General features: G+C 38.2%; 111 protein-coding genes, 4 tRNA genes and 2 pseudogenes (2 of these 117 only partly in view). 54 read left to right on the plus strand and 63 right to left on the minus strand.

The window, feature by feature from the left end:
• The 7 genes and pseudogenes from glyQ to ACG9ZL_RS02580 form a co-directional block, all read left to right on the plus strand.
• On the plus strand, positions 1-105 hold the 3' portion of the coding sequence (gene glyQ / locus ACG9ZL_RS02550) for a glycine--tRNA ligase subunit alpha (protein ID WP_004718182.1). Its footprint begins 873 nt before the window's first position; the window shows 105 of its 978 coding nt (coding positions 874-978); its start codon lies beyond the left edge, outside the window; its stop codon occupies positions 103-105.
• Positions 105-2,174 (plus strand): glycine--tRNA ligase subunit beta, encoded by a 2,070-nt coding sequence (glyS, locus tag ACG9ZL_RS02555; protein ID WP_419358952.1) that lies wholly within the window; start codon positions 105-107, stop codon positions 2,172-2,174. The genes glyQ and glyS overlap by 1 nt, the downstream gene beginning before the upstream one ends.
• Positions 2,175-2,176: 2 nt before the next feature.
• Positions 2,177-2,770, plus strand: a complete 594-nt coding sequence (locus ACG9ZL_RS02560; RefSeq protein ID WP_004718185.1) for a DUF6036 family nucleotidyltransferase — start codon at positions 2,177-2,179, stop codon at positions 2,768-2,770.
• A 5-nt stretch (positions 2,771-2,775) separates the two neighbouring features.
• On the plus strand, positions 2,776-3,165 hold the full coding sequence (locus tag ACG9ZL_RS02565; RefSeq protein WP_004718187.1) for a hypothetical protein: 390 nt from the start codon (positions 2,776-2,778) through the stop codon (positions 3,163-3,165).
• Positions 3,166-3,224: 59 nt separating this feature from the next.
• Positions 3,225-3,308 (plus strand): annotated as a pseudogene (locus tag ACG9ZL_RS02570) (hypothetical protein); the annotation flags it as partial.
• A 74-nt stretch (positions 3,309-3,382) separates the two neighbouring features.
• Entirely contained in the window at positions 3,383-4,333 is a 951-nt protein-coding gene (locus tag ACG9ZL_RS02575; RefSeq protein WP_419358953.1) for a COG2958 family protein, read from the plus strand.
• A gap of 77 nt (positions 4,334-4,410) precedes the next feature.
• A complete protein-coding gene (locus ACG9ZL_RS02580) occupies positions 4,411-4,794 on the plus strand; it encodes a hypothetical protein (protein WP_419358955.1) in 384 nt (127 codons plus the stop codon).
• Between the two features lie 53 nt (positions 4,795-4,847).
• Here the strand turns inward: ACG9ZL_RS02580 and ACG9ZL_RS02585 are convergent, their stop codons facing one another.
• Positions 4,848-5,240, minus strand: a complete 393-nt coding sequence (locus ACG9ZL_RS02585; protein WP_336952238.1) for a hypothetical protein — start codon at positions 5,238-5,240, stop codon at positions 4,848-4,850.
• 313 nt (positions 5,241-5,553) lie between these two features.
• Between ACG9ZL_RS02585 and ACG9ZL_RS02590 the strand changes: the two genes are divergently transcribed.
• Both ACG9ZL_RS02590 and ACG9ZL_RS02595 read left to right on the plus strand, forming a co-directional pair.
• Entirely contained in the window at positions 5,554-6,267 is a 714-nt protein-coding gene (locus tag ACG9ZL_RS02590; RefSeq protein WP_336952239.1) for a hypothetical protein, read from the plus strand.
• A 205-nt stretch (positions 6,268-6,472) separates the two neighbouring features.
• Entirely contained in the window at positions 6,473-7,126 is a 654-nt protein-coding gene (locus ACG9ZL_RS02595; RefSeq protein ID WP_419358956.1) for a hypothetical protein, read from the plus strand.
• A gap of 151 nt (positions 7,127-7,277) precedes the next feature.
• On the opposite strand, the gene ACG9ZL_RS02600 is transcribed toward ACG9ZL_RS02595, so the two are convergent.
• Both ACG9ZL_RS02600 and ACG9ZL_RS02605 read right to left on the minus strand, forming a co-directional pair.
• Entirely contained in the window at positions 7,278-8,234 is a 957-nt protein-coding gene (locus ACG9ZL_RS02600) for a 2-hydroxyacid dehydrogenase (RefSeq protein WP_419358958.1), read from the minus strand.
• Between the two features lie 35 nt (positions 8,235-8,269).
• Positions 8,270-8,968 (minus strand): TetR/AcrR family transcriptional regulator, encoded by a 699-nt coding sequence (locus ACG9ZL_RS02605; RefSeq protein ID WP_056516975.1) that lies wholly within the window; start codon positions 8,966-8,968, stop codon positions 8,270-8,272.
• 82 nt (positions 8,969-9,050) lie between these two features.
• Here ACG9ZL_RS02605 and ACG9ZL_RS02610 point away from each other — a divergent pair, with 82 nt between their 5' ends.
• Positions 9,051-10,154, plus strand: a complete 1,104-nt coding sequence (locus ACG9ZL_RS02610; RefSeq protein WP_419358960.1) for a fatty acid desaturase — start codon at positions 9,051-9,053, stop codon at positions 10,152-10,154.
• A 122-nt stretch (positions 10,155-10,276) separates the two neighbouring features.
• Positions 10,277-10,720: a hypothetical protein gene (locus tag ACG9ZL_RS02615; protein WP_419358962.1), complete on the plus strand. Its 444-nt coding sequence runs from the start codon at positions 10,277-10,279 to the stop codon at positions 10,718-10,720.
• A 77-nt stretch (positions 10,721-10,797) separates the two neighbouring features.
• Here the strand turns inward: ACG9ZL_RS02615 and ACG9ZL_RS02620 are convergent, their stop codons facing one another.
• Entirely contained in the window at positions 10,798-12,087 is a 1,290-nt protein-coding gene (locus ACG9ZL_RS02620) for a hypothetical protein (RefSeq protein WP_419358964.1), read from the minus strand.
• Positions 12,088-12,176: 89 nt separating this feature from the next.
• On the opposite strand from ACG9ZL_RS02620, the gene ACG9ZL_RS02625 reads away from it, so the two are divergent.
• Entirely contained in the window at positions 12,177-12,953 is a 777-nt protein-coding gene (locus tag ACG9ZL_RS02625) for a class I SAM-dependent methyltransferase (RefSeq protein WP_336952246.1), read from the plus strand.
• Between the two features lie 29 nt (positions 12,954-12,982).
• Complete coding sequence (locus ACG9ZL_RS02630; RefSeq protein ID WP_336952248.1) at positions 12,983-13,540, plus strand: hypothetical protein; 558 nt, start codon at positions 12,983-12,985, stop codon at positions 13,538-13,540.
• Between the two features lie 81 nt (positions 13,541-13,621).
• Here the strand turns inward: ACG9ZL_RS02630 and ACG9ZL_RS02635 are convergent, their stop codons facing one another.
• Both ACG9ZL_RS02635 and ACG9ZL_RS02640 read right to left on the minus strand, forming a co-directional pair.
• Positions 13,622-14,029, minus strand: a complete 408-nt coding sequence (locus tag ACG9ZL_RS02635; RefSeq protein WP_336952249.1) for a protease inhibitor I42 family protein — start codon at positions 14,027-14,029, stop codon at positions 13,622-13,624.
• Between the two features lie 78 nt (positions 14,030-14,107).
• Positions 14,108-14,698 (minus strand): hypothetical protein, encoded by a 591-nt coding sequence (locus ACG9ZL_RS02640; RefSeq protein WP_419358966.1) that lies wholly within the window; start codon positions 14,696-14,698, stop codon positions 14,108-14,110.
• A 182-nt stretch (positions 14,699-14,880) separates the two neighbouring features.
• Here ACG9ZL_RS02640 and ACG9ZL_RS02645 point away from each other — a divergent pair, with 182 nt between their 5' ends.
• Positions 14,881-15,504 carry a class I SAM-dependent methyltransferase gene (locus tag ACG9ZL_RS02645; RefSeq protein WP_336952251.1) on the plus strand — a complete coding sequence of 208 codons (624 nt, stop codon included), beginning with the start codon at positions 14,881-14,883 and terminating at the stop codon, positions 15,502-15,504.
• Positions 15,505-15,950: 446 nt separating this feature from the next.
• Here ACG9ZL_RS02645 and ACG9ZL_RS02650 read toward each other — a convergent pair whose 3' ends face one another.
• The gene (locus ACG9ZL_RS02650; RefSeq protein WP_336952252.1) at positions 15,951-16,418 is read right to left on the minus strand and encodes a Holliday junction resolvase-like protein; all 468 of its coding nucleotides are present in this window, start codon (positions 16,416-16,418) and stop codon (positions 15,951-15,953) included.
• A gap of 129 nt (positions 16,419-16,547) precedes the next feature.
• Between ACG9ZL_RS02650 and ACG9ZL_RS02655 the strand changes: the two genes are divergently transcribed.
• The 3 genes from ACG9ZL_RS02655 to sodC all read left to right on the plus strand — a co-directional run bounded on the left by ACG9ZL_RS02655 (position 16,548) and on the right by sodC (position 19,242).
• Positions 16,548-17,192: a ParA family protein gene (locus ACG9ZL_RS02655; protein WP_336952253.1), complete on the plus strand. Its 645-nt coding sequence runs from the start codon at positions 16,548-16,550 to the stop codon at positions 17,190-17,192.
• A 100-nt stretch (positions 17,193-17,292) separates the two neighbouring features.
• Positions 17,293-18,411 carry an AI-2E family transporter gene (locus tag ACG9ZL_RS02660; protein ID WP_336952254.1) on the plus strand — a complete coding sequence of 373 codons (1,119 nt, stop codon included), beginning with the start codon at positions 17,293-17,295 and terminating at the stop codon, positions 18,409-18,411.
• Between the two features lie 276 nt (positions 18,412-18,687).
• Positions 18,688-19,242, plus strand: coding sequence for a superoxide dismutase [Cu-Zn] SodC (gene sodC / locus ACG9ZL_RS02665; RefSeq protein WP_336952255.1), 555 nt, complete (start codon positions 18,688-18,690; stop codon positions 19,240-19,242).
• 45 nt (positions 19,243-19,287) lie between these two features.
• Here sodC and ACG9ZL_RS02670 read toward each other — a convergent pair whose 3' ends face one another.
• Positions 19,288-20,511 carry a DUF2252 family protein gene (locus tag ACG9ZL_RS02670; protein WP_336952256.1) on the minus strand — a complete coding sequence of 408 codons (1,224 nt, stop codon included), beginning with the start codon at positions 20,509-20,511 and terminating at the stop codon, positions 19,288-19,290.
• Between the two features lie 183 nt (positions 20,512-20,694).
• On the opposite strand from ACG9ZL_RS02670, the gene yccS reads away from it, so the two are divergent.
• From yccS to ACG9ZL_RS02685, 3 genes are all read left to right on the plus strand, one after another.
• Positions 20,695-22,845: a YccS family putative transporter gene (yccS, locus tag ACG9ZL_RS02675; protein ID WP_336952257.1), complete on the plus strand. Its 2,151-nt coding sequence runs from the start codon at positions 20,695-20,697 to the stop codon at positions 22,843-22,845.
• Positions 22,846-22,875: 30 nt separating this feature from the next.
• On the plus strand, positions 22,876-23,430 hold the full coding sequence (locus tag ACG9ZL_RS02680) for a hypothetical protein (protein WP_419358968.1): 555 nt from the start codon (positions 22,876-22,878) through the stop codon (positions 23,428-23,430).
• 165 nt (positions 23,431-23,595) lie between these two features.
• Positions 23,596-23,883, plus strand: coding sequence for a DUF3817 domain-containing protein (locus tag ACG9ZL_RS02685; protein WP_336952259.1), 288 nt, complete (start codon positions 23,596-23,598; stop codon positions 23,881-23,883).
• A gap of 62 nt (positions 23,884-23,945) precedes the next feature.
• On the opposite strand, the gene craA is transcribed toward ACG9ZL_RS02685, so the two are convergent.
• On the minus strand, positions 23,946-25,187 hold the full coding sequence (gene craA / locus ACG9ZL_RS02690; protein WP_419358969.1) for a chloramphenicol efflux MFS transporter CraA: 1,242 nt from the start codon (positions 25,185-25,187) through the stop codon (positions 23,946-23,948).
• 347 nt (positions 25,188-25,534) lie between these two features.
• Between craA and ACG9ZL_RS02695 the strand changes: the two genes are divergently transcribed.
• Entirely contained in the window at positions 25,535-25,927 is a 393-nt protein-coding gene (locus ACG9ZL_RS02695; RefSeq protein ID WP_419358971.1) for a hypothetical protein, read from the plus strand.
• 34 nt (positions 25,928-25,961) lie between these two features.
• On the opposite strand, the gene ACG9ZL_RS02700 is transcribed toward ACG9ZL_RS02695, so the two are convergent.
• From ACG9ZL_RS02700 to ACG9ZL_RS02725, 6 genes are all read right to left on the minus strand, one after another.
• Positions 25,962-26,843, minus strand: coding sequence for a pirin family protein (locus tag ACG9ZL_RS02700; RefSeq protein WP_419359057.1), 882 nt, complete (start codon positions 26,841-26,843; stop codon positions 25,962-25,964).
• Between the two features lie 31 nt (positions 26,844-26,874).
• Positions 26,875-27,639: a nucleotidyltransferase domain-containing protein gene (locus tag ACG9ZL_RS02705; RefSeq protein WP_336952263.1), complete on the minus strand. Its 765-nt coding sequence runs from the start codon at positions 27,637-27,639 to the stop codon at positions 26,875-26,877.
• A gap of 770 nt (positions 27,640-28,409) precedes the next feature.
• Positions 28,410-29,507 carry a D-alanine--D-alanine ligase gene (gene ddlA, locus ACG9ZL_RS02710; RefSeq protein ID WP_419358973.1) on the minus strand — a complete coding sequence of 366 codons (1,098 nt, stop codon included), beginning with the start codon at positions 29,505-29,507 and terminating at the stop codon, positions 28,410-28,412.
• A gap of 57 nt (positions 29,508-29,564) precedes the next feature.
• The gene (locus ACG9ZL_RS02715; RefSeq protein WP_004818679.1) at positions 29,565-29,936 is read right to left on the minus strand and encodes a hypothetical protein; all 372 of its coding nucleotides are present in this window, start codon (positions 29,934-29,936) and stop codon (positions 29,565-29,567) included.
• Positions 29,937-30,013: 77 nt separating this feature from the next.
• Positions 30,014-30,829 carry a DMP19 family protein gene (locus ACG9ZL_RS02720; RefSeq protein WP_419358974.1) on the minus strand — a complete coding sequence of 272 codons (816 nt, stop codon included), beginning with the start codon at positions 30,827-30,829 and terminating at the stop codon, positions 30,014-30,016.
• Positions 30,830-30,981: 152 nt separating this feature from the next.
• Positions 30,982-32,391: a D-2-hydroxyglutarate dehydrogenase gene (locus ACG9ZL_RS02725; RefSeq protein WP_336952266.1), complete on the minus strand. Its 1,410-nt coding sequence runs from the start codon at positions 32,389-32,391 to the stop codon at positions 30,982-30,984.
• 373 nt (positions 32,392-32,764) lie between these two features.
• Here ACG9ZL_RS02725 and serA point away from each other — a divergent pair, with 373 nt between their 5' ends.
• Positions 32,765-33,997 carry a phosphoglycerate dehydrogenase gene (serA, locus tag ACG9ZL_RS02730; protein ID WP_336952267.1) on the plus strand — a complete coding sequence of 411 codons (1,233 nt, stop codon included), beginning with the start codon at positions 32,765-32,767 and terminating at the stop codon, positions 33,995-33,997.
• Between the two features lie 281 nt (positions 33,998-34,278).
• Positions 34,279-35,151: an EamA family transporter gene (locus ACG9ZL_RS02735; RefSeq protein ID WP_419358976.1), complete on the plus strand. Its 873-nt coding sequence runs from the start codon at positions 34,279-34,281 to the stop codon at positions 35,149-35,151.
• A 41-nt stretch (positions 35,152-35,192) separates the two neighbouring features.
• Here the strand turns inward: ACG9ZL_RS02735 and ACG9ZL_RS02740 are convergent, their stop codons facing one another.
• The gene (locus ACG9ZL_RS02740) at positions 35,193-35,912 is read right to left on the minus strand and encodes a metallophosphoesterase (RefSeq protein WP_419358978.1); all 720 of its coding nucleotides are present in this window, start codon (positions 35,910-35,912) and stop codon (positions 35,193-35,195) included.
• Between the two features lie 14 nt (positions 35,913-35,926).
• Entirely contained in the window at positions 35,927-37,363 is a 1,437-nt protein-coding gene (locus ACG9ZL_RS02745; RefSeq protein ID WP_419358980.1) for a tetratricopeptide repeat protein, read from the minus strand.
• Between the two features lie 169 nt (positions 37,364-37,532).
• On the opposite strand from ACG9ZL_RS02745, the gene ACG9ZL_RS02750 reads away from it, so the two are divergent.
• Positions 37,533-38,402 (plus strand): EamA family transporter, encoded by an 870-nt coding sequence (locus ACG9ZL_RS02750; RefSeq protein WP_336952271.1) that lies wholly within the window; start codon positions 37,533-37,535, stop codon positions 38,400-38,402.
• Positions 38,403-38,792: 390 nt separating this feature from the next.
• Here ACG9ZL_RS02750 and ACG9ZL_RS02755 read toward each other — a convergent pair whose 3' ends face one another.
• The 3 genes from ACG9ZL_RS02755 to truB form a co-directional block, all read right to left on the minus strand.
• Positions 38,793-39,254 carry a hemerythrin domain-containing protein gene (locus ACG9ZL_RS02755; RefSeq protein WP_336952273.1) on the minus strand — a complete coding sequence of 154 codons (462 nt, stop codon included), beginning with the start codon at positions 39,252-39,254 and terminating at the stop codon, positions 38,793-38,795.
• 152 nt (positions 39,255-39,406) lie between these two features.
• On the minus strand, positions 39,407-40,174 hold the full coding sequence (locus tag ACG9ZL_RS02760; protein WP_419327026.1) for a sulfite exporter TauE/SafE family protein: 768 nt from the start codon (positions 40,172-40,174) through the stop codon (positions 39,407-39,409).
• A gap of 110 nt (positions 40,175-40,284) precedes the next feature.
• The gene (truB, locus tag ACG9ZL_RS02765) at positions 40,285-41,190 is read right to left on the minus strand and encodes a tRNA pseudouridine(55) synthase TruB (RefSeq protein WP_336952276.1); all 906 of its coding nucleotides are present in this window, start codon (positions 41,188-41,190) and stop codon (positions 40,285-40,287) included.
• 138 nt (positions 41,191-41,328) lie between these two features.
• Between truB and ACG9ZL_RS02770 the strand changes: the two genes are divergently transcribed.
• From ACG9ZL_RS02770 to ACG9ZL_RS02780, 3 genes are all read left to right on the plus strand, one after another.
• Positions 41,329-42,363, plus strand: a complete 1,035-nt coding sequence (locus ACG9ZL_RS02770; protein WP_419358982.1) for a lipase secretion chaperone — start codon at positions 41,329-41,331, stop codon at positions 42,361-42,363.
• A 388-nt stretch (positions 42,364-42,751) separates the two neighbouring features.
• Entirely contained in the window at positions 42,752-43,726 is a 975-nt protein-coding gene (locus ACG9ZL_RS02775; protein WP_336952278.1) for an esterase/lipase family protein, read from the plus strand.
• Between the two features lie 262 nt (positions 43,727-43,988).
• Positions 43,989-44,954, plus strand: coding sequence for a lipase family alpha/beta hydrolase (locus ACG9ZL_RS02780; protein ID WP_336952279.1), 966 nt, complete (start codon positions 43,989-43,991; stop codon positions 44,952-44,954).
• Positions 44,955-45,018: 64 nt separating this feature from the next.
• Here ACG9ZL_RS02780 and rplS read toward each other — a convergent pair whose 3' ends face one another.
• From rplS to ispH, 12 genes are all read right to left on the minus strand, one after another.
• Complete coding sequence (rplS, locus tag ACG9ZL_RS02785) at positions 45,019-45,390, minus strand: 50S ribosomal protein L19 (RefSeq protein ID WP_234623337.1); 372 nt, start codon at positions 45,388-45,390, stop codon at positions 45,019-45,021.
• Positions 45,391-45,665: 275 nt separating this feature from the next.
• Positions 45,666-46,406: a tRNA (guanosine(37)-N1)-methyltransferase TrmD gene (trmD, locus tag ACG9ZL_RS02790; protein ID WP_419358983.1), complete on the minus strand. Its 741-nt coding sequence runs from the start codon at positions 46,404-46,406 to the stop codon at positions 45,666-45,668.
• Between the two features lie 42 nt (positions 46,407-46,448).
• Positions 46,449-46,997, minus strand: coding sequence for a ribosome maturation factor RimM (gene rimM, locus ACG9ZL_RS02795; protein WP_336952281.1), 549 nt, complete (start codon positions 46,995-46,997; stop codon positions 46,449-46,451).
• 27 nt (positions 46,998-47,024) lie between these two features.
• Positions 47,025-47,282 carry a 30S ribosomal protein S16 gene (gene rpsP, locus ACG9ZL_RS02800; protein WP_004718284.1) on the minus strand — a complete coding sequence of 86 codons (258 nt, stop codon included), beginning with the start codon at positions 47,280-47,282 and terminating at the stop codon, positions 47,025-47,027.
• Between the two features lie 145 nt (positions 47,283-47,427).
• Complete coding sequence (locus ACG9ZL_RS02805; RefSeq protein WP_419359059.1) at positions 47,428-47,859, minus strand: type IV pilin protein; 432 nt, start codon at positions 47,857-47,859, stop codon at positions 47,428-47,430.
• Between the two features lie 2 nt (positions 47,860-47,861).
• Positions 47,862-48,395 carry a type IV pilin protein gene (locus ACG9ZL_RS02810; RefSeq protein WP_336952283.1) on the minus strand — a complete coding sequence of 178 codons (534 nt, stop codon included), beginning with the start codon at positions 48,393-48,395 and terminating at the stop codon, positions 47,862-47,864.
• On the minus strand, positions 48,373-52,143 hold the full coding sequence (locus ACG9ZL_RS02815) for a pilus assembly protein (RefSeq protein ID WP_419358985.1): 3,771 nt from the start codon (positions 52,141-52,143) through the stop codon (positions 48,373-48,375). The genes ACG9ZL_RS02810 and ACG9ZL_RS02815 overlap by 23 nt, the downstream gene beginning before the upstream one ends.
• A gap of 17 nt (positions 52,144-52,160) precedes the next feature.
• A complete protein-coding gene (locus ACG9ZL_RS02820; protein WP_419358987.1) occupies positions 52,161-52,940 on the minus strand; it encodes a pilus assembly PilX family protein in 780 nt (259 codons plus the stop codon).
• Positions 52,924-53,835, minus strand: a complete 912-nt coding sequence (locus tag ACG9ZL_RS02825; protein ID WP_419358989.1) for a PilW family protein — start codon at positions 53,833-53,835, stop codon at positions 52,924-52,926. Before ACG9ZL_RS02825 ends, ACG9ZL_RS02820 begins: the two co-directional genes overlap by 17 nt.
• Before the next feature lie 9 nt (positions 53,836-53,844).
• The gene (gene pilV, locus ACG9ZL_RS02830) at positions 53,845-54,366 is read right to left on the minus strand and encodes a type IV pilus modification protein PilV (protein ID WP_419358991.1); all 522 of its coding nucleotides are present in this window, start codon (positions 54,364-54,366) and stop codon (positions 53,845-53,847) included.
• Positions 54,363-54,872 carry a pilus assembly FimT family protein gene (locus ACG9ZL_RS02835; protein ID WP_419358993.1) on the minus strand — a complete coding sequence of 170 codons (510 nt, stop codon included), beginning with the start codon at positions 54,870-54,872 and terminating at the stop codon, positions 54,363-54,365. The genes pilV and ACG9ZL_RS02835 overlap by 4 nt, the downstream gene beginning before the upstream one ends.
• 142 nt (positions 54,873-55,014) lie before the next feature.
• Positions 55,015-55,965 carry a 4-hydroxy-3-methylbut-2-enyl diphosphate reductase gene (gene ispH, locus ACG9ZL_RS02840; RefSeq protein ID WP_419358995.1) on the minus strand — a complete coding sequence of 317 codons (951 nt, stop codon included), beginning with the start codon at positions 55,963-55,965 and terminating at the stop codon, positions 55,015-55,017.
• Positions 55,966-56,099: 134 nt separating this feature from the next.
• On the opposite strand from ispH, the gene gmk reads away from it, so the two are divergent.
• The 6 genes from gmk to bfr all read left to right on the plus strand — a co-directional run bounded on the left by gmk (position 56,100) and on the right by bfr (position 61,075).
• Entirely contained in the window at positions 56,100-56,720 is a 621-nt protein-coding gene (gmk, locus tag ACG9ZL_RS02845; protein ID WP_336952290.1) for a guanylate kinase, read from the plus strand.
• 110 nt (positions 56,721-56,830) lie between these two features.
• The gene (rpoZ, locus tag ACG9ZL_RS02850; RefSeq protein WP_004718302.1) at positions 56,831-57,112 is read left to right on the plus strand and encodes a DNA-directed RNA polymerase subunit omega; all 282 of its coding nucleotides are present in this window, start codon (positions 56,831-56,833) and stop codon (positions 57,110-57,112) included.
• Positions 57,113-57,324: 212 nt separating this feature from the next.
• Positions 57,325-59,436 carry a RelA/SpoT family protein gene (locus ACG9ZL_RS02855; RefSeq protein WP_419358997.1) on the plus strand — a complete coding sequence of 704 codons (2,112 nt, stop codon included), beginning with the start codon at positions 57,325-57,327 and terminating at the stop codon, positions 59,434-59,436.
• Between the two features lie 93 nt (positions 59,437-59,529).
• Positions 59,530-59,913, plus strand: coding sequence for a deaminase RidA (gene ridA, locus ACG9ZL_RS02860; protein ID WP_004718306.1), 384 nt, complete (start codon positions 59,530-59,532; stop codon positions 59,911-59,913).
• A gap of 188 nt (positions 59,914-60,101) precedes the next feature.
• Positions 60,102-60,296, plus strand: coding sequence for a bacterioferritin-associated ferredoxin (locus ACG9ZL_RS02865; protein ID WP_004718308.1), 195 nt, complete (start codon positions 60,102-60,104; stop codon positions 60,294-60,296).
• A gap of 314 nt (positions 60,297-60,610) precedes the next feature.
• Positions 60,611-61,075 (plus strand): heteropolymeric bacterioferritin subunit Bfr, encoded by a 465-nt coding sequence (gene bfr, locus ACG9ZL_RS02870; RefSeq protein ID WP_336952292.1) that lies wholly within the window; start codon positions 60,611-60,613, stop codon positions 61,073-61,075.
• Positions 61,076-61,191: 116 nt separating this feature from the next.
• Here the strand turns inward: bfr and ACG9ZL_RS02875 are convergent, their stop codons facing one another.
• The 16 genes from ACG9ZL_RS02875 to tpiA form a co-directional block, all read right to left on the minus strand.
• Positions 61,192-62,841: a PglL family O-oligosaccharyltransferase gene (locus ACG9ZL_RS02875; protein WP_419359000.1), complete on the minus strand. Its 1,650-nt coding sequence runs from the start codon at positions 62,839-62,841 to the stop codon at positions 61,192-61,194.
• Between the two features lie 144 nt (positions 62,842-62,985).
• On the minus strand, positions 62,986-63,330 hold the full coding sequence (locus tag ACG9ZL_RS02880) for a prepilin-type N-terminal cleavage/methylation domain-containing protein (protein ID WP_419359002.1): 345 nt from the start codon (positions 63,328-63,330) through the stop codon (positions 62,986-62,988).
• Positions 63,331-63,913: 583 nt separating this feature from the next.
• On the minus strand, positions 63,914-64,261 hold the full coding sequence (locus ACG9ZL_RS02885; RefSeq protein WP_419359004.1) for a type IV pilin protein: 348 nt from the start codon (positions 64,259-64,261) through the stop codon (positions 63,914-63,916).
• 200 nt (positions 64,262-64,461) lie between these two features.
• Positions 64,462-65,028 (minus strand): TPM domain-containing protein, encoded by a 567-nt coding sequence (locus ACG9ZL_RS02890; protein ID WP_419359006.1) that lies wholly within the window; start codon positions 65,026-65,028, stop codon positions 64,462-64,464.
• Entirely contained in the window at positions 65,022-66,104 is a 1,083-nt protein-coding gene (locus ACG9ZL_RS02895) for a TPM domain-containing protein (RefSeq protein ID WP_419359008.1), read from the minus strand. Before ACG9ZL_RS02895 ends, ACG9ZL_RS02890 begins: the two co-directional genes overlap by 7 nt.
• 119 nt (positions 66,105-66,223) lie before the next feature.
• Positions 66,224-66,814 (minus strand): LemA family protein, encoded by a 591-nt coding sequence (locus tag ACG9ZL_RS02900; RefSeq protein ID WP_151802279.1) that lies wholly within the window; start codon positions 66,812-66,814, stop codon positions 66,224-66,226.
• 398 nt (positions 66,815-67,212) lie between these two features.
• On the minus strand, positions 67,213-67,614 hold the full coding sequence (locus ACG9ZL_RS02905; RefSeq protein WP_336952301.1) for a ribosome-binding factor A: 402 nt from the start codon (positions 67,612-67,614) through the stop codon (positions 67,213-67,215).
• Positions 67,614-70,322 carry a translation initiation factor IF-2 gene (gene infB, locus ACG9ZL_RS02910; RefSeq protein ID WP_336952302.1) on the minus strand — a complete coding sequence of 903 codons (2,709 nt, stop codon included), beginning with the start codon at positions 70,320-70,322 and terminating at the stop codon, positions 67,614-67,616. The genes ACG9ZL_RS02905 and infB overlap by 1 nt, the downstream gene beginning before the upstream one ends.
• 10 nt (positions 70,323-70,332) lie before the next feature.
• Complete coding sequence (gene nusA / locus ACG9ZL_RS02915; RefSeq protein WP_336952303.1) at positions 70,333-71,817, minus strand: transcription termination factor NusA; 1,485 nt, start codon at positions 71,815-71,817, stop codon at positions 70,333-70,335.
• Positions 71,818-71,851: 34 nt separating this feature from the next.
• Entirely contained in the window at positions 71,852-72,376 is a 525-nt protein-coding gene (gene rimP, locus ACG9ZL_RS02920; protein ID WP_419359009.1) for a ribosome maturation factor RimP, read from the minus strand.
• A 202-nt stretch (positions 72,377-72,578) separates the two neighbouring features.
• Positions 72,579-72,655, minus strand: a tRNA-Met gene (locus ACG9ZL_RS02925).
• A gap of 100 nt (positions 72,656-72,755) precedes the next feature.
• Positions 72,756-72,832, minus strand: a tRNA-Met gene (locus tag ACG9ZL_RS02930).
• Positions 72,833-72,908: 76 nt separating this feature from the next.
• Positions 72,909-72,985: transfer RNA gene (locus ACG9ZL_RS02935), tRNA-Met, on the minus strand.
• 44 nt (positions 72,986-73,029) lie between these two features.
• A tRNA-Leu gene (locus ACG9ZL_RS02940) sits at positions 73,030-73,114 on the minus strand.
• Between the two features lie 53 nt (positions 73,115-73,167).
• Positions 73,168-73,509, minus strand: coding sequence for a preprotein translocase subunit SecG (gene secG / locus ACG9ZL_RS02945; protein ID WP_419359011.1), 342 nt, complete (start codon positions 73,507-73,509; stop codon positions 73,168-73,170).
• A gap of 9 nt (positions 73,510-73,518) precedes the next feature.
• Positions 73,519-74,313 carry a triose-phosphate isomerase gene (gene tpiA, locus ACG9ZL_RS02950; RefSeq protein WP_419359012.1) on the minus strand — a complete coding sequence of 265 codons (795 nt, stop codon included), beginning with the start codon at positions 74,311-74,313 and terminating at the stop codon, positions 73,519-73,521.
• Between the two features lie 276 nt (positions 74,314-74,589).
• Between tpiA and pilB the strand changes: the two genes are divergently transcribed.
• From pilB to coaE, 4 genes are read left to right on the plus strand one after another with little or no spacing between them, the layout of a single operon-like run.
• The gene (pilB, locus tag ACG9ZL_RS02955) at positions 74,590-76,299 is read left to right on the plus strand and encodes a type IV-A pilus assembly ATPase PilB (RefSeq protein WP_419359014.1); all 1,710 of its coding nucleotides are present in this window, start codon (positions 74,590-74,592) and stop codon (positions 76,297-76,299) included.
• A gap of 27 nt (positions 76,300-76,326) precedes the next feature.
• Positions 76,327-77,559, plus strand: a complete 1,233-nt coding sequence (locus ACG9ZL_RS02960; protein ID WP_419359016.1) for a type II secretion system F family protein — start codon at positions 76,327-76,329, stop codon at positions 77,557-77,559.
• A gap of 2 nt (positions 77,560-77,561) precedes the next feature.
• On the plus strand, positions 77,562-78,443 hold the full coding sequence (locus ACG9ZL_RS02965) for a prepilin peptidase (protein ID WP_419359060.1): 882 nt from the start codon (positions 77,562-77,564) through the stop codon (positions 78,441-78,443).
• 26 nt (positions 78,444-78,469) lie between these two features.
• A complete protein-coding gene (gene coaE, locus ACG9ZL_RS02970; protein ID WP_419359018.1) occupies positions 78,470-79,069 on the plus strand; it encodes a dephospho-CoA kinase in 600 nt (199 codons plus the stop codon).
• A gap of 394 nt (positions 79,070-79,463) precedes the next feature.
• Here coaE and ACG9ZL_RS02975 read toward each other — a convergent pair.
• The 3 genes and pseudogenes from ACG9ZL_RS02975 to ppnP form a co-directional block, all read right to left on the minus strand.
• A pseudogene (locus tag ACG9ZL_RS02975) lies at positions 79,464-80,380 on the minus strand (DMT family transporter).
• A 41-nt stretch (positions 80,381-80,421) separates the two neighbouring features.
• Positions 80,422-81,177: a 23S rRNA (guanosine(2251)-2'-O)-methyltransferase RlmB gene (gene rlmB / locus ACG9ZL_RS02980; RefSeq protein WP_336952314.1), complete on the minus strand. Its 756-nt coding sequence runs from the start codon at positions 81,175-81,177 to the stop codon at positions 80,422-80,424.
• A 159-nt stretch (positions 81,178-81,336) separates the two neighbouring features.
• The gene (ppnP, locus tag ACG9ZL_RS02985) at positions 81,337-81,660 is read right to left on the minus strand and encodes a pyrimidine/purine nucleoside phosphorylase (protein WP_004718357.1); all 324 of its coding nucleotides are present in this window, start codon (positions 81,658-81,660) and stop codon (positions 81,337-81,339) included.
• Between the two features lie 403 nt (positions 81,661-82,063).
• Between ppnP and ACG9ZL_RS02990 the strand changes: the two genes are divergently transcribed.
• From ACG9ZL_RS02990 to ACG9ZL_RS03010, 5 genes are all read left to right on the plus strand, one after another.
• The gene (locus ACG9ZL_RS02990) at positions 82,064-82,276 is read left to right on the plus strand and encodes a hypothetical protein (protein ID WP_419359020.1); all 213 of its coding nucleotides are present in this window, start codon (positions 82,064-82,066) and stop codon (positions 82,274-82,276) included.
• 342 nt (positions 82,277-82,618) lie between these two features.
• Positions 82,619-84,280 (plus strand): DNA repair protein RecN, encoded by a 1,662-nt coding sequence (gene recN, locus ACG9ZL_RS02995; protein WP_419359022.1) that lies wholly within the window; start codon positions 82,619-82,621, stop codon positions 84,278-84,280.
• Between the two features lie 263 nt (positions 84,281-84,543).
• Positions 84,544-85,098 carry a YqgE/AlgH family protein gene (locus ACG9ZL_RS03000; RefSeq protein ID WP_105714632.1) on the plus strand — a complete coding sequence of 185 codons (555 nt, stop codon included), beginning with the start codon at positions 84,544-84,546 and terminating at the stop codon, positions 85,096-85,098.
• A complete protein-coding gene (gene ruvX, locus ACG9ZL_RS03005) occupies positions 85,091-85,534 on the plus strand; it encodes a Holliday junction resolvase RuvX (protein WP_419359024.1) in 444 nt (147 codons plus the stop codon). Before ACG9ZL_RS03000 ends, ruvX begins: the two co-directional genes overlap by 8 nt.
• 13 nt (positions 85,535-85,547) lie before the next feature.
• Complete coding sequence (locus tag ACG9ZL_RS03010; RefSeq protein WP_419359026.1) at positions 85,548-86,261, plus strand: SDR family NAD(P)-dependent oxidoreductase; 714 nt, start codon at positions 85,548-85,550, stop codon at positions 86,259-86,261.
• Positions 86,262-86,313: 52 nt separating this feature from the next.
• On the opposite strand, the gene ACG9ZL_RS03015 is transcribed toward ACG9ZL_RS03010, so the two are convergent.
• Genes ACG9ZL_RS03015 through ACG9ZL_RS03025 form a run of 3 tightly spaced genes read right to left on the minus strand, consistent with a single transcriptional unit; the run spans position 86,314 to position 89,668 of the window.
• A complete protein-coding gene (locus ACG9ZL_RS03015) occupies positions 86,314-87,324 on the minus strand; it encodes an HlyD family secretion protein (RefSeq protein ID WP_419359028.1) in 1,011 nt (336 codons plus the stop codon).
• Between the two features lie 50 nt (positions 87,325-87,374).
• Positions 87,375-87,581 (minus strand): DUF1656 domain-containing protein, encoded by a 207-nt coding sequence (locus ACG9ZL_RS03020; RefSeq protein WP_419359029.1) that lies wholly within the window; start codon positions 87,579-87,581, stop codon positions 87,375-87,377.
• Between the two features lie 2 nt (positions 87,582-87,583).
• Positions 87,584-89,668: an FUSC family protein gene (locus ACG9ZL_RS03025; RefSeq protein ID WP_419359030.1), complete on the minus strand. Its 2,085-nt coding sequence runs from the start codon at positions 89,666-89,668 to the stop codon at positions 87,584-87,586.
• Positions 89,669-90,213: 545 nt separating this feature from the next.
• Here ACG9ZL_RS03025 and ACG9ZL_RS03030 point away from each other — a divergent pair.
• Together ACG9ZL_RS03030 and ACG9ZL_RS03035 are read left to right on the plus strand one after the other, a co-directional pair.
• Positions 90,214-91,002: an IclR family transcriptional regulator gene (locus ACG9ZL_RS03030; protein WP_004818582.1), complete on the plus strand. Its 789-nt coding sequence runs from the start codon at positions 90,214-90,216 to the stop codon at positions 91,000-91,002.
• Between the two features lie 312 nt (positions 91,003-91,314).
• A complete protein-coding gene (locus ACG9ZL_RS03035) occupies positions 91,315-92,016 on the plus strand; it encodes an NAD(P)H-dependent oxidoreductase (protein WP_336952323.1) in 702 nt (233 codons plus the stop codon).
• Here the strand turns inward: ACG9ZL_RS03035 and ACG9ZL_RS03040 are convergent.
• Positions 92,001-92,624 (minus strand): alpha-ketoglutarate-dependent dioxygenase AlkB family protein, encoded by a 624-nt coding sequence (locus ACG9ZL_RS03040; RefSeq protein ID WP_336952324.1) that lies wholly within the window; start codon positions 92,622-92,624, stop codon positions 92,001-92,003. The two genes, ACG9ZL_RS03035 and ACG9ZL_RS03040, sit on opposite strands and share 16 nt — an antisense overlap.
• Positions 92,625-93,193: 569 nt before the next feature.
• Between ACG9ZL_RS03040 and ACG9ZL_RS03045 the strand changes: the two genes are divergently transcribed.
• Entirely contained in the window at positions 93,194-94,996 is a 1,803-nt protein-coding gene (locus ACG9ZL_RS03045) for an ABC transporter ATP-binding protein (protein ID WP_419359033.1), read from the plus strand.
• Between the two features lie 535 nt (positions 94,997-95,531).
• On the opposite strand, the gene ACG9ZL_RS03050 is transcribed toward ACG9ZL_RS03045, so the two are convergent.
• The 3 genes from ACG9ZL_RS03050 to ACG9ZL_RS03060 are packed head-to-tail and all read right to left on the minus strand — an operon-like array spanning position 95,532 to position 97,941.
• Entirely contained in the window at positions 95,532-95,783 is a 252-nt protein-coding gene (locus ACG9ZL_RS03050; protein ID WP_105714628.1) for a DUF6587 family protein, read from the minus strand.
• A 29-nt stretch (positions 95,784-95,812) separates the two neighbouring features.
• Complete coding sequence (gene feoB / locus ACG9ZL_RS03055) at positions 95,813-97,675, minus strand: ferrous iron transport protein B (RefSeq protein WP_336952328.1); 1,863 nt, start codon at positions 97,673-97,675, stop codon at positions 95,813-95,815.
• Positions 97,672-97,941, minus strand: a complete 270-nt coding sequence (locus ACG9ZL_RS03060) for a FeoA family protein (protein ID WP_336952329.1) — start codon at positions 97,939-97,941, stop codon at positions 97,672-97,674. The genes feoB and ACG9ZL_RS03060 overlap by 4 nt, the downstream gene beginning before the upstream one ends.
• Before the next feature lie 168 nt (positions 97,942-98,109).
• On the opposite strand from ACG9ZL_RS03060, the gene xerD reads away from it, so the two are divergent.
• The 4 genes from xerD to thrC all read left to right on the plus strand — a co-directional run bounded on the left by xerD (position 98,110) and on the right by thrC (position 102,673).
• Entirely contained in the window at positions 98,110-99,027 is a 918-nt protein-coding gene (xerD, locus tag ACG9ZL_RS03065; RefSeq protein ID WP_336952330.1) for a site-specific tyrosine recombinase XerD, read from the plus strand.
• Between the two features lie 122 nt (positions 99,028-99,149).
• Entirely contained in the window at positions 99,150-99,962 is an 813-nt protein-coding gene (locus ACG9ZL_RS03070) for a thioredoxin fold domain-containing protein (RefSeq protein WP_336952331.1), read from the plus strand.
• A 125-nt stretch (positions 99,963-100,087) separates the two neighbouring features.
• Positions 100,088-101,392 carry a homoserine dehydrogenase gene (locus tag ACG9ZL_RS03075; RefSeq protein WP_004718385.1) on the plus strand — a complete coding sequence of 435 codons (1,305 nt, stop codon included), beginning with the start codon at positions 100,088-100,090 and terminating at the stop codon, positions 101,390-101,392.
• 141 nt (positions 101,393-101,533) lie between these two features.
• A complete protein-coding gene (gene thrC, locus ACG9ZL_RS03080; protein WP_336952333.1) occupies positions 101,534-102,673 on the plus strand; it encodes a threonine synthase in 1,140 nt (379 codons plus the stop codon).
• 672 nt (positions 102,674-103,345) lie between these two features.
• Here the strand turns inward: thrC and pbpG are convergent.
• Positions 103,346-104,401 carry a D-alanyl-D-alanine endopeptidase PBP7/8 gene (pbpG, locus tag ACG9ZL_RS03085; RefSeq protein ID WP_004718389.1) on the minus strand — a complete coding sequence of 352 codons (1,056 nt, stop codon included), beginning with the start codon at positions 104,399-104,401 and terminating at the stop codon, positions 103,346-103,348.
• A gap of 232 nt (positions 104,402-104,633) precedes the next feature.
• Here pbpG and gacA point away from each other — a divergent pair, with 232 nt between their 5' ends.
• The 3 genes from gacA to ACG9ZL_RS03100 are packed head-to-tail and all read left to right on the plus strand — an operon-like array spanning position 104,634 to position 108,306.
• The gene (gacA, locus tag ACG9ZL_RS03090; protein WP_336952334.1) at positions 104,634-105,269 is read left to right on the plus strand and encodes a response regulator transcription factor GacA; all 636 of its coding nucleotides are present in this window, start codon (positions 104,634-104,636) and stop codon (positions 105,267-105,269) included.
• Between the two features lie 35 nt (positions 105,270-105,304).
• Positions 105,305-106,873, plus strand: coding sequence for a sensor histidine kinase (locus tag ACG9ZL_RS03095; RefSeq protein WP_336952335.1), 1,569 nt, complete (start codon positions 105,305-105,307; stop codon positions 106,871-106,873).
• Positions 106,874-106,890: 17 nt separating this feature from the next.
• Positions 106,891-108,306, plus strand: coding sequence for a sigma-54-dependent transcriptional regulator (locus ACG9ZL_RS03100; protein ID WP_336952336.1), 1,416 nt, complete (start codon positions 106,891-106,893; stop codon positions 108,304-108,306).
• 285 nt (positions 108,307-108,591) lie between these two features.
• Here the strand turns inward: ACG9ZL_RS03100 and ACG9ZL_RS03105 are convergent, their stop codons facing one another.
• The 4 genes from ACG9ZL_RS03105 to lptF form a co-directional block, all read right to left on the minus strand.
• Positions 108,592-109,770 carry a S41 family peptidase gene (locus ACG9ZL_RS03105; protein ID WP_336952337.1) on the minus strand — a complete coding sequence of 393 codons (1,179 nt, stop codon included), beginning with the start codon at positions 109,768-109,770 and terminating at the stop codon, positions 108,592-108,594.
• 30 nt (positions 109,771-109,800) lie between these two features.
• Positions 109,801-111,348, minus strand: a complete 1,548-nt coding sequence (gpmI, locus tag ACG9ZL_RS03110) for a 2,3-bisphosphoglycerate-independent phosphoglycerate mutase (protein ID WP_336952339.1) — start codon at positions 111,346-111,348, stop codon at positions 109,801-109,803.
• A 154-nt stretch (positions 111,349-111,502) separates the two neighbouring features.
• Positions 111,503-112,573: an LPS export ABC transporter permease LptG gene (gene lptG, locus ACG9ZL_RS03115; RefSeq protein ID WP_336952341.1), complete on the minus strand. Its 1,071-nt coding sequence runs from the start codon at positions 112,571-112,573 to the stop codon at positions 111,503-111,505.
• Positions 112,573-113,673 carry an LPS export ABC transporter permease LptF gene (lptF, locus tag ACG9ZL_RS03120; RefSeq protein WP_336952342.1) on the minus strand — a complete coding sequence of 367 codons (1,101 nt, stop codon included), beginning with the start codon at positions 113,671-113,673 and terminating at the stop codon, positions 112,573-112,575. The genes lptG and lptF overlap by 1 nt, the downstream gene beginning before the upstream one ends.
• Before the next feature lie 144 nt (positions 113,674-113,817).
• On the opposite strand from lptF, the gene ACG9ZL_RS03125 reads away from it, so the two are divergent.
• Together ACG9ZL_RS03125 and ACG9ZL_RS03130 are read left to right on the plus strand one after the other, a co-directional pair.
• Positions 113,818-115,266 carry a leucyl aminopeptidase gene (locus tag ACG9ZL_RS03125; RefSeq protein WP_419359036.1) on the plus strand — a complete coding sequence of 483 codons (1,449 nt, stop codon included), beginning with the start codon at positions 113,818-113,820 and terminating at the stop codon, positions 115,264-115,266.
• A protein-coding gene (locus ACG9ZL_RS03130; RefSeq protein WP_004718406.1) for a DNA polymerase III subunit chi crosses the window boundary here: on the plus strand, positions 115,259-115,343 show its start. 323 nt of this gene lie beyond the right edge of the window; only the first 85 of its 408 coding nucleotides appear in the window; it begins with the start codon at positions 115,259-115,261; the stop codon falls past the right edge of the window. The genes ACG9ZL_RS03125 and ACG9ZL_RS03130 overlap by 8 nt, the downstream gene beginning before the upstream one ends.

The raw sequence follows: 115,343 nt of genomic DNA on the forward strand, positions 1-115,343 counted from the left end.
GCCAAACTCGGTTTCCCAATGGCTGAACCGCATTTACGTGACGAAGTGCTTGCACAGTTAAAGGCACAAGTTGAAGCAGAAGCAAAAGCTGAGGAGAATAAATAATGTCTAAACATACAGTTTTATTCGAACTTGGCTGTGAAGAATTACCGCCTAAAAGCTTAAAGACCTTACGTGATGCATTACAAGCTGAAACGGTTAAAGGTTTAAAAGACGCAGGTTTGGCATTTGATTCAATTGAAGCTTATGCAGCACCACGTCGTTTGGCATTAAAAATTGTCAATGTTGATGGTGCACAAGCAGACACTCAAAAGCGTTTTGATGGCCCTGCCCTACAAGCTGCTTATGATGCAGAAGGCAAACCAACCAAAGCCTTAGAAGGCTTTATGCGTGGTCAAGGCATTACTGCGGATCAAGTATCGACTTTCCAAGCAGGTAAAGTTGAAAAAGTTTGTTATTTAAAAGATGTGAAAGGTCAAAGTCTTGACGCTTTACTTCCACAAATTTTACAAACAGCACTAGATAACTTACCCATCGCAAAACGTATGCGTTCTGCGGCAAGCCGTACTGAATTTGTTCGTCCAGTGAAATGGGTCGTCTTGTTAAAAGACAATGATGTGATTGATGCAACGATTCAGGATCATAAAGCGGGTAATCTGACCTATGGTCATCGTTTCCATGCGCCTGAAGCGATTTCATTAACAAATTCAGATGATTATTTACCGAAATTAAAAGCAGCACATGTCGTAGCTTCTTTTGAAGAGCGTCAAGCGATCATTGACCAACAAGTTAAAGCTTTGGCTGATGAAGTCAATGCGATTGCCATCGTTCCTGCGGACCTGCGTGATGAAGTCACCGCATTGGTTGAATGGCCTGTTGCGTTACGTGCAAGCTTTGAAGAACGTTTCCTTGCAGTACCTCAAGAAGCCTTGATCACCACGATGCAAGACAACCAGAAGTATTTCTGTTTGGTCAATGCAGCGCATAAATTACAGCCTTATTTCATTACTGTTTCCAATATTGAGTCTAAAGATCCAACTCAAATTATTGAAGGCAATGAAAAAGTGGTACGCCCTCGTTTGTCTGATGCAGAGTTTTTCTTCTTACAAGACCAAAAGCAACCGCTTGCTTCTCGTAAAGAAAAATTAGCCAATATGGTATTCCAAGCACAATTGGGTACACTTTGGAACAAGTCTGAACGTATTGCAAAATTGGCTGTGGCATTATCTGCAATCACAGGTGCAAATTCTGTAGATGCTGAAAAAGCTGCTCTGCTTGCAAAATGTGACTTAACTTCAGAGTTAGTCGGAGAATTTCCTGAACTTCAAGGGATCGCGGGAACTTATTACGCACGTATTGAAGGCGAAAATGATGAAGTTGCTGAAGCTTTAGGTGAACAATATTTACCTAAGTTCGCTGGCGATGTTCTACCAAAAACAAAAACAGGTACAACCATTGCCCTTGCTGATCGTTTAGATACCCTCACAGGTATTTTCGGGATTGGTCAAGCACCGACAGGTTCGAAAGATCCATTTGCTTTACGTCGTTCTGCGATTGGTATCTTACGTTTGGTGACTGAAAATAATCTTGATGTTTCGATTGAAGAACTGATCAAGCTTGCTTTGGCTGCTTATGGCGATGTATTGAAAGATCATGCGAAGACTTTAGCCGATGCTGTCGCATTCCTTGAAGGTCGTTACCGTGCTAAGTACGAAGACCAAGGTGTTGCCGTTGATGTGATTCAGGCTGTTCAAGCACTTTCTCCAAAATCTCCACTTGATTTTGATAAGCGTGTGACGGCGGTAAATCATTTCCGTGACTTGCCAGAAGCTGCTGCTTTGGCTGCTGCCAATAAGCGTGTTGCCAATATCTTGGCAAAAGAAGCTGCACCTACAGGTGAGGTTGTTGAAGCTAAATTGCTTGAAGATGCTGAAAAAGCGCTTTATACCGAGATTCAAAATATCAAACCTGCACTTCAACCACTTTTGGACGCGAAAGACTATACCACTGCGCTTTCTAAGTTGGCTGCGCTTCGTGCACCGATTGATGCATTCTTTGAGAATGTGATGGTCATGGCAGATGATGCAGAACTCAAAGCAAACCGTTTACGTTTACTTACACAGTTACGTGACTTGTTTACAAGCGTTGCAGATATTTCGGTGTTACAGCACTAAGTATGACGATCTATAGTAATTCTCCAATTACTATCGCTATTCTCAAGCTCTTTCAAGAGCTTGAGAATTACATATCCAAAAATCATAAGAATCTACCTAATGGCGCTGTAAAAGCATTTATTTTTGGTGGTTGTGCATTTCATATTCATACCAATGCTCGTGGTAGCAATGATATAGATGCTGAAATTCAGGCAATCCAGCAATTAAAGAAACACGATATAGTTTTGTTTTTAGAAAATAATGACGTTGAATATTTAGATGATAATAATCTTGAAACTAATTTAGAGTTTGATCGTAGTTTTAACACCAGCCTTGCATCTGTCGACCCTGACTATCCTGAAAGAGCGATTCCTTTAGTTGCCAATAGCATTGTTGAAGTTTATTTAGTATCCGGTTTAGATTTAGCCATTTCAAAACTTGCTCGTTTATCTGATAGAGATATCGAAGACATCAAAAAATTATACCTTAATGGTAAGTTTTCTCTTGAAGCGTTTAAAAAATCAGCGAATAATGCTGAAATGTACTATGCGACTCCTGAACAATTACACTCGAATATTCAATATATCGTGTCAATCCTTTCGGAGTTAAGAGGTTAACTCATATGATGAATCAGGTAGAGTTTGAACATGCTTTGAATACGTTGTTAAAACAACCATTATCATCGGCAACATTTAGTGAAGTGAAACCAGTTGCTGAAGCTTTACTCTATTCAGAGCTTTTACCTTCTATAACAAATAATCTAAGTACACTTGAAACACGCCGTTTAGTTTTCTTACTTGAAAAATTTAGACGCTATTCGTGTTCTAGCGTGTCTCGTAGACAACAGTTAAAGTCTTTTTCAAATGATTTGTCTTTACAGACCACTCATCTTGACTCAAGCCACTTGGTTGATCCTCTAGCGCAAAGATTTGGTTTAGATGAAGATTTAAATCATTTAAAATCACAATTACTCACACTTCAAACACGCCATTATCATCAAGAGCATGGGTAAAAATCATTTGTTCTGTTGTCTTTTACATTAGGCGACGAATACGTTCTTTGAGAATCAGGGATTCAGAGTTGGGAGCAAACCGTTTACGTTTACTTGCACAGTTACGTGACTTGTTTACAAGTGTTGCAGAAATTTCAGTGTGAAAGCATTAAGTTGAATAATTGAAATAAATCTAAAACCCTGCTATTAATTAGTAGGTTTTTTTTAATATATAATCATGAAATTATCACAGGCACAAAAAGCATTAGAATTTTTAAAATCTAATCCAAACCAAAAATTTACAGCTAGATTTATTGCTGGTAAGTTAATTACTAACTACCCTCAAGATTATATCGAGAAAAGGAAGAATATTAAGTTTGAAAATAATGAAGGGGCTTTTAAACAACAAATTATTCGAGAGTTATATCGTATTTTTCCAGACTTAATTCAAAATAATCCTTGTATAAAGTATCAAGAAAAACCTAGTCCTCGCCAATATTGGTATGAGCCCAGTTCAAATCTTTCTACACCAACAAAATTTGACTCGCAAAATTCGTTGAATATTGATATAGAAGATAATACTTCTTTTTCAAATCAAGAAAAAATATTTTCAGAACATGATTTATATCCGGTATTAATAGAATATCTCTCTAAAGAGCTACAATTATTTAGTCTACGTATTGATGAAAAAAAATCATCAAATAATCGTGGTCAAAATGGCAATCAATGGTTGCATCCTGATCTTGTAGCCATGCAACCTCTTGATAAAAAATGGCATGAATTAATTAAGACTTGTGTAAAACATGGTTCAGGTCAAAATGTTCGTTTATGGTCATTTGAAGTTAAAAAAGAACTAAATAGTTCTAATATCCGTAGTAGTTTTTTCCAAGCCGTTAGCAATTCAAGCTGGGCAAATGAAGGATATTTAGTTGCAACATCTATTTCAACAGCTGAAGTAGAAGAAGAATTACGTATGCTCTCAGCTTTACATGGTATTGGAGTAATTTTATTAATTCCCGATAATCCAACAGAAAGTGAAATTTTATTACCTGCGCGCCGTAAACCAGAAGTTGATTGGCAATCAATCAACCGGATATTAAATGAAAATGCCGATTTTAAAAATTTTATAGAACTAGTTTCTATCTATTATCAAACAGGAAGAATCAGACTACAAGATTGGAATCATTAACACTTTTACACACTATTCATAATATTAATTTTATTGTGAATTTTCTATACTTCCAAAAACGCTGATGATCCTAAATTATGAAATTAGTTCTAATTTTAACTACTGCTTCTTTTTTACTTCCCCTCACCGCCTGCTCAACCACACTCATCAATCCAAACGCTCCAACTGTTTTAGAACAACATAAAAATATCTCTGCTGAACCAAGCACAAAACATAACCTTGCCAAACTCATCAAACAAACAGACAACTGTCTCATCGAATTTACTGGCAACTTTGAAACGGGTAAAGCCACAGAATATTGGATTTTTAAAGGTGATCAGCTCATCTCTGCATTTTCAAATGTAGATGCTGAAGTCGAAAATAAACAAACTGTTTTTGACCCAAAAGATGCTGAAAAGCAAAAAAACTTCAACTCACTTAAAAATAACTTTAAAATATCAAATCTTGAAAAATGTAATTAATCTCAGTACTTCGCTTTAATACTTCGTTGAAGCTAAAAGGGCTAAATACAAAGTTATTTCGCTCTTTTAGCCACATAATTCACAGGATATATCCAAATGAGAACGCCAATCAATCCAATCACAGCAAAAATGAAACTATTTGGAAGGTAATTAGCAAACCAATAATAAATTGGATTTAATCCCAATTTAAACGAATTCATCATTGTGTATAGCATTGCAATTATTAGCACATGGGGCAAAATCAAATGCCCAATAAATAGCTGATATTTCTTAAAATATTTTGCAAAATAAAAGCTTGGAATCAAGTAAATTAAAAATACTGCGCCCATAATGCCCCAACCCATTATTTGATGGCTGGAAGACAGTTCATCGCCACAACCACAGGCAAAACTCGGTTTTAAACTCAATATAAAGGTGAGAAATATCAGGATTATTATATTTTTCATTATGATGATTAAATCAACAATTTAACCCAAAGCTTATGTCGTTTTTGTTTTAATAACAAGCTGGAAATTATTACAGAAAATTCTTTTATCATCATTCTCACATTCTTATAAGCATCAGAATTTAAAAAATAAAAATTGCAAAGACTCCCAAACACGTTTAGTCGTAACATTCATTCACAATTCTTACACTATTGTTAAAACTCTGTAGATAAGCTGTTGCTGTTTTATCTCAAAGACTATTTTTATACATATTTCACATTATTATAGGCAACACTCAAACTTGAACTCATTCAGGTACAGGATAAAACTAATTATGAAAATGCTTAAAACAACAGTGATCGCCACAGCACTTCTTGCCAGCTCTCCTCTTTTTGCCAATACAGATGTAAGTGCAAATGCTTCTGCTGAAGTCGGAACCAATGGAGGCATTCTAAGCAACATTGGTCAAGGTATCCATAACACTGCAGATAAAGTTGGTAATGGAATTGAAAAAGGTGTTGATAAAACCCGTGATGTGTCTAAAGACGCTTGGGATGGCACTAAGAATACTGCTGCTAAAGTAGGTACAGGAATTGAAAAAGGTGTCGATAAGACCCGTGATGTTTCTAAAGAGGCATGGGATGGCACTAAAAATGTTGCTGATAAAGTCGGGACAGGTGTAGAAAAAGGTGTCGATAAGACCCGTGATGTTTCTAAAGATGCATGGGACGGCACTAAACATGCTGCTGATAAAGTTGGAACGGGTGTGGAAACAGGCATAGACAAAGGTAAAGTTGCAACGAAAGGTGCGTGGGAGAATACCAAAAAACTAAGTTCTGAAGCTGGGCATAACACCAAAGAAGCAGCGGTTAAAGTAAAAGACAAAACCAAATCAGCAACAAGTAAAACTTGGCAGAAAACCAAAGATCTAGTTAAACCTAAACCAGCAAATACAGGTGCAAAAGTAAATTCACAAACCCATGTAAAAACACCAGTAGGTAGCGCTAAAGTCGCCGTATCTACAGACGCTAAGGTTGCTACAAAATAATTTAAACTTAATGCCCATTTAGAAAAGCTCACTCAGGTGAGCTTTTCTTATACATCAGCCAGTAATATGCTATGCAATGTATACATATGTTTTCTTGCTGTAGGATTCTTCTTTCAATTTTACTTTTTATCTAAATAAAACAGTATGATAACCCCAATCCACACTGAGCGAATCGCTACAATCATCATAAAGGGATCAAAACATCATGAAGATGATCAAAAGTCTATGTGTGATCACTGCAATACTTGCAACACCATCAGTCTATGCGCAAACCAATACTCAAAATCAAACCCAGCCATATGGTGATAATCCAAATATTTTTAAAGTATTGGCACATAAGACCGGTGAAGCTGTACAGAATACCGCTGAAAAAGTAGGTGATGCGACCGAAAAAGGAATTCAAAAAATTAAACCGTCTTTGGATGAAACCATTGAAAATACCAAAAAATATACCACTGAAAAAGCCACCGAGGCTCGTGATAGTACCCGCCAAGGCATCGATACTGCGGTAAAAAAGGTTGAGCAAACTAAAGATCGAGTAATGGGTAAAACCAGTTTAAATGTACCGATTGAACAAGGCAGTTTAAGTCAGTCTTCGACCACACCCAATACGACGAATACTGTAACTGCTGCAACTACAGCAAACGTTCAAAATACGCCGATCACCACACAACCTGTTCAACCCGCAGTTCAAAATCAATTACCCAACAATGGGCAAGAAGAACCTGAAATTAAAAAACAGTCATTACCAATCGAAAACCAAGAACGTGATGTCAACACCAATACCACTGGTTCAAAAGATACCAACTCAACCAATACGCAAAGTTCAACAGATGATGAGGTTGGTGTACCAAGATAATCAATTAAACACACTTAATTCTTAGCACGCCACACCTTACGCTACCTATGCTCAAGGTGATAGCAGTAAAACGAATATCGCTATTTAATAGTGTTTTTAACTCTACCTTTTAATCGCACCTTTTTTTAATTGTGCTTTTAAATTAGGGCCTTTATTCATTCACTTGACGAATCACTTTACCCTGCTTAAATGCTTCAACATTTTCAAGCATTTGATTCACAATACGTTGACGTGCATCTACACTGCCCCACGCACTATGCGGTGTGATAATCAGGTTTGGAATATCTTCTGCTAGTAATACATTTCCGTGTGTCGGCGGTTCGACAGAAAGTACATCAGTTGCCGCACCTGCAATTTTGCCTTGTCTTAATGCATCGGCCAAAGCCTGTTCATTAACGATACCACCGCGGGCACAATTGATTAAAAATGCAGATTTTTTCATTTTATCAAATGCTTGGCTATCAATTAAATCACATGTTTCATCTGTTAGAGGACAATGCAGAGAAAGAAAATCGACTTGCGCAAGCAATTCGGCAAAAGGTATTCGATCCTTATGCGTTGGTCGATTGGGTAATGATGTGACCAAAATTTTCATCCCAAAAGCTTCTGCCAACTTGGCAACCGCTTGACCCAGCTCACCATAACCAATGATGCCAAGAGTTTTCCCAGATAATTCAACAATTGGAAAATCCAGTAAGCAGAAAATTGGCGATTTGTTCCATTCGCCTTGTTTAACTGCATGCTCATATTTGAGTAAAGATGTCGCTAATGCCAACATTAACGTCAGTGTATGCTGTGCAACTGCAGATGTGCCATAGCCCTGACAATTACACACGACAATACCTTTTGATCGTGCAAAATCTAAATCAATATTGTTGGTCCCCGTGGCCGAAATCAAAATTAATTTTAAATTTTTACATTGCTCCATCGCCTCAGCATTCACAATCACTTTGTTGCTGATCACCACGTCTACATGTTGAATGCGTGCTAGAACTTGCTCTGCTGTGGTCGATGGATAAAGTATTAAGTCATCAAAAGCTGCTTTTAGCTGACTAAAATCCAAATCCTGTTTATCTAAAGATTCATAATCTAAAAATACAGCTTTCATTGCTTTTCCTTAATGATAGAGAGCCAGTTTTACGCTTATGAAGCAGATGCTTCTGGAAAACCAAAAGAATTATTCTTTAAAGCCAGTAAGTATGCATTGGTCATACGGTAGGCCTCTTGAATAATGGCTTCAGAAATATAGCTTTCGTTGTAATAACCATGCTTCATACAAGTAAAAACCAATTCCATTAAAATCGTCAATGTATCTGGCTCTTGAGGTACATATTCATCCACTTTAATCATTTCCAGTGCTTTTCGTACGCCATGACTGACTTTTTTTAATTCTATTTGGTATTCCAGATAAGCTTGGCGGGTAAAAGGTCCACTTAAAATCAACAAGCTTGCTGTTTCAGATTCATTAAAATATTTGGCTGTGGTACGAATCATACTTTCTGAGAGTAACTGCCCGTATACTTCTATCGGTGCATTTGGATTTTCCGTCAACACTCGAACAGCCGCCTGTCCGAGTTGTTTAACTAAATCGTTTAAATGCGTCAGTGCAATGTGACGAAAAATATCGTATTTCGTCGGAAAGAATTGATAAATACTGGTCCGTGGAACGCCAGATGCATTGGCAATCTCGGGAATCGAAATCTTTTCAATTCCAATGGATAACAGTAACTCTTGCGTGGTTGCCAGCATCTTATCCATTCTTTTTTGGGAACGTTCTTGTTTTGGTTGACTCACCTTTTTCGTCATTTTTTTTAAAACTGACGTTGACGTTATTTTAATCATCAGATAATCTCTCATAAAAACCAACAAATGTTGGTTTTAAAAACTTCCTTGTAGTACTACAAAAATATAGAGGAAACCGGAGATGAATTTACCCCTTTCCGATGTACAAATGTCCATACAAAGCAAAACTAAACTTTTTGCTGATCCAGAAGATGAACAACGTAGCCACCGAATTCGCAAAGCAATTTTGGAAGCTGGAAATCAATTACGCGAACGTCATCCTTGGCTGGTTCAGCACCAAGACCAAATTGGCCTAGCCATCCTTGCAACAGCTGTAACAGGGATTATTTTCAATATAACACAATACACTCGTGGGAAAATGCCTTGGTACGTGGCAATTCCGCTTTCTGCATTTTGGATGTCGCTCTTACATGAACTAGAGCATGATCTTATTCACCAAATGTATTACCGTAAAAACAAAAAAATCAATGATGCCATGTTGGCAGCCGTTTACGCCTTTCGCCCTAGTACCGTGAACCCGTGGATACGTCGCGAGGTACATTTACATCACCACAAATCATCGGGTACTAAAACAGATTTAGAAGAACGCGGTATTAACAATGGTGATCAATGGGGCTTAAAACGTTTGCTGATGACTGGTGACAATATGTTGGCGATCTATTTACGCCCCATCACCATGATGAAAACCACCAAGCGTTTTATTCATGCGCAAAAGCATTTATCCCAAGCCGCTAAACTCAAATTAAAAGCAAAACTTTCTGCGAGTTATGCACCCTTTGGACATATTCATTATGCCTTATGGCATGGTTTCTTATTGATCAATGCTGCCAAATTGGCAATGAAAGCCGCGGGCATAGCGCAACCTAAAAATAGAGTATGGAGACTTGCAGACAAAACCACAAAGTTTTATGCCGTTAGCATTGCAGCACCAAATTTCTTACGCACCTTAAGTCTGCATTTTACCAGTTCCAATATGCATTATTATGGCGATGTTGAAGATGGCAATATCGTTCAGCAGTGTCAGGTCTGGACAGATTGGCGGATGAAACCTTTACAGGCCTTTTGTTTTAACTTCGCTGGTACACATGCGATTCACCATTTTGTTGTACGTGATCCATTTTATATTCGTCAAGCCATTGCCCAAGACTGCTATCCAGTGATGCAAGCAAATGGGGTCCGTTTTAATGACTTTGGGACGTTTAAACGAGCGAATCGTAGGTTCTAAACTTGATAACTGATATCTTCGTCTTATTCGTTGATAAAAACCTCTGGCATGGATCTTTTATATTTTAAAACACCTGATTACGCCTTATAGTGAATTAAACAATCAACAAATAAGATCTTACAATGAATTGGACAGCTTATCTGTCACTTATGCTCGCTCTGCTTTGTTTTGGCTTATATTCACCAGTCTATGCAAAAGCATATGTTTTACAGTCGATGAATAACATGGACGAAGCTGAGTTTAGAAGTTCTGAGGGAAATGAATTTAAACTGATTAAATTAAATCGGGGTTGTCGTATTCAAGCTCGATATTATTTGGAAATGGAAAATCGTGTGTTTAATTATACTTTCCTTCATCAACCATCCATGAAGCAAAAACTGCTCCATGCCACGCAAAAAACCTTCCGTTATCACTATAAAAACGGTGAAGAAGGTTCTCTGGCAGCAGTGACTGATATTTATCAACATTCCAGCGAAGTCTATAAAGTCAGTGACTTAGAGGTTCAAAATGAATTTAAAAAATATAGCGCGTTATTTCCAATCACCTATTTAAATCAATGTAACTAAAGCTGCATCTGTCTATTTAAATGGCTCAAATGTCAAATCGTTAGACACCAAATGGTGTTTCAGCTCAACCGCTGACTTTAAGCAACCTTAAAGTGGCAAAACTCATTTAAGCTTTCATCATCAAAACTCACCAAACCTTGAATATCACAACTCATATAAAAGTTTTTATAGGTCAACACATAAAAGTCTGTGGTTTTTTTAATCACAATTGGATTCATATCCAAAGACAAAGCTTCATCTTGCTTAAATAATTTGGTCACACGGCGATCATTCATACAAATCAAATAGGTTTGCTTTTTGATTTCTACCTGTGCCAAACCATTATTTTCAACATGTAATGGAATAATGTATTTTCCATTCACATCAATTACTTGTTGATCATAGCTTTCTAGCTTTTGTGTGATCACATTAAATACTAAAATATTGCCAAAACTGTCTTGTAGCTGCGTTTTATCTTCAAAAGCAAAATTGACTTGAATACCCAATTTCTGCAAATCTTGCTCATCGACTCGCTTATTGGTCAATAAAATACGAGTAATGGTCTGTTTTAAACTGGCATCGAAAAAAGTACTGTCGAGTTGGATATCTGTACCTTTTAGAATTTTACCCAAAGCCTCATTATGCGTCCCCAATAAGTGAGCAATCACACTACGATAATAAAATTTGCTGTTTTTCTTTACTTCACGAATCTGCTTATAAAAATAAGTTTGATCGTATTCACGTTCAATAAAATCATGTAGTAACGCAGAGTTGGCTAAAACTGCAATCGCATCATGACCAGTATACGGTAAATGTAACGTATGCAATTGAGGGATCAATGGCTTAATTTTTAAATAATGTTCTTTATCATTTTCAAAATAAGGGTCATAAACAATGATGTATTCACAGTCGGCAACGATATCTTGTGCCTGAATACGCATATCCGCATTTAATTCAGCATCATAGAAATCTGTATAACGCTTGTCCTCAACCTCTAAAGGGTCGATAGAATATTGCGGAACCATGGCAACAACACGATTCATTTTTAAAGCTTTGGCATATTTGATTGCCGCATAGCCACCCATCGAACCGCCATAACCCACGATATTTTTAAATTGTTTTAAAATGGGATCTAGGTGCTCTAACAATGCCACCATGCTTGAAGCAGGAAACCAAGACTTCTGTTTTGGCATAATCCCGACCATAGCATAGTTATATTTCATCAAAGACTTTTCAGCATTGATGGAAAGTCCTTTGGCTCTAGAAATCAAGTCACCAAATGACAGAACTAAAGTGTCAGAATCGCCTTGTAAATAGATTGCTCTAATATGATCATCTTCAAAAATTATTTGCTTATCCATTCGCACACCGAGCACTAGCTCTATCATTGGCTGAAATTAAATAAATAGGCACTTGCCTATTGATTGCATCAAGTGTCATATTTTATAGAGTCTAGTCAGATAAAAAAGCGCAAAATATGACACATTCCTTACATCCTGCTGCTCAAAAAGGCTTCAGTACTGCTGCAGAACTTTATCAACAAGTCAGACCCAATTACCCACAAGATGTGGTCAAATGGTTAAAAGAAGATTTAGCCCTTGGCTCAGATTCAAGTGTTGTTGACTTAGGCGCAGGTACTGGAAAATTTCTCCCTTACCTCAAACAAGCAACGACCAATATTATTGCTGTCGAGCCCGTCACAGAAATGTTGGAACAATTGAAAATAGTACATCCTGATGTGCAAACGCTTCAAGCAAAGAGTGATCAAATTCCGTTAAAATCTGAAAGTATTGATGCTGTTTTGTGCGCGCAGTCATTTCACTGGTTTGCCAATATTGAAACTTTGAATGAAATTCACCATATTTTAAAACAGAATGGTCATCTTGGTTTGGTCTGGAACCAGCGTGATGAGACGATAGACTGGGTTAAAGCATTGGCAGATTTGCTCGCAACAATCGAAGATGACACGCCACGTTACCATAGTGGCCAGTGGAAATTGGTGTTTGAAAATCAATTTTTATTCCAACTTGAAACAGCCAAAGTCTTTTCACAAGTACAAACTGGAACCGTAGAAAATGTAGTGAGCAAGCGATTATTATCCACCAGTTTTATTGCTGCGATGTCTAAACAAGAACAACTCAAGCTAAAACACAAATTCGAACATATTGTCTTGGAATATACGGGTAAACATGCGCAAGATGAAATAGACTTCCCTTACGTTACCTATGTTTATAACTTTAGGAAACTGCGCTAATCGAAACGCTTTAATGAGGAATGTTTATCATGAATTTAATACTTCGCCCTTTACTCCTTTCAGGTTTACTCACATCAGTCGTTTTCATGGCAGCATGTTCTCCTAAAGATAGCCCACAGCAGAATAATTCATCTGAACCCAAAGATGCCTCTCAAGAGATCATGGATCAATTGAAAACCAAACCGATTAAAACCTTTCCAAGTACACCAGACGATGCTCACGATATTGCATTGCTTGAAGAATATGATCAAAAATTTACTGAAAATAATAATGCTTTAGAAGCTGATCTTAAAAAACGTGCTTCTGATGGAAGCCTTACTGAAGAAATAGATCGTCAGCTTAAACGTGATGGTATTGAATCTGCACTGAATATGCTCAAAGAGCTGGATCTAAAAACCGAACAAGGACGCTATATTCAAGGGTTACGCTATCAATATTGGGAAAATCAAGCCAAAGTCTATGATGAGAAAAAGCAATCTGCAGATGGGGAACTGAAAAATCCAAGTGATGCAGTCAAAGGTATGGGAGAAATGTTAAGTGCTGATGAGCAACTTGATCATTGGAAACAATTGACCGATAAAAGATAAAAAAACAAATGCTTTAATCTGCTCTTGTGCGCTAACAGATCGCACAAAAGCAGAAACGCTGATCAAGATTAAAACTCAATGCTAAGAAACTCGAATGCGACAACGCCATTGTTGATCAGGTTGTTTTGAAGACTCCCATGAACGAATATGCACCAATTCAATATAGTCTTGTCCTGGTTTTTCAGCTTTAAACCGGAAAGTTTTGGTTCCACCTACACCCACTGCCCCCTCTTCACTGTCATTTTGCAAATAGGTTTCTTCTGTTTTAAAAATTTTAAGTGGTTGTAATAACTGCCATTGATAACCTGTGCTAGGATTTTCAGGTGCATTGAAAACAAGTACCTCACCTACTTTCATATCCATCAAAGTTGGGCACTTTTGTTTCAATGTATACTCATGTGTTTTACCTTCCACTGTAGGACTTGAACTTTGACAAGCGACTAAGCCCAAACTGCAAAACAACAAAGTAAAACCCACTAAACCTTTCATTTATCACACTCTTTATGATCAAATTGGCTAAAATTATAGCAAACCTTATCATCTTCTCTGATGTGGCTCAATTTGAATTTAGATATTTTGCTTTTCCAACCACTGAATAGAATTTACACGAATCAGTTTACACGCCCCATCCCCCACACCATTCCAATCTAAAGCAGATTTCCACACCAAATCTTTATCATTCACTTGGACCAAATCGCCTGTTAAGCGAACGAGATCCCCGCGCTTTACCTGTTTGATTTGCTGAGCAATTTTAGGATTAGCCGGGATAATATGCATGTTACTGACTAATTGAGTTGCTAATTGAGCTGGAATGGGTGGTCGAGCCATTTTCCAATTTAAGAAACGGTCATATTGATTGATTGAAATCTGGCGGGCAATTTCAGGTTCAGTAAATAAACCACGAGTTACCGCATAATCAATTGGAGAAAATTTTGCTTGCTCATCATCTTTATATTCTTTTGAACCGAGAATCCGAAACTCCCCATGAAAGGGTTCTAAAACAGAAATTTTCTGATGTTGATCTATTGGCGCCAAACCATTGGCAATATTAAATGCTGGGTTACTTGTTGAAACTTTATAGGAATCAGTAGATTGAAAAGCATATACCTGAAAAGCACTCAGTGCCATCAACGCTGCACAGATTAACTTTTTACTCATAATATGCTCCTCAAACCACAGTTAAAATTGTACAAAATCTATAATCCTAGTATTAATATAAAAACTTAAAATAAAAATCGAGTTTCGGTAACAAAATACAGAGATTTCGTCCTATTTTTGTCTTATATTCAAAGTATGCTTTGGTTAGAATTTAGCTTATACCCATCTAATTGCATAAAATTATGATTTATAGATTTTACCAACAACGTATCTTCCCGCATTTACTCAATCAAGTGATGCAAACACCCAGCATGATGGATGGACGTGCAGAATTACTTGGAAAAGTTCGAGGTGAAGTCTTAGAAATCGGTTTTGGCACAGGTTTAAACCTGCCATTTTACCAAGAGGTTGATCAAGTTTATGCACTTGAGCCAAACCGCGATGTATACCAACTTGCTCAGAAACGGGTATTTGATGCACCCTTTCATGTACAACATATTCAAGCCAGTGCCGAAAAGTTACCTTTTGCAGATAATTCAGTCGAGAATATCGTCAGTACATGGACTATGTGCAGTATTGCCAATTTAGATAAAGCCATTCAAGAAATTCATCGGGTTTTAAAACCTCAAGGTACACTACATCTAATTGAACACGTTCAATATCATGACAATAGCACCCTAAAAAAATTGCAAGATATTTTAACCCCTATACAAAAGATTATTGCCGATGGTTGCCACTTAAACCGTAATATTGAACTTGAACTTTTAAATGCCAATTTTAAGTTTTCTGAAAAATATTATTTTGATGCTGAAGATCTGCCAAAAATTGGACGGCGTATGTTTATGGCCAGAGCACACAAGCTCTAAGCTTTCGTGGTTTAATAGAATAGATAAATTTAATAGAAAATTTGAGATAGTCAAACCACCTCATTATTCAGACAAGTGATTTTCATCAAGTTATTGATCATCAATGAAGCTTATGTTTTTGTATGAACTTTTAAAGGTTTTTAGCAATGAATAAGTTTTTGTATTTTTGAATCCTAGATAGTTATCCTACCCTACTGGGACGACAGAGATGTCGCCGTTGAGCGGGGTTACAGGACATACACCTCGCCCAATGAACAAAAACAAAGCACGGTTTTTTAGCGCAAGGTTTGGTATCCCTTACGAAAAGTGAGGCATCACCTACGCCAAGATACTTTAACTTTGATTGTAAAGTATGGCATTGCAAGCCTTTTTATAATCAAATAATTTATTTTTTCCATACAATTGCTTTAATCCAAAAGCTGCACACTCAATTACACTTTTATCCTCTAATCTTGAAAATCAATCCGAATCGTTTCAAAGCGTACTCGCCCATCATGAATTGCTTGAGCAATCGCTTGCTGTCCTTTAGTCAAACGTGCCCCACCACTCTTAATATCAATCAACACCACTTCAATATCCTCTGCCAAACCTTCACCATCTCGAAAATCGGTATAACCATCAAACACGACATAATCAATAGGATCACCTAAGAACTTGGCATCACTGGGTAAATAACGAAACTCAGGCATGATTGGTGCAAGTTGTTCCGCCATTTTGCCTTTCAGCACAGCACGACTGGTATTTACACTACGCTTTTGCGCGCTTGCTAAAGCCTGCTGATGCTCTAACTCCAACTCAGCAATATACTGTTCGTACTCTGCTTTTATTTTGCCATTACGCGTACTTGATAACACGATTGTGGTTAAAACGATGCCAATACACGCACCAATTAACATCGCCATCCAGATGGACATGCTTTTTCCTTTAACTCGATATCTTGCACAATGTAAACAACTACTAAAGTTTTGTCATGTATAACCTATATGCTAAAAATTAATGCTAAAGTAAGGTGAAGGTTAGCTTACAGACTTAATTGATCAATCATGAAAACAATACTTGTTGCAAATTTAAAAGGCGGTTGTGGGAAAACAATTACAGCAATAACATTAGCGACAGCGCTTGCACAAAAAGGCTATAAAGTGGCCTTGGCTGATGCAGATGGACAAAAATCTGCACTGCAATGGTTAAAGCAACGCCCTAACACTGCAGCAACAATTCAAAGTCTGGATTGGCGTCATGAAAAATCAATTGGTGATGCACCTAAAAACCTAGATTATTTAGTGATTGATGCACCAGGTGCCTTAACTGGTGAACATGCAGAACAACTGATTAGTGAGTGCCATGCTGTAGTCACTCCGCTACAACCTTCTTTTTTTGATATCGACAGTACTCGACGTTTCCTTAAACACATCCAAGACATTAAAAAAATTCGTAAAGGCAAAGTTTCTGTATATCTGGTTGCCAACCGAATGAAAGCCAACAGCTCTAGCTCGAAAGATATTCAGCAATTCTTTGATAAAATCGAACAAAAACCTGTTGCATGGATATCCGAACGTACTGCCTATAGCCAATTGGCGATGCAAGGTTTAAACGTTTTTGATAAAACCCAAAAGAACTTTTTAACCATTCAAGAACAATGGCAACCCTTACTTGATGCTTTAATAGACGATCCAAGCGATTGGTTCTAAAACCAATTCAATAAAGATCAGATAAAGTAGGGTTAAAATTTGCCACACTTTATTTTTCAGTTAATATTGAGTCAATCACTCACAATTTTTAGAGTAATTCGTGCAAGATTTCACTTCGAACTTACAACGTATCTTATTGTTTGGATTATTGTTTATCCTTATTTTTCTAGGTTACGATATTCTCAAATACTTCATTGTACCTGTGTTATGGGCCTGTATTATTGCCTATATGACTTGGCCAATGTACAAACGCATCTTAAGAATGTTTGGTTCGAATCGACCTACCCTCAGTGCATCACTCATGATTACGCTGGTGGTTTTGGTGGTTGGAATTCCACTGACTTTTGCCATTTTTATTTTACAACATGAAGGACGAAATCTTTATTTCGACCTCCAACGCCAATTATCTTCAGGTCATTTGACTGTTCCAGACTTTATCCGTGAACTCCCCATCATCGGCAAAGAAGTTAGCCGTACTGTACGTGAAATTAATGCTGATCCTACCAGCCTTTCACAAACCATTGGTCTTTGGATTCAAGGCCATATGAACTATGGTAAATTCGTCTTGAACGAAATTACCAAAAATCTGGTTAAGCTAGGTTTTGCAATCATGTCTTTATTCTTCTTCTACCGAGATGGTCAAACCATTTTGGAGCAAGTCAGTAAAGCCTTACAAATGTTAATTGGTCCACGTATTCACCATTATCTTGATACCATTTCTGAGACGACTCGGGCTGTGGTTTATGGTGTTGGTTTAACTGCCGTTGCTCAAGCATTTCTTGCTGGTGTGAGTTATTTTGTTGCAGGTGTACCCAATCCAATGGTCCTTACCATTGTGACGTTCTTGATGGCACTGATTCCATTCGGCCCTCCTGTTGCTTATGGTGCAGTTTCATTATGGCTTTTCTCACAAGGTCAAACCATGGAAGCAATTGGTGTAATGGCTTGGGGTGTTTGTATTGTCAGTACTGCTGATAATGTGATTCGACCTTTGGTTATTTCAGGTGCAACCAAGATTCCGTTCTTGTTGATCATGTTTGGTGTACTTGGTGGATTAGCAAGTTTTGGACTGGTTGGACTGTTTATTGGCCCTGTCATTCTTGCAATTCTCTTGGCAATTTGGCGTGAGTGGTTACATGAAACTACTGAATCAGAGAGCCTCATGCCTGATGCAACAATGGCTTATGACATTGATGAGGATAAACCCACCAAATCCTAAGCTGAATGCCAGCAAGTAAACGTTAAAATGCAATAGTTATAACCACTATATTCGCCAATAAGCATGAGTTGGCGAATATATCTTGTATAGCTATCTTTAATATCGCAGATATACTACGTAATGATTTTCTTCATTTATTTTAATCAACATAATCAATACCAATCAAACTCTCTGTTAAATAAATTCATACAATCAGACATTTAATTCACATTGTTTATCCTGTTGGGCTTTGTTTGAATAGTTACTAATCATAATCAAATACTTTGGATGCGTTCAATGACATCTACTTTTTTTAAAACTTCTATACTTTGTACATGTATCACCCTATTTACAGCAGCATGTAGTACAACAACGGTCAACCCTAAGCTTAAAACACCATTACAAACAGTAGATATTCATGCTGTATCTGCACAAGGCATTGGTTCAAAAATTGGTACAGTGAGCTTGCAAGACTCTCCAAATGGTTTAACAATCAACACTCAACTTAGCCACTTACCTTCGGGTTATCATGGTTTTCATATTCATGAAAAAGGTTCATGTGCACCTGCTGAAAAGGATGGAAAAATGGGCGCTGCTTTAGCTGCGGGTGGGCATTTCAATCCTCAAAAAACTGGTCATGGCACCCCGAATGATGGACATATGGGGGATTTACCTGTACTGAATGTAGATTCCAATGGAAATGCAAAAACAACCTTAATTGCGCCACGTTTAAAATTGGCAGATATTCAAGGCTTAGCCATCATGATTCATGCAGGCGGGGATAACTATTCAGATCATCCAAAACCCCTTGGTGGTGGTGGAGATCGTATAGCATGTGGTGTGATTCAATAATTTGATCATAAATTGTGGATAAGTCTGCTCTTATCCACATCTTTTTTATTTCAGATGTGAAAGCGCATAACGACGGCAATGTTCCAAATAACCAGCCTCATGTACACTCATCAATTCAACAATACTCCGCCATAGCCAAAATGGTGCCTCGATGGTTTTTGATTGATTGCGTTTTAACTCTTTTATCCAAGCATTGCGTACTGGATCATCCATCTGTCGAGCATGTGCACGACCAACCACAAAAGCCAAATAGAAAGCCAAGTCTTTGGCTTCAACTTCATTGACCCCTTCTATTTCGAGTTTTAAATCTTGTGGCAATAACTCTCGAATAAAAATCGAAGTATCTAAAAACTTACTTGCTCGCATCCGCTCCCCTAAAAATGGTGATAAGTGTCTTGCACCTTCAACAATTCTTGCTGCATTGTCTTTTGGCATCGGTGTATTTGAATAACGTGGTGCAAGTGCTGTTGTGGCTTCTTTCAGATCCATTAAACATAGGCCTTTCCCATCTCTGACAATATGATTGGATGAATCCATCAGTACGATATAGCGCAATAGGCCTAAAGAACTGCACCCTTTAACCCAATATGCTGAATCGATGACTTTCAATTGAGCGGATTGATCACGCTGGCCAATCATTGTGACCAAGTCCTGAATATCAGGCTGATTAAAAACACTGTGGATTTCGAGATGTTCTTTTTTCAATAGGGGCCAAAATCGTTTCCCCAAGATGATTTCTGGCTTTAAAGCTTCTAAACGCTCTCTTGCTAAATTTTTCCAGGTTCGCTTCAGTGCTTTCTGCATTGCACTATGCACAAGGACAGGTCGCTGTAATTTACCAATCCCCTGACCATTGTGTGCTAAGGCATAAACATAACCCGCGTAAAGCGCTTCAATCATCTGTGCGGTAACGACCCCAGGTAAATCAGAGCTACGTACAGCCGTCGCTAAGGATAGTCCTAAGCGGATAACATCATTGGCTGGATTACCAATCACGGTTTGATCTAAATCACGAATCTCAATATCAATTTTACCCTCTGCATTGGCTACAGGACCCAAATTACCGGTATGGCAGTCCCCACAAATCCAAATCGCTGGTCCTTGTGGTATCGAACTTATTTCCGCTTGCTTTAACCAATCATAATATTTGGCAGTATTGCCTCGTACATAGGCATGGATGGAACCTGCCATTTTTAAATTACGACGTTCTGTTAATTCAGCATTGCGGTAACGCGGTTGTTTTATTTCAGTGTTTTGCTTTCTTGGCATTTTTACTATTTTAAGTACTTGATCACTTATTCTGAGTTTTTTTAAGCGTTTAAGTAAGGGCTCAACTGTATATAAAATGTTGAATATTACCGTTTCTTTTTTACATTTCTACATGCAATAAATCATATCGCCTTATCAGAAACGAGTAAAATATTGAAACGTCCAAGCCACTGAATAGACACTGTGAATAGCTATCAGCAAATCTTTCAAAATATAAAATCAAATTCGACTTTGATTTATTGCATACAGATTTTGATTGTTTTAACTGGAACAACGCTTGGCCTGTATTTTCTAGGTTATGATCAACTTATTGTACCGATTACACTTGGCGCAATTGCAACAGCACTCACTGATTTTGATGACCGACTCAGTATTCGGTTAAGAAATCTAGGCTTGGTCTGTGTGCTGTTTTTTACTGTCAGCAGTATTTTAGATTTTTTACATTCCTATAAGCTTTTATTTTTAATTTACTTGTCGCTTTCCAGTGGGGCTTTTATCTTAATGGGTGCCTTAGGGCAACGCTATGCCACCATTTCATTTGGTACTGTGCTCTTGTCAATTTATACCATGTTTGGCTTAGGTGAATATTCTGAGTGGTATCAACAACCCAGTTATTTTGTCATGGGTACATTATGGTATGGCTTGACCTCTATTATTTTCTACTTGCTAAAACCGACACAGGCTGTACAAGACAACCTCTCTAATAGTTTCAATCTTCTTTCCGAGCTTTTGACATCAAAAGCAAAACTATTTGATCCTGATAATGTCGACAATATTGAACAGCTTTTATTTGACCTATCTTTGCAAAACAGCCAGTTGGTGCAAAACTTAAATTTAACCAAAGCCTCATTACTCACCCGATTAAAAGCCTCTCGTGCAAATAAAAACACCATCTACTGGCTCAACTTATATTTTTTGGCCCAAGATATTCATGAGCAAGTTACTTCCAATTATTTGCACTATGAAAAGATCCAACAGAACTTTAGCCGCACAGATTTAATTTATCGCATTCAAAAAAATGTCCGCTTACAAGCGCGCAATTGCCAACAACTTGCTGAGGCAATTTTAAAGCGTCAAATCTTTCAAACGCATCCTGACAATAGTATTGCTTTAGCACATTTAGAAAACTCAATGCTGGAATGGATTCAACAAAATCCACATAATTTAGAAGTAAAAAACTTACTGTTGGTGTTAAAAAATCTCAAAAATGTGCAAGATCAATTTATTAATCTGAGTATTGAACAAAGTAATTATCAGCAAAGTTATAGCCACCATCGAGATAATCTAAATTTATTGGATGATGATATCCATGATCTACCAGACCTTTGGCTCAAGATTAAACAACATTTAACCCCAAATTCTGCATTGTTTCGCCATGCGGTGCGAATCTCATTTGTGTTTGCTGTCGGGTACACAATTTCCTTACTACCCTTCGCAAAAAATGGCTATTGGATTCTACTCACGAGTTTATTTGTCTGCCAGATCAGTTATTTTGCCACCAAAAGTCGTTTAAAACTGCGCACTTTAGGAACTGTATTAGGCGTACTTTTAGGTATTCCCATTTTATATTTTATACCTAGTATAGAAGGACAGTTACTTCTCACTATTATTTTTGGGGTATCCTTTTTCTACTTACGTTCAAAAAAATATGCCATGGCGACTTTAATGGCAACCCTAATGGTTTTGTTGATCTTTAATTTAAAAGGTGCAGGCTATACCATTATTTTACCACGTATTATCGATACTATTTTGGGATGTGTAATCGCATGGTTTGCGGTCAGTTTTATTTGGCCAGACTGGAACTTCCGTGATATTTCCAACAATATTCGTAAAAGCAGCAAAGCAACATTAGACTATTTCGATGCGGTTGTTGAGCAATATCAACAAGGCCGAACCAATAGTATTGATTATCGTAAAGCACGCCGAGCTGCACATAATGCACAGATTGAATTATCCACGATGATTTCCAGTTTAAGTGCTGAACCCAATCCAAATCAGGATTTAATTCACAATGCATTTAGATATTTGGTCTATAGCCATAGCCAGCTCAGTTATGTTTCTGCTTTAGGCAGTCATCGTGAACATGTGCATGATCAGCAGATTTTAGATTTGATGTTGTGGTGTAAAGACACGTTAAATGATGTTTTGCTTAACCAATCCGCTGTAAATGAAGCATTAATTGAAACAAAGCTCACTGAGATTCAGAACATCAATGATCAAGAAAATTTATCAGATAATTTACTTTTGGTGCTTAAACAAATCAGTTTATTATTGGAAACCTTACCTGAGTTGTTAAAACTAAAAACAACTTTACTTCGATTAGAAATTAAATAGCAAGAATCACAAAATATTTTGAGACATCACATGAAATTTAAAATTTTCCTAACGTTTTTATTTTCTGGATTGGCTATCGGTGCTATGCCCAATGCTTTTGCAGATTCTCAATTTAATCAAGACTTACAGCAATTTTTAGAGTGTAAAAAGACACTGAAAAATTATTATGACTTAGGTTTTGACTTTGAGGATGATTTGAAAAAGAATGGCTGGATCAAACAAGGTGAAGAATATAGCTATGTCAGTAAAGTCCCCATTACGGTATTCGGTCAATCTACAGATCAAATTAGCTTAGTTTCTGGTGGGATGCTGGCTGTTTTAAAAAATGCGAACACCCAAGTTCTCGCGAAAAAGTTTCAAATTTCTCAAAACCCTTTCTTTAAAGATATGCCTTATTTCTCAGGAGAGAAAATTGTAAAAACAGATCTTGAGACCAAAGAAATGGAAAAATCTTTGCGTAAACTGACTTTAGCTGAATCTAATCCAGTTGTAGATGAAGGTGAACATAAGACCTATATCGGTTGTGTTTATATCACTGAATTTGAACAGCAACGGCAGGATGCAGCAATCAAAGCATTACAATAATTTATCCTGAATATCGGAGCAAACTTTTGGGTCGGGAGGCTAAAATATTATTCTCCAGAATGATCATCAATTCATTTAAATGAATCAATTTTATTTACTCATTTTTTAAAATAGTTTAGATAATTCGGTTAGACTCAAGCTTCATTCTCATTTGATTAAGTGACCATGAATATCAAATCTTTACGTATTGTTGGTTTTCTCGAAGGCATCTCCTTTCTCCTTCTTCTCTTTATTGCTATGCCTTTAAAATATATTTGGGATACACCAATCTATGTAAAATATATTGGCATGGGGCATGGTGTGCTATTTCTTGCTTTTTTGGCAGTTTTATTGATGGTCTGTGGAAAACAGAAGTGGTCTATTAAGATATTTATTTTAGGTTTAATTGCTTCAATTTTACCTTTTGGACCTTTTGTTTTTGATCATAAATTAAAAGCATTACAACAGCCTTAACCTGTTTTATTTATGAAGCAAAGCTCCCTCTCCTTTTATAGGAGAGGGGAACTCAAGTGAGCTTAAAATTCACCATTTGCTTTACGTTGCAGCATAATTTTTTTCACTATTCTACGTGGAATAGTGAACCACAAAGTAATTAAAGCAAAGCATGACAACGCATAAGCCCAGAGATGGAACTGTTCATACAGAATTCGAATCAGTTCAATTACAAAAAAGAAAGTGAACATCATCAACACTGAAACAGCAGCAGCGACAGTCCCTTTAGAAACTTCGGATGACATTAACGCAAAACGATAAAGCACTGAAAAACTAATTCCTTCACCAAAACTGACTAAGGTCATCCCTAAAATAACGCAATAAAGAAAATATTCGCGCCAAATTATTCCTGCCACAACAATTGAGGTACCTAACAGCATCAAAGGTAAGCCAATCAAAACTGTTTTACCTAGCGGCAAACGATCAATCACTTTAATCAGTGCAATATTGCCAAGAATCAATCCACCCAATACAGGAAATTGTGCCAGTCCATATTGCATACTACTGAGTCCCAGTTCTTCAACCAACATCACAGGAGATAACGCAATCCATAGCATTAAAGGCATCGCCACCATCGGCAAACCGAGGGTCAGGCCCATGAAAGTCTTGTTTTTTAGGACTTGCATATAATCATCCCAAATATAACTCAAAGGCTTTTTGGGAATACTGGTAGTACGTGATGGCATTTTGGCTTTTAGACCAAACCAACTGAGAAAAGCTAAAAAAGCAATCGCAATAAATCCCCAATGCCATGACACATGATCAATCAGGAAAGCACCAATGACTGGGCCAATCAAAGGGGCAAGCAAAGAAATATTTGCCATCAGTGCCATGACTTTAATGGCATCACGCTCTTCAAAAGTTTCTTGAATCGCAGCATAACCTACCGCTGCGATCACAGATAAACCAAAACCTTGCAAGAATCTTAAAACAAGAAAACTTTCAATATTGTGGGTAAACAGAATTAATAAACAGGTGATAACAAAAAATGCAACACCTGACAATAAAACTTTCTTACGTCCTAAACGGTCAGACAAAGGTCCGAGTATCCCTGCGACGCATGCCCCGCCGAGGAGATAAAATGACATAGATGATGGTGCCCATGCACTACTCACACCAAATTCCTTGGTAATTGCGAGCATCGCAGGTTGGACCAAATCATTACCGATATAAACTGAAAATTCAAATAACACCAACGCCAATGGAAACATAAGCGTAGCGCGACTCAAACTTGCAGTTTGTTGTTTTTGCACTAAATTTTGCATTGTTTTCTACATATCATTATCGGCTTGCATCGCTCACACTACTTTTTTTAAAGATAAGTGTACGCCCAATGACAAGCACTGAAATATAAATATTAAATTGTGGAATTTACGTTGAATAAAGGCAGTTCAACACCGTATTCACAAGGTGTCTAATTCAATAGGTAAAGTAATTGCTGAAACTATATTTGTGAGATTTTTTAACTTGACCCGATCTATAAGAAAGCTCATAGAAGTACACACAGGGTAAAGTTTGGGTAGTCTAACACAGACAAATTTTCAGGGGAAGTTGAACATTTATTATTCTTCAGCTACTCTAAATACTGGTTAAGCTGATATAAATAATTTAAATGAAAAATAAAAATCCTGTATCACTGATCATTATTGGTCTGATTTTATTGTTGATTAGTGGAGGACTTTATTTTATAAGTTCTGCACCAAATATTAGCGCTGAAGATCAGGCTCGATGTGAGCAATTGGTTCAAAAGAAATATGTGGAAGATTCGAGCTCAGTGATTGAAAGCTGTAAAACAGATACAGGCTTTGTGGCCTTGATGGATGTTCAGGCCAATGGTACTGGGTCGGCTGAAGATACGGCAAAGGCAATTAGTTCAGCCAACCATAAAGAATTGGGTTTTGGTATATTTGGCAAGTTCTTGATGGGATTATGCGTAGGTGTCGGGATTGCGATGCTAATCAAAGGCTTGATTGCGCTCAAAAACAAACAACAATCGATAAATTAGCTATCAAAGCAAATTATAATTCACATAGTTTGCTTTATTCATCATGTAGCACTTTTGATTTGATAAATGTGCCACGTTTAATATCATCATATGCTTCAAGAATTTCAGCGTAGCTATTCATCACAAAAGGGCCATGACCGTTGATGGGTTCTTGAAGTGGTTTGCCTGTCAGCAGCAGCAATTTACACTGTTGCAATGCCGTAATTTCTAAGTCTTGTTCTAAGCTCGACATGACGGCAAGCCCTTGCTCTTCAAAAATCTCATCTTCAGCTTGAAACAATGCCTTGCCGGTTCGTAAATAAACCAGTGTGGTTTCCCCTGCGCCAGCAGGCAATCTCACCTTATGCCCTGCTTGGATTTCAATATCTAAAACATGAAGTGGCGAATGCGTTTTTGCTGGCCCTTGTTGTCCTTGATAATGCCCAGCAATCACCCGTACCGTTCCAGCGCTATTCGGAAGTTCAATCACTGGAATATTTGCTTTTCGTAAACTCTGATAACGTGGTGGGTTCATTTTATCTTTAGCTGGTAAATTCACCCACAGTTGCACCATTTCAAAATAGCCACCCGTTTTTGAAAATATCTCACTAAAGACCTCTTTGTGTTCTACACCGGAAGCTGCGGTCATCCATTGCACATCACCCGTTGAAACAATACCACCACCACCCGATGAATCACGGTGTTCTAATTCACCAGCAAAAATCAGGGTAACCGTTTCAAAACCACGATGAGGATGCTCACTCACCCCTTTGCGTAAATTGGTCGGTTTTAAAACACCAGGTCCTAAATGATCCAGTAACAGAAAGGGAGAAACCGTATTGCCTAATTCATAGTGCGAAAATACAGAAAGTACAGGATAAAAATCTCCTATCGCAAATCGGGTGTCATTACGATGAATAAAGGCAAGGGTTTTCATAGTGTCACTATTCTCTGATTGAGTAAAAGCATTAGCCATAAAAATGTTGTTTTAAATTAAAGCTATATTCGGTGAGATATTGCTTTAATTTTTCAATATCATTAGTAGGTTCAATCGTTCTTAGATTAAGGACTTCAATTTTATCTTCTAACAGTTTTAAGATCTGTGCTTGTTCAGCGACAGGTAATTGTGCCTTTTCTTTTTGCTGTTTTTTGATTTCTAAATAATCTTCTGCCCAATGACGTAATGGATCATGGGAGTCGATTTGATCAAACAATTGCGTAATCTGGAGTTCAGGCATAATTTGCTGTGTTGCCAACTCTGCTGACATCAGACCACGAATAGAATAAAACACTTTTTTATAGGTAAAGTTATCTGCAGTTTGCATGACATGCATACCACCTTTAGCCAGCGACAAGTAATGATAATACAGAGCTTTATAGTCTATTCGTTCAAGTAAGCCATCTCTAAAAATTTCCCATTCAGGAAATTGATTGAAATAGACAATATGTGCACGTACCCACTCTAAAACAGTCGGATTACTTTTTGCCAAAAGTCCAAACATTTTATTTAAGTCGAATGAAACGAAATCAAAGTCGCCATCCATGATCTCGATTAAATCACGGTGTTGGCGATAATCGTAATATTGTGCCTTGGAGGGTAGATGAAAACCACGCACATCGTAATCACTGTCTGGACTTGCCATGCCCCATAAACGACTACCGCTTTCGATATAAAACAGTGGATGTTCATCTCGGTTTTGGAATAAGTTTTGAATTTCTTGTTGGATGTTCATTGTGTTCACATTTTGGGTAAATCTATAGGTTTTATAACATCAATTTCAGTGCTTTTTAAATTTTCTTTGAATTCAAGATCGACTCCCCTTTATTTTTAATTTAAAAGTTTTATCAATAATCGCTTTAATTCATCATGATACTTACCAGCATAATTTGCTTTATGTTGGATATATAGCCAAGCCTCCTAATTATTCATACAAGTGATTTACATCAAGCCATTGATCATAAATAAAGCTTATTTTTTGTATGAACTTTTAGAAACTGTTGGTTATCAATTCATTTTTTGTACTTTTAAACCCTAGATGATTGTCCTACCGTGGGGCGACATGGATGTCGCCGTTGGGCGGGGGTAACTGGACGTACCCCTCGCCCAACATGAGCAAAAACAAAGCAGGGCTTTGTTTGCAGCGCAAGGTTTGGTATCACCTACGAAAAGTGAGGCATCGCCTATGCAATGGTATTTAAACTTTGAATATAGGGTGTGGCATTGCAAGCTTTTTTATAATCAAACAATTGATTTTTACATGTGATTGATTTAATTAAAAATATCAATCAAGAGAAGTTATATTCTTGTGTATGAGTTTTTTGACAGATTGACTATCATTCAACTTCTTGTATCAGTCAAAAATGCGAAGGATCAAAACCATTACCTACAATTAAAATATTCATTTATTGTGATTTGCCAAATAAAAAACGTACCAAATCTGATACGTTTTTATCCAGCATTTCTATCTATTTTCAATAAGAAATATAAAATAGCCAAAGATAATTATCCTTTAGCTACAAATTTTGAATTTCTTAATACATTTTCATGACGCTCTAATGCTAATTCTATGAGTTGAGTAATTAATTCAGAATAAGTGATTCCACTTACCTCCCAAAGCTTTGGATACATACTGTTATTAGTAAAGCCAGGTAAAGTATTTACCTCATTTAGTAAAACATCGCCATGCTCAGTCAAGAAAAAATCGACACGTGCAAGTCCCAAACAACCTAAAACTTTAAAAGCTTTAATCGAAATCTCACGAATCTTATTACTTTCCTCTTCTGAAATTGAAGCAGGAATCACCACTTCAGAAGATTGATTATCTATATATTTTGCTTCATAAGAATAAAAGCTAGACTTTACAACCACTTCACCACAAACACTGGCTTTGGGATTGTAATTACCCAAAACACCGCATTCAATTTCACGACCTTTAATAAACTTTTCAATCAATACTTTGCTGTCATATTGAAATGCGATTTCTAAAGCAACAATAAACTCTTGTTCGTTTTCAACTTTACTGACACCCACTGAAGAACCTTGATTCGCAGGTTTCACAAAGACTGGAAGTCCTAAAGTATTTTGAACCTCATGGAAACTCACTGCGTCTGGCTGGTAAGCATGAACAGTTAAAAATGGTGCAACCGCAATCCCAGATCCTTGTAACAAACGCTTGGTGACATCTTTATCCATACAAATTGCAGAACTTAAAACATCTGAACCAACAAAAGGTAGATCTAAAATTTTAAGCATGCCTTGTAATGCACCATCCTCGCCTAAAGTCCCATGAATGATAGGAAAAATAACATCTATGGGTGGTAATCCTTGTGCATTTTCAATTTCAAAGATTTGAGATTGTTTTGACTGCAAATAATCATCATGTTCACGAGGGGCGAGAGAAATTAATTTAGGATCGTGGCCATATTCTAAATAATGAGTAACATCCAAAATACGCCAAGCACCATCTTGGTCTATTCCAATCAAACTAAGATCAAACTTTTGCAGATCTATTGCATCCACGATATTTTGTGCTGATTGTAGTGACACACGATGTTCTGATGATTTTCCACCAAAAATTATTCCAACTCTAGTTTTTGCCATTTTTGTTTGTACCCTGATTTTAATCTTCCAAATCTTTAAATCCCGATAAATAATTGATCAAGGACATTTTGCCTTCTGGAAGGTCTTGGTGTTCTTACCACGATAACACTGATATTCCTTCTGCATATCTATACGTTTCCACTGACCATCAATATTTTTAAAGCTATATACGCTACGAATAGAACGTACTGAATCATCCATCAAACCCGTTTCAGTCAACTTCACTTCTGCAACAGTAGGTGATTCCACACTATTAAAATATTGGCGCAACTCAACAGTCGCGAGATCCTTACGTAAATCAGGACGTTCATTTAAAACCTGACTTAATGGGGTCTCTGAACCACCCACTTTATTCATTAAATTTTGTGTTGTTGCACAGCCAGATAAAGTCACTAAACAAAATACTGAAATTAAACTCAAACGATTCATTCTGATCACCCTAAAACTAAAAGCATAGCCTAATGATGCTATGCTTTTTAAACGTACACTATTTAAAAACTGTGTCTTTATGACTCAGCTGCAATATGGCTAACATCGAGCACTATGATTTGTTGATCATTTTCATCAAACATCAAGGCTTGATTACCTAGATCCAGCATATAAAAATGCCCTACATTGGTTAGAAAATGCCAAGCAACAATCTCTTGCCCATTATACTCATGTGATGGATCACCAATGGTAATACGATCTAGTTCCTGACCTGCTTGCTGGCATAAGGCTTGAATAATTTTAAAATAACGGGGGCTGTTTTCAGCTGCCTGCTGTTTACGTTGTTCTAAATTTGGAATTTTAGCTGTAACTTGCTCGATAATCGCCAAGATTTGATCTTCATCGACAACCTGTAGCTTTGGATGCTGTTTTAACCATCGACTATTGATTTCAATCAAATCTTCACTATCATTCAATGCATAAAATTGGTCATCAAAAGCATTGAGAATATCTCGCTGCTCATTTTCTCCAAAGTATTCACCCTCTAAGAACTGTTCTAATTGCTCATCCGTAAATTGATCAATTAAATCCGCACTTTGCTCAAAGAGAGCCGAATGCCCAGTCGCATTCATGGCTTTTAATCCTTCACGAACATGTTTCACCATGAACGCATCCCAACCTGTGTTATAAACAAATTGTGAAAAACCACCATTATTCACTTGAGCAAGATAGTAATCGACAAAATAACTATATAAAGCCTCTGCGGATACTTCATCATATTCAACATAATGTTCAAATAAGCCATTTAAGGTATCAATATTGGACATAATCACATCATAGTGATCATCACTATCTAAACTTTGTTTAGAAATTAAAATCTTATCAATGAGCATAGTTTTCAGTTTCTTATCAATATTTAAGCGCAATCAACATAACAAATTTTCGGCAACAAATGGCGACAAGCATGTAACTTTATTTTATCTTTTGTTTGGCAATAAAAAAGCGCTTCTCTCGAAGCGCTTGTACAAGCGAGCTATTTAAATCATTACAGATCAAATAACTTACCTGGGTTCATGATGCCATTTGGATCAAACACTTTCTTCAAGGCTTTCATATATTCAATTTCTTCAGCAGTCCGCGTGTAATCCAGATAAGGCTTTTTGGTCATGCCTACGCCATGCTCTGCAGAAATTGAACCGTCATATTTCTTCACAGTTTCAAATACATACTTATTTACTACCTGACATTTGGCAAAGAATTCATCTTTAGATAAATTCACAGGTTTTAGAATATTTAAGTGCAGATTTCCATCCCCAATATGGCCGAACCAGCAGATTTCGAAATCAGGATAATTTTCAGCGACAATCGTATCAATTTCCTTAATAAAAGCAGGAACATGTGTAATCAATACTGAAATATCATTTTTATATGGGGTAAATGGTGCAATCGTTTCAGAAATATCTTCACGTAAACGCCATAAGCTTTGAACTTGTTCAAGATTTTGGCTCATCACCCCATCAAGCACCCAACCTTGTTCCATACAATGCTCGAAAATTTCCATCGCAGCATCCATAATCGGCTCATATGGTGCTTCGAATTCAAGTAAAACGTAGAATGGACATTCTGTTTCAAATGGACGTTGCACATGACCACGATCCAAAACTTTTTTCATCGCAAGTTCACCAAAGAACTCAAAAGCAGTTAAATCAATTTTGCTTTGAAATGCGTGCAATACTGGCATGATTGCATCAAAATCAGGAACTCCCAATACCATCACTTGTAGATCATGTGGTTGACGTTCAAGTTTAATTTCAGCTTCGGTCACTAAACCTAAAGTCCCTTCACTACCAATAAATAAATGTTGCATTGCATAACCTGTAGCATTTTTAATCATGCCTTTGTTTAAACGCAATACATCACCTTTACCCGTCACCACAGTCAGACCAAGTATCCAATTACGAGTCATGCCATATTTGATGACTTTAATCCCGCCGGCATTGGTTCCAATGTTACCACCCAATTGTGATGAGCCCGCAGAAGCGAAATCAACGGGATAATACATCCCTTGTTCTTCTGCATAGTTCTGCAACTGTTCCGTCACCACACCCGCCTGAATACGCACCATACGATCAGCTGGATAAAATTCTAAAATTTGGTTCATTTTGTCGAAACTCACGACAATTTCACCATTGGCAGCAACAGCACCTGCCGATAAACCTGTACGTCCACCCGATGGAGTAATCGCAACATTAAATTGATTAGCCAATTGAACAATAGCTTGCACTTGTTCTGTGCTCGATGGAAAAACGATGACCGATGGCTGAGGATCAAAATGCTTAGTATGGTCTTTGCCCCAATTTTCTAAGCTGTCAGCATCGGTTTTAATCCGGTTTTCACCGACGATTTGCGTCAATTGGGTCAATAATTCAGGTGCTATCGTTACTGGAGCATTCATCGTTTTGCGGACCTAGCAAGAAGTAAATAAGTGGTTGTCGTACTATAACATTCGAGATTTTAAATCAGTCTGTGAAAATTTTTCAGCATTTTTTTACAGCTGAAATCGTCAATTTTACTGATTTTAGCAGTATTTTACCTAGATGACTGCTGAGGATAAAGCACAGATTTGATTCACATTATCCACACTTTGTGTATAAAGTGGCTGCAAGCACTATAAAAATCAATGCATTAGCATTTCATTTAATTTTTGAATAATGCTTATCAGAAATCGTAGATAAAATATCCACTGTCCTGTCACAATCAAAATATCTATAGAACAAGGTCTATGGTATCATATTGCGACTAAATTTGGCCTTTGTAGCGGAGCCGTAATGAGCCAACATCTTTCACTACCTAAAGATAAAATTCGTTTCTTGTTGTTAGAAGGCGTTCATCAAAACGCAATCGACACGTTAAATGCTGCCGGATATACCAATATCGATTCCCGTAAAACTGCGCTTGAGGGTGAAGCGTTGCAAGAAGCGGTTAAAGATGCACACTTCATTGGTATTCGTTCCCGTACACAATTAACTGAAGAAGTCTTTGCAGCTGCGAATAAATTGATCGCAGTGGGTTGTTTCTGTATTGGAACAAACCAAGTGAATTTAAATGCAGCCATGATTCGTGGTATTCCTGTATTTAACGCACCATACTCAAACACTCGTTCAGTTGCTGAATTGGTTCTTGCAGAATCTATTCTTTTACTTCGTGGTGTGCCTGCTAAATCTGCTTCAACTCACCGTGGTGGTTGGAACAAGTCTGCTGTAGGTTCATTTGAAACGCGTGGTAAAACTTTAGGTATCGTGGGTTATGGCTCTATTGGCTCTCAACTTTCAGTTTTAGCTGAAAGCATGGGTATGCACGTCATTTATTATGATGCAGTGACTAAGCTTCCTATGGGTAATGCACGTCAAGTCGGTTCTTTAGATGAACTCCTTGCAAATGCAGATGTTGTTACACTGCATGTACCCGATGTTCCTTCAACACGTAACTTCTTTGCAAAAGCTCAATTTGCGAAAATGAAAGAAGGTTCAATCTTCATCAATGCTGCACGTGGTACATGTGTAGTTATTGAAGATTTAGCAGATGCAATTAAATCTGGCCATATTGCTGGTGCGGCTGTTGATGTGTTCCCGAAAGAGCCTAAAGCCAATGGTGAAGAGTTTGTTTCTCCACTTCGTGGTCTAGACAATGTGATTTTAACACCTCACGTTGGTGGTTCAACCATGGAAGCGCAAGCTAACATCGGTCTAGAAGTTGCTGAAAAATTTGTTGCTTATTCAGATAAAGGTATGACTTTATCTGCAGTAAACTTCCCTGAAATCGCACTTCCATTAACTGAAGGTAAACACCGTTTACTGCACATTCATAAAAACGTGCCAGGCGTGTTATCTAAAATTAACAACCTGTTTGCTGAACACGGCATCAACATTTCTGGTCAGTCATTAATGACTAAAGGTGATGTGGGTTACTTGGTGATGGATGTAGACGCAACTGCATCTCAAGAAGCGCTTGATACACTTCAGGAAGTTGAAGGCACAATCCGCGTTCGCGTATTGTTCTAAGACGACGAAAGCTAGAAAACCACAGGTATTTGCCTGTGGTTTTTTTATTGGGCTTATAAATCTGGTTGAGGTCTTTCTCTTTCAAATGACTTCTTTCGTTAGTTAAATGATTTGATCAATAAACTATTTAGCATCTTCTCTCCCTCTACTCTACAAAGACAGTGTACTATCTAGAACTCAATAGGCTTTCAAATTACATTACTTTTTCATATAAATTGTTTTAAATAAGAAGTCTATTGCAGATATTTTCCGCCAAGTCCTGAGTCTAAATTCTAGAAAGAATGCCAAATTTTAAAAATGCACCACACCTTCAAGCTATAGTTTTATTGTTCATTGCCATGATCAGTATGCAAAGTAGTGGTGCATTAGCAAAAACATTATTTGATCAATTTCCAGTAATAACCATTTCCGCTATGCGTTTATTACTCGGCTCATTGATTTTAGCCGTGATTTTTAAAATTTGGCAGGTCAATTTTAAACAGGTGAAATGGTCATCCATCATCAGTTATGGTATTGCCCTTGCAGGAATGAATGCTTTATTTTACTTATCGATTCATCGTATTCCGCTCGGAATCGCCGTAGCGTTTGAATTTATTGGCCCGCTCAGTGTGGCTCTATTTCATGCACGGCAAAAATTCGATTTTATTTGGGTCGGACTTGCGATACTTGGACTAGTTTTACTGTTTCCATTTGATCAGGCAAAGCAAACTCTCGATCCTATTGGCATTGCCTTTGCCTTAGCTGCTGGCACTTGCTGGGCGCTGTATATTATTGCAGGTCAACGACCTTCAGGAGTTTCTGGAAACCATACCGTATGCTTGGGGATGTTTGTAGGTATGTTGTGTTTAATGCCAATTGCCTTATTTTCAGGGATGCCTTTAAAAGTTTTTGAACCTTCAAATTTAATTTATTTTATTGCGTTGGCGATCTTAGCAAGTGCATTGCCGTTTTCATTGGAAATGATTGCATTAAGAAATTTATCTGCTTTAAGCTTTGGCACGTTAATGAGCCTAGAACCTGCAATTGCAGCATTTTCAGGATTTATTTTCTTAAATGAACAATTATTATGGACACAATGGTTAGCCTTAGCCACTATCATTAGTGCATCGATTGGTTGCACCGTAACCGCACAAAAAGCACGGGATATAGAATAAACCATGCCAAAAATTGAAATAAATGATGGATGAGTGTTAACTCATGATTTGAGCACAAAGACTTGGTTTTCTATTGGCACATTTTGATCTATTTCAACAAGCGTTAATTCACTTCCAAAACAAGCACCTGTATCTAAAAAATAGCAATTATGCTTCTTGGTGACAAAATCAACTACTGTATGCCCTAGAAAAACCTGTTCCACACCAACAACAGTTGAATAACGCATAAAGCGTTTATTTTTAATTCGCCCTCTGCCCCATAAAGCCAACTCTCTACTTTTAGACCGTGTTGCAACTTTAAATGCATCCCAATCATTTACATCAATATCCGCATGCACAAAACCATATTTCTTATTTTTATAAATGACTTCTAACAGTATGGGTAAAGTGTTTAATTGATCTATGACTTGTTGTTGCTGTTCTGAACTTAATGCATAAAACCATTTTCCACCATGATGCGTATGCATATCTTTCATCATTGGATCGATCTGCGACAGTAAGCACATTTCTTCATGATTACCTAAAATGGCTTTAAACCAAGGCTCAGTAATCAGTTGCAGACATTGCAAACTGTCAGGACCTCGATCAACAAGATCCCCCACAGCAATCAATAGATCTTTTTGAAAATCAAATTGAATTCGTTCAAGCTGTTGCATCAACATATCATAACAACCATGTAGGTCTCCCACCACAAACAAGCGCCCTGTGTGATGGGTATAGGTTTCAACATGAGATAGGTTGTGTTGCGATAACTCAGACATAGATTGATCTTTGATTAAAACTCAATTGAAGCTGCTTCAATATGCTGGTTTTTTTTGGCTAAATCCAAATATTTGCTGGCAGTTTTTTTATCTTTACGCACCCCGATCCCATCTTTATAAATTTTAAATAATTCAAAATAAGAGTCGATATCGCCATGATCAGCCGCTTGTTTAAACAAATCTGCACTTTGGCTTAGATCCACCTCGACACACTTACCTTCCTGATACATTTGCGCCAGCAGAAAGAATGCACGTGGAACTTTTAGTTCTTTGGCTTTATTTAACCAAAGTAGTGCACCATCCGCATTGTTTTGACGTTGTTCAAAAATCGACATACACAGCATAGCCTGCACATGCCCTTTCTCTGCGGCTGAATTTAATAATGGGAGATGATGTTCATGTTCTAACGGTAATAACATCGACAATTCAAACTGTGCGTCTGGATGGTTTTGCATTGCAGCACGTTCTAACCAAGAAATGCCTTGATCAAGATTTTTCTCAGTTCCCATCCCATAACGTAAACACTGCGCTAAAGAGTATTGAGCTGGAACATTGCCTGAAACCGCAGCATGTAATAATAAATCAAAAGCCAGCGTTGCATATTCTTTTTGCTTTTGCTCAGTTTTGGCATTTTCCGAGTTTTTTAACAGCGTCACGGCGGCTAAATAGGCGGATTCAATATGTCCATTTTTTGCCGCTTTAAGTAAATGTTCTTGTACAACTGTGGCATCCACTTTAGCACTTTGCTGTTCGATAAGTGCACAAACATAGCAACCAAATGGATCATTGTTTTCTTGTGCGAAATTGGCATATTTAAAAGCGACATCAGGGTTGTTTTGTTTTAAATAACTAAATGCCAATAAAGCACAGGCAAAATAATCTTTTTCTGCAATTTTCAATAATTCATTTTGAACTTTGATTGGATCAAAGCCTGAAAATTCGACCAAAAACTTCAAACTATTTTGATGCTGATTTTTTAAATAATTATCTAAAAGTAGTTGATAAGCTAACTGTAAATCTTGTGACAATTGCTGTTGGGCATAAACAAAAATCGCTTCTGGGTGATTCAGTTGAACCGCCCGTTGTAAATGAATTAATGCTTGTGCTTTTGTCAGATGATCGGTGGCATTATTCAACCCTAGATAAGCAAGTTCTAAATGGGCAAGTGCATGATTAAGCTTTGCTGCATGTTGAAAAAAAAGAATGGCAGACTGAACACTTTGATTCAGATAACGGCCTAAAACATGCCACTGCCCTAACAAGGTACTTGCAGGTGCAAAATTCTGATTGGATGCATTGACCAACAAATCAACACGTGCTTGGGCATCTTGCTCATTTTGAGCAACCCCTTGTTGTTCTAGTTTAAGTACGTCGATATACCAAGCTTCTGCTTGTGAATGTTCTGTTCCATTTAAGTCTAAATTTTCAGTTTTATTCGTATTTCCTGACATCTTTTATTCCTAACACATGTGCCATTGCAAGTATAATCATCCCCATCTTACAGATGAGTTAGCTGAATCTCAAAGGGAAATGTTGAATCAACATTCATCTATTCTCGAAATACTTAAATAAAACCTAGAAAGTGTTAAAATCTGCGCAATATTTTTCTTCACCTTAGATATGCCAAACTCTCAACTCACTGCTGTGCTTTTCATGGTCTTATCTATGGTGGCTTATCAGATCAGTGCCTCATTTGCAAAACAGTTATTTGAGGTTTTAGATCCGATTACTGTGGTTACCTTAAGATTATGTTTTGCTTCTATTTTAATTATTTTAATGTTCCGTTCTTGGAAAATTATAAAACGTTTACCTTATCTCAGATGGAATGAACTGCTCTACTATAGTGGTTCAGTCTGTTTGATGAATGTGCTGTTCTATGCCTCTTTAGGGAAATTACCTCAAGGCATTGCAGTTGGTTTAGAGTTTTTAGGTCCATTAACTTTGGCACTACTTTCGATTAAGCGAAAAGGTGACTATATTTGGGTGTTTCTTGCCATCATCGGTATTACACTGATGGTGCCTTGGCAAGATGCGACACAACATAATTTTTCCTATCTTGGTGCTGCTTTTGCTTTGGGTGCGGGCATATGCTGGGCGAGTTATATCTATTTCGGGCAAAAAGTTGTACGACAAAATATTGGTATGCATGCGCTTAGTATTGCAATCGTCTTGTCTGCCTTGGTTATGCTGCCAATCAGTGCCGTTCACAACCCAGATGCCTTACTACAAACACAGTACTGGGGCAAAGCCTTGCTGATTGCACTTTTAGCAACCGCCATTCCTTATGCCTTAGATCTGCTTGCTTTAAAACAATTAAGCAAAATGAGCTATGGTACTTTATCGAGTCTATCTCCAGCTCTTGCCGCAATTTCAGGTATGGTATTACTGAATGAACATATTACTGCTTGGCAAACCGTTGCTTTAGTCTGCATTATGATTGCATCGGTAGGAGTAACATTTAGAGCGGCGAAAAGCTCAAATGCTCATTAAAACATTATCAATGCTAACACACTGCCAGTAATACATAATCCCGACCATATTTACGCGGTTTTTAGGAAGAAAAGAAGATCAGCGTAAATAAATGATATAGCCAACCTGTCAATAAACTCAGACACAAGAGCATAATTCTTATTACTTAATATTCCAAATTAAATCAATGATATGTAGAAATAAATTATTTAATTATAAAAATTTGGAATGCCACACTTTTCGTAGGGGATACCAAATCTTGCGCTGCAAACAAAGCCCTGCTTTGTTTTTGCTCATGTTGGGCGAGAGATACATCATGTACCCCCGTCCCACGGCAACATCCATGTCGCTCCACGGTAGGATAATCATCTATGATTTAAACGTACAAAAATGAATTGATAACCAACAGGTTTAGCCCACCAAGCGGATAAGGTCTTTTGCTTTATACTTTTTATATTCGGATAAATACTTCTTCGCTAAGATTAATTTTTGATTTTCATCTAAAATTTTTACGGCTTTTTGAAAAAAAGAATGTTCTTCTTGTTGAATATGATGCGCGATGATTTCAGATAATCGTTTCGCTAAAACCAACCAACGTGAGTGGCTAAAATCAGTTTGTTCTAGCGACTGTAATATTTCATCCATCTCATGATGTTCAGCAAGTGCCAAACGGGTAATATTTAAACCTGAATCCGTCATCATTAACGGCATATAAAAATAGCGATCTTTCGCAACCGCATGGGCAAATAGTTCATTTTTTAATAAATTAAAAATTTTCCTTCGTTCAGGGCTATCGCCTGAGGTATGCGCTAACTGTTCTGACAAATCCTTCTGAATGATATGGCTTTCTCTCAAAGCCTCAAATATATTCATCTAAATCCCTCTTTTTATGATATTTGCCTTCCATTGCTTCGGTTTGTAATTTTCGATCAAGAAACCAACAATATTAGAAGACTAATCAAAAAAAATCCTGACAAAATTTAAGCTTTTTTGTATCAAAAAAATTAACGAGAGCATCTGCGAAATTACGCAATAAACATTTGATAGGCCAAGCGACAAATCAAAATGCTGACCAAAATCAAAAATAAAATTCGAATAAAACCACTGCCATATTTCAGCGCCATTTTCACACCAACCAATGAACCACATACATTGGCAACAGCCATCAGTAGACCCAATTGAAATAACACATGTCCAGTGGGAATAAAGAAACTCAGTGCGGCAAAGTTAGTCATGAAATTACCAATTTTTGAAAGCGCCGACGCATGTAAAAAGTCAACTTTCAGATAACGAATAAAATAGAAGATGAAAAAACTACCTGTGCCCGGTCCAAATATCCCATCATAAAAGCCAATTAATAAGCCACCCACACCCGCGATCAATAACATTTTATGGGTGATTTCTTGTTGAAAATGGACTTGTCCAAATTGCTTTTTAAAAAATGTATAGATTGCGATCACAATCAGCATAAACAATACAAATGGTCGCAAAATTTCTTGGGGGATAAGTGAGACACAAGCAGCGCCAGCAAATGAGCTAATAAATGCCGTGATTCCAATCACCGCCAACAGTTTCCACTGAATTTTGACTTGTTTTAAATATGAAAAAGCAGCCGATGCTGTTCCACAAATCGAAGCCAGTTTATTGGTTCCAAAAACTGTAGCAGTAGGATAATGCGGTAAAGCCCCCATTAATGCAGGAATTTGAATCAGCCCTCCACCTCCAACGGCAGCATCAATTGCCCCTGCACAAAAGGCAAAGAACACCAAACTGAGGATGATATCAAATTCCATAACATTCACTTATCTTTTAAAGGCGTCTATTAACGCTGGGAGACTTAACCGTACTTTGGCTTAATCAGGCTTAAATTTAAACTGAGTAATTTTCTAACGATGAAACGGAATTAAAGATTTAAAACACGTTTAGGCACTAAACGTTTTGTATCTGTAATTTCTGCCAATCCTAAACATTTATCAGCATCAAAAACCAAGACTTCGGTTGAGGCAACATGTTCAATATTGCTTTCCATACCGCGGCAAAAATATTCCGCACGTCCTTCAGGTACTTGAACTTTAGGGAAATGATCGATTGGTGCATATACAGGTAGCAACAAAGCTTCACGCGCTTGTTCAGTCAGGCTTTCCAGATATTCAATGGTATATTCCGGAATCAAATCAAAATGACCAGTTTGAGTTCGATTTAAATATGTTAAATGACCAAATGTCCCCAGTGCTTTGGCAATGTCTTCGCCCAAAACACGAATATAAGTTCCTTTAGAACAGGTAATATCCAGAGTCAGGCTGTGTGGGGTAAACTCAAGCAACTCAATGGCAAAAATATGAATCGGCCGTGCATCACGTTCAATTTCAATTCCCTGACGAGCCAACTCATATAAAGGACGACCCTGTTTTTTTAAGGCTGAATACATCGGAGGAACTTGTTGAATATCCCCAGTAAATTGAGCCAGAACCTGTTGAATACTTTCTTGGCTTAATTCAGGGACATCTTTTTCAAGTAAAACTTCGCCTTCTACATCACCAGTTGTCGTGCTATGGCCTAACTGAATGGTTGTTTGGTAGCGCTTGGTAGAATCTAACAAATAATGTGAAAATTTAGTCGCTTCACCTAAGCAGATTGGTAACAGTCCTGATGCCAAAGGATCAAGCGCTCCTGTATGCCCTGCCTTTTGAGCTCGATATAACCAACGTACTTTTTGTAACGCGGCATTTGAACTAATGCCCAAAGGCTTATTCAATAAAAAAACACCACTGATATGGCGACGCGGTATTTTCTGAGCTTTTGAAGACATATTGGTCTGAATACGGAGAATAATGCGCTATTTTAGCAAAAACCATTCGTCTATTTTTACAAATTTTCTGTTTGAAATTTAGAATTCTATGGCAAATTTTATTTTCAATAAAAAGACTAAAAATTGTAGGAATATTAGATGGATCTATCTAAAAAAATGATTGGGATAATCATTGGTAGTCTCTTGATCATTCTTTTAGCCGTGATTTTTTGGCTAAAACCCAATACAGAGTCTACTGAAACAACATCAACATCTGAAAAAGCACTTCAGCAGCAGACTGGACCATTGACTTCAACTCAGCTCGCTGCATCTGAAGCACAGAACTTTGCCAGTAAAAGCCAACAAGATACGCAAATCAATTGTCAAATCCGCGCTGATGCTTCCAATCGTTTAATTGTTAATGAGCAGACCAAAGATTGTTTTGAATATTTCATTACACAATATGGTGAAAAAACCATTGAGCAAATCAAAGCAGATTTTCTCAGTTATACCAAAATCAGCTATAAAGAGCCTGTGTTATCGCAATTAAATAATCTATGGACACGTTATATCGATTACAGAAGTAAATTAGGCGATTTACCAGCACCCACTGCAGATAAAGAAAGTGCAAAGTACTATCAGCAGATCTTGGTCAACACTCAAAACTTAAGAAAAAAATTCTTCTCAAATTATGAAATTCAAGGCTTATTCGGTACACAGGACACCTATGACCAATATACTGTAGACCGTCTAGAAATTATGGATAATCAAAAATTATCTACGGCTGAAAAAGCGCAAAAACTCAAAGAACTTTTCGAGCAACTTCCAGAAGACTGGAAAGAAAACTTAAAACAACTAAATCAACTTGAAGACTTAAGAAAATTGACAGCGGAGATTAAGGCACGTGGTGGTTCTGCGGAAGAGCTTCGTCAAATGCGCACCAATCTAGTGGGACCAGAAGCGACACAACGCTTAGAAACACTTGATGTACAAAGAAGTGATTGGAAAGGCAAAGTTAATCAATACCTTGCTGCGCGTGACAACATCCTCAAAAGTAATCTGAGTGACTCAGCCAAACAGCGTGCTGTAGAACAATTAAGAGCACAACAATTTGCAAATCAGCAAGAACAACTCAGATTACAAACTTTCGAAACAGTGCATGATCAAGGAGGCAAACTACCTTTTGCGAATTAGTCTATAAATATTTAAAGCAGCCATAAAATGATAAAAAGTCAGAAACAAAAAATATTTAATTCTGAGTTTATGCCACATTCTACGTCTTTGATTTTAAATCTAAGCGTAAGAATTTTATGGAATTTCACATATCAAAGATGCTGCTAAACTTGATGATATAAATTTGAAAATAATATTTATGACAATCTCATAGGAGGGTTAACAAAGACTAGAAATTTGTTAGGGATTAACAAAGCTTTAATGCAACTCGCACTTTTGGTTTCGGGTAATAATGAAAATGATGACATACCCATCGCTTGAAATCATAAGGGTTGTAAGCAAATTTTAGCTTGCAACATAGACTACTTGTTGATCAATAATTCACTTAAAACAAAAAGAGTATTTTAAAATGAAATTTAACATCAATATTCTCGCCCTAAGTTTAATCATTGGACTCAGTTCGATGACTGCATCTGCGTCTGGATTACAAACGGTAAACCCACGTTATGTTAGTTCAGACTATGCAAAAACTAAATACCCCATTGTCTTTAATCATGGAATGTTCGGTTTTACCCGTCTAGGAACCTCATCCTTTGGCTTAGATTATTTCTATCAGATCCTCCCTGATTTAGCCCGTAATGGCGCAAAAGTTTATGCGACTCAAGTTTCCCCATTGGAATCGACACAAGTTCGGGGTGAACAGCTCTTACAGCAAGTCGATGAAGTGATCGCACTGACTGGCTCGCCCAAGGTCAATCTTATTGGGCATAGTCATGGTGGACCAACAATTCGCTATATAGAAATCGTTGCACCAACAAAAGTCGCCTCTTTAACTGCTGTTGCAGGAACAATTAAAGGCTCTAAGGTCGCTGACGATATTGTAAATAATCGAGGTGTAAATGCGCTTCTCACAATTCTCGGTCAATATATCTTAGCACCTGTGATTACACTGCTTGAAGGTAATCCTTCCCTTTCTATAAGCCTTAATAACTCTTTACAAAGTATCAGTGAGAAAGGCTCTGCTGAGTTCAATGCAAAATATCCAAGTGCTGCAATTCCAAAAGACTGTGGCGATGGTCAAAAAGTGACAGCCAATGGTATTTATCATTATTCTTGGACGGGTACGGCTCAATTCACCAACATTTTGGATGTTGTTGATGGCGTAATCTCTACGCTGGCACCGTTGTCTTATAAAAATTTAGATAATGATGGTTTAGTTAGTCGTTGTAATAGCCATTATGGGCAAGTAATCCGAGACAATTACCGACAAACTCACTTGGATGAAGTCAATCAAATTTTAGGACTACATGGCCTATTTTTTGCGCCAAACCCGCTTGATCAATACCGTCAACATGCCAATCGTCTGAAATTACAAGGCTTGTAAATATTGCCGATGAGAGGCGATAAAATGTACTGTTCATTCAGTCTATTTTATAGTTGAATAGTTAATGATTCTGGAACCATTTTTGATACTCAACATCGTATTGAATTTCGAATTCCAGAATCTGATTTGAACTTAGATTTAAAAACCGAAGAAACCAAAGTTACAATCCAAAAAAACATGATCAAAATTAATATATTACACTCAATAAATTTAAGATTGAGGTATTAAAACCCCCAAATAATAAAATAGATGGAGCTTTAAAATGAAATATGGACGTATTATCGCCAGTCTACTTCTGACGAGTACATTAACAACTGCACATGCATCTAATGCGCAACAAGTGACTGTTAGCAAAGTAAATTCTGAGTATGCAAAAACCAAATATCCTGTGGTATTTGTGCATGGTATGGCTGGGTTTATTCGTGTTGGCGATGTTTTAGGATTAGACTACTGGTATCAAATTTTACCAGATTTGGCTCGTAACGGCGCCAATACGTGGGCCACACGAGTATCTCCTTTTAATTCTACCGAAGTGCGCGGTGAGCAATTGGCACAACAAGTGGAAGAGATTCTAGCAATTACTGGCAGTCAAAAAGTCAATCTGATCGGACATTCTCATGGCGGTCCAACCAGCCGCTATGTCGCAGGTATTATGCCTAATCAAATTGCTTCTGTCACAGCTGTTGGCTCTCCACAGAAAGGCAGTCCTGTTGCAAACCTAGTCTTAAGCGTAGAAGGCACACCGATCCAAGGCCCATTGGTAAGTATCGTAAACTTATTTTCAAAAGCAATTGTCTGGGCACAAGGTCTTAATCCCAATGAACTCCCTCATGATGCCTTGGCGGGTGGGAAAAGCTTAACTATTGAAGGTTCTGCACTCTTTAACAGTAAATTTCCCATGGGTGTCGGTAACACAACTTGTGGTGAAGGGGCGTATCAAGAAAAAGGAATTCAATTTTACTCATTTACCGGCAATACGGCTGTTACAAATCTTCTAGACTTGGATTCTGCTCTACTTGGTACAAGTCTCTTGATTAACGCTGGTCGTGATAATGATGGTTTAGTCTCACGATGTAGTGCTAAATTTGGTAAAACTATTCGGGATGATTACCGCTGGAACCACTTAGATGAGGTCAATCAAGTTTTAGGATTACGTGCAATTTTTTCACCAGACCCAGTGCAGGTCTACCGTGAACATACCAATCGTCTAAAATTACAAGGGCTTTAACAGAAGCAAGAAATAAAAAAATGCGCCATTTGGCGCATTTTTTAGCTGTAAAGCAAAGTTAAAATTAACCTTGTTTACGTGCTGGTAATTTTTCACGAATACGAGCAGCTTTACCAGACAATTCACGTAGGTAATAAAGCTTAGCACGACGAACGTCACCACGACGTTTCACTTCGATTTTAGCAACAATTGGAGAGTGAGTTTGGAATACACGCTCAACACCAACACCGCTAGAAATTTTACGTACAGTGAACGCAGAGTTCAAGCCACGGTTTTTCTTCGCAATTACTACGCCTTCAAAAGCCTGAAGACGCTCACGCTCACCTTCTTTTACTTTTACTTGAACGATAACTGTGTCACCAGGAGCAAAAGCTGGGATATCAGTTTTTAACTGTTGGTTTTCAATTGCTTGAACTAAAGGATGTTTACCACTCATTGTGGGAATCTCCGTTTTGCGGGACAGAAGAGGTCTGCACAACCGCTGGGGATAGAGGCTAAATCGCGTATCAACCCGTTTATCTTTCCCTTTACTTCTGATGTTACTCAGATCAATAAAGAGCCTAATATAAGTACTTAAAAATAAGTATTTTCTCGAAGCCGACTTCTTATGGAACTTAAATTCCTCAGGGCAATAATCATGAATTATTGCTATTTCCTGACTTAGAAGTACAGCTTCTGACTCGCGTTCAAACAAACATAATCAATGCTTGCCTACCATCGCTCATCTTTTAGCCATCTTTTTTGCTGCTTGGTCAACTCAACTTGTTCCACCAACTCAGGTCGGCGTTCTAAAGTGCGTTGATAGCGTTGCAAAAACCGCCATTTTTCAATATTGGCATGGTGCCCTGACTTAAGTACTTCAGGAACATCCAAACCTTCAAAATGATCTGGCTTGGTATATTGTGGGCAATCTAAAAGACCATCCACAAAAGAGTCCTGCACTGCAGATTGTTCATCTGACATGGTATTCGGCAAACGTCGAATAATACTGTCTAATAAAACCATCGCAGGGAGTTCGCCACCTGATAATACGTAATCACCTATTGACCATTCCTGATCAACATATTTTTGGATCAAACGCTCATCAACACCCTCATAACGTCCACACAGTACAATTAATCCATCATATTCAACAAATTGCTGTACTGCTGGTTCATTTAAGGTCTGTCCTTGCGGTGACATATACACCACAGGAACCTGAACTGCACCTGCTTGCTTTGCAAGTTCTTTCGCATGGTGGATGGCTTTTGCCAATGGCTCAGCCATCATCACCATACCAGGACCACCACCAAATGGACGTTCATCCACTCGTTTGTAGTTACCTTCAGCAAATTCTCGCGGATTGATACAATGAACTTGTACAATGTCACGCTTTGCTGCTCGCCCGCTAATTCCGTACGCTGTAATCGCTTCAAACATTTCAGGAAAAAGCGTAATGACTGCAAAAAACATCGCAGACTCCTCTATTTTCCTGCTGCGCCAATCCTTATCGGATTAGAAATCTACGCCCCAATTGACATAGATACGACCAGCTTCGAGATCAACGCGTTGTACCACATCTTTATGCCATGGAATCATTCGCTCTTCGCCATCGATGCTATCTGCTGTTGCACGAACAACCATGACATCATTGGCGCCTGTTTCAAACAATTCATGGATTTGACCAAGATTTACTTCCTGCTCTTCATCATTCAGACCTAATACAATTAGACCCTTTAAATCAGACCAGTAATACTCGTCCACGCCTGCTTGAGGCAGTTGCGATTTTGAAATCCAAACATTAGCACCAACTAAGTTATCTGCTGCAGTGCGATCACTCACACTTTTCAACGAAACAACCAAGCCTTTGCCATGTGGTTTCCAACGTTTTACGTCTACAATTTGCCAACCTTCTTTGGTCTCAATGTACCAAGGGAGGTAGTCAAATATGTTGCTCATAGGTTCTGTATTGGAATAGACCCAGAGCCACCCATTTAATCCATATGCTGAACGTAGCTGTCCAATCTGAATACGATCTTCGGGCACATTCTGTGCTGGTGTCATGGGCTTACTGCCTAATTAAAGGTTTAATTATGCAGTAGCTGCAGCTTTCTTAGCTTGAGCAGCTAAAGAAGCAACACGTTCAGACGGTTGAGCGCCTTGAGCAACCCAATGAGCAAAACGATCAGCATCTAAACGAAGTTTTTCTGCTTTACCTTGAGCTGTAGGGTTAAAGAAACCAATACGTTCGATGAAACGACCGTCACGCGCATTGCGGCTATCAGTTACGATTACTTGATAGAACGGACGTTTTTTAGCACCACCGCGTGCTAGACGAATTACAACCATGATAGAACCTTATAGTTTTTACGGATTATCCTTGTACCGACCATCGACACATTTCAAACCCCTTTCATAGAGGGCGATATTTTACGTTATCTTTGGCTTGAAAGAAAGATCAAATTTTATTTATCCACAATTTTGAATTTGATTTTTATCTGCCATCCCAATTTGTAGTTGCTGATGGGGTGCAGGTTGAGCCTTTGGTCCAACATTTCTGCCCTTGGCTATTTAATCCGATATCCCCATTCCCATCTTGTTGTGAACCAGAAATTGGGGTAGCCGTTAAAGACCATGTTAAATTATCTGTAGGAATTTCTAACTTAACTTTGTATTTTGTCGCTCCTGTACTCGGATAATCTTCTTCAAATGCTCCGTTTTCCAATTTCGCATCTTTATATGTGCCTTTCGCCATTTTATAATTGGATAAATTTCGAGCAATCTGAAGCATTTCACTTTGTGCATCAACTCGATTTGTTCGAACAATATATTCTTGATATGACGGATAAGCGATTGCAGCTAAAATTCCTATAATTGCAACAACAATTAATAGCTCAACTAATGTAAAACCTTTTGATTTCATAATTTTCACCATGATGTAACATCACTACCTGTACACGCTATAAAAGTGACACTATCTTTGGTTTTACAACGAAGCCCTTCACTCGTCATAAGTAAATTATAGTTTTTAACGTCTGTACTTTCTGCTTTTATTGCCCAACCAAATCCAGATACACTTGAATTCATCAGCGATAAGTTCTGACTAGATAAATCGTTAAGTGTAATTTTGTATTTAATATTATCTCCAGTTGATCCAACAGGAACTGAAATCACTTCGGACGAGTTTGAACTATATAAATTTTTTAAATCAAAATTTTGATAAGTGAGATTCTTAGATTTAAATATCTCTAACTGATTTGCAATTTTCTGCATTTCCTGTTGAGCTTGCGCCGCTGCCGCCCGCCGAACATGATCTTGATAGTTTGGATAAATAATAGCTGCTAAAATTGTAATGATAACAATGACAACCATTAGTTCTATTAATGTAAAACCATAAGTATTCCTGTGACAAGCTTGGCTTGTCACAGTTCCATATCGATTAATTCTTCTTAGCTTCAACATATTTTTCATACCATCGGATTGGGTTTAAAATCTTATTACACTCCCATCTTCCTTTTCCTTGTTGTAAACCCAGCAAAGTTAAGGCACCACAATTATTACCAGTATTATTTCCACCACCAGTATCATCTGGACCAAAAGTAATGCCTTGAATACCAGGCCCTAAGATGTTTTGGTTCTTGCCATCTACAATTTGAAAACCAGTACTTTTTTCAAGGTTCCAATCGACGACGCCTTTTGAATCTAAACAAGCCCCATACGGCAAACAGAACTGCTGAGTATTACTTTCACCAATAATTCGAGGCTGACAAGGGTTTTGTTTATCAACAATACCTGTCCCCTCTGGGTCATAAACTGGAACAATAAGCCTACCTGTCATTGCAACAGGTTCTTCTTCAAATGCTTTTACCCCACCAGCTGTTCGACCAGATACCGGATTTCCATTCTGATCACTAGAGAGTGAACGATACCATCCTTGCATCCCTGTTTTAGCGTATGGGAAAAAAGTCGAAGAAATGATACCTGTTATGTTTTGTGGATTTTCTTTTAAATATTTTAAAGTAATATCAATAGATTTTAGATCAATGTCTTTATAAACACCTGTCTGAGGATCTTTGATACCTGTAATCAACCCACTATCAGCAATATCGCGATCAATGAGTCCATAAACTTTATTTGATGGACGTCCAGTTAACTCATTCAGAGGTAACATGAGTTCACGACCTTTATTCGGTGAAACATCCAAGGGGGTACTACGATCACCAGATGCAATACCAACCATAACAAAAGTTGAGGCCGCTTCATCATGTACAGTTAACGTTGGTGGTTGATAGAAACGAGGTTGATCTCCATTTGTAATACTTGTTCCATCCGCTTTTGTTGCAAGATTTCCTAAACGAACAACTCTTTTCCCAAAGGATGCTACTGGAGTATTTTTGGCATTATTTAAATCAACACGAAATACTTGCCCGCCTAAATCACCGAAATAGAGGTTATCAACTAAGCCATCTCCATCACGATCCAGAGTACTGATTCTACTCACCACACTATGGGTCATATTTGCATTGTTGGTATTCGCATTAGTATTACTCGCCCACCAAATTCTCTCACCCGTTTTTGCATTGATGATATAAACAGCATTACCATCTGCCTGTGCTTTATTGTTACATGAGGTAGATGGATAATCTGTATTGGAATTTGATGAATTCAGTTTAAATCTTGGATTCTCATAGCACATATCATAACCACCACCCACAATCATCACTCGAGTAATTTGGTTGTTATATCGAATATTGGCTAGTACAGGTTTAGACCAAGTTTGCCCCATACGAGTGTAGTCGCCTGTCCCACCAAGAATACGGAAAAGTAATTTAGGTGCGCTTGGATTAAGGACATCTAAGCCATAATAGCTTTTCCCCCCCATACGCATACCACCATATACATTCATTTTATTTGCAACGACTGAGGTTTCTGTATCATTTCCGCCAGTCACCTTATAATCTGAATCTGCAACCCAAGCGCCATTAATCCCTTGTGTAACACCATTTAGATCTGACTCATCTTTCCTTAGCGCTTTTGATAAAGTACTGTCCTGCAAAATTTCAGTAGGAACAAATACCATCTGCTCTTCACCAGTCAAAGAATTGACGATACGTAAGGCACCTTCCATACTGCCATAAAGTACAGACTGATCACGGGTAGACTTTAAATTGCCATCTGCATCTAATGTTCCCTTATAAGTCATTTGTACTGGAAAAGAATGAATACTTGCCCCCATAGATGTGAAAGCATCTTTAGGGGTATCTAGGCTATTTGGAAGCTGTGTAGAGCTTAGGTTTAAGTCATAACCTAAATAATTTAATAATTTTAACTGAATATCTAATGTTAAATTTTTTAACCTGCTGTCTGTCTTAAACTTGTCCAGTAAATTTGTTGCAGTGGTGGCAGATTGAGTGACTAAAAATAAATCTGAATTTTTACCTGTGGAAGTAATTACTCCACCTGATGCGACACTTTTAATATCTGAAAAAAGCGGTCTATAGCCATTAGGACTTACTACTGTTGGTAATTTAATTTTTGAATAGACACCACCCGCTGTAACACCATCACCATCAGTTAGAGAGGTACTGTTCCAAATATCTTGAGAACTTGGATTGAGCAATCCATTGGTTTGGAAAACAAAGTTGCTTCCTGATTTTAAAGCGCCACCTTGAATACTGTATTTTTTCAAGTTCCCCGTCCAAGTGATATTCTGAGTCCCTGGTTTTGGTTCTAAAGCTCTCAAATATCCATAAGGTTGGAAGGATTGTGGACTTAAGGCATCTACAGGAACAGAAATCGCCCCCGTTGATAATGGACTAATTAGATTTTTTCCTAAATTATCAATAAATTTAATTACGCTGTTGGTAATTTCACTTGAATCTTTAGCAATAAAAAACCCGCCATTACCATAACCAGGGTTAGGGGTTTTATAACTCGGTGCTGTAGGAGAACATTGATCATCTGATTTTCGATCATCTTGTGTTCGGGAACTAAGCCTACAGGCATTTTCTACATAGCCATTCCTCAGATCATTCATTTCATTACCAAAACCTACAAAAGAAGTTTGGATAGAGACACCTGTTGGATTCTTGGTTTTATTAAATAGTTTTTTTGCAAATTCTCCCATACAACGCCAACCACCTGGACTATCTCCGTCATAGGCTTCTACGAGTCCGCCAGTACAACTAAAATTATCACCAAATGTATCTAGCGTGGTTGCCATTAAGCGACTTGATCTAGCTTCAGTTGTATAATTGGCCGCACCATCGGAAAGAATATACACCCCTTGCCCATCACAGCTTTGGCGATCAGCAACAGCAGGAAGTGGAGAGTTATAGGTTGTATTATCAGCGACTTTTGTATCATTTGAAGATTTTGTAAATCCACTATCACTATTGGCATATAAAACAATACCTGTTTTATTATAACAAGTGCCATCATCATAGCCATTTGCGCTACATTTTTGAGCTATTAAACCACTCGTATTGGTAGAACTTGCTGCAGTCCAAGAAATACAATCTGTTCCCGCATTATTCCACTCATTACATTGAGAATATCTAAGGCTCCCCCTGTAATAATATGAAAAGAGGAAAGGGGCATTATTTAAATAGATGGATTGTAAGGTGTTTGTTCCCATTAAATATGCTGCTGCTTCTGCATAGGCATGGGCTGTTGGTGTGACACCACCTGCCGTCAAATCTTTAATTGCATTTTTTAGAGCTGTTCTTTGTGTAGAATTCACTGCTCCTAGCTCTTTGGCAGGCACCAAAATTTGACCACTCCGACCATCACCATTGGTAGAATAGTTCCCTAAACCAACACGAACTTGTCTTAATGAAGCCTCATCACTATTTAAAAATGCAAACATTCCATCTTTTAAACGTGTTAATCGATCATAGCCTACTTTAGTACCATACCAATCTGTACAGTATTTACGCTCATAAGGTACTGTTGATGTCTTATTCTCCGTTCTAATCCTATAACACCTATCATCATCAAAAGCAGCCATAGAGCCTGAAGTATCCAACATCATCACTAACGTCTTTTTTCCTGCTGTAGGTGCAGCATAAATCTGTAAATCATTTGCTTGAGTGACAGAAGATACAATCAGAAATGTACCGACAAACGTAGTAAATCCAACTGTTCCTAAATTTAATTTTTTTTGCTTGGCTGCATAACTCAATGAGGCCGTAAGCTTTTTAGATTTCATTTTACATTCCCCTAAATTTATACTGGCGCCTTAACCATTTTTATAAATGTTTGTAAATTAAACTCTTGGACTTGGCTGTTAACTGGAATACCAAGATTTACGAGACATTGTGCTGTTGTTTGCAGAGCACTAGATTCCGCATCTGAATTATCATTCACATTTTCTTTTAAACATGCTTGAGCAGCGGACAAGTTTTTAGCATAAATGGGCATTACTGCTACTGTCGTCATCCGAATACGTTTTTGCTCAGTTACCCCTTGTGGAATTGTTTGTCCACCACTTACATTAATATTTCTTGCAAGTAATGCCAAAGGCGGCAAATCGGATGTATCTGTTGGAATTTTAATAGAAACCTGAGTCACTACACCTCGTCTTGCACTACCAAAGTCAGTGGTTAAATTACAAAAATTATCTGTACTTCCCTCAACCAACTCCACATCAGAACTCACATTTCTAAGTACAGCCATAGATGTAACTGAACCAAAACGAGTACTCACTCTAGGTTTATAGCAAAATACATATTCTTTACCAGGTTCTGTATCTGCATCTTTCAAAGCCTTACCTATAACACTTGAAAGATTCACTTGCTTATTTAAATCCTCTAAAAAAACCTGGTTAATTGGTGTATCAGCTGTTTGGCTTGAAAGCTGACTAATTTGCGCATTTGTCGCAATATTCAATGTTGTCATAGAGGTCCGAATCGCCATTACTCCAACTATTGTTAAAAATAACAACATCATCATAACAACGATAATCGTTGACCCTTTCTGCTTGCTTAGGTTAGTTCGATGTTTCATAAATCTTCTCTCCTAAGCCATTTCTTAAAGCAATATTTGTTGTATATAAACGTCGTAAATATTTGGTGTTTTTATCCGTTAAAGTCACTTCACCATCAGGGAAATTAAAGCTTTCTTTAGAGGGGTCTATATTTTTATTTGTTATTGGATCTTTAGAGCGAACCAAAACCATCATTCTAATCGAGACAACTCTAGGTATATTGGGAGAGGACGCCCCTTTTACTGCAGTCTTAAATTGCTCAATTGTGTAATAGCTAAAATTGTTTCCAGCTTTTGCTCCAATGTAAAATCTAACAAGATCCACTCTCGGCATAATCACTTCACCATTGTTTGAATCATTTAATCCAGCAATAGAAGGGACACTACTTCCTGGAGTGTTTGCATCACAAGCCAATGCCAAGTTACCATTATCTGTCCTTAAAAAATAACGTTGAATAACATACTCACTAGCCTTTACTTCTCTACCTTCACAATTCATCATTTTATTGGGTGCTTGAAACATAATTGTTAGTTGATCACTACTCGAACTCGTCCCAGTAGAACCTCCTGATTTTGTTAACAATCCCGCACTTACATCTTTTAACTGTAGATTTGCCTTGCCTAAAGCTGGATCAGCACTGGTAAAAATAATTCCGCCATTGGGTGTTGTTGTATCTAACACTGGATTATTTACATTTCCAAAATTCGCTAGACGAATATCTCTAGCAATATAATCAACACCGAACACACCACTATCTTGTAACTCTGCACTTGCTTCTTGCATTTTTGCCGTAATTAAACCACCTGTGAATAATTGCAAAGCTGCAGCGCTAATAATAAGACCAATGGCAAGAGCAACGATCAACTCAATTAGTGTGAAACCCTTCTGAGGTCCCATTATTTTTTGCTTCGTCATGAATCTCATTTAATATGCCTCCATCATTAGGCATTTTGCAGTAAACACATACGTTCCTGTGCTACTCATACAAGCACTATAATCACTTGCTTTTAATTTCGATGCAGTTTCATCCCAAGCAGCGAATAAGCATTGCCTTTTTATTGTACTGCCTACCCCTGGACAATCCGTCATTGTAATACTAATACCGATTTTTGATGCTGCATCAGCAGCCAAATATGAATCATAATCAGCCATTTCTGCTGGCGTACATGTGGCATTAAAACATTTTTTTTTCGGAGACTTCTCTCCCACTCCAATATAGTTTTTTACTGCAGCAGGATAACTAGATTGACCATTAGGATTAGCTCGAATACTTTCTGTTAAGCCTCTCAAAATTAGGGTTGCTTGAGATCTTGTAAGCGCTTCACCAGTCGCGTCCACCGCCCTTAACTGTAAAGCAGTAAATCCCAAAACCCCGATCGCAAGTAAAACCAGAGCAACTAAAACTTCAACCAACCCCACACCCAATTGATTCTTCTTATTCTTCATGAGCATGCTCCATTCTTTTTAGAGGATACAATTCCAATAACTGATACTGTTATTTCGGTAATTTCCTTATTACCACATATTGTTATTTTCCTTGCCTTTAAGTTGGTACTCGGCACATTATCAAGTGATGACCCAATAGCACTAAAAACAACATTTAAGTCACCACCAACACTAACAGCCTTATCAATATTGGCTAAAATGACACGTTTTGCATCAATGAAATTTGAAGCATTGGCGCTACTAACACCTGCTTTGGTTAAACAAAGTGTCTTTGTTATTTCCTGATTCGAGCCATCTTTATTTGGACAAACGATCACAGACATTTTCATTGATGATGCACGGCTCTTCGCTTCTTTTAGTGCTTTCATTAACTCTTCATTGCTTTTATTTGCCTGATAGGTTGCTAAGAGCTTTGAAAAAGAGGGTGCTGCAATCGATGCAACAATTGCCAGAACAGCAATCGTCACCATTAACTCAATTAAGGTGAATCCCCGATTATTTTGCATTGCTACTCCCCATTGCAACAAAACTTTACCCTATTAAAAATCATAGCTTAAATACTTACAAAACCAATACAAGTTGGACGAAAGGCATAAAAAAGCAGATAACTGAAATCTCAGCTATCTGCTTAAAAAATAAAGTTTAAATTTAAGCTTGAGTTACATGAATCCGTAGCTCTTTTGGCAAACTAAATGTGATGTTTTCCTCACGACCATTTAATTCTTGTGGCGCGGTCGCACCCCAGTCCTGTAAACGTTGAATTACTTGCTTAATTAAAATCTCAGGTGCAGATGCCCCTGCTGTCACACCAATCTTATGATTTGAGTTAAACCATTCTTGCTGTAACTCATCTGCATTATCAATAAGATAAGCATGCTTGCCCATACGTTCAGCCAACTCACGTAAACGATTCGAATTTGATGAGTTTGGAGAGCCAACAACCAACACCACATCACATTGTGTGGCTAAATCTCGCACAGCATCTTGGCGATTTTGTGTGGCATAGCAAATATCATCTTTACGAGGCCCTTGAATTTGAGGGAATTTATTGCGTAAAGCATCAATCACTTTAGCAGTATCATCTATAGATAAGGTTGTTTGGGTCACAAAGGCTATTTTTTCAGGATGATGTACTGTTAATGAAGCAACATCATCTTCATCTTCAACCAAGTAAATTTCACCACCATTTTTTTTGTCATATTGCCCCATGGTACCTTCAACCTCAGGGTGACCTTCATGACCAATTAAAATTGCTTCAGTTCCTTCACGGGCATATTTCGTGACTTCAATATGTACTTTGGTGACCAATGGACAGGTTGCATCAAAGACTTTTAATCCACGGCGCTCTGCTTCTTGTTGAACTGCCTTAGATACGCCATGTGCACTAAAAATAACAATATTATCGTCAGGCACTTCATCCAACTCATCCACAAAAATTGCACCACGCTGACGTAGATCGTCAACCACAAATTTGTTGTGAACCACTTCATGACGTACATAAATAGGTGGATTAAAACATTCAAGCGCACGATTGACGATGGCAATTGCACGATCTACACCTGCACAAAATCCACGCGGATTAGCCAATACAATTTCCATAAAACCCTCAATGCTCACTTCAATGGTTGGATATATTTTATCGATTAAACACAAACAATGTGTAAAAACAGTTTTGTTTGTGTTCGCTCTACTCTAAAATAGAGAAGATATTTTATCATATCAGGAAAAATATCATGTCGGGTCTATTGTTTGTCGTTTCTGCGGCATCAGGAACAGGCAAAACATCTCTCGTTAAAGCGCTGCTTGAGCGTGTGAGCAATTTACACGTTTCTGTTTCACATACGACTCGTGGTCAGCGACCTGGCGAACTCGACGGTGTTCATTATCACTTTACCTCTAAAGAAAACTTTCTTGACCAAGTGAATCAAGGTGGTTTTATTGAATATGCAGAAGTTTTTGGTAATTATTATGGTACTGCGCAAACAACGGTAAGAGACCAATTGGCGAAAGGCCATGATGTGCTACTTGAGATCGATTGGCAAGGTGCAGAACAGGTTCGTAAACTTTTTCCTGAATCTAAACAAATTTTCATCCTCCCTCCTACTCAATTTGATTTACGTCAGCGTCTTTCAAATCGTGGTACAGACTCGGTTGAAGTCATTGAGCATCGTTTAAGTTGCGCGGTGGAAGACATGCAACAATATGTCAATTTTGAGTACATCATTATCAATGATGATTTCAATAAAGCGTTACATGATTTGGAATCTGTGATCAATGCCAACCGCTTAAAAATAGATCAACAGGCAAATCGTCATCAAGCTTTAATTACCAAACTGATTACACCCCAGTCTTAATCGTATTTCAATGCTTTCTAAATAAGCTTCGATTAAAACTTGAGTCTATAGTGAAAGCATTTTATACTGCACAGTCTATTTAAAAAATTTGTATTCAAACGAGAACTCTTATGGCACGCGTAACCGTTGAAGATTGTTTAGACCATGTGGACAACCGCTTTGAGCTTGTACTAGTGGCAAGCAAACGCGCGCGTCAATTGGCACGTCAAGGCATTGAACCGACTGTTGAGTGGGACAATGACAAGCCGACTGTTGTTGCATTACGTGAAATTGCGATTGGTCATGTGACTAAAGATATCTTGAAGCAACGTGATCAAGATTACCAAACGTCTAGTCTTGACCTTGCTTTATCAGCAAACAATCTTAATCTTGAAGGTTTTTCTTTCCAATAAGCTAAGCCTTTATAAAAAGCCTAGTTTTTCAACTAGGCTTTTTTATTTCAGTTATTTTGCAAAAAGTTTTGCCAATCAATCGACAAAATTCAAATTATTTGTTAAAAAAAATAGATATATTTGATGTCTAGAAATTGACAAGCGGCTCAATATGCTTTTCATTAAAGCATTAGGAAAAATATTTCAAATTTGTAATTTAAGATAGGTGTTCTATGCCAGGCCAACAGGTCAGCCAATCCAAGCAACAGTTGAATGTAATTATCGACGCTTACTTAAAACCAAGCGATGTCGAGCGAGTACTTGCGGCTTGTGATTATGCTGATATTGCGCATGATGGTATTACACGTAAAAGTGGTGAACCCTATATTTTACATCCGATTGCGGTGAGTTGTATTTTGGCACATATGCGTATGGATGCTGAAACACTCATGGCAGCACTATTACACGATGTGATTGAAGATACTGATTTCACCAAAGAAGATATCTCTGAAAAATTTGGTAAAACCGTGGCCGAATTGGTCGATGGTGTGACCAAACTCAGCCATTCCAGTGATAAAGAATATAATAAAGCAGCATCTTTTCGTAAGATTCTACAAGCCACCTTACAAGACCCACGTGTCATTATTATCAAACTCGCTGATCGTTATCATAATATGACAACACTGGGTGCTTTACGCCCAGATAAACGAGCACGAATTGCGCAAGAAACCTTTGATATTTTTGTTCCCATGGCACGCCTTGTCGGTATGAATGAGATGGCGGATAACTTAGAACATTTGTGTTATCAAAATCTCGATCTCGATATGTACAATGATGTACAAGAAAATTTACTCAAAACCAAACCAGAGCGCTGTAAATATCAATCTGTTTGGGAACAAAACTTAGCTGAACTGCTCAATAATTATAATATTCAAGGGCGCATCAAAAAGAAAAATAACAATATCGAACTATTACGCCACTTTGTAAAAAACGAAATTGACTTACAGGAACTCACCCACAGCCACGCTTTCGAAATTATTTTACAAAGCATTGCCGATTGTGACCGATTGGTTGATGCCTTACGAGAAAATTTCCAAGTCATCGATTATGAAGATCATATCCGTCGGCCATTACCAGGCGGAAACCAATCTTTGATGATCAAACTCAAAGGTGAGCGCACAACACTATCTTTAACCATTCAAACCGAGCTGATGCGCAAAGCAGCGCGCTTTGGGGTGGTTCTTGGTGAAAACGCTCCACAGGCATGTCGTTCAGCGATTCAAGCGTCGATGAAGAATTTAGATATTCTTGTCGGGGGAGAGTGTGCAAAGACTACATTTAGCGACCTCCTTGATTATCTACATCAAGAAAAAATCTGGGTCTATACACCACACGGACAGCTACATGAATTGCCTCAAGGTGCTACAGCAGTTGATTTTGCGTATTCAGCAAGTCTGTTTTTAGGTAACCATGCTGTTGGTGCTAAAATTAATGGTGAAATTAAACCCCTTTCAACACCTTTAGTCAGTGGTCAGGTGGTTGAAATTATTACCGATGTATTGGCAACACCAAATCCAGACTGGTTAAGTTTTATTAATACCCAAAAAGCACGTCGTGCGATTCAGAACATCTTGCGTGACCAAGATCCCGATGAACAACGTTTAGTGGGGCAACAAGCGCTTAACCGTGCTTTAAAATTATTTAGTCGCTCAACTAAAGACTTGTCTGAAGCTGATTGGAAGGATTTATTAGAGTGGCGCCACGTAACTAATAAAGACACCTTATTTGAACAAATTGCAGTCGGTGACCTACTACCGCAACTAGTCGCCAATCATTTATTTGCTCAATCCAAAACCACTGAGGAACACGCTTCTAAGCGCTTGATTCAAGGTACCGATGGTGTCGATGTTAAGTATGCGCACTGTTGTAACCCTGTATTGGGAGATCCAATTCAAGGACATTTATCTCGTCGTGGTTTAATTGTACATCGTGCACGTTGTCATAATTTATTGCATGAGCAACATTTACATCCAGAAAACATCATGTCTTTGCACTGGACGTCGGAAGAAGAAGACGATGTTAACTTCAATGCTTATTTGAGTATTGACCTTGTTTTAACTGATGAACAAATTTCAGAATTGATTTACTTATGTCGTAAAGCAAAAACTGGGGTTGAATCAGTCCGTTCTCATGAAGATAAAACTTATGTGAATATCGTGGTCAATAATCGTAAACAAATTGCGCAAATCATTCGTGAATTACGTATGCAATTTGGTTTTCCTCGAATTAGTCGGATGTCCATGCCCGTTTCAATTAACGAGGCGCTAAAAGCAAAAGCGTGCTAAATTAAGATCTGTAATGTTTATCGAGAGTCTTCGATGCACTTTGCATGCTATTCATCCTTTATGATGAAATGATTTGAAATCAAGGAGAAATCAATGTCCCGCCAAGTGATCCATACTGAAAATGCCCCTGCTGCAATTGGTACTTATTCACAAGCTATTTTAGTAGACAATACATTATATCTATCAGGGCAAATTGGCTTAGATCCGTATAGCATGGAGTTGGTTGAAGGCATTGAAGCGCAAATTCGACGGGTTTTTGATAATTTAAAAGCAGTGTGTGAAGCCGCAGGTGGTTCTTTAGCAGATATTGCAAAGCTCAATATTTTTCTGACTGATTTATCAAACTTTCAATTGGTTAATCAAATCATGGGCGAATATTTTGCTCAACCTTACCCTGCACGTGCAGCATTAGGTGTTGCATCATTACCTAAAAATGCGTTGGTTGAAATGGATGGCATTGTCATTATTCCTCAATAATAGCAGTCAAATATTAAACATTTGATTTTAAATAATTTAAAAAATAAAACTAAATACTACCGATCAGGTGGTATTTTTTTATTCAAAAAGCCAATAAAGATTAATGATATTTCAAATTAATTCCATTGACAAATGATAACAATTATCAATAATATTAGATATCGCATTTAACCTTAGGGTTGAGTTTCATGTACGTTTGTTTATGTCGTGGTATTACAGATCAAGATATCAAAGATGCAATGGCAAATGGTGCAGAGAGCTACCGTGAAGTACGTGAATTATTAGACTTAGGCACGTGCTGTGGTCGCTGTGCTCCTGAAGCAAAAAGCATTATCAATGAAGAGCTATCACTTATTGCAGCACGTATTTCTGTTGCCGCATAGTTTTAAATCCAAAGATTCAAGCATAAAAAGTTTATATAAATAACGACAATAAATAAGTTTTTTAATGATCCCCAGATCATTCTCCTCCCCCGCTTCGACTCAAGGCGGGTTCGTTTTTTAATCAATCTCTTTTAGCCAAAACGACATCCCTACTGTTTTTGATTGCGATTTTCATTTGCCGTTCCATAAACTACTCGTAACCCTCTAAAAAGTTGATTAATATAGAGCCATATCGAATTACCTTAATCATTAAATTTCAATGACTCAGTTTAAATTCACTTTAAGGTACACAATTAGAATGGAGTTTTAGCCATATGCAAGGCAATCGAGATGTAATTAATCAACTCAATCAAGTGCTTTACCATCACTTGACTGCGATTAACCAATACTTTCTACACTCGCGTATGTTTAATGATTGGGGAATCGAAAAACTTGGTTCGGCTGAATACAAAGAATCTATTCGCCAAATGAAGCATGCGGATAAGATCATTGAACGTATTCTTTTTTTAGAAGGCTTGCCTAATCTTCAACATTTAGGAAAGTTGTATATTGGTCAACATACGGTTGAAGTTTTAAACTGTGATGTACGTAAAGTAAAAGAAAACATAGATGCATTGAAAACAGCTGTTGAACTGGCTGAAAGCAACTTAGATTATGTGACTCGTGATCTTGTTCAAGAAATTCTTGAGAAAGAAGAAGAATTTTGGGATTGGACAACGACCCAACTAGATCTAAGTGAAAGTGTTGGTATAGAAAATTATATTCAAAGCCAACTCTAATTAATTTTTAAATATCACAAAAGAATCCCCCAATTGATTGGGGGATTTTTTATTTTATTTCAAAATGTAGCGATGCAAACACTACAGTCATCACAATTCACTTTTATGAAAGGGTATTATTTTCCTGCAACAGATACAGGTAATAGATCCTGATATGATTTCTCTTGCCCATGCAGTGTCTTTAGAATCCATAACTGATGTTCAGCTTCAGCTTTTTTACCATTAAAAGCCAAGACCTGTGCATATTTCTGAATATCATATGCCGAAGCTAAGTTTGCCACCATACGCCCCATATATTGCAACTGCTGATCCGACATTTTGCTATATGGATTTAGACCAATCCACCAGACACGTTCTTTAAATTGCGTCAGCAACAAAATATCTTGATTCATCACTGCTTGCTGTGAAGCACTTAACGGTGTTTTCTTATTTACGAATACACTTTGTTGGCGGTATAAAATATAGTCTCGATAAATCACTCCCACCAAGACCAAACCAATCACAATAATACTCACTGTAATCGAAGACTTTAAGTTCACTGTAGGCAAACGAGGATACTGAGCTTGGATGATCCCCAATAAAAAACCTAAAGGAAGTAAGAAATATGCATAGTGAATTGGGTATTCCAATAAAGCATGAATCAAAATAGCACAGACCATCAAACTTGCGGCAATTGAAACTGCATCTTTAATCCCTTTATTTAACCAATACAACCAACATGCGACATAAACAATAATCAATCCACCAATCGGAATACCATTCCAAATCAGTAAATCCAAAATCACGTTATGTGCTGTTTTATACCATTCATGTGATGGATATAAATCAAAAGCGGCGATTTGCGCCATCCCTGTTTGATTCCAACCGTACCCAAACCATGGCTTTTCTGAAATCGCAACGAGGGCTTGATTCCACATATCTAAACGGAGATAACCTGATGTTGCTCTCTCGACCACTGAATTTGCTTGTGCTACGTCTTGGGTTGATACAGATGCAATCCACTGATTCAGAATCGGCAAGCATGTAATCAACGCAATAAACACACCAGACCATGCGAGTAATTTGATAAACCCAAAGCGCTTAGTTTGACCGAATTGCTTAATGGTCAAATAAATCAATGTGAACAAACACACCACCCAAGCAGTTCGTGATTGAGTCAGCGCAATGGTGAATAGAAAAATAAAAGTGGATGGCCCGAGTATGTAATTTGGCAGTATCTTCTTTTCATAAAAATATAAACATGCAAATACCCCCATACACATAAACGTCGCCAGATTATTCGGCTGGGCAAAGTTTGCATAGGGACGATTACCATTGAGCAAATTGACCAATGGTCTAAAATATTCGTTTACGCCTAACCATTGGGTCATTGCAATAAAACTTGAAAGTATCGCCCCCGTAAAAACCACAAGACTAAATACTTTAAAGACTTGTTCTCTTTGACCTTTTTCACCTATTGCCAAGTTATAACCGACAACCAGCATCAACCAAAACATTGCAATATAGGCTGTGCAAAGCAACGCATTACTTAAATACAAAATCTCGCCAAAGCCCCATTGAATCAATGGAATCGCCAATACAGGCAATATAAGCAGTTGCGGTTTTGGAATTTTTAAGTCTTTATTTAGAAAAGCACTGAGCAACACCAAAGCAGATAGAAAAGTCAGTTCTTCACTACCAATGGTTGTCCAAGGCATTTTATGGATCGGTAAAAGCCAAGCAAGTAAAAGCAAGACGGCTGAAAGAAGATAAGGAATGGCTTTCATATGAAAAGTGAACAGAAAAACTGAACCTATTATAGCGTTTCTAACATTTTTTGTTTAAGGAATGACTACATAGAATGCATTTTGTTTGAAATTTTATTTGAGATGGCTGTTATTTATTAAAATTCAAATCTGTATAAAATACAATCAGTTTATTTCACAAGCCACCTCATTATTAACATTGCAATTAATTGTGTTACCTGTCCCATTAATAGCCGTTGCAATCAGATTTGTGAGAGATAAGCTAGTTGGCGCCTCAAAATTACAATGCCTAAGCTCACTTATAGAAGGTAATTTTGTTAAACTTCCATTTTCAGATAATTTTTCAGAAACATATAATGATGCATAGAACTTCATTTCAGACAAACAAACTGCATCATTTGTTTTTTTTGTATAGTTCTCATACGCGGGAATTGCAATTGCAGCAAGAATACCAATAATCGCAATAACAATCATCAGTTCTATTAATGTAAAACCATTTATATTTTTCATAATAATAAATCATTAAGATTATTGTCTATAAAACAAAAGTAACATGAATATTTTAGAATAAATATAATTTTTATAAATTCTGATATTTTTGAAAAAAAATGTCGCTTTATAACATTAATTGTTAATTTATTATAATTCTCTGTAAAATTTAAGAAATTACATCTAATACATTCATTTACAAATAGCAATATATAAATTAAAAAAGTGTTTATCAAAAAAACCACATTTTTTTATAGGTAATAAGATAAAAATAAAGTTCAATAATAAAGTTAAATGACATATTTTTATTTCACCCATAAAGATAAACTTATTATTTTATTTTAAAAAAATTTACATCACAATCGAAATTATAACATTTTATACAAGTATATCTTAAATAATATCAGATTTAACAAGTATTCTCTTAAAATACAGTTATGATTTATTTTAGTTTACTAAAAACAAGAGATGTAATTTTCTATTAATTAAAATTATGTCATTAAATCAATCAATATAATTCACATTATATAGTAAAAAATTATATTTAAGATATGATAAAAATTAAAAAAAGGTACCGAAGTACCTTTTTAAATATATAACAATATTATGGCGCAATTGTACAAGCAGCGCTCGTACCTACAGCACATGTAATACTTTTATTTGTTCCTTTTTTAGCAGTAGCAGTTAATGTATTTTCAGTTAAAGCAGTAGGAGCAGTAAATGTACAATGTGTTAAAGTAGTATCAGCTGGTAAGTTCGTTATAGAACCACTTTCAGCAATTTTTTCCGCAACAAATAAACCTGAATAAGATTTCATTTCTGATAAACAAGATGCGTCATTTGCTTTTTGTGTATAACTTTGATAAGCAGGAATCGCAATCGCAGCAAGAATACCGATAATTGCAACAACGATCATTAATTCAATCAGGGTAAAACCTTTTTGAGCATTCATAACATTTCTCCAATGTTTTAAAAATTTTTATAGCTTTTGAGCAATTTATATGGCTGTTCTTTTTTGTGGAAAAAATCAACAACCAGTCGAGACTCTTTGATTTTAGAGAGAATGTAATGCTTTACAAGGTTTTTTTTACTGCTTATATTTTTACGTAATTAAACGTAAAAAAGTGACATTTATTGTCACCGAGAATAAAATTAATTCACAATGATTGGATTGTTTGATAATTCATTTACATTATCAATTTGACTATATTTATCCCCGTAAAATAAATTTAAAATTTGACCAATTTCTAAAACACCATTACTCACTGCAGTTCGATAATTTTTGTTTTTCAGTTCAGCAATCATCACATCACAAATCTGTTGCCACGTTTGCTGTGTAGTAGCTTGATAAATACCACGATCTATCACAATTTCGACTGTCTTTTCACACAAGTTTAAATACAGCAATACACCACTATTATACTCAGTATCCCACACGCCCAATTCAGCAAACAATTGTTGTGCCCTTAACCGTGTATTTTGATGATAAGCCTGATGACTTGGAATATGCCCCTCGATCACCACTTGTATTTCACCGACATGGCCTTCTTCTGCTTGCTTCACCGTTTGTGCAATTGCATGCTGATCTTGCTTTGAAAAATAGCGTTTCGAGGCAGGCATATATAAAACGTGCTTTAACCAACGTTTAAAGCTCGGTTGTACCTGTTCCTGTAACTTCGGTTCAGTCACAATTGCTGTTGTATCTGTTTTTGTTACCATGAGCCTGATGCTCCTCCACCGCCGAAACCACCACCGCCGCCACTATAGCCTCCCCCACCGCCAAAACCACCACCTCCACTGCTTCCACCACGCCCACCACTAGATAAGAACATTTGGAAAATCAGTTGTGCCAGTGATGTAATCAACAAAAAGAATATACCAAAACCCAAAACTAAGCTCATTACAATCCCTGAGCCATAAATAAGTCCTGCAGCGGTTGCTGTTACTCCTGCAACAGCCGCGCTTAAACGATTGCCCACAATAAATGATGCAAAGATACCAATCACCAAAATCACCATAGCTGTGGTCAAGGTTCGATCCTTGGCTTCTTGTTCTTGCAACGCTTGGTTTTGGCGCTCTTTTAGCTCATCTGCGGCTTGTTTGGCAATTTCAGGGTCAAGGTTTAAAATACGCTCAACTTCATTGACACCCGCCTGTAAACCCTGAGCATATTGTCCTTGCTTAAAGTCCGGTGTGATCTGATTGCGTATAATCCGACTGGCCACAATGTCGGGGAGTACACCCTCCAAACCGTAGCCTGTTGCAATATGGATTTTATGATCATTGACTGCAACAGCAATCAATAAACCATTGTCTTGTTTTGCTGAACCTAACTTCCATTGCTCAGCAACCCGCATAGCAAAATCAAAAATACCTTCTTGCCCTGTGGTTGGAACAATGATAATCCCAATTTGTGCTTTACCTTGGCGATAAATATCACGAATTTGTTGTTCTAAATTTTGCTTTTCAGCTGCAGATAAAACATTCGCTTGATCAACGACAGGCTGGTTTAATGTGGGAATATTTCGAGCACTTTCACCCTCTGCCATATCATTGGCAACTTGTGGTAAATCTTTTGAGGAAGTTTGAGGTGCTTGCTGTGTGGTAGGTGTTTGTTTTTGAGCATCTGTGGGTTTTGAGCCGATCACATTGGGCAAATTGGTATTGGGTACAACTTTACCCAAAACAATTGCGTCTTGTACCTCTTGCTCATCTGTGGCTGTCGCTGTTTCAGCCCAAACACTCGATTGAACAGAAAGCATCAGTCCAAAAAATACAAATAATATTGTACTCATGTTTTTCATTACTGATTTTTCTCGCCATTCAATCATAGTTCACCTTTTATTGAATAATGAAAAATATTCCCACTATCTTTTATCTCAAGCGTTAAAGACAGAGAAATAAAATCACATCATTAATTAAAATTAACTGTTGGCGCTTTCGATGCACCTGCTTCAGCACTAAAGTTCGGTTTAGCTTTCATACCAATCACTTTAGCAGTCATTGCCTGAGGGAATTGACGCACATAGGTATTGTAATCTTGAACAGATGCAACATAACGTGTCCGTGCAGTACTAATACGGTTTTCAGTCCCTTCCAATTGAACCTGTAAATCACGGAATTGTTCATTGGCTTTTAAATCTGGATAATTTTCTGTCACCGCTAAAAGACGTGATAATGCACCTGTCATTTGTGATTGTGCTTCTTGATATTTTTTAAACAATTCAGGATCGTTCAATACTTCTTTGTCTACTTTTAAACCTGCGACATTGGCACGTGCCTCAGTCACCTCAGTTAAAACTTTTTCTTCGTGGGTTGCATAACCTTTAACCACATTCACCAAGTTAGGGACTAGATCTGCACGACGTTGATATTGGTTTTCAACTTCAGACCATGCCGCATTTACAGACTCATCTTTAGCTTGCAAAGTGTTATAGCCACAACCTGAAAAAGCTAAGGTGCTTGCCAGTGTAAGTGCAACTAAACCTTTTTTCATTGAATTCATTGCCAATTCCTCAAAGATATTTATTTGTATTTGTTGATATCTCTGCATTCTATACAGTTTAAGGCAAAGTTTTGTTTAATTTCTGCTACCTAGCCAAAGACGAGACAATTAAATTTTTGCATGTTTGATAGAAATTGCTGAAGAATGCTTTAAACCAAAACCTTTTTAAATGTTTAAAATTATCTAGACCTGACTAAATTCACTTTGCATTGCTATCGCCCAAAAACTCTGCGCGTTGATCAAGCTGATCTAGTGTTTTACTCATGAAATTATAATCTGATCATCAGCAGATAAATTTTTAGCTTTATTTTTTTATTTTTATTTAAATTATTCATTTAGAGTTTAAACATCTTTTAAAGATACAAAAAAGCCACCCTCAGGTGGCTTATTGTTTAAGTTTACTTTTCTTCTTCGTCTTGTTGCTCAGGCAAATCTTTCACTGCTTCTGCAATTAAACCAAACATATAGTTACCATAGGCATTGGTTTTATCATAATGAAAGCGCAAACGTGGCGTTATACGAGTTTTGATACGACGACCTAATTCGTGGCGTAAGAAACCAGATGCTTTATTTAAGACATCTAAAGTTTCTTTATTTGCCACTTCACTTTGCTCATCGCCAAGTTCACGCCCCATCACGGTAACGTAAACTTCTGCATAACCCAGATCTGGACTCACTTTCACCGCAGAGATGGTCACAAGACCACCTAAGCGAGGATCTTTAAGCTCTTGGCGAATCAGTTCTGACAACTCACGTTGTACCGTATCCGCCATACGCTTAAGACGTTGACTACCCGCCATTAAAGACTCCGTTTAATCAACTGAACATCATACACTTCGATTTTATCAAGTGCTTTGATGTCTTTATAACCTTTTACTGCAAGACCACATTCCATACCAGCACGAACTTCTTCAACCACTTCTTTATAGCGACGAAGAGATTCAAGCTCGCCTTGGAATACCACAACATCATCACGTAGTACACGGATTGGTTTATTACGATGTAATACACCTTCGAGCACCATACAACCTGCAGCAGCACCAAACTTACTTGAGTGGAATACTTCACGAACTTCTGCAACACCCAAAATTGTTTCACGGTGTTCAGGTGCAAGTTTTCCGCTCATTGCTGCTTTCACATCATCAATAAGTTGATAGATGATTGAGTAGTAACGAATGTCGATACCATCTGCATCTGCTTTTTGACGCGCGGTATTGTCTGCACGTACGTTAAAGCCAAGAAGTACCGCTTCTGAAGATTCAGCAAGGGTCACATCAGACTCAGTGATTGCACCCACGCCCGAACCGATTACACGTACTTTAACTTCGTCAGTTGCAAGATCAGCAAGTGCAACATGTAGTGCTTCCAAGGTACCACGTACATCAGTTTTAAGAACAACATTTACAATCGGCACATCTTTCTTGCCCATTGATGCCATGATGTTCTCAAGACGCATTGCGCTTTGACGTTCAAGACGTTTTTGACGCTCACGGTCCATACGCGCATCGGCAACTTCACGTGCTTTTTTCTCGTCATTAACAACAAGAACTTCATCACCCGCCATTGGCGCTTCTGGAAGACCTAAAATTTCAACTGGAATTGAAGGACCTGCAGATTGAATACGTTGACCATTCTCATCGGTCATCGCACGAACACGACCGTAAGATGCACCCGCAAGAACCAAGTCACCTACTTTCAAGGTACCATTTTGAACAAGAATAGACGTTACCGCACCACGGCTATTGTCTACACGTGCTTCAATCACAACACCTTGTGCAGCACCTTCTTCAGATGCTTTCAACTCTAACATTTCAGCTTGAATTGAAATCAAATCTAGAAGTTCGTCGATACCTTGACCTGAGTGTGCTGAAACCATTGCAACTGGTACGTCACCACCCCATTGTTCAGGCACGATTTCTTTGGTTGTCAATTCATTCAATACGCGATCTGGATCAGCTGATTCTTTATCCATTTTATTGATTGCAACAATAATTGGAGTACCCGCAGCACGTGCATGGTCAATTGCTTCCGCAGTTTGTGGCATTACACCGTCATCCGCTGCAACAACAAGTACCACGATATCAGTCGCTTTGGCACCACGTGAACGCATTGCAGTAAATGCAGCATGTCCAGGCGTATCCAGGAAAGTAATAATTCCTTTATCCGTTTTAACGTGATAAGCACCAATATGCTGTGTAATCCCGCCCGCTTCGCCTTGCGCAACTTTGGCACGACGAATACGATCCAGTAACGATGTCTTACCATGGTCAACGTGACCCATGATTGTCACAACTGGCGCACGTGTTGTTTGTGCACCACGTGCTTCTTCAGCTGCTTCAAGTAAGTTATCTTCAGCTTGTGTATCAGATACACGAACTGGGTTGTGACCCATTTCTTCAACAATTAATGCCGCAACTTCTTGCTCAATGGCTTGGTTCTGAGTAACAAGCTCACCCATTTTCATCAGTGATTTAATTACTTCACGAACTTTAACTGCCATTTTTGCTGCAAGGTCTGCAACAACAATAGTTTCTCCAATTTCAACGTCATAAACTTGCTTTTTAACTGGTTTCTCAAAACCATGTTTATTCGCTTGACTGGTTTTTAAACCACGTTTATGCGGGTTATGGCTGAAAGATTGCTCTTCCTGACCACGACGACCACCTTTCTTAGGAGAACGTGTATTTGCAGTATTGGTACCACGTTTGATTTCACGGTCTTCTTTTGCAAATGAGTCTTCATATGCTTGACCAACCAAACCTGCAGCCAACGGTGAATCATCAACTACACGAATCGTTGTCGCAGTTTCATCAGAAGAATACTTAGACGCCATTTGACGCATTTGCTCAAGCGTACGCTGTTGAGCTTCTTCTGCCGACTTACGACGAGCTGCTTCTTCAGTCGCTTTCAGTTGTGCTGCTTGAGCTTCACGTGCACGTTTCTGCTCAGGGGTTTCAATTGTTTTTACTGTTGCTTTAGTAATCGGCTTATTGGTCGATTTACGTTTTACAACAACAGCTGCTTTTGGTGTTTCTTTTGCAGCAGTTTGTTGTTTTGCAGCAGCACGCATTTTTTCTAAATTCGCTTTCGCTGAGCTTTCAGTCTTTTCAACTCCAGCCACAACAGTATTTTGCTGTACTTTTTGAGTTGACGTCGCTTGAGCATTTGCTTGAGCTTTAGCCAAAGCTTCCGCTTTGATTTGCTCAGGATCTGGCTTAGTAAACGTATGTTTCTTACGAACTTCTACGTTAATTGTCTTCGCTTTACCTGAAGTACTCGCAACTTTAGCCGTACTTGTCGTTTTACGTTTCAACGTGATTTGTCCTGCTTGTCCCGTATCTTGACCATGTGCTTTTTTCAAATGGTTCACGAGAACATCTTGCTGTTCAGTAGAAATTTTATCTTCAGCCTGTTTTTGTGGCAATCCAGCTTCACGCACCTGATCAAGGAGCTTTGCAACAGGAAGTCCTACGCTGACCGCTAACTCTTGAATTGACTTATCCGTCATGTATTACCTCCTAGTTAAACCATGATTCACGTGCTTTCATAATCAATTGACCTGCTTTCTCAGCGCCTAAACCGTCGATATCAGAAATATCATCCGTTGCTTGGTCAGCTAAGTCATCGATTGTTACCACACCACGTGCTGCTAAAGCATGCGCAATTTCAGAAGTCATTCCTTCCATCGCAACAAGTTCTGGACTTGGGTCCTGAATATCTTCTTGTTGCTTTAATGCATCAGCCAAAGCTGCTTCTTTTGCACGACTTTGTAGCAATTCAACTGTATCCGCATCTAATTCGATTTCATCGAAAGTTTCCGCAGGCACATAAGCAATTTCCTCAAGTGAGGTAAAGCCCATTTCTACTAAAGCCATTGCAAGATCTTCTTCAATATCAAGACGTGTTACAAACATGTCTAAATACTGTTGAGCTTCACTTTGTTGACGAGCACGGTACTCATCTTCAAGCATCATATCTAATTTATAACCCGTAAGCTCTGATGCTAAACGGACGTTTTGACCTTGTGATCCAATTGCTCGCGCAAGTTGATCACTGGTTGCAAAAATAATGTCTGCTGTACGTGCATCTTCATCAATCACAATCCCAGATACATCCGCAGGCTCTAAAGCACTTGCGATATATTGAGCCGGATCATCAGACCACACGACAACATCAATACGTTCACCATTTAATTCAGACTGAACCGCTTGGATACGTGTACCACGCATACCAATACACGCACCGACTGGATCAATACGATGATCGTTGGTCTTAACCGCAATTTTTGCACGTACACCTGGTTGACGTGCTGCTGCTTTAATCTCAATGATTTCTTCAGAAATTTCAGGAATTTCTTTTTTCATTAATGCAATCAGCATTTCAGGTTTAGCACGTGACAACAATAATTGCGCACCACGACCTTCACGGTTCACATTATAAAGAATTGCATTCATACGCTGTTTAGGGCGAAGAATTTCTTTAGGAATCATTTCTTCACGTGCTAAATAGGCTTCTGCGTTATCACCTAAGTCTATAATGAAGCCATCTTTGGTTTGTTTTTTCACTTCACCGTAGATCAGTTCACCCACTTTAGCTTCATAAGCATCCGCCACTAAAGCACGTTCAGCTTCACGAATTTTTTGCACAATTACTTGTTTGGCAATCTGTGCTGCAATACGACCAAAATCAATTGATGGTACTTCTAACTCACGGATATCACCAATTGACCATTGAGCAGGATCAACATCAGAAATCGCATCTTGACATGCTGGCATTTCATGATCTTCATCAGCAACAACTTCCCATTGACGGAAAGTGCTGTAATCACCTGTCTTACGATCAATTTCTACTCGTAACTGAGCTTCTTCCGAATTCGTTCCTTCGTAGAATTTCTTTTTTGTCGCTGCAACCAAAGCCTGTTCAAGCGCTTCAAAAATTGCTTCACGACTTACACCTTTCTCATTACTTACCGTTTCAACGACGGTGAGAATTTCACGTGCCATAAGTCACCTATTTATTCAGATTTCTATTTCTGGATTAATCCTGAAAGATCAAATTCGCTTTGTCTATATTGTTGCTATCGATCTCAAGTACGTGCTGTTGTTCAACTTCAACTTGAATGAATTCATTTTCTAAATCTACAGCAATTAATTTTGCTTGGAATTTACGGCGATTTTCAACTGCAGCAATCAAACGCAATGCAACTTGTTGTCCGATGTATTTTTCTAACTGTGCCAACTGGAAGAATGGTCGATCCCAACCTGGAGATGATACTTCTAAAGCATATTCGCCTGAAATTGGATCATGTACATCTAATATTGCACCAACTTGCTGAGTCACACGTACACAATCTTGTACGCCAATACCACGACCCAATTCTGCTTCACCATTTTCATTAATCGTTGGTTCAGCATTTTCCACCACATCTTTATCGATATAAATACGCAATAAAGAACGCTTACCTTGAGGAATAAATTCGATCCCCCAAAGTTCTACATCACAAGCTTGCACTGCAGGAGTGATTAGATCTTGAAGTGCTTGAGTTTTATTTGATAGCTTCATTTACTCTCGTCATATTTGTGCGATTCAATCGCTCATCGGACTAATTCAAACTTACTATAGTGAAGCATGTCTTTTTGACCAATTGATGTCCACACCACACGATAGCCAATAAAAAAGGGCGTAATCGCCCCTATTATCGCACAGTAAACCGAAGTTCACTATGCAAAAAAGACCCACCTATCTGTGAGCCCTTTTAGAAACTTGGTAGCGGGAGCTGGATTTGAACCAACGACCTTCGGGTTATGAGCCCGACGAGCTACCAGACTGCTCCATCCCGCATCAGCGTTGCAAAATTATACACAAGAAATTTAATTTTTTCAATCCATCATTGACAGATACATTGAATTTCTTGCTTGATTAAGTTGCACCTTAATCAAAATGGTAGCGGGAGCTGGATTTGAACCAACGACCTTCGGGTTATGAGCCCGACGAGCTACCAGACTGCTCCATCCCGCAACAACATTGCAAATTCACACATAATATAAATTTTTCAACTTACATTATCATTAACTAAGTTGCATCTTAATTAAATTGGTAGCGGGAGCTGGATTTGAACCAACGACCTTCGGGTTATGAGCCCGACGAGCTACCAGACTGCTCCATCCCGCAACAATGTTTTTTCAGCTGCTAACACCAACAATCTGGTTCATTGTTGGTGCGGAAGGGGGGACTTGAACCCCCACGCCCGAAAGCACTACCACCTCAAGGTAGCGTGTCTACCAATTCCACCACCACCGCAGCTGTGACGCATTCTAGTCGCATCATTCAGAAAAAGAAAGAACTAAATGGCATTATTCGCCAGTTTTTGGTGCAGTTGGTGAAGTTTCACCCGTATTGGCGTGTGCAGGTGCTGTGGTTTGAGAACTGCTCTGTACAGATTTTAAGCCATAGGCATCCGATGTTTGTTTTTTAGCAAACACCGCTAAACTTAAACTGGTGATAAAAAACAAAGCCGTGAGAATTGCAGTTAAACGGGTTAAAAAGCTTGCAGAACCCGAGGCACCAAATACAGTTGCAGCACCACCGCCACCAAATGATGCACCTGCATCTGCACCTTTACCGTGCTGAACGAGGATCAGCCCGATCATCAAAACGGCCAAAATGATATGTACAACCAGCACAAATGTATGCATGCTGAACTCCTATTCTTCTGTTTGAGCAAATGCTTGAGCAATTTTATAAAATGACTCAGCATTAAGTGATGCACCACCAACCAGTGCACCGTTGATATCTGGACATGCAGCTAACTCTACTGCATTTTCAGGCTTGACACTACCACCATACAAAATCGCAGTATGTTGAGCTTGAGCCGTAATTTGAGTTAAACCTTCACGAATTTTTGCATGCATTGTCTGTGCATCTTGCGGAGAAGCAGTCTTACCTGTTCCGATTGCCCAAATCGGTTCATAGGCAATCACAATATTGTGCCATTGTTCTACTTTTACAACTGCTGCGAGATCGCAAATTTGTTGTAAAACCACTTGCTCTGCCTGCCCTGCTTCACGTTGTTCTAAGCTTTCACCCACGCAATAAATCACGCGAAGCCCTGCATTTAAAGCATTGGCTAATTTAGCTTTAATTTTTTGAACATCATCGCCAAAAAGTTCTCGGCGCTCTGAATGCCCAATCAACACATAATCAATATGGCTGTCTTTAAGTAACTCAGCACTGACTTCACCGGTATAAGCACCTGTGCCTGCCATTTGAGAAAGATCTTGTGCGACAACTTTGATGGGTGAATCTGCATCGTTAATTAATTTTTGTACAGACAATAAAGCAATAGAAATAGGTGCAACACCAATATGACATTGTTTTTCTGTAATCGGTGTTTGTTGTAAATACTGATTTAAATCTTGAATGAGCTGTTGCGAATTCGCTTGCATTGGGTTCATTTTCCAATTGCCGACAACCCAAGGAGTAATAGTCGAACTCGACATACATCTAACCTTTTATCGAAAATGTGCACATTCTACACGGAATTTATATTTTAAAAGTATTTTTTCTTTATCAATTCAGTCATCTTATTTAAAGTCATGTTTTAATAACAACGCAAGAAACATAAAACATTTCAAAGATAATGCTAAAAAGCCACATTGGCTCAAATTATTGTTAAATATGTTTCTATAAAAATACGTTTAATTCTAGATATTTCTAAGGATCATCGTATAATTTTCGTATTCCAATTATAAAATGAAATTTAATGTGTTTTGGGGATGTCTATGCAAAATGGTTCACCTAAGTTTTCGGGGTATATCCGTCGCTTAGTCGACGAAGGTTTTTTATCTGCTCAGCAAATGAAAGATGCGCTCAGTAACGCTCAAAAAAATAAAGTGAGTATGGTTGCTTATCTCAGTGAAAAATTAAATATACCACCACTGATCATTGCCGAAATGATCTCTGTTGAGTTTGGCGAGCCTATTTTTGATCTGGACAGCTTTAATCCTGAAATGCTGCTCAAGGAGATTATTGAACCAAATTTAGTCACCAAACATAAAGTGATCCCTTTGGTGCAACGCGGTAATATTTTATATGTTGCCACCAGTGACCCGACCAATATAGAAGCGCTGGATGCCATTCGTTTTAACTGTGGTCTGAATATTGAACCGATTATTGTTGAACACCATAAATTAGAAAAACTATTAGAAAAACACTTTACGGTAGAAGAAAGTTTTAACTTTGGTGATGAAGATTTTGATGTTGATGTCATTGCTACCGATGACCAACCTCCATCTGAAGATGATGATGCCTCTGAAGAAGAAGCGCCTATTGTTAAATATATCAATAAACTCTTGGTCGATGCGATTCGTATGGGGGCATCAGATTTACACTTTGAGCCTTATGAGAAAAGTTATCGAGTGCGTTATCGAGTAGATGGCGTGCTTAGAACCATTACCAATCCGCCCCTACAACTGGCAAGTCGTTTGGCATCACGCCTAAAAGTCATGTCCAGAATGGATATTTCAGAAAAGCGTGTCCCGCAAGATGGTCGTATCAAATTAAAACTCTCAAAAACCAAAGCGATTGATTTTCGTGTGAATTCATTACCCACATTGTTTGGTGAAAAATTGGTGCTGCGTATTCTTGATCCATCAAGTGCCATGTTGGGTATTGATGCGCTCGGATATGAAGAAAAGCAAAAAGCGTTATTTATGGAGGCCTTAGAGAAACCTCAAGGCATGTTACTCATCACGGGGCCAACAGGTTCTGGTAAAACTGTTTCCCTGTATACTGGCTTAAATATCCTGAATACAGAAAGTTCAAATATCTCTACGGCTGAAGATCCAGTTGAAATTAACTTGGAAGGCATCAATCAAGTCAATGTTAACCTCAAGGCCGGTCTCACTTTCTCAGTCGCACTAAAATCGTTCTTACGTCAAGACCCTGACATTATCATGGTCGGAGAAATTCGTGACCTTGAAACTGCTGAAATTGCGATTAAGGCTGCACAAACGGGTCATATGGTGATGTCTACGCTACATACCAACAGTGCGCCAGAAACGTTGACCCGTTTACGCAATATGGGAGTACCCTCATTTAACATTGCCACTTCGGTGAATCTTGTGATTGCACAACGATTGGCAAGACGCTTATGTAATCATTGTAAAGCACCTGTTGAAATTCCTAGACAGAGTTTGTTAGAAATGGGCTTTACTGAACAAGACTTAAGTAATCCTGAATTACAAATTTTTCAACCTGTAGGCTGTAGTGAATGCCGTGAAGGCTATAAAGGGCGTGTCGGGATCTATGAAGTCATGAAAGTAACACCTGAAATTTCAAAAATTATCATGGAAGATGGCAATGCACTTCAAATTGCAGCGGCATCGGAGAAATTGGGGTTTGATAATCTAAGACGTTCAGGTTTAATTAAAGTCATCAATGGCTTAACTTCTTTACAAGAAATTAACCGTGTGACCAGCGAATAAATATAATCAATATTCAAGGAAATTATGATGGCAGCTAAAAAAGCTCAAATGATGCCTACATTTGCTTATGACGGGGTTGATCGCAAAGGGATCAAGGTTAAAGGAGAATTACCTTCACGTAATATGGCACTTGCCAAAGTCACCCTGCGCAAACAAGGCATTACGATTAAAACCATTCGAGAAAAAAGGAATAATATTTTTGAAGGTTTAATGAAAAAAGGCATTTCTACTTTAGACATTACCATTTTCACTCGTCAACTCGCCACAATGATGAAAGCAGGTGTCCCCTTAGTACAAAGCTTTGAAATCGTTGCAGAAGGGCTAGAAAACCCCTCTATGCGAGAAATTGTATTAGGAATAAAAAGTGAGGTTGAAGGCGGTAATACCTTTGCAGGGGCTTTAAGAAAATATCCACGCTATTTTGACAACTTGTTCTGTTCATTGGTTGAATCCGGAGAGCAATCCGGTGCCTTAGAAACCATGCTTGATCGTGTGGCGATCTATAAAGAAAAAAGTGAATTACTGAAGCAAAAAATTAAAAAAGCCATGAAATATCCAATTTCTGTGATTGTCGTCGCTCTTATTGTGACGATTATTTTAATGGTCAAAGTGGTACCAGTCTTTCAGGATTTATTTAGCTCCTTTGGTGCAGACCTCCCCGCATTTACGCAGATGGTGGTGAATATGTCCAATTGGATGCAAAAATATTGGTTTCTTCTAATTCTATTCATTGGTGTTGTAATTACAGCTTTTTTAGAAGCAAAAAAACGCAGTCAGAAATTCCAAAATTTTCTAGATCGGACAGCACTGAAACTGCCTATTTTTGGCGATCTGGTCTATAAAGCGATTATTGCACGTTATAGCCGAACTCTTGCCACAACATTTGCTGCTGGGGTACCACTCATCGAAGCATTAGAATCAACTGCAGGCGCGACCAATAATGTGGTTTATGAACAAGCGGTAATGAAAATCCGTGAGGATGTCGCCACTGGACAGCAACTGAACTTTGCCATGCGCGCAACAAATAAGTTCCCTTCTATGGCTATTCAAATGGTGGCGATTGGTGAAGAGTCGGGTGCATTGGATGCAATGTTAGACAAAGTTGCAACGCATTTTGAAAATGAAGTCGACAATGCTGTGGATGGATTAACCTCAATGATGGAACCGTTAATTATGGCGATATTAGGGGTATTGGTTGGTGGCTTAGTCATTGCCATGTATCTGCCAATTTTCCAAATGGGTTCAGTGGTTGGTGGGTAATGATGAACATGCTTAATGACTTATTAAATTTGATGATTCAATCCCCAACAGCGCTCTATCTGACAGTTGGTATTCTCGGGTTGTGTGTTGGTAGTTTTTTAAATGTGGTGATTTATCGCACACCAAAAATGATGGAAAAAGAATGGCGACAGGATTGGCATGCTGAGTGCCAATTACTGGCGGGCTCACAACAGATTATTCTCGATGAAGAAAAACTCAGCCTGAGTCAACCAGTCTCTACCTGTCCCAAATGCAAAACCCCGATTCGCTGGTATCAAAATATACCCGTCATCAGTTGGTTAGCTTTAAGAGGTCAATGTGCTTCATGTCAAAATCCAATTGGCATGCGTTATCCATTTGTTGAGCTTTTAACTGCAGTGTGTTCATTAACAGTGGTTGCTGTTTATGGCCCAACACCACAAATGGTTTTTGGTGTACTGCTGACTTGGGTGCTGATCACGCTGACATTTATTGATTTTGACACTCAATTACTCCCAGACCGCTTTACCTTAACCTTGGCTGCCATCGGTTTAGGCATTAACTCATTCGATCTCTATACAACATCAAGTGCTGCAATTTGGGGTTACATTATTGGTTTCCTCTGTCTCTGGATTGTCTACTATCTATTTAAAATAGTCACAGGCAAAGAAGGCATGGGTTATGGTGACTTTAAGCTACTTGCTGCACTTGGCGCTTGGATGGGACCCTTGATGTTACCGTTAATTATCCTACTTTCTTCTGTGGTGGGTGCGATCATTGGTATTATTTTACTTAAGATTCGTAAAGAAAATGTCCCTTTTGCTTTCGGTCCTTATATTGCCATCGCAGGATGGATTGCATTTCTATGGGGTGAGCAAATTATGAAAGTATATTTGGGTCAATAATTTCAACACAGTATTAGGAATGCGCAATGACGTTTATCTTGGGTTTAACAGGTGGAATTGGTAGTGGTAAATCCGCAGCAAGTCAGTGGTTTGAAACCCAAGGGATTACAGTGGTTGATGCAGATATTGTAGCAAGAGAAATTGTTGAAAAAGGACAACCCGCACTTCAAAAAATTAAACAGATTTTTGGGGATTGGGTGTTATTAAGCAATGGTGAACTTGATCGTCGTGCATTGAGAGAACATATTTTTAAAGATCCACAGGCACGACAACAGCTTGAATCGATTACCCACCCAGCAATTCGCGCTGAGATTATTCAACAATTACAAGCCGCAACCAGTCCTTATGTGATTTTGGTTTCTCCCCTGCTTTTTGAGACCAATCAACATGAACTCACTCAACGCACGCTATTGATTGATGCCAGTGAAGACATGCAAATCTTACGTGCTTCACAACGAGATGGACAATCCATCGAACAAATTCAGAAAATTATTGCAGCCCAAATGCCACGTCATGAAAAGCAAAAATTAGCAGATGATATTGTGCTAAATGATGGACATATTGATCATCTATACGCAAAATTAGATTCTTTACATCAACAGTATCTCAAACTCACAACAGCTTAGTAAATAATTGAAGCTTTCTGAATCAATAGACTACTAGCATCAGTCAAAATGAGTATTCAATACTTTTAAATATTGATGAAACATAGATGGGGTATCTATCGTGAGGCGAAATTTATGTCGCCATACTGGCTGGACGTACAGGGCGTATAGAACGCTCCCCTTACCCAACATGAGTAAAAACAAAGCACGGCTTTGTTTTTAGTGCAAGGTTTGGCATCGCCCACACAAAGCGATTTAAGCTTTAAATGTTAAGCGTGGCAATGCCAATTTGATATTCACGCACTTAATTTCAATGTAAGGGTAAAAGTTTCATGGTTGATAAAGCTTAATCACATTTAAAAATCATCCCAAAGCTTATTTTCGTAAGCTCTAATGATGATTAATTAAAAATTGCTTATTGATTTGGTTTATTCTCATCCAACTGCTGCTGCAAACTGTCTTTATGGGTAAACCAACGCCACGGTTGTAAAGCACCAATCCCCATACCAATCAAACACACATCATTGCGAGGCTTATAGGTTCATTTAATAAAGGTACGGCGATAATTGCGGCAATAAAAGGCGCAAGTGTGACAATACTGCCTGTTTTAAAAGCACCTAATCTTTTAATTGCTTCGACATACGCCAAAGTCGCAATGATCACCACAAAAATACCATGAAAAAGCGTTTGCATGACCAAATGTGGTGTGGACACTTGATCTAAGTGTTTAGGTAAAAACAACAAATAAATCGGGACATAAACGATCGCCGACCATATCGCAACACCTGCCATGGCGTGCCATGCGGAAAGTTGCCATTGACGCAGCAATACGGTAAAAGTCCCCCACCAAATTGCACTGATAAAAAACAATAAATCCCCAAGACCAAAAGCAACACCTGTTTCGGTATACATCAGAAAACTCATTGCAGAAATGGCAGCCAGCATGATGCTTAAACTGATCCATATATTTTTATCAAACGGCTGACGATAAAGTAAAAAACCAGCTAAAGCTGTGCACAATGGAATGCAGCCATTTAAAAAAATGGCTGCATGTGCCGCGGGCACAAAGTGAAATGCGCTATATGAAGTTAAACAATATGCAACACCACCAATCATCGCCAAAATGAAGGGTTGTTTGTTCAATAGAAAAGCTGTGTCTTTTTTATAGATTAATATCGGCATCAGTATACAAAATGCCAATGAAAAGCGTAATGCCGTAATATCCCATGGGCTGATATGCCAGATTGCATTCAGTCTTGAAGTAATCGTAAAACCTCCCCAAATACACATTGTGATGGCTACATAAATGTAGCCTTGAGTACGGGAGGTCATCATGATGCTTCTCTAATTTTACCAATACAATTTAAACTAAATCATTCACTTTGTTGACGTTGACGGCATGCCTCATATAACGCCATACCAGTAGCCACACTGACATTTAAACTTTGTAAATTTCCAGTCATCGGGATAAATACGGTTTGATCACATTGTGATTGAGTAATTGGACGTAACCCTGTGTCCTCTGCGCCCATCACGATACATACTGCTGTTCCGGTAAAATCAAACTTCTGGATAGGGAGGGCTTTTTCATCAAGCATGGTCCCCACCACACGAACATTATAATTATCTTTGATTTGTCCAAGCGTACGCGCCAAATTGGTCACTTGAATAAACTTCACCTTTTCAGCACCACCTGCTGCAACTTTGCGTGCAGTTGGAGTTAATGTTGCCGCACGGTCACGCGGTACAATCACCGCCTCTACACCCATAGCTGCTGCTGTACGGATACATGCACCTAGATTATGTGGATCTGTAATATGATCCAAAGCCAATATCAAAGGTTGCTGGGTTGACTCTAAAAGCTGATCTAAATCTTTTTCATTCAATACAGGATGCGGGCGAACAGCTGCGACCACACCTTGGTGAAAAGGTTGACCTGCCAACTTTTCCAAGCTATCTCGGCTTGCTTTTTGCACACTGATACCAAAAGGCTCTGCAAGCTGAAGAATACGTTGTAAACGTTGATCATCACGACCTTTTAAAGTAAATAAGGTTAAAACACGTTCAGGTTCTAACTCCAATAATGACTCCACTGAATGAACGCCATAATAATATTCGGACTTCGCCATGAACAACCTCATTAACAACAGGATGATAGAAATGAAAAATCCTGCAAAGCCAACTTTACAGGATTTTATGTGATGCTCTAGTTTAACCGATTTAGCGCAAAAATTCTTTGCCTAATTTAAAAACAAAAGCATAGCTTTACTTTAAGCAAAGCTTTTTAATTAACCTTCTAAATGGCAAACGTAGTCTAAAACATCATCCGTTTCAATCTTAAAACGACTATTACCAGGCACATAAAATGACTGACCTGCACGGAACAACTCACTTTCTTCACTGTCTGCGATTTTAACGCGACATTCACCAGAAATAATTTCCATGCGTTCAGGCACATGTGTTTCAAATGTTAAAGCTTCTTCTGTTGGAAGAATGACCCCTAAAGTCTTTTTGGTTCCGTCTTCAAACTGCACAGTGTGGCTAATACATAAACCGCCAAAATATACATTAGATTTTTTAACTACTGATACATGATCGTACTGAGCTGACATGCGTATTCTCCAGATAATGCGCATTTATAAAAATTATGTTCGATGTAGTTTAATGTTGCTCTGCAAACTAATCAATCTATGTTTTTACTGTTGAGCTGTTTCTATTTTTGTCAGCTTTATCAGTCCGCTTAGATCAAAGCTTAAGCTTCCTTAACAATAAAGACCAAAACCACAATACTTGTCAGCAAAAATGCCACCCTATGTATGCTCAATTTATTTCCTACTTAGAGTGAAGAAAAGTCTTGTTTCAAGATTGGCCCATCTCTATAAATTAAAATTACGTCTTGCTTTGGAGGAAAACGAGGATGAGCATATGCTGATTTATGTATTAGTCAAAATGAGCATTCAATATTTTTAAATATTGATGAAACATAGATGGTCTTTCTATCGTGAGGCGAGATGGATGTCGCCATGTTGGATGGAATTACAGGACGTGCCTTTCACCCAACATGCGCAAAAACAAAGCATGGCTTTGGTTGCAGCACAAGGTTTGGAACCTCCTACAAAGAGTGAGGCATCGCCTACGCAAAGCGATTTAAACTTTAAATGTAAAGCGGGGCATTGCAAACTTGATCGTCATACACTTCATTTCTATGCAATGGTAAAAGTTTCATGATTCATAAAGCTTAACCACGTTGAATAAAACATCCAAAAGATTATTATCAGAAGCTCTAATGTATATGTCTAAAATTCAAGATGCATTCAAATATAAGCTCAATGCAGGATAGACTGTGACGTTGATAAAAAATGTAGATATTTGCATCATTTTTTTATTTTATACAATAAGCTTTATCTATTTTGATGTTTTTACTGGCATATTCAGCAAAGGAAATTACATTTTCATATTAAAATTATTTAGAATGCTTAAAATTACTTCGTATTAGAATACGTTCTGACTTGTGACCACAACAAAACTTCACTATCTTAGAACTTCACCGTTCGCAGCTTGGATGCGTTTATGCTGACACACTTAAATCTGATCAATTTTGCTTTAGCCGATAACCTTGCTATTGATATCGAGCAAGGGTTCAACGTGCTTACAGGTGAAACAGGTGCGGGTAAATCATTATTATTAGATGCGTTGTCAGCCTGTTTAGGGGAACGTACTGATACCAATTATGTGCGTTATGGTGCCGAAAAAGCAGATATTACCGCTGTTTTTAGCTATCAAGCACAGAGTCCAGAAGCAAATTGGCTCAACACCCATGAATTAGATGATGAATCTGGTGAGATTCATTTAAGACGGGTGATCTTTGCAACAGGTCGCAGCAAGGCATGGATCAATGGTCGTCCCAGCAGCCTCGCTGAATTGAAAGAACTTGGACGTCTCTTGGTACAACTATACAGTCAGCATAGCCAACAACAACTGCTTGAGCCACCCTACCCGAAGCATTGGTTAGATCGTTATAGTAATTTTTATCAACCTGCTCAAGATGTACGGGATGCATATAGCACTTGGCAAAAAAATATTCGTACACATCAAGCGGCGATTGACGCGCAAGCCAATCGCCTACAACGCATTGACACTTTAAAATTACAACTTGAAGAACTCGAAGATGTCATTCGTATTGATTATAAAGAAATCGAACAAGAGTTTGATCGCTTAAGTCACCATGAACACATTATGCAAGACTGCGGCTATAGCTTAAATGTTCTTGATGAATCTGAACAAAATATTACCCAAGAAATTTCTTCGATTATTCGACGTTTAGAATCCCATGCTGGACGTAGTGAACTTCTGTCTGAAATTTACAATTCATTGATCAATGCACAAAGTGAAATTGATGATGCGACGGCAAATTTACGTCAGTTTATAGACCGTCAAAGTTTTGACCCTGAACGTATGGATGAGTTAAATACGCAACTTGAAGTCTTTCATCGCTTGGCACGTAAATACCGTATTCAACCCGATGAACTCAAACAGCAATATGAAACATGGCAAAATGAATTAGAGCAACTACACCAACTTGAAGATCCTGAAACCCTCGCTGAGCAAGTTGAACAATCTCATCAAGTGTTTCTCGATAAAGCACAACATCTAGATCAGATTCGTCGTGATGCCGCTGAACCTTTAGCCAAGCAACTGACTGAGCAAGTCAAACAACTGGCACTACCAGAAGCACATTTTGAATTTAAATTTGAACCGCTGGAACAAGTTTCTGCTGAAGGTCTAAGCTTTATTCAGTTACTCTTTACTGCCAATAAAGGTATTCCACCTCAACCACTGGCACGTGTTGCTTCTGGTGGAGAGCTGTCACGTATTGCACTGGTCATGCAAGTGATGAATGCTGAAAAAACTGAAGCAGAAGTCTTAGTGTTTGATGAAATTGATGTCGGGATCAGTGGCGGTACCGCTGAAATAGTCGGACGCTTATTGGCAGGCTTAGGACAACATGTTCAAATTTTATGTATTACCCACCAAGCTCAGGTTGCGGCCCAGTCCGATCAACACCTATTGGTTAAAAAATTACAAACAGATCCTGCTAGTAGTACCATCGTTGCACTAGAGGAAGAGCAACTTATTTTAGAATTGGCACGAATGACAGGTGGCATTGAAATCGGTGAAACCACCTTGCAACATGCTAAACAATTAAGACAGTTGAAATTTCAACATTCTTAAGACATTTCATAAGAAAGAACACTCAGTTAAAAGCCCTATTCGCTGGCACATTTGTCAGCGCTTTTATTAGGGTTTAGAGGCACATTTTTATTTGGATACCATTTTGTTTATATTTTATACATATTGATTGAAAACTTAGGCTGTTTTTGCAGGCTTTTGAAATATTCACAACCTATTGATATTAATTGTGCTATTTATATAGATATAGATTTTATTTGAACAATTAAAATTATTTAAGCGGATTGAAAAGGAGTTGCATATCGGTGCCAAAACAATATCTTTCTCATCGCTGCTTGATTGCACCACCTGATCTTGCTGATGATTTCTTTGCCAATACAGTAATCTATCTTGCTCGTCATGATGAAGATGGTGCGCAAGGTATTATTATCAATCGACCTTCAGGTATTCAAGTCAAAGAACTTTTAAATGACTTAGAAATTGAAGCAGATAATGTGCATCCGCATGAAGTCCTACAAGGTGGTCCATTACGCCCTGAAGCGGGTTTTGTGATTCATACAGGACAACCAACCTGGCATTCATCGATTGCCGTAGGTGAAAATCTGTGTATTACCACCAGCAAAGATATTTTAGATGCGATTGCACACAACGAAGGTGTCGGTCGTTATCAAATTGCATTGGGCTATGCCAGTTGGAGCAAGAATCAACTTGAAGACGAAATTACCCGTGGTGATTGGCTGATTTGTGATTCAGATATGGATTTGGTCTTTAATTTGCCTTATACCGACCGTTGGGATGCGGCTTATCGTAAAATAGGGATTGATCGTACTTGGTTATCTTCTGAGATTGGACATGCCTGATTTAAATTCCCCACAACTGATTATTGCATTTGATTTTGGTACACAAAAAACGGGGATGGCTGTAGGTTCTTCCATTATTGAAAGTGCAACACCACTTGCACTTTTTCCAATGAAAGATGGCATCCCCAATTGGGAGGAACTGCTGAAGATCATCAAACAGCATCAACCGAACTTATTTCTAGTCGGCTTACCAATAAATATGGATGATTCTGAGTCAGAATTATCCACACGCGCACGTAAATTTGCACGACGTTTACGTCATCAAACCAATATTGAAACATTCATGGTCGATGAACGCTTAACCACACGTGAAGCACGAGATGAACTGGATCATTACCAAGCTCAAGGACGAGCAAAAAAATTAGCAGCGGATAGTATTGCAGCTGCTTTATTTATTGAAAGCTGGTATCGAAATCCTGAAGGAATTACCCCTTAAACTGAGCATTAAAATGTCTAAAACCTATGTCATCTATGGTGTAAGTAAAGGCTTGGGACAAGCCATTCTACGCGCAGTACCTCAAACACAAGATCAGGTTTTTGGTATTTCACGTTCTCAACCTAAGTGTGACCTTGCTTATTTTAAATGGATTTCTGCTGATTTATCAAAACCTGAGCACGCTCGGGATTTAGTTAAAAATCAAATTCAAAATCAGCGTATAGATTTTCTGATTTACAATGTCGGAATCTGGGAGACAAAAGCCTTTCAAGCAGATTATGACTTTGAACAATGCACTGACCTTGAAATATCAAATTTGATTCATACCAATATTCAGTCCTGTATTTTGGCAATTCAATCCTTGATTGAGAATCTTAGACTGTCACCAAATGCAAAAATTATCTTGATTGGTTCAACGTGGGGACTAGAAAATCATAGTGGCAAAGAAGTGGTTTTTTCAGCCAGCAAATTTGCCCTCAGAGGCATTGTCCACGCTCTCCGAGAAAGTTTACGCAAAGACCAGATTGGGGTGAGTATATTAAATTTAGGCTACTTAGCGACTGAGTTTGATCTGGATACATCTGTAGATGAAGTTTTACAACAGAGTGGTCATGAGTTAATTCCCTTACAAGATGTTATTCTTGCGATTAAATTTATATTATCGACCAGTCAAGCCAGCTGTGTTAAGGAAATTCATATGCCCGCTATGGCAGACCTAAACTTATAAAAAACCCATTTTTCAATGGGCTTCAAGATCAAAGTTTAACGATGGATGCTAGTTATTTTTTTACTTGTTCTAAAATATGTACTGTCACGGTACGCCCTGCGACAAAGGCTAATGAATCATGGGGAACTTCATCTAAAATAATTTTCACAGGTACCCGTTGGGCCAAACGTACCCAGCTGAATGTTGGATTTACATTGGCCAATAGACCCGATGAAGTGGTCCGTTCACGATCTTCAATCCCTGAAGCAATCCCTTGAACATGGCCTTTATATTTCAAAGAATCGCCCATAAGTTGCACTGTTGCAGGATCACCTAGATGTATTTTATTAAGTTTGGTTTCTTCAAAATATCCCACAACGTAGAGCTGTTTACGATCAAGTAAAGCGGCAACAGCCTGCCCAACTTTGACATAATTCCCTGCACGCAAATCAAAATTTGATAATGTTCCATCTGCAGGTGCAATCACTTCTGAACGTTGCATATTCAATTGAGCCAAATGCACACTACTGGTTGCTGCCTCAATCAAGGCTTTTTGTTGTTTGATATTGGCTTCTGCTTGTTGTACTGCAGCTTGCAATTGCTGATGCTCTGCATGAGACTGATCTCGTGTAGCAAACATTTGATCTTGTTCTTGTCTAGAGATCGCACCATTCATCAGGTCTGCATATCGATGTGCATTTTTCTCCGCGAGGTTAATATTGGCTTTTGACTTCACAATATTGGCTTTTGCCTCAGCAAGCCCCGCTTCTGCCTCTGCCAGTCCTGATTTAGCCTTTGCAAGATCTGATTTTGCTTGTTCCACATCTAAAGCTTGACGTGCTAAATCTATTTTAAAAAGTACCTGCCCTTTTTTTACCGTTTGGTTATCTTGAACCATCACCTCTGTGACTAAGCCTGCAATATCAGAAGACACTTGAATGACATCACCACGTACACGTCCATCACGTGTCCAAGGTTCTGCGTTGTAGTAATTCCAAATATGAAGCGCACAAAATATCGCAATAATCACCACGATAGCCAATGATATAGGCCGTATTGCCTTACGTATATCAAACGTATTCATTTCAATTTTCCAATCATTAAACTTAAAAGTAAATCAGCTATACTCAATGGCTAAGTGGTCACCTGAATAAACACCCAATGAATCGACCATAATAAAATCAAATAGATACAGATATTAAAAATTCCAGGTAATGCAATCCATTCTTTTGCAACCAAACGATCTGTGCCAATACAGACCACTTTCCAAATCATGAATGCCAAAATTGCTTGAATTAAAAATATTGGGACATATACGCCATAAATGTTGAGCTCACCCATTTTTATGCTCCCAATAGAACAGTTGAAGGTTGGGCATCAACCAGATGAATATGACAGATGCTATTGCGAATATTATTTACAGAAATCTCTATGCGCTGTCGAATATCTTGGTCGCCTACCGCTTGAGCTTCCTCTAGGACATGAGCAAATTGCTGAATCAGTGCTTGTCGTAAGTTGTTATCAGGCTGAGCTAGTGCTTTTTCAATTAACCACTGATTGAGTAAGCGCTGTAATTCAAAAATTGCACTGGTTGTTGCAGATTCAGGAGACAATTTTTTGACCAACTCCTGCAAACGGGTTAAATCAATAGCAGCACTTGATTCAATCAAAGCATTATTAATTTCAATTTTGAGTTGTTCTGACTGAATCAATTTGGTATTTAACACGCCAATACGATCAAGCATACTGCGTAAATGAATTCTAAAGCCTGTTCCATAAGACATCGCAATACTTTCACGCAAAGCTTTATAGTGTAAAGCCAACATCCGCTTTACTGTCATTTCTGGTGACATTGAACGTACCATTTGCATGATACAAACCGTGATAATCGGCCCAATCACGGTCGCAATTGAAGCATCAAAAAATGTGATCTGGTCCATTAAATAGCGATTTTGTAGATTTAATCCCATGATGGTACTCATAATCAGAGGCAAACCCAGTACATGTAAAGGCGGATGCAAATACAACATCACGCAAAACATAATAAACGGTGCTAATACAACGGCCAATTCCCAAAATGCTGTGATATGGGGGAAAATCCCATAAGCATAAATAAAAACCAAAATAGCGGCATAAATACTGGAGCGGATAAATATTTTTAATGCAGGTACTGGGTCATCTAAAAAGGTCAAAATACATGCTGTAATTGCGGCCATTTCTGCCACCATAAACCCCATTTTCCAACCACTTAAAATCCAAAATGCACAAGCAATATTGGTTGTTAAAAATGCCGATACTCCGCCACGCACGGCTATTCCATAGTCACGATGCAAACTTGGATAGGTCGTGGTTAACGGTACTATTGACTCAGGTAAGCTATGATTGCCTTGTTGCATACATTGCCAAATAAACTCCACTGCACGAACATTTTGAATAAAATGGCGAATATCCATTTTTAAACTGCCCAACATTACCTGTTGTTCAGCTGTTGCATGCTCAGTGATCGTTTGAAATTCTTGGTCAAAATATTCAGGCAGATGCTTAAGCTCATTCTCAAGAATGGCATGTTTATTTGCTAAAAAGTCATCAACTTTTTGGTGAAACTCAAGCAGATACGGACGATAATTTACATCAATTTGATCTAGTTGCTTTATTCGTTCTGACATTGCGACCAAGTTAGCCACTAACATGGTCACTTGATGTAGCAACTCTTGTAGTGGTTTGGTCATGCCTTTAAATTTTGAAGTTTCATAACTTAAATGCACAGCCATACTATGAATATCTGTCGTATCACGAGTGATATTGGTCAATAGTTGAGTGTAATTATCCGAATGTGCAGGATCAGACAAGATTGAGTCAAAAGCCTGTTTGGTATCTTGCATAGTTTTAGTGACACGTAGCTCCACCACAGGCCCGATATGCATAGGAAATATGGTGGCAGATACCACTGCACTACACACAACACCCAATGAAATTTCTAAGAACCGCCCAACTGCCATGTCAAAAATGGACACTGTCTCAATATAAAAAATTGAGTTAAAACAGATAATCACTGCGGTATAACCCGCTAACATCACCACATAACTGCGTGGTGATCGATCAATTAAAGATAAATAAAGACAGCCCGCCACCCAAGTTGCCAGTACAAAAGTAAATAACCAAGGTGTATTGACCAAGTGGGGCATCACTGCGATGGCAAAAATTGCTCCGATCAAGGTTCCTAAAATTCGATAGATACTTTTAGACGCCATCATCCCTGAGTAAGGATTGGCTATCACAAAGACAGTACCAATCGCCCAAATCGGATAGCTCAAATTAAGTTCAAATGCAATATAGAGTGCCAGCATTCCTGCAATGAAAGTTTTGCTCGCAAAAATCCAATCGAGTTTATTGGGTCTAAAAGCCAATAAGGGTTTGATCAGTAACATGCAAGCAACTCACTATAAATTCAATTTCATTGATTTTCTCTTTCATATCTAGCTCTGTAAGATCTAGAAAGCTAATATTCACCACTTTTATGAGGGTTTGTTGTGTACATCACATTTCTTTTCTTAGCGACCAAAAAACCGCACTGCTTAGTCAAATAAACAGTGTGGTTTAAAAAAGGATGTGAATAGAAGAACAAATTTAGGCATTTGTTCAAATACAACGATTGAGTAGAGAAGGACTCAATTTATGATAAAAATTTACACTTTTAAAAAAGTATAGATTCATCATTGGATATTCATATGAGCAATAATCTCAAAAAAAATGCAATTAATCAATAAAAATATCTCATATTGATAATTTATTAGAATAAAATTTATTTTAATGTTTAAATATAATGCTTTTTCTCAAAATAGCTACTAAAGTTAAAAATGTAGAATCATTTGCATTTACAATGCAAATTCCGCTGTTTTTTCTTGAACAATTTGTTATAAAGTAACATTCATTATTTATTTTTTTTGATTCTCACTAATTGAGTAGGTCATCAATGGCACTTTCCAGTTTTGGCAAAATTCTCACCGTATTGGATTTATTTTCGGTGTCTCGCCCAGTAATTAATGTCGATGTGATTTGTGAAGAGCTTGGTTTATCAAAACCAACTAGTTACCGCTATCTGAAAGAGTTAGTTTCGGCTGATATTTTGCAACGCTTAAATGGGACTTCAGGTGATTACACCCTTGGACCTAAAATTGCTGTGATGGACTATATTTCTAGAACCACAGATCCACTGGTTCAAATCAGCAAACCGTTTATGCAAGAAATTTCAGAGCGCACAGAACTTTGCTGTTTACTAACACATTTAAATGATGACTATTGTATTGATGTTCATCATGAAGTGTATCGTGATGAAACTTTACTATCTTATGGTCGTGGTTGCCCTCGTCCCGTATTCATGGGCTCTTCACCTAAAGTGATCATGGCGCATTTATCTAAGCAGAAAATTCATGAGTATTACCTTCGCTTTGCAACTCAATTAACTGAAGTTGGTTTTGCTGAAAATGAAGAAACCTTTGTCAATAAAATGAAAAAAATAAAAAAACAAGGATATTACTTTTCACAAGGCGAACTTGATCCAAATGTTTCTGGCTTATCTATCCCAGTGAAGTTTTCAAGTAAAGAAGCTCCTTTAGCGCTGACCGTGCTTGCTTCAAAAAATCGTTTTGAATACGTCAACACTCCAAAATTGATTGAAACACTGCAAGAGTCTGCTGCGCAGATTGAAAAACGCTATCAGGCACTCTCTGCAAATGACCAGTTATCTGAATTTCACCCATAAATGAAATTGAGTTGATAATTTAACATTTTGTAATGTTTTTATATCTTGATAATGTTTTTATATTCTCATAATATGATTATGTTCTTCAGTAACCCATGATTTTTGGATATTGTTTTTACGGAAACAATTCCTCCTCAGAGTAAGAAAGCCTATGTGTTCAAACATAGGCTTTCTTATTTGCACATCTTTTATCCATCAAGTTTACTTTTGAGCCACTAAAAAAATAATTAGAGTAATTGGCGAATCATTTTCATTCGGGAATAATCTAAAGCATCCAATAACAATGATGCATAATTTTAATTAAGGAATGCTATGAATATCCTCATCGTGCATGCACATCCCGAACCACTTTCGTTTACTACGGCCATGAAAGATCATGCTGTAGAGGTCTTGGAAAAATTAGGACACCAGGTTGATGTTTCAGACTTATATGCCATGAACTTTAATCCAATCGCATCAGGTGATGATTTTTTAGAATTGAGTAATCCAGAATATATGAATTATGCTTTGGAACAACGTCATGCTTGTAAAAATAAGCAGATCTCTGAAGATATTCAAATTGAAATTGAAAAAGTACAAAGAGCAGATTTAGTCATTTTGAGTTTTCCCATGTACTGGACATCTGTACCTGCAATTTTAAAAGGCTGGATTGATCGTGTATTCGTTTCAGGTATTTTCTATGGTGGCAAACGTTTTTATAACCACGGCGGCATGGTCGGAAAAAAAGCCTTGTTAAGCTTTACCTTAGGTGGTCGTGAACATATGTTTGGTGATCATGCGATTCATGGTTCAATTGAAGACTTATTACTGCCGATTCAACGTGGAACTTTAGCTTATGCAGGCTTTGACGTACTGCCTCCATTTACGGCTTACCATGTCCCATATATTTCTAACGAAGCACGCCAACAAATCCTGCTAGATTATCAGCAATATTTAGAGAATTTAGAAAATTTACCTGCTTTAGTGTTCCCTAAACTTGAACAATTTGATGACAAACTTTACCCACTTGGATAAAAATAACGAAAGGTCAAATTTACACGAGGCGCTAAAATTCGCGTGGATTTAGCGAGGGTATGTTTCCAATAACGTTGGGTCTGCCCTTGCATCACAATCAACTGACCACTATGTAAAAGTAAATCTACTTTTTTAGCTTTCCACTTGTGCTTAAAACTGAATTTTCGAGTAGCACCTAAACTCAATGAAGCAATCACCACATTGTGGTTGGGCGCTTCCAGTGATGGCTCATCATCACTATGCCAACCCACGCCTTGTGAGCCATTTTCATATAAATTTGCCAGACAGGAATTATAAGTGTGCCCTGTGAGTTGCTCGATATGCTGTTTGAGTCGATATAAAGCAGGATTCCAGATATGGGCTTGTTTTGCCATACCTGAATAATGATATTGGTAATCCTCATCGCCATACCACACCACTTTGCGCTCAGTTTTATAATATTGACCATGCAAATAAACTTCATCATGTTGCCAAGCCAAATGCTGTAGAAAATAATTTAAATATTTTTGACTTTGTTCATGATCCAAAACTAAGCCAAAGTCTTTTACTACCCCATCATAAGGCAGTAAATTATCTTGTGCTTCAGGTTCAAATAAATCTAAATTCATTGTGTAAAATGAGCTACTGGTTCATCCAACAATGAATCAATATTGAACATGAAACAAGTCATTTATAATCAAAATTGAACAACTTTAATATGAAGAATAGCAGTTCATATCAAGGCGTCTAAGCCTATTTAAACAAATATGGTGAAGTCCCACCTCCATGGAATTTGCACTAAAATACCATCCTTATTCAATAGGATGGAGAATGGGAAAAGGAGAATCACATATGATGTATTTAGATGAATTGATGAGTCAGCAAAAATGAGCTTTGCTGAAAAAGTCAACTATTTGTATGGTTATCCAGTAGCACCAGGTTGGTATCAATGGCTTTCACTTTTTATGGGATGATCATCCATATGATATGGAAGATGAAGACTATCTCAAGTATTTTGAAAAGCTTAATCAACTCGGATTTAAATTAGCAGATCAATTTCAAGAGGATTTTAATCGTGAAGATTTGGACTAGTATAAGACTAGCATTAAAATCTTTCACAATTCAAAACATAGCAATCACTTGTAGCAAAGTTTATTCAGCTTTAGACTAAAACCAAGCTGATAAAAAGCAAAAACCTATGAATTTATGGCAATTATTTCAAAAATTACGCCCCTTTGTACGTCCCTACCGCTGGCTTGTCATCGTCACCTTAGTGTTAACGTTGATTGGTTCACTCACCGCTCAGGTCAATGCGCTCACACTTAAATATGCTGTAGACAGCATTAACCAACTGATCCAAGCAGGACAAGGCCTAGCGGATGGATGGCACATTATCATTACCATTACCGTGGTTTTATTGGCCAAAGAAGTCATCAATGCAATTGTTCAATTTGGGCAAAAATCATTCGGTGAAAAACTCAGAATTTTAATTTCACAGGACCTATCTCAAGGCATTATCGAAAAATTCATTACCTATCGATTGGCCTTTTTTGATCAGAAAAATAACCAAGCAGGAAAATTACAAACTCGTATCGACCGTGGAGTTAGCTCACTCACTCGACTGGTGCAAATATTTTTTATTGATATTTTACCGTTATTTACCAGTGCAATTATTGCTTTAGCCCTAATGTATTATGCCAATTTTTGGGTAGGTGTGGTTGCGACAATCATTGTACCAATTTACTTTTGGCTGACCTTTAAACAATCACAAAAACTTTCTGGCAAACGTCGAGCCTTGCGCGATAACATGGAAAAGAAGAATCAAGGTATTTTGAGTATCATTAACTCAATTACAGTGATTAAATCTTTTAATAAAGAGGCTGTTGAATCCACTAAGCAACTGAATTTACAAAAGTCACTGACTGAAAATCAGATGCAAACTCGACAAACCAGCTATATTTTTGATGGTCTAAAAACCTTTATCGAACAAGTTGGTGTAGTCCTGATCATTATTTTAACTGCTTATTTTGTTTTAGATGGACAAATGAGTATAGGGATGATCATGTACCATGTATTGCTGTTCAATAACGTGTCTGCACCGATCCGTTCTTTGCATCGTATTTATGATGAAATTAACTCGGCAATGATCTACTCAGAAAGCTTCTTTGGCATCTTAGAAGCAGATCATGAAATCGAAGCCAGTGGTTTAATGAAACCTCAAATTCATGGCAAATTTGAATTGGAAAATGTTGATTTTATCTATCCCAATGGTCATCAAGCCTTACATCGGATTAACTTGACTATTCAACCCAATAAAATCACGGCCTTAGTTGGCTTATCAGGTGCAGGGAAATCAACCTTAATCAGTCTACTGGATAAATTTTATGCCCCGAATTCAGGCTGTATCAGACTCGATGGAATTGATCTAGGGCAACTCGATACACACTATCTAAGAGAACATATTGGCTTGGTATTGCAAAAGAATCATATTTTCCAAGGCTCAATTTTAGAAAATATTCGTTATGGTAAGCCCCATGCAAGCAATGAAGAAGTCATCGCAGCTGCAAAAAAAGCCTCGATTCATGAGCAGATTTTGAAACTCCCACATGCCTATGAAGCAGATGCCTTGCTGTTGTCTGGCGGACAACAACAGCGTATCGCACTTGCTCGAATGTTCCTCAAAAACCCGCCAATTATCTTTTTAGATGAGCCCACAGCGAGTTTAGATGCCATCGCTTCAGAGCAAATCAAACAAAGTTTAGATGAGATTAAGCAAGGCCGAACTGTGATTATGATCTCGCATAGCCTTTCACAAATTATTGATGCCGATTACACCTATGTGATGAAAGAAGGACAAATCGTTGAGCATGGTGAACATCATGATCTTTATCATCAAGATGGTGCTTATAAGGAAATTTTTGATGCGATGGCTAAAAGCTTAAATATCGAAAAAATTGCACGAACTTTTGAAGATGATAGTGAGGAAGAAACCCATAGCTAGGGATTGTTGGCATTATTTTATACCAGCTCACACATTAACGTTAACCTAATTTCGATGTAAATTTTTTGATCAAATATGATACTCGGAAACGTCATTAGCAACTGTCTGAGGCAGGACTTCATCCTTAAAGTGCTGTTTCTGCGATTCATTGAATGCATTGCGGGTTGTCTTCGAGTTTTGCGGTGAGCAGCGATGTAGCTACGCAAGATAGTTGCCCTTGTGGAGCTTAGCTCCTCATGTTAAAACCAAAGTGGGGCGAGCCTAAGGCTGATCCTGAAATTGAATGAGCACTTAACAAGACTCCGCCAAGAGCATTGCTTTTCAATAAGTTAAAAACAGAGTTAGGTCGAACCCATGTTAAGGTTATACTCTTTCAATTACTTGCACTTTTGGTATCGCTAATCATTCAACATAAGTCTATCAGATAGCGATATACATTATCTTTTATGGACTGTTATTCTCTCATACAAATAAAAAGCCATTCTATGTTCTAGAATGGCTTTTTTCTTTTTAAAGTAATGTGTTTAGAGGCAAATCATTTCCATTTTACTGCTTGGACTTCAACCTTTTTAGGATTATCCGTTTCAGCACTACTACAACCACAACCGCCACCACATCCACTCACCATCGCAGGCTGAATCCATTTGGCTAAACGAGTCCAACCTTGCGACTGACAAAATTGAGCCAGCTTAGAAAACACCGAATACGCTGACTTTGGGAAGACTTTCTTAAATACAAAAATTGCACTCCAAATCACCAATACCGCAATAATCAATAATTCAATCATCTCTAGCTCCTTTGCTTCAAGATTTTGGCTTATAGACCAAAATAACGTGATGCAATTTGATAAGTGAGAAAAGCCATTAAATAAGCCAAACCAAATAAATAAACCGTCATACCCGCAACAGTTTTCCAAGAACCTGTTTCACGTTTCACTGTTGCCAATGTTGCTAAACAATGTGGTGCATAAATAAACCACACCAACAAGGATAAACCTGTTGCAACTGACCAACTTAAATCACCCTGACTGATCAGATGCGATAAACCCTGCGCCACTGCATCATCATCAGTTGCAGATAAAGCATAGACAGTCCCCAATGCCGCAACCACAACCTCACGTGCTGCCATCGCTGGGATTAAAGCAATACAAATTTGCCAATTAAACCCAAGTGGTTCAAAGATTGGGTGCATCACATGCCCCAACATCCCGGCAAACGAATAGTCAATTGCGGGTAATGTTGCACCTTCTGGCGGTTGAGGGAATGTACATAAAAACCATAACAAAATAGATAAAGCGAAGATAATTCCACCAACACGCTTTAAGAAAATTTTGGCACGGTCCAGTAAACCAATCCACACACTTTTTATATCTGGGATGCGGTAACTTGGTAATTCCATCAGTAAAGCATGTTGTGATTTATCTTTCTGGAAAAATTTCAGCACAGTCGCAACAATGAGCGCACTCACAATTCCCGCCATATATAAACCAAAGAGCACTAAACCTTGTAGATTGAGAAATCCCCAAACCATTTTTGATGGAATAAATGCTGCAATCAGTAAGGCATAGACAGGCAAACGCGCTGAACACGTCATCAATGGCGCAACAAGTATGGTCACCAAACGATCCCGTGGATCACTAATACTTCGAGTCGCCATAATTCCAGGCACAGCACAGGCAAAGCTGGATAATAAAGGAATAAAAGCACGACCACTTAAACCAGCTTTAAACATTAATTTATCAAGTAAAAAAGCTGCACGCGGTAGATAGCCAGATTCTTCTAAAACCAAAATAAAGAAGAAAAGAATTAAAATTTGTGGCAAGAATACCAGCACACTTCCTGCGCCTGCAATGATCCCGTCAACCACTAAACTATTGAGCAAAGGTTGGGAGATAAATTGCCCAATCCATCCACCAAACCAGCCAAAAAACTCTTCAATACCGTCCATAAAGGGCGCAGCCCAAGCGAATACTGCTTGGAAAACAATAAACATCATCAGCGCAAGACTGAGAAGTCCTAAAACAGGGTGTAAAAAAATCTTATCGAGAAAATCAGTCCGTTTATCTTCATGATCTAAAAAAATCACCACATCTTTTAAAATTTGGTCAATTTTTTCATGATTAGAACCTGAAAGTTTAACATCACTCAATTCTGTGCTTGGGGTATGGAATTTTTCATTTTCCAAAGCACTCATCAAATTTTCAATACCAGTATTTCGTACAGCAACCGTTTCCACTACGGGAACACCTAAACGCTGTGATAATTTTTGTGTATTGATCTGCATACCACGACGACGTGCTTCATCCATCATGTTTAATACAAGCAGAATCGGTTTGCCTTGTTCAATGATTTCAAGGACAAGCCCCAAATGTAGTTTTAAGTTGGTAGCATCTACGACACATAAAATCGCCTGCTGATCTTTCTCTTCAGCAATTTTACCCAAAACTACATCACGGGTAATTGCTTCGTCAGGACTGGCTGCATTGAGGCTATACGTCCCTGGCAAATCTAGAACACGAACTGCACGACCAGAAGGTAAGTTAAATGTACCCACTTTACGTTCAACAGTTACCCCGGCATAGTTAGCAACTTTTTGACGTGTGCCTGTTAAATGATTGAAAAGTGATGTTTTACCGCAGTTAGGATTTCCCACTAAAGCAATACGTAAAGTTTCGCTCATGCGGGAGCTCCTTCTAATGCCTGATGTATCTCAATTTTCTCGGCTTCAATCTTGCGTAAAGCAAATCGAGTAAAACCGACTTGAATTAGAATCGGATCACCACCAAAAATACCTTTTGTGATCACTTGTACACGTGTGCCAGGCACAAAACCTAGTGTTTCTAAACGACTCGCCACTAAATCTGGCTGATTGACATTATCTTCTGAGGTACGATTGACCTTTGCGATAATGGCAGTTTGCTTTACTTTCAAGTCTGACAAACGCACTGCAATTAACCCTAAAATTTACACGATAGACAGATTATTATACATACAAATGAGAATAATTACCAAGTAAGGTTCGATTACAATTCTCATTCAAACAAAGTATTCGACTTATGTTTTCTTTTAATCTACATTCCATCAACAAATAAGTTTTAAACTTCGCTTAAGGCCATGCTAAATAAGAAACCGCGTATCCCTACTGCTGTTACTATTCCTGAAAATTTAGGCTTTTTACAGGGATTCCGTGATTATTTAATTGCGCAAACGGTCAGTCCCCATACAAGAAATGCCTATTTATCCGACTTAATTCAATGTAGTGAATGTGTAAATTCTTACTTACCTGATTGGTCGCATGAAGACATTTCTGATGTTCTTATTGAACTCACCAAACAAGGTAAAAGTCCTCGGTCAATTGCACGTTCGCTTTCGGCATTACGTTCATTTTTTAAGTTTTTACGGGAACAAAAAATTCGCTTAGATAATCCTGTGGCGATACATAAAACCCCAAAAATCGGACGAGCCTTACCTAAAGATTTATCTGAACAAGACGTTGAAGCCCTGATTCAAGCACCCGATGTTACTACGGCGCTTGGTTTACGTGATCGCGCTATGTTTGAAGTGCTTTATGCTTGTGGTTTACGTGTTTCAGAGCTACTTAATTTAAGATTAGATCTGATTAATTTAAAACAAGGCTATTTAAGAATTACAGGTAAAGGGAATAAAGAGCGCCTAGTTCCTTTAGGCGGGATAGCTTGTGAATGGGTGGAAAAGTATTTAACTGAATCTCGTCCACAACTATATAAATCATCTACCGATTATCTATTTCTAACTCAACATGGCGGTATTATGAGTCGTCAAAACTTTTGGTATGCCATCAAGCGTTATGCCTTACAAGCCGGGATCCAAGCAGAACTATCACCGCATACTTTACGTCATGCTTTTGCAACGCATCTTTTAAATCATGGCGCTGACTTACGGGTTGTACAAATGCTTTTGGGTCATAGTGATTTATCAACTACCCAAATTTATACCCATGTTGCACAAATCCGTATGCAACAATTACATGAAAAATATCATCCTCGTGCTTGAAGACTTAGAATGAAACGTATATCGGCAATTTACATCCCTTAATCAAGTTTTAAAGTACAGTATTCAAAATTTTGTTATGCTAATTCCCTCAAATCATGCTGAAGAAACATAAAGAGTTATTTATGCAATTGAATCGTTCAAAATTGATGTTGGCTTGTCTTATTGCAAGCACGATGGCAGTGAGTGCTTGTTCAAAAAACTCAGACTCAAAAAAAGATGACACTTTAACTGCGACAGCACCTGCAACAGGTGAAGCATCGAATTTAACTGAGCGTGATGCAAAACAACGTTTAATCCAAACATTACAAGCCAATTTCAAAAAAGCAGGCGTAAAAGCCAAAATTTTAGATGCTAAATCAACAGAGATGCCAAATCTTTATTGGATCAGCATGGAAGGAATGAGCTCCGTCTATGCAACATCTGATGGTAAATTTCTGATCCAAGGCGATGTGATCCGTTTAGGTGGTGATAAACTCACTAGCATTGGTGACAAAATACAAGCTGCAGAAAACAAGAAATATCTGGCTGACTTAAATATTAAAGATCTCTTGGTCTACCCTGCTCAAGGCAAAGTTAAACATGTGATTTATGTATTTACCGATGCAAGTTGTCCTTATTGTCATAAACTTCATGAACATATCAGTGAAATCACCGCTAAAGGTATTGAAATACGTTATATCGCATGGCCACGTGGTGAACAATTTATACCGACTATGGAAAGTATTTGGTGTAGTGCAGACCGTAGTGCTGCATTTAATCAAGCCATTGCAGGTACTGCGCTTCCACCAGCTAGCTGTAAAAATCCAGTTCGTGATCTCTATGCTTTAGGTCTAAAAATGGGTGTGAATGGTACACCTGCAATCTACAATGCAGAGGGCGAATATTTAGGTGGTTACATGACTGCTGATGAAATTGAAAGCCGTTTAAATAAATAATTTTTATCAGTAAATTTACTATTATTTATAGCTCAATATAAAGATGCGCCAAACTCTAGAGTCTGGCGCATTTTTTAGCTATGATCTAAGCTTAATATAATTTATATACATAATTGGAGTGTGACGTGAAACCAGTTCGTCTGGCAATACTCGGTCTTGGAACCGTAGGCGGTGGTGCCCTTAAACTACTACAAGAAAACGCTGCTGAAATTAGACGTCGCACCGGTCGAGAAATTGAAATTACCCACGTAGGCACTCGTCGTCCACGGCCAGATCTAAATTTACCAGCTAGCATTAAACAAAGTGCCGATCTCTTAGACATTGTCCGCCAGCCTGATGTTGATGTTGTTGTTGAAGTCATGGGCGGTATTCATCCTGCTTATGAAGTCATGATGGAAGCCATTAAACATGGCAAACAAGTCGTAACAGCAAACAAAGCATTACTTGCAGAACATGGAAATGAGCTATTTAAAGCAGCCGATGACCACCATGTCCAAGTCGCATTTGAAGCAGCAGTTGCCGGTGGTATTCCAATTATCAAGGTCATTCGTGAAGGTCTAGCAGCCAATAAAATTGAATGGCTTGCGGGTATTATCAATGGTACAGGCAATTTCATTCTGACTGAAATGAGTGAAAAAGGCCGTGCCTTTGCGGATGTACTGAAAGAAGCACAAGAGCTTGGTTATGCCGAAGCAGACCCAACTTTTGATGTTGAAGGTATTGATGCTGCACACAAGCTGACCATTCTTGCATCATGTGCATTTGGTATTCCTTTACAGTTTGACAAAGTTTATACCGAAGGTATTACCAAGATTACTGCACAAGATGTGAAATACGCTGAAGAGCTTGGCTATAAGATCAAACATTTAGGTATTGCACGTCGTTCTAGCAAAGGTATCGAACTTCGTGTACACCCAACCCTGATTCCTGAAGAAGAGCTTCTTGCCAATGTAAATGGTGTGAAGAATGCAGTTTTGGTTCAGGCCAATGCGGTTGGTCCTACATTGTATTATGGTGCGGGCGCAGGTGCAGGCCCTACTGCTTCTGCAGTCGTGGCAGATGTGGTCGATATTGTCCGTGATATCATTTACACAGAAGATGGTTCAGGCACAATTCCTCAGCTTGCCTTTGAAGCACTTTCCGACTTACATATCTTGTCGAGTGATGAGATGACTACAGGCTATTATTTGCGTTTAAATGCTGAAGACCAAACTGGCGTACTCGCAGATGTAACAACAATTTTAAGTCGCACGGGTATCAGTATTGATGCCATCATGCAGCAGCCCCGTTTAAAAGATCTGATTCCTATCGTGATTTTGACTGATCCGATCGTAGAATCGAAGATGAATGAAGCGATTGCACAAATTCAGGCCTTACCTGCTATACATGGCGAAATCGTACGAATTCGTTTAGAATTGCTCGATAACTAATCGGGTTTTTAAACTCCTCTAAATTTGCAGCAACTGCATGCAAAGCGTCATTCAATGAATGGCTCAGCCTCTCAGAATAGAGGCTTAGAGGTTAAAAGAATATCTTATTTGCTCTACACTACACACAATTGGAACACCATCATGTCTAATGCCAATCGCTATACAGGACTTGTTGATCGCTATCGTGACCGCTTACCAGTATCGAAAACTACACGTGCTATTTCTTTAAATGAAGGCAATACACCTCTCATTAAATTAGACAATATTCCTGGTATTATTGGTAAGAATGTTGAAATTTATGTGAAGTATGAAGGTTTAAACCCGACAGGTTCGTTTAAAGACCGTGGTATGACCATGGCAGTGACCAAAGCGGTAGAAGAAGGCTCTAAGGCGATTATCTGTGCATCTACAGGTAATACCTCTGCTGCTGCTGCTGCATATGCTGCTCGTGCTGGCATCAAAGCATTTGTGTTAATCCCAGAAGGCAAAATTGCCATGGGTAAAATGGCACAAGCGATGATGTACGGTGCAATCACCATGCAAATTCGCGGTAACTTCGATGACGGTATGCGTTTGGTCAAAGAAGTTGCTGACCAAGCGCCTGTAACGATTGTTAACTCAATCAACCCATACCGTTTACAAGGTCAAAAGACCATTGCTTATGAAATCGTAGAAGCTTTGGGTCGTGCACCTGACTACCACTGCTTACCTGTAGGTAATGCAGGCAATATTACTGCGCATTGGATGGGTTATACCGAAGCAGTTGCTAACCAACCAGTTGAAGCATTTGAACAAGTGGTTTATGACCCTGAAACGGATAAGTTTACAGGCCCAAATCCTGAAGGTCGTCCGATCATGGTTGGTTATCAAGCTTCTGGTGCTGCACCATTTTTACGTGGTGGCCCAGTTGAAAACCCTGAAACCGTTGCAACAGCAATCCGTATTGGTAATCCTCAAAGCTTTAATCATGCTAAGGCGGTCGTTCGTGATTCAAATGGCTGGTTTGATGAATTAACAGATGCTGAAATTTTAGAAGCGCAACGTTTGCTTTCTATGTATGAAGGTGTATTTGTTGAACCTGCTTCTGCGGCATCTATTGGTGGTGCAATCCGTGACATCAAAGCCGGTAAAATTGCGGAAGGCTCTGTGATTGTATGTACAGTGACAGGTAATGGTCTAAAAGATCCTGATACTGCAATCAAACAATGTAAAGATGCCATTATGTTGTCTATTGATGCGACAATGAATCAAGTGAAAGACTCTATTCTTTCAAATATGTAAAACAGACTTCAAAATAAAAACCAGTTGTTCGCAGCTGGTTTTTATTTGCGCAATTTAAAAATTATTATTCTTCTTCATATGAGTCATAGTTCAGATCTGATCCGCTCGCACTATAATCAAGCTGTCAAAAAACTCAGACGCAAGAATATAATTTCTCTTAATTAATATTATCAATTAAATCATTTATATAGAAAAATAAACTATTTGATTATAAAAAGACTTGCAATGCCACACCTTACATTCAAAGTTTAACCATCTTTGCGTAGGCGATGACCCACTTTTCATAAGAGATGCCAAACCCTGCGCTGCAAACAAAGCTGTACTTTGTTTTTGCTTATATTGGGCGAGGGTACGACCTATACTCCCAACGGCGACATCTATGTCGCTACACAGTAGGATAACCATCTATGATTCAAAAATACAAAATATGAGCTTTTTTTATGATCAATGACTTGACAGAAATCACTTATATGGATAATTAGGTGGTTTGACTATTTCTGTCTTTAATATCAATTGCTTTGTCTGCAGGATTTGTAAACACCAGCCAAATCCTGGCATTGCAAATTTACACATTTCATAATCTATTTTTTATGCTTAATTTAAGCAAAAAAAAGCCCTCCATATTTTGAAGCGCTTTTTTAATTTGGATGGATAACTGCAGTGACAAACCGATTAGATACGTTTCGGTAAATTACTCACCCAGTTCAATAAATTGGTTGCATCATTGGTACGTGCCTGAGACGAGCTTGCACCTAATAATACCACCACAGCCGGACGACTATTTACAGTGGTATGCATCACCACACAACGCCCTGCTTCATTGATATAACCCGTTTTGGAAATATTAATATTCCACCCACCATTACGCACTAGAGCATTGGTGTTGTTTGATTTGAGCACGCGATAACCCAAATTAAAGTCATAATGCGCTGTTGTTGAAAATTGGCGGATCAAACCATATTGTGATGCAGCACTGACTAAAATCCCTAAATCTCGAGCAGAAGAAACATTACGTGGATCTAAACCAGTAGATTCAACATAATGGGTTGAATTCATGCCCAATTGACGTGCTTTTGAATTCATTGCAGCAAAGAACGCTTGGCGACCACCTGGATAAGTACGCGCTAAAGCTGCTGCAGCTGGATTTTCAGATTTCATCAATGCCACAAGTAACATTTCAGCACGATTCATGGTATCGCCAACTTTTAAAGTTGAACTTGAATTCTTACCACCAGCACCCGCAAAATCGATTTGTTGCAAGGTAATGTCTTCAGACATATTTAAACGGGCATCTGCGGTAATCACTGCTGTCATCAATTTGGTAATTGATGCGATAGGTAACGCCATATTGGTATTTTTACTAAACAGGACTTCACCTGTTTTTGCATCCATTACCAGTGCAGCACGCGCATTTACCGATGGTTGGCTATTATAGGTATTGGTATCATAAATCTGTACAGACTTATTGGTCAATGTTGTCGGTGCAGCATTTGATGCACGAATTGTTGTGGTTAACGTGGTTGAGCCTTTTGGAGAAATATCTTCGCCATCATCATCCAGAGAATCACCATTGAGTAACTGGCTGGCATCTGAAGAAGACCAATTTACAGTTGCTTGTCCGCTCCCCCCCGATGAGTTCATAATGATTTCAGCAAAACCAGTCGAACTCAAACTGAGTAGTACTGACAAACTCAGCACATGCATTAACGTTTTTTTTGGTTTTTTCACGATAACTTACTCACCTCAAGGAGGTATTCACAAACTTGCTAATTACCTCAAATATGACTTACATTTACACTCAAACGTGACTATATTAAAACAAATATTTCAATCACGCCGTATTATGCGTAAATATTGAATGGATATTAGGAATAGGATTGCCAATTTTGTTATGTCTTTGCAAGTCTTTTTTGCTTTATGTAACAAAAATGTCGATATTGAGAAATTTAAGGAGGTGTAAGTGATTACTGTTTTAGTGGTAGATGACCATGAATTAGTAAGAACCGGCATCTGCAGAATGTTAGAAGATCAGACCGATATTCAAGTCATTGGACAAGCAGAATCTGGTGAAGAAGCAATTACGATTGTAAGGCAACACCACCCCAATGTAGTTTTATTGGATGTCAACATGCCTGGAATTGGTGGTGTAGAAACTACCCGTCGTTTGTTACAAACCGCACCTGAGACCAAAGTACTCGCTGTGAGTGGTTTGGCTGAAGAACCCTATCCGTCGCTGTTATTGAAAGCTGGTGCTCGTGGTTATATTACCAAGGGCGCACCAATCACTGAAATGGTTCGTGCAATCAAAAAAGTCATGCAAGGCGGTAAGTATTTTAGTGCAGATATTGCTGAACAACTTGCAAGCTCTTATTTATCCGATACACAAACCTCACCTTTTGACGCACTGTCAGAACGTGAAATGCAAGTTGCCATGATGGTGGTAAATTGCGTAAGCGCACAAGAAATTTCTGACAAACTTTTTGTCAGTGTAAAAACGGTCAATACTTATCGTTATCGTATCTTTGAAAAATTAGGACTTGATAGTGATGTAAAACTCACTCACCTTGCGATACGTTATGGTTTAATTAAGCCATAAATTGATTAAAACAATAATTTATCTTGAGTACGATTATGTCGCCTACGGTAACGGTTCCTATTTATCAAACAATTTACCGTCTAGGCACACTGTATTCAGGTTATAGATTGGTTATTGCTTTTTGCTTAGTCATTATTTTTCTGATTACTCTTGAAAACCAACCCGTACATTACGAATATCCCAGTTTATATTTTTATTCTCTAACCGCGTTTACTGTAATCGCAGCATTGCAAATGATGCTGCTCAAATTCTATCCGCATGGTGTGGGGCAGCAATTTATTGGTTTTTTTATTGTTGATATTCCATTTCTAAGTACCTTGGTATTTGCCCTCAATGGGCCAAATTTAGCCATCAGCATTTTGTTTGTCATTGCCGTTTTTACCGCGAATTTTCTGCTTAGTAAAAATAAAGCGCTATTCGTAACACTGGTTTCTGTGATTGCAATTATTTACCAACAGTTTTTAGGCAGCTTCTTCGATTTTTCAAATTTAAATAATATTAGTAACAGTGCCTTATTGGCTTTTTTATTTTTTATGGTTTATGGCATTGGGCAGATTGCAATTAATCGCTTCCAAGTTTTAGAGTCGTTAAATACCTATCAATCTCTTGAATTATTTAAGTTACAGAACATTAACCGCTATATTTTAGAACAGATTGAAGTCGGTTATTTGGTGCTCGATGAAAAATGCAAAATTATCGTCAGTAACCCTGCAGCCTGTTTACTTTTGGGCATTTCACCACTTTACGCACATGAGCAATATCATTTATCCAGCTTTCAACCGGACTTATATGAAATTTTAAAAGATGCCATGTTACGTGATGGCGAACGCTTTCAATTTGAATCCCATCAATCCTCGTATACAGTCGATATTCGCGTACAAAAATTGATTGTTCCGCATCAAGCACTCACGCTTTTAGTCCTCGAAGATGCACAAAAAATTAATCAAAAGGTACAACAACTCAAACTTGCCGCACTGGGTCAATTATCGGCCAGTATTGCCCATGAAATTCGCAATCCGCTTGCCGCCATTGCGCAGGCCAACGACCTGTTTATCAGCAGTGACCCAGAACAGCAAACCATTTTAAATCAAATGATTACCAAACAGACCATCCGTATCAATAATATTATTAAAGATACCTTAGATATGGCAAAAAATAAAAAGATCCATACCTCAAAAATTAATTTTCAAGAATTTGTTGATGACTTATTACGCCATGATTTAGGGGATGCTCAGGAAAAAATCAAATTAGAAATTCAAGCTGATGTTTGGATCTATTTTGATGATTCTCATCTTCGACAAGTTCTAATCAATTTAGTGCGTAATGCATTACGTCATAATGATCAAAATGCTGAACACATTTTAGTACAAACGTTTAAAAATGAATCACACGTATATATCGATGTGATTGATTATGGGAAAGGCGTCACAAAACAAGATCTTTCGCAATTATTTCAGCCATTTTTTAGTACCGAAATCAATGGAACTGGTTTAGGATTGTACCTATCGCAGACGATATGCGAAGCGAATCAAGCGAAACTAATTTACGTAGAGCAAAAACAACAAGGGGCATGCTTCCGTATCGAATGCCCACTCATGGATTAGATTAGGTTTTTGGGGATATGACTACACGACAACCATTGGTTTTACTTGTAGATGATGAACAAGATTTATGTATGTTAATGCAAATGAGCCTTTCTCGAATGGGCATCAAAACGCATATGGCACACCATTTACAACAAGCCAAATATTTTTTTAGTGAATATAAATATGATGCCTGTATTACCGATTTAAACCTCCCTGATGGCAGTGGTTTAGATTTGGTTAAACATGTATCGCAGCATTATCCTAAAACGCCTATTGCAGTCTTAACTGCATATGGAAATATGGAAATTGCGATTGCCTCTCTCAAAGCAGGTGCTTTTGATTTTGTCAGCAAACCGATTAACCAATTACATCTGCAACAGCTTTTACAAAAAGCTTTGCATGTACCACAGTTAAGAGAAACGATCAGCGATGCGCCGCTTGAGGAATCAATGCTCATCGGCGATTCACAGGTGATACGTAAGTTAAGAGAATCGATTAAAAAAATTTCCCGTTCACAAGCACCTGTGTTTATCACCGGTGAATCTGGAACAGGCAAAGAGGTTGTTGCCAATCTCATCCATCTACTCAGCAACCGCAGTGATAGCCCTTTTGTTGCGATTAATTGTGGTGCAATTTCTGAAGACTTGATGGAGAGTGAGCTGTTTGGGCATAAAAAAGGCTGTTTTTCAGGTGCAACTCAAGACAAACAAGGTCTTATTCAAGCTGCCAATGGTGGTACTCTGTTTTTAGATGAAATTGCAGAACTTTCTTTGGCCATGCAAGCCAAACTGTTACGAGCTTTACAAGAAAAGAAAATTCGTCCTTTAGGCAGTGATACCGAAATCGAAGTTGATTTCCGTATTATCAGTGCTACACATCAAGACATTGAAGCATTCGTTGAACAAGGCAAATTCCGCCATGATCTGTTCTTTAGAATTCATGTGATGGATATTGTCCTGCCACCATTGCGCGAACGTGATTGTGATATTCTGATTTTAGCCAACCATTTTCTTCAGCAAATTTGTACAGAGTGGCGTATTTCAACCAAGTCTTTTACTGAACAAGCCAAAGCTTTTCTTTTACAACAACATTACTCAGGCAATGTTCGTGAATTACGCAATATCATTGAAAAAGCCATTACCATGAGTGATGAAGACTATATTGATATTCAACAGCTACAACCTGCTCCACATCGTGGTATCAACAAAGTCGAATCACGTGATCCTATCCAAAGTCAAGTCTTGCCTATCGTCACCGCGAATAAAGCCCAAAACATTCCAGAAGAAGGGTTGGAGCAATATTTGGAAAAAGTCGAAAAAGAAGTGTTGTTATCTGCATTAAATCAAACCCATTGGAACCGCACTTTAGCTGCTAAGAAATTGGGCATGACATTTCGCTCTTTACGCTATCGTTTGAAAAAGTTTGGTTTAGATACCGATGATGATGAATAGAAGCAACCTATAGCCATCAACATCATAATATCAACCAACTCAAGCGCTTTTGCTTTTTACATGGTTACAGCGTGGCGACATGGATGTCGTCGTTGAGTAGAAGTACTGAATCCAGCGCTTACTCAACATAAGATTTGGTCATGTCCAGTCTGAGCAACAAGCAAGTATTTGATTAGTATACAGTACAAGCTAAAGGATCACCGAAACAACGTGATTTAAATACGTAATGTCAGATGTAGTAGCACAAACTGCTACAGTGTTATGAATTCACTTTTACATTCAACTTTATCTATCACGATGTTTTAATAGTTGATCTGCAACATTATTTAGATAGGTTTCTTCTTTTTGATCTAAAGTCCATGGATATTCCAAATTAGGCCGAATACCCTGCCCATCAATCATATTGCCATTTGGCGTATAATAATGCGAAACCGTCATTTGCAAAGCAGCCCCATTTGGCAATGGAAATAACTTCTGTACAACGCCTTTTCCATAGCTTTTTTCACCTATAACCCAAGCACGTTGATGTTCTTTCATTGCAGCGGTAAAGACTTCAGCTGCAGATGCTGAACGACCATTAATCAAAATACCTAATTTAGTATTGGACGACTCATCACCCGGTAAGGCTTGGAATTGTTGATTGCCTTCTGAACGACTTTTGGTAGAAACAATCGTTCCCTGAGTTAAAAAAAGATCAGCCGTTTCAACAGCGGCTGAGAGTAAACCACCTGGATTATTACGTAGGTCGAATAATACAGCTTTCATTTTTTGGGTACTGTATTCTTCAATTAAACGTTTAATTTCATTGGCTGTATCTTGTTGAAAAACTTTAACTTTAAGCACTAAAACCTGATTATGCAACATAATCGGCTCTATATCAGCCACTTCTAATTTGCGATTTCTAACCACCGTGATTGCTGGGCTTTTTTCATTCAGTTGCAACTGAAAAGTTGAACCAATTGAGCCATGTAATAAATCTTCGACTTGTTGGGCATTTAAATTTTTAAGTTCTTGATTTTCAATTTTAAAAATGGTGAATCCATTTTTTAAACCGAGTTTAAATGAGTCTGAATTATCGCGTAAATTCTTGACTTTCCATTGATGAATATGACTATCAAAAGCCAATTCAAAGTCAGCAGTCGCAAGGTCACTTTCCGTATATTGCATCAACTGTTTATATTCTTCAGGACTTAGATAACGCGAATAGCGATCTAAACCACCCACCAGCCCTTTGATTGCCTGCAAAAACAGAACATCATCAGGTTTTTCCTGAACATAATTGTCTTTGACGATGCCGTAGATTTGTACAAATTGCTCAATCGATTCAATGGGCACTTCAGCAATACTTTCTTCGACATCACCATCAAAATCAAGTGCGGCAGCATTTTCTGCTGCCCGAACTGAATGGCTTCCACAGGCCAACAATCCTGTTAATACAGCAATATATTTCCAAGCTTGAGCCATTCACACACCTAGTTTTTAATAATGATAATTTTATGCTTTCAATGTAATCAGATTACGGCCTTGCATTTCTGTCGGTACAGGGAGATGCATTAAACTTAAAATAGTCGGTGCAACATCTGCTAAAACCCCACCTTCAGCAATCGTGGCTGAGGTTGGTCCAACATAAATGAAAGGTACAAGTTCAGTGGTATGCTGCGTATGTACTTGACCACTTACATAGTCCTGCATTTGCTCTACATTACCATGATCAGCAGTAATCAACATATGACCATGCTTTGCCATCACTGCTTCATATAAACGACCAAGACTGATATCAACAGCTTCAACAGCCTTCACTGCTGCATCAAACACGCCAGTGTGACCTACCATATCGCCATTGGCATAGTTCACCACCAAGAGATCAAACTCACCTGAATTGATTGCATCAACCAACTTGTCGGTGACTTCTGGTGCGCTCATTTCAGGTTGTAGATCATAAGTTGCAACTTTTGGTGATGGGATTAGAATCCGTTTTTCACCTGGATACTCATCTTCACGACCGCCACTAAAGAAGAAGGTCACATGTGCATATTTTTCTGTTTCTGCAATACGTAACTGAGTTTTGCCTAAAGAAGATAAGTATTCGCCAATTGAATTTTTTAAACCTTCTGGCATATATGCCACTGGTGCATCTATCGTCGCTTGATAACGCGTTAACATCACAAATTTAGATAGATGGGGTACAACTTTGCGTTCAAAACCTGCAAAGTCTTTTTCTACAAATGCTTTAGTAATTTCACGTGCCCGATCCGCACGAAAATTCATAAACACCACACTGTCGCCATCTTGGATTTTGGCCATTTCACCAATACGGGTTGCTTTAACAAATTCATCATTTTCATTGGCTGCATAGGCTTGCTCTAAGCCCTCAACGGCTGAATCAACAACACGTAAAGCTTCTCCTTCAGTCATCAGGCGGTAAGCTTGTTCCACACGATCCCAACGATTATCACGATCCATTGCAAAGTAACGTCCAATCATGGTGGCAATACGCCCCTGATTTGGATACTGTGCAAATACCGCATCGAGTTTTTCTAAAGAAGGTTTTGCACTCCGTGGTGGTGTATCACGACCATCTAAGAACGCATGTAAATAGACTTTTGCCCCACGCTTCAAAGCAAGCTCACACATTGCAATAATATGATCTTGGTGAGAATGGACACCGCCCTCTGACAATAATCCCATAATGTGCAATGCACCATTTGCCGATTTGGCTTTTTCTACAGCATCAATCAGAATTTCATGCTCGAAAAAATCGCCGGTCCGAATATCTTTGGTAATACGAGTAAAATCTTGATACAGCACACGACCTGCACCCAAGTTCATATGACCAACTTCAGAATTACCCATTTGTCCATCTGGCAAACCGACATCTTCACCTGAACCAGAAATTAAACTATGCGGATGCTTGTCTTGCATCATGGTTAGATTCGGCGTTTTTGCTGCTAAAAACGCATTATCTTCGACCGCTTCACGATGACCCACACCATCCATAATCACTAGAACGTGAGGGATTTTGCCAGCAGTTGCATCCGTCATGATTTACACTCTTTACTGTTTACAAATTAATCGTTACATCTTACCGTTTTTTTACGGCAGACTCTATCCTCAGATTATGGCAAAAACAAGTTGCCATGGTCTAAACTTCTTATCTATCTGAAAGATCATTGTTCAAAAAAACAGATCCATTAAGTTATCTTGCTCTATACAACAAATAACTTCCGATGCCAAACATCAATATAATTGGTAAGAATACAAACCAAGCAGGAGAAGGTGCATAGACCAAACTTGCATAACCCAAGAAGTCTTGTATGTAATAAAAACCTAGACCAACAAATAATGCGATCACTAAGCGAAAGCCCATCGATTGTTGACGTAATGGCCCAAAAATAAATGAACATGCAATCAAAACCAATGCAAGCAAAGCAAATGGTGAACCGACATTTTTCCAAAAAGCCAAAAGATAAGTCTTTGGTACTTGACTGTATTCATGCATATATTGCATAAAACTCAATAACTGCGTAGGTGCTAAGTCTTCTGGATTAATGGTCACCATATGCACATATTTAGGTTGCAATGCGAGTGCTAAATCCTCTTGATTTTTATTTACAACTTGAGCTTGACCATTGGCCAATAAATTGACTTGAGCACTTTGTTTTAAATTCCATTGTCCTTCTTTTAAGAACTGCCCTTCTTCTGAATTTAACAAAGATTTCATTCGATAATTATCGTCAAAATCGACAACTTGAACTTGTTTTAATGTCCCTTTTGAATTGGCATAATCAATATAAATAAAGCGTTGTCCTTCACGTGTCCAATAGCCTTTCACCTCTCCTAGCGTTGCTACACTACGATGGCTTTTAATACTTTTCGCCTGTTCATTGGTATAGGGAATAACGAATTGAGTTAATAAAAACGAAAGGATCACCAAAAGCATAGCAGAACGCATGACCCAACCGACAATACGCCATAAGCTAATGCCTGCTGCTCGCATCACAATTAATTCACTGTTCGAAGCCATTGAACCTAAACCCAGTACAGCACCGATCAATGCTGCAATAGGAAGAATCTCATACAAATAACGAGGTGCACCCCATAAAACATATTGCAATGCATTCCAAGCCGTATAGCCTTGTTTTAGATCACCTAACTCACCCAAATAGGTGAATAAAATCTGTAAGCTAGCCAGTACTGCCGTAGCACCCAACATGGCAAGCAATGTGGTTTTAGTCACATGTTTTGCGACAATTCTACGTGCTAACATTATGATTTTACTCGCTGTATTTGCTTTTTAATTTTAGGTGCTAATTTCTGCTTTCTTGAAAATAGAGCGGCAGCGGCAGCATAGAATAATAACACTGCAGGATATGCCCAAACACCCACCTCATCTTTACTAATACGGGTTCGTATTGCCATGAGCGCCACAATTAAACTGGCAAAAATTAATAATGCTGGGAAAAGTTTGAGATAACGACCTTGTCTTGGGCTTACTTCACATAGTGCTGTTGCTAACATTAAGGCGACAATGATAGAAAATGGAACAAATAAGCGCCATCCCAATTCACTTGCCACAACAGGGTCATTTTTATTTTCAAGCAATTTACCAAAAGTTAGCCCTTCTACTTCATCACTTTCAAACTTAGCTTCTTTATTATTTTCTAAACGCAAACGATAAGTTTGGAATTCAGTTTGACTATATTTTGGTGTTCCAGGGTAAATTTCATAACGGCGGCCTTGAACTAAATCGACAACACTTGCTGTTTCATTGGCAATTTCAATCCGTGTTGCTTCCTTCGCCAAAATCATAACATCAGGTTTACCTTCTTTTTCAGCACGTTGATAAAAGAAAATATCTTTAAGATTTTTGCGATCTTCGGATAAAGAGCCGGCATAAATTGTATAAGCCCCTGAGGAAATAAACTCACGTGGCCGAACCAAATCAAAGCCCGTTCGGACTGCTTGGGTAGAAATCAGTTGCTCATATTGACGGATTCCCCACGGAGACATCCAGATCATTAAAACAGTTTGTACACACAAATAAATAACAGTCAGTGGAATCAATAATCGAGCGACTTGAATACGGCTAATACCACTACCGTTCAGTACAGCCATTTCATGATCGACATATAATCGGCCAAAAACCAGCATCAATCCAATAAAGAAACCCAAAGGAAGAATTAAAGTCAAAAACTCAGGTAAACGAAAACCGATAATACTCAACAGAATACTCGGATCTACACGCCCCATAGCAGCTTGACCAAATCGTTTAATCAATTGCCCACCCATCATAATGACTGTCAATAATGTGACAACCACAAGAGAGGTCGAAACGACTTGTTTGACAAGGTAACGTCGAATAATCAAATTAATCTTCCAAATAAGGGTAATATCGTGATGTAGCGCTAGTTTACCCGAAGTTAAAATTATAAAACTAGATTGAAATTCTACCATTTGAAGTGGTTCAATGGTTTAATGATTTGAAATGTACAAAAGGCACAAAGACAACACATGAAACTTACGATCAATACGTCATTTTCAGCGTCTACATCTAGCCAGTCGTTATTTATTCTGGTGGATTCTGAAAACGCTAAACAAGCTCAAGAAATATATAAAATCAATGACTTGAACAGCATAATTGAAGACACTCAATTCAAAGCAAGTTTAAATGAAACTCTACCACTTATCGGAAAGCTAACTCAAGTTACGCAATGTACTTTAGTCGGCATAGATAAAGCCTCCGAAATTAAAGCCGCGAAATTAGCAAAAATCGCACAAACCATTATCAAAGCTTCACAAAAAAAATTCCAAAAAATCAGCATTGATATTTCGGCTTTGCCGTCTGAGTTACATTATCTATTTGCATTAAATTTGACGCAAGCTGCGTATGCTTATGATGAATTCAAATCGAAGAAGAATGAATTTACTTTAGAAAATATTGAATTTATTGCAACGCAATCAAGCCTGACTGCAGAACAGATCACACTTATTCAAGCTGTTCAAAAAGGACAAAACTTTGCTCGTGACTTAGGCAACTGCCCCCCTAATATTTGCTTCCCTGAATATTTAGCAGAACAAGCACATGCTTTAGCAGCTGAATTCCCTGAGCTTTTACAAGTGACTGTACTTGAAGAACAACAGCTTGCTGATCTAGGCATGCATGCTTTTCTTGCGGTAAGCAAAGGTTCTGATCGTCCAGGACGTGTGATTACGCTTGAATATAAAGCCAATCCTGATCAAGCACCGATCGTGCTCGTGGGTAAAGGTGTGACTTTTGATACAGGTGGTATTTCATTAAAACCAGGCTTAGGCATGGATGAAATGAAATTTGATATGTGTGGTTCAGCATCTGTACTGGGTACGATTCGTGCACTTTGTGAAGCGAAACTCCCGATTCATGTTGTCGGTGCAATTGCCGCTGCTGAAAACATGCCTTCTGGTCATGCAACTCGCCCTGGTGATATTGTAACCACCATGAGTGGGCAAACGGTTGAAATCCTGAATACTGATGCCGAAGGGCGTTTAGTCCTTTGTGATACCTTAACCTATATTAAGCGCTTTAACCCTGCATTAGTGATTGATATTGCAACACTGACTGGTGCTTGTGTGGTGGCTTTAGGTTCAGTCGTTTCTGGTTTATTTACACCAGATGATGAACTTGCAGAAGAAATTACAGCAGCAGGACACACTGCATTTGACCGTGTATGGCGTATGCCCGTATATGACGATTATCAAGAACAACTTGATTCGCCATTTGCCGATATTGCCAATATTGGTGGTCCAAAAGCTGGCGCAGTTACAGCAGCCTGTTTCTTACAACGCTTTACCCGTGACTATCGTTGGGCGCACTTAGACATCGCTGGTACAGCATGGAATTCTGGTGCAAATAAAGGTGCAACCGGCCGTCCAGTACCATTGTTGATGCAGTTAATAGCCAACCGTGTACAAAAGAATGGCTAAAATTAGCTTTTATTTATTTGAAAAAAGCCCTGAGCGACAGGTAGAAAGTGCCTGTCGTTTATGTCGTAAAATTTTAC

It is taken from the genome of Acinetobacter legionensis (assembly GCF_048551735.1).
Taxonomy (GTDB): Bacteria; Pseudomonadota; Gammaproteobacteria; order Pseudomonadales; family Moraxellaceae; genus Acinetobacter.

Excerpts from the sequence above, each read along its gene's own strand:
- glyS (WP_419358952.1), top strand. The coding sequence starts at position 105 with ATGTCTAAACATACAGTTTTATTCGAACTTGGCTGTGAAGAATTACCG.
- ACG9ZL_RS02560 (WP_004718185.1), top strand. The coding sequence starts at position 2,177 with ATGACGATCTATAGTAATTCTCCAATTACTATCGCTATTCTCAAGCTC.
- ACG9ZL_RS02565 (WP_004718187.1), top strand. The coding sequence starts at position 2,776 with ATGATGAATCAGGTAGAGTTTGAACATGCTTTGAATACGTTGTTAAAA.
- ACG9ZL_RS02575 (WP_419358953.1), top strand. The coding sequence starts at position 3,383 with ATGAAATTATCACAGGCACAAAAAGCATTAGAATTTTTAAAATCTAAT.
- ACG9ZL_RS02580 (WP_419358955.1), top strand. The coding sequence starts at position 4,411 with ATGAAATTAGTTCTAATTTTAACTACTGCTTCTTTTTTACTTCCCCTC.
- ACG9ZL_RS02585 (WP_336952238.1), bottom strand. The coding sequence starts at position 5,240 with ATGAAAAATATAATAATCCTGATATTTCTCACCTTTATATTGAGTTTA.
- ACG9ZL_RS02590 (WP_336952239.1), top strand. The coding sequence starts at position 5,554 with ATGAAAATGCTTAAAACAACAGTGATCGCCACAGCACTTCTTGCCAGC.
- ACG9ZL_RS02595 (WP_419358956.1), top strand. The coding sequence starts at position 6,473 with ATGAAGATGATCAAAAGTCTATGTGTGATCACTGCAATACTTGCAACA.
- ACG9ZL_RS02600 (WP_419358958.1), bottom strand. The coding sequence starts at position 8,234 with ATGAAAGCTGTATTTTTAGATTATGAATCTTTAGATAAACAGGATTTG.
- ACG9ZL_RS02605 (WP_056516975.1), bottom strand. The coding sequence starts at position 8,968 with ATGATTAAAATAACGTCAACGTCAGTTTTAAAAAAAATGACGAAAAAG.
- ACG9ZL_RS02610 (WP_419358960.1), top strand. The coding sequence starts at position 9,051 with ATGAATTTACCCCTTTCCGATGTACAAATGTCCATACAAAGCAAAACT.
- ACG9ZL_RS02615 (WP_419358962.1), top strand. The coding sequence starts at position 10,277 with ATGAATTGGACAGCTTATCTGTCACTTATGCTCGCTCTGCTTTGTTTT.
- ACG9ZL_RS02620 (WP_419358964.1), bottom strand. The coding sequence starts at position 12,087 with ATGATAGAGCTAGTGCTCGGTGTGCGAATGGATAAGCAAATAATTTTT.
- ACG9ZL_RS02625 (WP_336952246.1), top strand. The coding sequence starts at position 12,177 with ATGACACATTCCTTACATCCTGCTGCTCAAAAAGGCTTCAGTACTGCT.
- ACG9ZL_RS02630 (WP_336952248.1), top strand. The coding sequence starts at position 12,983 with ATGAATTTAATACTTCGCCCTTTACTCCTTTCAGGTTTACTCACATCA.
- ACG9ZL_RS02635 (WP_336952249.1), bottom strand. The coding sequence starts at position 14,029 with ATGAAAGGTTTAGTGGGTTTTACTTTGTTGTTTTGCAGTTTGGGCTTA.
- ACG9ZL_RS02640 (WP_419358966.1), bottom strand. The coding sequence starts at position 14,698 with ATGAGTAAAAAGTTAATCTGTGCAGCGTTGATGGCACTGAGTGCTTTT.
- ACG9ZL_RS02645 (WP_336952251.1), top strand. The coding sequence starts at position 14,881 with ATGATTTATAGATTTTACCAACAACGTATCTTCCCGCATTTACTCAAT.
- ACG9ZL_RS02650 (WP_336952252.1), bottom strand. The coding sequence starts at position 16,418 with ATGTCCATCTGGATGGCGATGTTAATTGGTGCGTGTATTGGCATCGTT.
- ACG9ZL_RS02655 (WP_336952253.1), top strand. The coding sequence starts at position 16,548 with ATGAAAACAATACTTGTTGCAAATTTAAAAGGCGGTTGTGGGAAAACA.
- sodC (WP_336952255.1), top strand. The coding sequence starts at position 18,688 with ATGACATCTACTTTTTTTAAAACTTCTATACTTTGTACATGTATCACC.
- ACG9ZL_RS02670 (WP_336952256.1), bottom strand. The coding sequence starts at position 20,511 with ATGCCAAGAAAGCAAAACACTGAAATAAAACAACCGCGTTACCGCAAT.
- ACG9ZL_RS02680 (WP_419358968.1), top strand. The coding sequence starts at position 22,876 with ATGAAATTTAAAATTTTCCTAACGTTTTTATTTTCTGGATTGGCTATC.
- ACG9ZL_RS02685 (WP_336952259.1), top strand. The coding sequence starts at position 23,596 with ATGAATATCAAATCTTTACGTATTGTTGGTTTTCTCGAAGGCATCTCC.
- craA (WP_419358969.1), bottom strand. The coding sequence starts at position 25,187 with ATGCAAAATTTAGTGCAAAAACAACAAACTGCAAGTTTGAGTCGCGCT.
- ACG9ZL_RS02695 (WP_419358971.1), top strand. The coding sequence starts at position 25,535 with ATGAAAAATAAAAATCCTGTATCACTGATCATTATTGGTCTGATTTTA.
- ACG9ZL_RS02700 (WP_419359057.1), bottom strand. The coding sequence starts at position 26,843 with ATGAAAACCCTTGCCTTTATTCATCGTAATGACACCCGATTTGCGATA.
- ACG9ZL_RS02705 (WP_336952263.1), bottom strand. The coding sequence starts at position 27,639 with ATGAACATCCAACAAGAAATTCAAAACTTATTCCAAAACCGAGATGAA.
- ddlA (WP_419358973.1), bottom strand. The coding sequence starts at position 29,507 with ATGGCAAAAACTAGAGTTGGAATAATTTTTGGTGGAAAATCATCAGAA.
- ACG9ZL_RS02715 (WP_004818679.1), bottom strand. The coding sequence starts at position 29,936 with ATGAATCGTTTGAGTTTAATTTCAGTATTTTGTTTAGTGACTTTATCT.
- ACG9ZL_RS02720 (WP_419358974.1), bottom strand. The coding sequence starts at position 30,829 with ATGCTCATTGATAAGATTTTAATTTCTAAACAAAGTTTAGATAGTGAT.
- ACG9ZL_RS02725 (WP_336952266.1), bottom strand. The coding sequence starts at position 32,391 with ATGAATGCTCCAGTAACGATAGCACCTGAATTATTGACCCAATTGACG.
- serA (WP_336952267.1), top strand. The coding sequence starts at position 32,765 with ATGAGCCAACATCTTTCACTACCTAAAGATAAAATTCGTTTCTTGTTG.
- ACG9ZL_RS02735 (WP_419358976.1), top strand. The coding sequence starts at position 34,279 with ATGCCAAATTTTAAAAATGCACCACACCTTCAAGCTATAGTTTTATTG.
- ACG9ZL_RS02740 (WP_419358978.1), bottom strand. The coding sequence starts at position 35,912 with ATGTCTGAGTTATCGCAACACAACCTATCTCATGTTGAAACCTATACC.
- ACG9ZL_RS02745 (WP_419358980.1), bottom strand. The coding sequence starts at position 37,363 with ATGTCAGGAAATACGAATAAAACTGAAAATTTAGACTTAAATGGAACA.
- ACG9ZL_RS02750 (WP_336952271.1), top strand. The coding sequence starts at position 37,533 with ATGCCAAACTCTCAACTCACTGCTGTGCTTTTCATGGTCTTATCTATG.
- ACG9ZL_RS02755 (WP_336952273.1), bottom strand. The coding sequence starts at position 39,254 with ATGAATATATTTGAGGCTTTGAGAGAAAGCCATATCATTCAGAAGGAT.
- ACG9ZL_RS02760 (WP_419327026.1), bottom strand. The coding sequence starts at position 40,174 with ATGGAATTTGATATCATCCTCAGTTTGGTGTTCTTTGCCTTTTGTGCA.
- truB (WP_336952276.1), bottom strand. The coding sequence starts at position 41,190 with ATGTCTTCAAAAGCTCAGAAAATACCGCGTCGCCATATCAGTGGTGTT.
- ACG9ZL_RS02770 (WP_419358982.1), top strand. The coding sequence starts at position 41,329 with ATGGATCTATCTAAAAAAATGATTGGGATAATCATTGGTAGTCTCTTG.
- ACG9ZL_RS02775 (WP_336952278.1), top strand. The coding sequence starts at position 42,752 with ATGAAATTTAACATCAATATTCTCGCCCTAAGTTTAATCATTGGACTC.
- ACG9ZL_RS02780 (WP_336952279.1), top strand. The coding sequence starts at position 43,989 with ATGAAATATGGACGTATTATCGCCAGTCTACTTCTGACGAGTACATTA.
- rplS (WP_234623337.1), bottom strand. The coding sequence starts at position 45,390 with ATGAGTGGTAAACATCCTTTAGTTCAAGCAATTGAAAACCAACAGTTA.
- trmD (WP_419358983.1), bottom strand. The coding sequence starts at position 46,406 with ATGTTTTTTGCAGTCATTACGCTTTTTCCTGAAATGTTTGAAGCGATT.
- rimM (WP_336952281.1), bottom strand. The coding sequence starts at position 46,997 with ATGACACCAGCACAGAATGTGCCCGAAGATCGTATTCAGATTGGACAG.
- rpsP (WP_004718284.1), bottom strand. The coding sequence starts at position 47,282 with ATGGTTGTAATTCGTCTAGCACGCGGTGGTGCTAAAAAACGTCCGTTC.
- ACG9ZL_RS02810 (WP_336952283.1), bottom strand. The coding sequence starts at position 48,395 with ATGTTGAAGCTAAGAAGAATTAATCGATATGGAACTGTGACAAGCCAA.
- ACG9ZL_RS02815 (WP_419358985.1), bottom strand. The coding sequence starts at position 52,143 with ATGAAATCTAAAAAGCTTACGGCCTCATTGAGTTATGCAGCCAAGCAA.
- ACG9ZL_RS02820 (WP_419358987.1), bottom strand. The coding sequence starts at position 52,940 with ATGAAACATCGAACTAACCTAAGCAAGCAGAAAGGGTCAACGATTATC.
- ACG9ZL_RS02825 (WP_419358989.1), bottom strand. The coding sequence starts at position 53,835 with ATGACGAAGCAAAAAATAATGGGACCTCAGAAGGGTTTCACACTAATT.
- pilV (WP_419358991.1), bottom strand. The coding sequence starts at position 54,366 with ATGAAGAATAAGAAGAATCAATTGGGTGTGGGGTTGGTTGAAGTTTTA.
- ACG9ZL_RS02835 (WP_419358993.1), bottom strand. The coding sequence starts at position 54,872 with ATGCAAAATAATCGGGGATTCACCTTAATTGAGTTAATGGTGACGATT.
- ispH (WP_419358995.1), bottom strand. The coding sequence starts at position 55,965 with ATGGAAATTGTATTGGCTAATCCGCGTGGATTTTGTGCAGGTGTAGAT.
- gmk (WP_336952290.1), top strand. The coding sequence starts at position 56,100 with ATGTCGGGTCTATTGTTTGTCGTTTCTGCGGCATCAGGAACAGGCAAA.
- rpoZ (WP_004718302.1), top strand. The coding sequence starts at position 56,831 with ATGGCACGCGTAACCGTTGAAGATTGTTTAGACCATGTGGACAACCGC.
- ACG9ZL_RS02855 (WP_419358997.1), top strand. The coding sequence starts at position 57,325 with ATGCCAGGCCAACAGGTCAGCCAATCCAAGCAACAGTTGAATGTAATT.
- ridA (WP_004718306.1), top strand. The coding sequence starts at position 59,530 with ATGTCCCGCCAAGTGATCCATACTGAAAATGCCCCTGCTGCAATTGGT.
- ACG9ZL_RS02865 (WP_004718308.1), top strand. The coding sequence starts at position 60,102 with ATGTACGTTTGTTTATGTCGTGGTATTACAGATCAAGATATCAAAGAT.
- bfr (WP_336952292.1), top strand. The coding sequence starts at position 60,611 with ATGCAAGGCAATCGAGATGTAATTAATCAACTCAATCAAGTGCTTTAC.
- ACG9ZL_RS02875 (WP_419359000.1), bottom strand. The coding sequence starts at position 62,841 with ATGAAAGCCATTCCTTATCTTCTTTCAGCCGTCTTGCTTTTACTTGCT.
- ACG9ZL_RS02880 (WP_419359002.1), bottom strand. The coding sequence starts at position 63,330 with ATGAAAAATATAAATGGTTTTACATTAATAGAACTGATGATTGTTATT.
- ACG9ZL_RS02885 (WP_419359004.1), bottom strand. The coding sequence starts at position 64,261 with ATGAATGCTCAAAAAGGTTTTACCCTGATTGAATTAATGATCGTTGTT.
- ACG9ZL_RS02890 (WP_419359006.1), bottom strand. The coding sequence starts at position 65,028 with ATGGTAACAAAAACAGATACAACAGCAATTGTGACTGAACCGAAGTTA.
- ACG9ZL_RS02895 (WP_419359008.1), bottom strand. The coding sequence starts at position 66,104 with ATGAGTACAATATTATTTGTATTTTTTGGACTGATGCTTTCTGTTCAA.
- ACG9ZL_RS02900 (WP_151802279.1), bottom strand. The coding sequence starts at position 66,814 with ATGAATTCAATGAAAAAAGGTTTAGTTGCACTTACACTGGCAAGCACC.
- ACG9ZL_RS02905 (WP_336952301.1), bottom strand. The coding sequence starts at position 67,614 with ATGGCGGGTAGTCAACGTCTTAAGCGTATGGCGGATACGGTACAACGT.
- infB (WP_336952302.1), bottom strand. The coding sequence starts at position 70,322 with ATGACGGATAAGTCAATTCAAGAGTTAGCGGTCAGCGTAGGACTTCCT.
- nusA (WP_336952303.1), bottom strand. The coding sequence starts at position 71,817 with ATGGCACGTGAAATTCTCACCGTCGTTGAAACGGTAAGTAATGAGAAA.
- rimP (WP_419359009.1), bottom strand. The coding sequence starts at position 72,376 with ATGAAGCTATCAAATAAAACTCAAGCACTTCAAGATCTAATCACTCCT.
- secG (WP_419359011.1), bottom strand. The coding sequence starts at position 73,509 with ATGCATACATTTGTGCTGGTTGTACATATCATTTTGGCCGTTTTGATG.
- tpiA (WP_419359012.1), bottom strand. The coding sequence starts at position 74,313 with ATGTCGAGTTCGACTATTACTCCTTGGGTTGTCGGCAATTGGAAAATG.
- pilB (WP_419359014.1), top strand. The coding sequence starts at position 74,590 with ATGTCTATGCAAAATGGTTCACCTAAGTTTTCGGGGTATATCCGTCGC.
- ACG9ZL_RS02960 (WP_419359016.1), top strand. The coding sequence starts at position 76,327 with ATGGCAGCTAAAAAAGCTCAAATGATGCCTACATTTGCTTATGACGGG.
- ACG9ZL_RS02965 (WP_419359060.1), top strand. The coding sequence starts at position 77,562 with ATGAACATGCTTAATGACTTATTAAATTTGATGATTCAATCCCCAACA.
- coaE (WP_419359018.1), top strand. The coding sequence starts at position 78,470 with ATGACGTTTATCTTGGGTTTAACAGGTGGAATTGGTAGTGGTAAATCC.
- rlmB (WP_336952314.1), bottom strand. The coding sequence starts at position 81,177 with ATGGCGAAGTCCGAATATTATTATGGCGTTCATTCAGTGGAGTCATTA.
- ppnP (WP_004718357.1), bottom strand. The coding sequence starts at position 81,660 with ATGTCAGCTCAGTACGATCATGTATCAGTAGTTAAAAAATCTAATGTA.
- ACG9ZL_RS02990 (WP_419359020.1), top strand. The coding sequence starts at position 82,064 with ATGTCGCCATGTTGGATGGAATTACAGGACGTGCCTTTCACCCAACAT.
- recN (WP_419359022.1), top strand. The coding sequence starts at position 82,619 with ATGCTGACACACTTAAATCTGATCAATTTTGCTTTAGCCGATAACCTT.
- ruvX (WP_419359024.1), top strand. The coding sequence starts at position 85,091 with ATGCCTGATTTAAATTCCCCACAACTGATTATTGCATTTGATTTTGGT.
- ACG9ZL_RS03010 (WP_419359026.1), top strand. The coding sequence starts at position 85,548 with ATGTCTAAAACCTATGTCATCTATGGTGTAAGTAAAGGCTTGGGACAA.
- ACG9ZL_RS03015 (WP_419359028.1), bottom strand. The coding sequence starts at position 87,324 with ATGAATACGTTTGATATACGTAAGGCAATACGGCCTATATCATTGGCT.
- ACG9ZL_RS03020 (WP_419359029.1), bottom strand. The coding sequence starts at position 87,581 with ATGGGTGAGCTCAACATTTATGGCGTATATGTCCCAATATTTTTAATT.
- ACG9ZL_RS03025 (WP_419359030.1), bottom strand. The coding sequence starts at position 89,668 with ATGTTACTGATCAAACCCTTATTGGCTTTTAGACCCAATAAACTCGAT.
- ACG9ZL_RS03030 (WP_004818582.1), top strand. The coding sequence starts at position 90,214 with ATGGCACTTTCCAGTTTTGGCAAAATTCTCACCGTATTGGATTTATTT.
- ACG9ZL_RS03035 (WP_336952323.1), top strand. The coding sequence starts at position 91,315 with ATGAATATCCTCATCGTGCATGCACATCCCGAACCACTTTCGTTTACT.
- ACG9ZL_RS03040 (WP_336952324.1), bottom strand. The coding sequence starts at position 92,624 with ATGAATTTAGATTTATTTGAACCTGAAGCACAAGATAATTTACTGCCT.
- ACG9ZL_RS03045 (WP_419359033.1), top strand. The coding sequence starts at position 93,194 with ATGAATTTATGGCAATTATTTCAAAAATTACGCCCCTTTGTACGTCCC.
- ACG9ZL_RS03050 (WP_105714628.1), bottom strand. The coding sequence starts at position 95,783 with ATGATTGAATTATTGATTATTGCGGTATTGGTGATTTGGAGTGCAATT.
- feoB (WP_336952328.1), bottom strand. The coding sequence starts at position 97,675 with ATGAGCGAAACTTTACGTATTGCTTTAGTGGGAAATCCTAACTGCGGT.
- xerD (WP_336952330.1), top strand. The coding sequence starts at position 98,110 with ATGCTAAATAAGAAACCGCGTATCCCTACTGCTGTTACTATTCCTGAA.
- ACG9ZL_RS03070 (WP_336952331.1), top strand. The coding sequence starts at position 99,150 with ATGCAATTGAATCGTTCAAAATTGATGTTGGCTTGTCTTATTGCAAGC.
- thrC (WP_336952333.1), top strand. The coding sequence starts at position 101,534 with ATGTCTAATGCCAATCGCTATACAGGACTTGTTGATCGCTATCGTGAC.
- ACG9ZL_RS03095 (WP_336952335.1), top strand. The coding sequence starts at position 105,305 with ATGTCGCCTACGGTAACGGTTCCTATTTATCAAACAATTTACCGTCTA.
- ACG9ZL_RS03100 (WP_336952336.1), top strand. The coding sequence starts at position 106,891 with ATGACTACACGACAACCATTGGTTTTACTTGTAGATGATGAACAAGAT.
- ACG9ZL_RS03105 (WP_336952337.1), bottom strand. The coding sequence starts at position 109,770 with ATGGCTCAAGCTTGGAAATATATTGCTGTATTAACAGGATTGTTGGCC.
- gpmI (WP_336952339.1), bottom strand. The coding sequence starts at position 111,348 with ATGACGGATGCAACTGCTGGCAAAATCCCTCACGTTCTAGTGATTATG.
- lptG (WP_336952341.1), bottom strand. The coding sequence starts at position 112,573 with ATGTTAGCACGTAGAATTGTCGCAAAACATGTGACTAAAACCACATTG.
- ACG9ZL_RS03125 (WP_419359036.1), top strand. The coding sequence starts at position 113,818 with ATGAAACTTACGATCAATACGTCATTTTCAGCGTCTACATCTAGCCAG.